The following is a 114,148-nucleotide window of genomic DNA, read 5'->3' as shown; positions in this document are numbered from 1 at the left end:
GCCTTGTCCGCGAGGCGCTGGCCATCGCGGGCTGGATCGTGGCGGGGATCGTGGCCTTCATCTTCGCGCCGCAGGTCGAGCCGCTGGTCAAGGAAGTCCCCGTGGTGGGCGATTTCATCGCCGACAGTTGCGAGCTGAGCATGATCGCCGCCTTCGCGGCGGTGTTCGCCGTCGCGCTGATCATCGCGTCGTTCATCACGCCGCTGTTCTCATCGCTGGTGCAGCGTTCCGCCCTTGGCGGAATCGATCAGGGGCTGGGGTTCATCTTCGGCGTGGCGCGCGGTATCCTTCTGGTCGCCATCGCCTATTTCGTCTACGAGACGGTCATCACCTCGCAGAATATCGAGATGATCGACGACAGCCGCTCGGCGCGGGTGTTCGCGCACATGACCGGGCGGATCGAGGACGGCAATCCCGAACAGGCACTGGGCTGGATCACCGCGCAATACGAGGCGCTGGTGGGCGCTTGCGAAAAACCGGAATAGGCATGTCGCAGAGCACCATCATCGCGCTTTTGCTGATGACGGCGTCGGGTGTCGCGATCTCCTTGCAGGGGCCGCTCAACGCGATGCTGGGGCGCGGCATCGGCAGCGTGCTTGGCGCGGCGACGGTGTCCTTCGGGGTCGGATTCGTGCTGTTGCTCGTGGTGATGCTGATCCTCGGCGAGGGGGGCAGCCTGCTGCGCCTTCGCGACGTGCCGGCCTGGCTGCTCATCGGGGGATCGATGGGGGCGCTCTATGTCTTCTCCGCGATCTGGAGCGTGCCGGTGCTGGGCGTGCTCACCATGACGACAATGCTGATCCTCGGCCAGATGGTGGCCGCGCTCCTGCTGGATCATTTCGGGGCGTTCGGAATGGTCGTCCGTGAAATATCGCCGACGCGCGTGCTGGCCGCCGCGCTGGTGGCGGCGGGGGTGATCCTGTCGCGCTGGTGATCTGTCGCAATCGGGACACGTTCGCGTGACCCGCCCCCGCGAACGCGCGGCGCGCGCCATCAGGCCGTGACATGCGCGCCCGGAGCGCCTATGAGTTGGCCCCAGGCGAAAAACGGATTCGGAGCTGCCCTTGTCCAAGATCATGCCCCCCGCTCACCCATTCGATACGTCCTGGCTGCGCGACTGCGACAGCGAGGACAAGCTGCGGGAGGAATGCGGCGTGTTCGGCGTGATCAACGTCGCCGAGGCCGCAAGCTTTGTCGCGCTGGGGCTGCACGCGCTGCAACATCGCGGACAGGAGGCCGGCGGCATCGTCTGCCACGACGCCGAGCAGGGCTTCAACAGCGCCCGCCGCTTCGGCTATGTGCGCGACAACTTCACCAAGCAGAGCGTGATGGAAACCCTGCCCGGCCCGATCGCGGTGGGGCATGTGCGGTATTCCACCACCGGGGGCAAGGCGCCCCAGATCCGCGACGTACAGCCCTTCTTCGGCGAATTCGCAATGGGCGGCGCGGCGATCGCGCATAACGGCAACATCACCAACGCCGACGCGCTGCGCCGCGAACTGATCGAGCGCGGCAGCATCTTCCAGTCGAGCTCGGACAGCGAATGCATCATCCACTTGATGGCGCGGTCGCTGCAACGCACCATCCCCGACCGGATGGAGGACGCGCTGCGCCGGGTCGAGGGGGCGTTTTCCGTGGTCGCCATGACGCGCACCAAGCTGATCGGCGTGCGCGACCCTCTGGGCGTGCGCCCGCTGGTGCTGGGACAGATCGGCGAAGGCTGGGTGCTGAGTTCGGAAACCTGCGCGCTTGACATCATCGGGGCGAAATACGTCCGCGAGGTCTCGCCGGGCGAGATGGTGGTCATCACCGCCGACGGGGTCGAGAGCCGCTATCCCTTCCGCCCGCAGAAATCGCGTTTCTGCATCTTCGAGCATGTCTATTTCAGCCGCCCCGATTCGATCATCGGCGGGCGGTCGGTCTACGAGACGCGCCGCCAGATCGGGGTCGAGCTGGCGCGCGAAGCGCCGGTGGAGGCCGATCTCGTCTGTCCGGTGCCGGATTCGGGCACGCCGGCGGCGATCGGGTTCGCCCACGAATCGGGCATCCCCTACAGCATGGGCATCGTGCGCAACCAGTACATGGGCCGCACCTTCATCGAGCCGACCGAACAGATCCGCAACATGGGCGTGCGGCTCAAGCTCAACGTCAACCGCGCGCTGATCGAGGGCAAGCGCGTGATCCTCGTGGACGACAGCGTGGTGCGCGGCACCACCAGCCGCAAGATCCGCGAGATGATCCTCGAGGCCGGCGCCGCCGAGGTGCATTTCCGCATCGCGTCCCCGCCAACCGCCTGGCCCTGCTTCTACGGCGTCGACACCCCCCAGCGCGAAAAGCTGCTGGCCGCGACCATGTCCGAGGAGGAGATGCGCGAGCATCTGAACGTGGACAGCCTGAAATTCATCTCGCTCGACGGGCTTTACCGCGCGGTGGGCGAGGCCGAGGGGCGCAACGTCGCCTGCCCGCAATATTGTGACGCCTGTTTCTCGGGCGAATACCCCGTCGAACCTTCGGACCAGATCGAGAAGGGATTCGAGCTGAAGGCCGCGGAGTAGCGCGCCTTCAACTCTCCGCCGGTCACGTTTGCGCGACATGCGCGGCGCGCCGCCGGCCCTTCGCCGCGATGCGGCATGTTCCAGCCGGTCCCCACCACCCCCCTTTCCAACCCGCTTTGCGGGGGCGTATTGCGCGCGGCGCAACACTCTTGGAGAGGAAGAGAATCGTGACGGATTTCAGCGATACCACCGAAACGCCGGCCAACACCGAGCGCGCCGCGACGCAGGAGGCCGCGCTGCCCCGGGGAATCGTGCTTGTGGGCACCGTGACGGGCCAGAACAGCGCCCGCGCGCTCATCCGGCTGAGCGACGGAGAGGTCGTGCGCGTCGGGCCCGGCGACCAGGTGGGCGGACGCACCGTGGCCGCCATCGACCAAGGCCGGATGATTCTGATGAAGAACGGCCGCACCGCGAGCATGGTGATCCCGGGCGTCTGACCACCGGGCTGCGCTTTGCGCTTGATTTGCGCGGCGAGGGGTGGGAAGGCACGGCCCATGACACAAGATGCCGCAAACCGCCCCTCCCCGCCGCGCGTCGCGCTCGTCACCGGCGCGTCGCGCGGGCTTGGCGCGGCGCTGGCCGAGGAGCTGGCGCCGAACTATCACATCGTCGCGGTGGCGCGCACCACCGGCGCGCTCGAGGAACTGGACGACCGGATCCAGGCGGCGGGCTACAGCGCCACGCTGGCGCCGATGGACATCACCAACTCCGACGCGATGGCGCAGCTCTGCCGGTCGATCCATGACCGCTGGGGGGCGCTTGCGCTCTGGGCGCACACGGCGGTGCATGCCGCGCCGCTCAGCCCCGCGATGCATATCGACGCGCGCGACTGGAACCGTTCGGTCGCGACCAACGTCACCGCGACCGGGCAGCTCATTCCGTTCATCGCGCCTCTGCTGGGCACGGATGGCCGGGCGCTCTTTTTCGAGGATCCGCGCGCGGGCGACAAGTTCTTCGGCGCTTACGGCGCGACCAAGGCGGCGCAGATCGCGCTGGCCCGCTCATGGGCCGCAGAGACGGTGCGCACCGGCCCGCACGTGCACATCCTAGGGCCCGCGCCCATGCCCACCGCGACCCGCGGCCGGTTCTTCCCCGGCGAGGACCGCGACGCGCTCATCCCGTCGCGCGACGAGGCGCGCCGCCTGCTGGGCCTGCTGGGCTGAAAAACCAAGCCGCGCGCGCCGCCCGGCGCTTGCCCGCCTGCGCCGCGCCGGTTACACAGTTGAAACGCAGCCAGGAGCGGTTTTTTGCGCATTCTCATCACCAATGACGACGGCATCGACGCGCCCGGCCTGAAGGTCCTGGACGAGATCGCGACCGCGCTCGCCGGGGAAACCGGCGAGGTCTGGACCGTCGCCCCCGCGTTCGAGCAATCCGGCGTCGCGCACGCCATCTCCTACACCCAGCCGATGATGGTCAGCCGGCTGGAGGAACGCCGTTTCGCCGTGCAGGGCAGCCCGGCGGATTGCGTGCTGGCGGGGCTGCACGACATCATGCTGGACGCGCGCCCCGATCTCGTGCTTTCGGGCGTCAACCGGGGCAACAACGCGGCCGAGAACGCGGTCTATTCCGGCACGCTGGGCGCGGCGATGGAGGCGGCGTTGCAGGGCGTGCCGGCGATCGCGCTCAGCCAGTATTACGGCCCCGGCAACCGCGACATGGACGACCCGTTCGACGCCGCGCGCGCGCACGGGCGGGACACGGTGCAACGCCTGCTGGACAAGGGTGCCTGGACGCGGGGCGGCTACGACATCTTCTACAACGTGAACTTTCCGCCGGTCGCGGCCGCGCGGGTCAAGGGGCTGCGCGCGGCGCCGCAGGGGCTGCGCAGCGACATGGGGTTCGGCGTGCAGCCGCACACCTCTCCGTCGGGGCGCAGGTTCCTGTGGATCACCGGCGCGCCGCAGACCCAGCCCACCCATGAGGGCACCGACGCGGACTGGAACCTCAAGGATTACATCTCGGTCACGCCGATGCGCGCGGACCTGACCGCCCACGACATGCTGGAGGCGCTGAAAGCCATCGAATGACCGGCCCGGACGACACCGCGGAACGCAAGATGCAGTTTCTCTATGCGCTGCGCTCCAAGGGCGTGACCGATCAGCGCGTGCTGAGCGCGATGGAGCGGGTCGATCGCGGCCCCTTCATCCGCGGCTATTTCTCGGACCGCGCCTACGAGGACATGCCGCTGCCCATCGCGTGCGGCCAGACCATCAGCCAGCCCTCGGTCGTGGGACTGATGACGCAGGCGCTGAAGCTGAGCCCGCGGGACAAGGTGCTCGAGGTCGGAACCGGCAGCGGCTACCAGGCGGCGATCCTCGCGCAGCTGGTGCGGCGGGTCTACACCATCGACCGGCATCGCCGGCTGGTGCAGGAAGCAAGCCGGATCTTCCGCGAACTCGATCTCACCAACATCACAGCACTCACCGCCGACGGCAGCTTCGGCCTGCCCGACCAGGCGCCGTTCGACCGCATCCTGGTGACGGCGGCGGCCGAGGACCCGCCCGGACCGCTCTTGGCGCAATTGAAAATCGACGGTATCATGGTGCTGCCGGTAGGCCAGTCGGACGCCGTTCAGAGCCTGATACGGGTGACGCGGCGCGAGACGGGGTTCGAGTATGACGAGTTGCTGCCGGTCCGGTTCGTCCCTCTTGTCGAGGGGCTGGGGCGGGACACGGCGTAGGATACAGGATTTCAGACAAGCCCCGGCGCACATGGGGCGGATGACGAGGACATGATCGAGATGCGTTTTCCAGGGCGACCAGCACTCCTCTTGGCCGGTGTGGCCAGTTTCGCGCTTGCGGCTTGCGGGGAGGGTCCGCTCGACCTCGACCTGCGCGGCGGGATCGGCGGCGGGCTCGACACCGCGCAGGCTGCGCGCACGCCCACCGCGGCGCGGCCCGACCCCGACAGCCGCGGCATCATCTCATACCCCGGCTACCAGGTCGCGGTGGCGCGGCGCGGCGACACGCTCGCCAGCCTCGCGGCGCGGATTGGGGCCGACGCGAACGAGCTGGGCCGCTACAACGGCATCCAGACCGACGACATGCTGCGCAAGGGCGAGGTGATCGCCCTGCCCCGCCGCGTGGCCGAACCCGCCGGCGGCCCGATCAAGCCCGAGGGCGTGGATATCGCCGCCGTCGCCGACAACGCGATCCGCAAGGCCGACAAGAACAGCATCAAGACCAGCACGCTCGACCCCGCGCAGAGCGGCGCGGAACCCGTGCGCCACAAGGTCGAGCGCGGCGAGACCGCCTATACCATCGCGCGGCTTTACAACGTGTCGATCCGCAGCCTCGCCGACTGGAACGGGCTGGGCGCGGATTTCAAGGTGCGCGAAGGACAATACCTGCTGATCCCCGTCGCCAGGCCCGGCGAGCCCGAACAGGGATTTGACAGCGCCGAGGCGCCGCGCACCGAACCGCCCGGCGCCGGATCGCCCACCCCCGAGCCGCCAAGCGCCGACAAGCCGCTGCCCGAGGATGACACGGTCGCCAGCGCCTCGACGCCCAAGGCGAAGATGACCGACGCGCCCGACCTCAGCAAGTCGCAGACCGCGAGCAGCGCGCCCAAGGCCCGGATGGGCTATCCGGTGCGCGGCGACATCATCCGCCCCTATTCCAAGGGCAAGAACGACGGCATCGACATCGCCGCCACCCCCGGCGCGCCGATCAAGGCCGCCGACAACGGCGCCGTGGCCGCGATCACCAAGGACACCGGCGGCACGCCGATCATCGTCCTGCGCCACGCCAACAACCTGCTGACCGTCTATTCCAACGTCGAGAACGTCACGGTCAAGACCGGCGACAAGGTGAGCCGCGGCGACACGATCGCCAAGGCGCGCAGCAAGGGACCGTCGGCGGTGCATTTCGAGGTGCGCGACGGGTTCGAGAGCCTCGACCCGGCGCCCTACCTGACCGAGTGACCGCACGCCGGCGGCTCCGGAAACCCCGGAAAGCCGGCGCGCCTTAACCCTTTCTTCAGCCGCGCGCGCGATCACTCGGGCGATGGAGATCGCGTTCCGCCCGCCCGACCGTTCCGCCGCAGTGAGCGGCGCGGCGATGCAGCAGCATCCGCATTACGCCGCGGCGCTGGCCCGGCTGGGCTGCGAGTCGCGTGTCGCGGAGTTCCGTGAGGGCGGCGCGCGGATCGGGCGGGCGCAGATCGTGCTGCGCCGGATCGGCCCGCTGCGCGTCGCCTGGCTGCCGCGCGGCCCGGTCTGGAGCGCACCACCCCCCGATCCCGCCGCCGCGCTTCGCGCGCTGATCCGCGCGACGCCGCTGCGCGCGCTCTGGGCGGTCGCGGCGGACCGGCCCGCGCCTGCGCGCGGCCTGCGCGCGGCGCGGGGGCAATGCGTGGCAGAGCTGGAGATTAGCGCCGACAGCGCAACGCGCCGCGCGGCGCTGCACGGCAAATGGCGTAACCGGCTAACGCGGGCCGAGAACGCCGGGCTCGAGGTCGTCGCGCGCCCCCTCGCCCTGCCCCGCGACGACGCGCTGCTCGGGCGCGAAGTGGCGCAGCGGCGCACGCGCGGCTACGGCGCGCTGCCGCCCGCCTTCACCGCTGCCTGGCGCGCCGCCAACCCCGGACAGGCGCAGATGTTCGAGGCGCGCGCGAATGGCGAGGTGATCGCCTTCGTTCTCGTGCTGCTGCACGCGCCGGGGGCCACCTACCATGTCGGCTGGACCGGCGCACGGGGCCGGGCGCTCAACGCGCATAACCTGCTGATCTGGCGCGCCTCCGAGTGGCTGGCCGCGCGGGGGTTCGCGCGGCTCGACCTCGGGCTGGCGGACGCGGCGCGCGCGCCTGGCCTTGCGCGGTTCAAGACGGGCTGCGGCGCGCGGCTTTGCATGACCGGCGCGACGATGCTGCATGCCGGGTTGTGACGCCGCTGCCGCGCGCGCGCGATTCGCCGCTTTGCCTCTGGTCATTCGCGCCTTCCGCGTATAGGGCGCAGGAAAAACCACAGGACACACCCGCCAATGGACCTTCGCAATATCGCGATCATCGCCCATGTCGACCACGGCAAGACCACGCTGGTCGACGAGCTTCTGAAACAATCCGGCGCCTTTCGGCAGAACCAGGCGGTGGACGAACGCGCGATGGACAACGACGATATCGAGCGTGAGCGCGGCATCACCATCTTCGCCAAGCCCACCTCGGTGGTCTGGAAGGACACGCGCATCAACATCGTCGACACCCCCGGCCACGCCGATTTCGGCGGCGAGGTGGAGCGCATCCTGAGCATGGTCGACGGCGTCGTGCTGCTGGTCGACGCCGCCGAGGGACCGATGCCCCAGACCAAGTTCGTCACGTCCAAGGCGCTCGCGCTCGGGCTGCGCCCGATCGTCGTGCTCAACAAGGTGGACAAACCCGACGCCGAAGCCGACCGGGCGCTCGACGAGTGTTTCGATCTCTTCGCCTCGCTCGACGCAGACGACGACCAGCTCGATTTCCCGCACATGTACGCCTCGGGGCGCTCGGGCTGGGCGGATCATCACCTCGACGGGCCGCGCAAGGATCTCTCCGCGCTTTTCGACCTTATCGTGAACCATGTCCCCGCGCCCCGCCAGATCCGGCGGATCGACGAGGATTTCCGCATGCTGGCGACCACGCTCGGTTCAGACCCCTTCGTGGGGCGCCTGCTGACGGGGCGGGTCGAATCGGGGCGGCTGCGGGTCGGCGCGACGGTGCAGGCGCTGAGCCGCGTCGGCCAGAAGATCGAACAGTTCCGCGTGACCCGTATCCAGGCGTTTCGCGGCCTCGCCACACAGGACATCGAAGAGGCGCAGGCGGGCGACATCGTCAGCATCGCGGGCATGTCCAAGGCCACCGTCGCCGACACGATCTGCGCGCTTGCCGTCGATGAGCCGCTTGCCGCGCAGCCCATCGACCCGCCGACGATCACCGTCACCTTCGGCATCAACGACAGCCCGCTTGCGGGGCGCGACGGCAAGAAGGTGCAAAGCCGCGTGATCCGCGACCGCCTGCTCAAGGAGGCGGAATCGAACGTCGCGATCAAGGTGACCGACACCCCCGGCGGCGAGGCGTTCGAGGTCGCGGGCCGCGGCGAGTTGCAGATGGGCGTGCTGATCGAGAACATGCGCCGCGAAGGGTTCGAACTCAGCATTAGCCGCCCGCAGGTGGTGCTGCGCGAGGGCGAGGACGGCGCGCGGCTGGAGCCGATCGAGGAAGTCACGATCGACGTCGACGACGAATATTCCGGCGCCGTGATCGAGAAGCTGACCGGTGCGCGCAAGGGCGAGTTGACCGAGATGAAACCCGCCGGCGCGGGCAAGACGCGGATCATCGCGCATGTGCCGTCGCGCGGGCTGATCGGCTATCATGGCGAGTTTCTCACCGATACGCGCGGCACCGGCGTGCTGAACCGGGTGTTTCACGGCTGGGCGTCGCACAAGGGCGCGATTCCGGGGCGCCGCGCCGGCGTGCTCATCTCGATGGAGAACGGCGAGGCGGTGGCCTACGCGCTGTGGAACCTGGAGGATCGCGGACGGATGTTCGTCAATCCGCAGGACAAGGTCTATACCGGCATGATCATCGGCGAACACAGCCGCGATAACGATCTCGAGGTGAACCCGCTCAAGGGCAAGAAGCTCACCAACGTGCGCGCCAGCGGCTCGGACGAAGCCGTGCGCCTGACCCCGCCGGTCGAGATGAGCCTCGAACAGGCGATCGCCTATATCAATGACGATGAACTGGTCGAGGTCACGCCGAACGCGATCCGTCTGCGCAAACGCCACCTTGACCCGCACGAGCGCAAGCGGATGTCCAAGAACGCCTGAACCGCCGCGCCCACAGGGCGGCGCGGCCGGGTGTTACTTCCGCTTCTTGCAGCCCACTTCGCGCATCACGATGTGTTCGGGTTCGACCAGGCGCTTGTTCTCGCGGTAGACGGCCGGGTATTCGACCAGGTAGACCAGCCCGCCCTTGCGCAGGTAATGCTGCGACGCCTTGGACACGAGCACCTTGGTCACGTGGTATTTCGCCGGGATCGTGACCTCCTTGTAGCAGGCCAGGATACGGGCGTTGGGATCCAGCTTGGCGACTGACTGGCTCGCCTGCGCGGCGGATGTCCCGGCCATCAGGGCCAGCACCGCCGTCAGAAATGTCTTGGACATGGGCATTCTGCTCTCTCCTTCATGCCTCGATCACTTGCGAGGGTGGCGGCGCAATGCGGCGGAATTGGGAAAGCAGTGTGGTCGTTGCGGGGCCCGCAGCCCGAGCGGCCCCGCATCGAGACGCGCCGGGCAGCCCGCGCATCTCGAGAAGCCGGCGCGGCGCTTACCGGCAGGCCGCCTTGCGCAACAGGTAGTGACCGGGGGTCTTGACGTGGCGGGTTTCCTTGTAGACCGCTGGGTAGTGCATCTGGACCATCTGGCCGTTGCGATGCACCCACTTCGTCTTGGCGGGGAATTCGAGATGCTTGCTGGTGCTGTAGGTGGCGGGCACCCAGACCTTGTCATAGCAGGCCACGGCCTGACCCTTCCAGGCCAGCGCGGGGGTTGCGGCAGCGGCCAGGGCGACAATCGCCCCCATCATAATCGTCTTCATTTCTCTTCTCCATGTTGTGGTAACATGAAGATGTTACAAAAAGTGATCGCGGCGCGGCGACGGCAAATACCGCAGTCAGGAGGGGCCAGAACGGTAAACGGCGAAATTCAGACGAAACCAGCCAAACTGTGGCTATCGCGCAATAGTTTTGCCGCGAAGCGGGTAAGTATTTGAATTCTAACTGTCTTCCAAGTTGAAACAATCAATGGTCAAGACGCCCGCAGCGTCAGTTTGCGAAACAGTCCGCGGCGCGGAGTGATTCGCGAAAACGCGGCAAGCGGCTCGATTCCCATCACTGACGGCCCCCAAATGTGCGCGCGAGAGGCGAGAATCGGCAGATCGCACCCTTGCGAGGGACGCGGGACCGTCCCGCATCACTCGTCGGTTTCGACCGCCATCAGTTCGCGTTCGGAAGCGTCGCGCGCGTGGCTCAGCGCCTCCTGGTATTCGGGCGAGTTGTAACAGGCTTCGGCAGCCTCGAGGCTCGGGAACCGGGCGACCACGTTGCGCGGGCGGGCCTTGCCCTCGAACTGCACGTAGCGTCCGCCGCGGGCGATGAAATGGCCGCCATGCTTGGCGATGGCCGGCCCAGCGAGCGCGGCGTAGCGGCCGTAGGCCTCTTCGTCGGTGACGGTCACGTGGCCTATCCAGAGTGCGGGCATGATCTATCCTTTCAGCAGGGTTTTCGCGGCGGCGATCGCGGCCTCGGCGCGTCCGGCGTCGGGGCCGCCGCCCTGCGCCATGTCGGGGCGTCCACCACCGCCCTTGCCGCCAAGTTCCGCCACCGCCGCGCGCACGAGGTCGACGGCCGAGACGCGCTCGGTCAGATCCGGGGTGACGCCCGCGGCGACGGCGGCCTTGCCGCCCGTGTCCGCGATCAGCAGCACCGCGCCGCGGTCAAGCCGCGCCTTATGCTCATCGATGAGCGCGGGCAGATCCTTGCCGGACACGCCGCTCAACACCTGCGCGAGGAAGGGCACGCCGCCCACGTCCTCGGGCGCGGCGCCTCCGCCCTGCCCCGCGCCGCCGGCGAGCGCCAGCTCGCGCCGCAACTGCGCCACCTCGTTGGCGAGCGCCCTGCGCTCGTCCATGAGCGCGCGCACGCGGCCCGGCGCCTCTTCGGGCTGCGCCTTGAGGTCGAGCGCGATCGCGCCCATGCGCCGGGCCTGCGCGCCCAGATGCCGCAGCGCCGCCGCCCCGGTCAGCGCCTCGATCCGGCGCACGCCCGCGCTTGAGGCCGTGTCGTTCAAGAGCGTGAAAAGGCCGATATCCCCGGTGCGCCGCACATGCGTGCCGCCGCAAAGCTCGATCGAGTAGGTCCGTCCGTCCGCGCCCTTGCCCGAACCATCCTGCGCGCCCATCGACACGACGCGCACCTCGTCGCCGTATTTCTCGCCAAAGAGCGCCTGCGCGCCCAGGTCGCGGGCGGCGTCGGGCGGCATGATGCGCGTCTCGACGGCGGCGTTCTGGCGGATGAAGGCGTTGACCTCGTCCTCGACCTGCTGGAGTTCGTCCGGGGTCAGCGCCTTGGCGTGGCTGAAGTCGAAGCGCAGCCGGTCGGCGTCGTTGAGGCTGCCGCGCTGCGCCACGTGATCGCCGAGCGCGCGGCGCAGCGCCTCGTGCAGCAGATGCGTCGCCGAATGGTTGGCGCGGATCGCGGTGCGCCGCGCGTGATCGACCTCGAGCACGGCGGCGTCGCCCGCGTTCAGCGCGCCTTCCGTCACTTCGGCCACATGGATGAAGACGCCGGCCACCTTGCGCGTATCCTTGATCCGGGCGCGTGCGCCGTCGGTGCGCAGCACGCCGCTGTCGCCGACCTGCCCGCCGGCCTCGGCGTAGAACGGCGTCTGGTTGAGCACGATCTGCACCTCGTCGCCCGTCTTCGCGGAGGACACCGTCGCCCCGTCGCGCACGAGCGCGAGGATCTCGCCTTCGGCGCTCTCGGTGTCGTAGCCGAGGAAGTCGGTCGCGCCGTGGCGCTCGGCGAGGTCGAACCACACGCCCTGATCCGCCGCTTCGCCGGAACCTGCCCAGGCGGCGCGCGCCTTGGCCTTCTGCTCTGCCATGGCGCTGTCGAACCCTTCGGTGTCGACGCCGCGCCCCTTCTCGCGCAGCGCGTCCTGCGTGAGATCGAGCGGAAAGCCGAAGGTGTCATAGAGTTTGAACGCCGTCTCGCCCGGCAGATCGGCGCCGGCCGGCAGGTCGTCGAGCGCCGCGTCAAGCAGGTTCAGCCCGCGGTCGAGCGTCTGACGAAAGCGCGTCTCCTCGAGCTTCAACGTCTCCTCGATCAGCGGCTGCGCGCGGCCGAGTTCGCTGAACGCCTGGCCCATCTGCGCCACCAGCGCGGGGACCAAGCGATACATCACCGGATCCTTCGCGCCCAGAAGGTGCGCGTGGCGCATGGCGCGGCGCATGATCCGGCGCAGCACGTAGCCGCGCCCCTCGTTCGAGGGCATCACCCCGTCCGCGATCAGGAAGGAAGTTGAGCGCAGATGGTCCGCGATCACCCGGTGATGCACGTTGCCGGGCCCGTCCGCATCACTGTTGGTGACATGCGCGCTGGCCTCGATCAGGGCGCGCATGAGATCCGTGTCGTAGTTGTCGTGCTTGCCCTGCAACAGCGCGCCGATCCGCTCAAGCCCCATGCCGGTGTCGATCGACTGCATGTCGAGGTCGCGCATCGTGCCGTCGCTGAGCCGCTCGTTCTGCATGAAGACGAGGTTCCAGATCTCGATGAAGCGATCGCCGTCCTCCTCGGCGCTGCCTGGCGGGCCGCCCCAGATGCCGGGTCCGTGGTCGTAGAATACCTCCGAACACGGGCCGCAGGGGCCGGTCGCGCCCATCGACCAGAAGTTGTCATCCGAGGCGATGCGGATGATCCGCTCGTCCGGGAGGCCGGCCACCTTCTTCCAGATCGCCGCCGCCTCGTCGTCGGTATGAAAGACGGTGACGAGAAGCCGGGAGGCGTCAAGCCCGAAATCGCGGGTCAGCAACTCCCAGGCGAGGCGGATCGCCTCGTCCTTGAAATAGTCGCCAAAGCTGAAATTCCCCAGCATTTCAAAGAAGGTATGATGGCGCGCGGTATAGCCGACATTATCAAGATCGTTATGCTTGCCGCCCGCGCGCACGCATTTCTGGCTGGTGGTTGCGCGGGTGTAGTCGCGATGCTCGACCCCGGTGAAAAGGTTCTTGAACTGCACCATGCCCGAGTTGGTGAACATCAGGGTCGGGTCGTTGCGCGGCACGAGCGGAGAGCTTTCGACAACGCGGTGGTCGTTGCGTTCGAAGAAATCGAGGAAGGTCGAGCGGATTTCGTTTAGCGTCGGCATGGCGGTGTCTTTCGGCGTGGCGCGTGAGGCCTCCCGTCTAGCCGCCTGCGCCCGCCCTGTCCACCGCAAGTGAAGGCCCGGCATGCGGCGTGCATCCGGGCCTCCCGATTCGCCTGGTGGCGGGGCGTTACGCCTCGAGTATGTCGCTGTCGCCGGAGGATCCTTCCGGCATGTCGAAGTCGAGCCCGTGGGCCGCGCGGATCTTGTCCTCGATCTCGAGCGCGGTGCTGCCGTTCTCCTTGAGGAAGGTCTTGGCGTTCTCGCGCCCCTGCCCGATCCGTTCGTCCCCGTAGCTGAACCAGCTGCCGGATTTCTCGACCACGCCGGCCTTCACGCCGAGGTCGAGCAATTCGCCCATCTTCGAGATCCCTTCGCCATACATGATGTCGAACTCGACCTGCTTGAAGGGCGGCGCGACCTTGTTCTTGACCACCTTGACGCGGGTGGCGTTGCCGACCACCTCGTCGCGGTCCTTGAGCGCGCCGATGCGCCGGATGTCGAGCCGCACGGAGCTGTAGAACTTGAGCGCGTTGCCGCCCGTCGTCGTCTCGGGGCTGCCGAACATGACGCCGATCTTCATGCGGATCTGGTTGATGAAGATCACCGTGCACTTGGTGCGGTTGATCGAGCCGGTGAGCTTGCGCATCGCCTGGCTCATCAGACGGGCGTGCACGCCGACGCTGCTGTCGCCCATGTCCCCCTCGAGCTCGGACTTCGGGGTAAGGGCGGCGACCGAATCGACCACCACCATGCTGACGGCGCCCGAGCGCACCAGCGTGTCGACAATCTCGAGCGCCTGCTCACCCGTGTCGGGCTGCGAGATCAGCAATTCATCGAGATCCACGCCCAGCTTCCTGGCGTATTGCGGATCGAGCGCGTGTTCGGCGTCGACGAAGGCGCAAACCCCGCCCTTCTTCTGTTCCTCGGCGACGCAATGCAGCGTCAGCGTCGTCTTGCCCGAGCTTTCGGGTCCGTAAATCTCGACCACCCGGCCCTTGGGCAACCCGCCGATGCCGAGCGCGATGTCGAGCCCGAGCGAGCCGGTCGAGGTCGCCTCGATGTCCTGGATGGCGTTGTCGCCGCCCAGTTTCATGATCGAGCCCTTGCCGAACTGCCGTTCGATCTGCGCCAGCGCGCTGTCGAGCGCCTTCTGCTTGTCCGCGCTTTTCTTGCTGTCCATGCTGAGTAAATCTGCCGTTGCCATTCCAGTTGCCATCCTTATTCCATACCCTGCCATGCGCGACAATCGCCGCTTTCGTTCACTTCTTGTTCTCCTCTACATGCAGACAAAATGAGAACATTTCAAGACGATTGTTCATATCGCCACTTTTTCGCAAATGCGTTAAAGAGTAGTTTACGCGCGAAAACGAGCTTGCCGGACGGGGATCGCGCGAAGATATGTTGGTGTTTTCCAAGCAGAAACTGGTGTTCCTGTCAGTCCCCAAGACCGGCACGACCGCCTGGCAGGCCGCCCTTGGAGACAAGGCGTCGATGATCATCGCCGATCCGCCCGAGCTCAAACATTCGCCGGTGTTTCGCTACAATCGCTTCTTTCGCCCCGCGCTCGAGAAGTTCATCGGCGGAAATCTGACGGTCATGGCGGTCATGCGAGAGCCAATCAGCTGGCTGGGAAGCTGGTATCGCTATCGCCAGCGGCCGTTTCTCGACGGGCGCGCCAACAGCACCGCCGGAATCGATTTCGACGCGTTCGTGCGGGACTACATGCGCGGCCAGACGCCCGCCCACGCCAATGTCGGCGCCCAGTCCAAGTTTCTCGAGCCGACCCGCAACGGCACGGCGGTCACGCATCTCTTCCGCTACGAGGACCAGGCGGGACTCCTCGGCTTTCTCGAGGAGCGCCTCGGCTGCCGCATCGAGGTGGAGCGGCGCAACGCCTCCGCCGCTGAGCCGCTTGCGCTGGAGCCGGACACGGAGGAGCGGCTGCGGCGCAAGTTCGCCCCCGACTTCGCGCTGTGGGAGGGCATCGGCCCCGCGGGCCGCTACCGCCCGATACCGCGCGCGTCGCTCTGAAGCGCGGGTCAGCCCGGCGCCGCGTCGCCCCCGGCGAACTTGGCCACGCGCGCGCCTGACTTGGCCGAGGTGACGACGCCCAACGATTTCAGCTTGCGGTGCAGGGCGCTGCGCTCCATGCCGACGAATTCGGCCGTGCGGCTGATATTGCCGCCGAACCGGTTGATCTGCGTCAGCAGGTATTCGCGCTCGAACGCCTCGCGGGCCTCGCGCAGCGGCAGGGTCGCGAGCGAGCCGGACAGCACCACCCGTCCGCTTTCCGGGGCGCTCGGCGCTTCGCCGGGCAGTTCCTGCGCCTCGATCTCGCCGCCGCTGTCGCCAAGGATCAGCACGCGCTCGATCATGTTGCGCAACTGGCGCACGTTGCCGGGCCAGGGCATGGTCTGGAGCAATGCGTTCGCCTCCGCGCTCAGCTTGCGCAGGGGCAGGCCCTGGGTCTTGTGCAGCATCTCGATGAAGTATTCGGCCAGCAGCGGGATGTCGTCGCGCCGCTCCTCGAGCGATGGCACATTGATCGGCACCACGTTGAGACGATGATAGAGCTCCCGGCGGAACCGCTCTGCGGCGATTTCGGCCTCGAGGTCGCGGCTGGTGGAGCTGATGACGCGCAGATCGACCTGTACCTTGTCGGCGCCGCCCACCCGCAGGAACTGCTGATCGACCAGCACGCGCAGGATCTTGGATTGGGTGCCGGGCGGCATGTCGGCCACCTCGTCGAAATAGATCACGCCGCCATTGGCCTCTTCGAGCAGGCCGGGTTCGACGCCGCGCTCCTCGCTCTCGCGCCCGAAGAGCACTTCCTCCATGCGCCCGGCCTCGATCGAGGCGCAGCCGACGGTGACGAAGGGGCCGCCCGCGCGGTTCGAATTGACGTGAATGTAGCGCGCCGCCAGTTCCTTGCCGCTGCCCGCCGGGCCGGACAGCATCACCCGCCCGTTCGAGCGCGTGACCTTGTCGAGCTGCCCCACCAGCGCGCGGAACACGCTGCTTTCGCCCATCATCTCGGCCGGGCCGGTTTCGCGGCGCTTGAGGCTCTGGTTCTCGCGGCGCAGGCGGCTGGTCTCCATGCCGCGCCGGATCACCACCATCAACTGGTCGATGTTGAACGGCTTTTCGATGAAGTCATAGGCGCCCTGCTTGATCGCCGCGACCGCGATCTCGATATTGCCATGCCCCGAGATGATGACGACCGGCACCTCCGGATAATCGCGCTTCACGGCCTTCAGGATGTCGATCCCGTCCATGTTGCTGTCCTTGAGCCAGATATCGAGGATCAGCAGCGCCGGCGGCTCTTCGGCCACGGCGGCCATCGCGTCGTCCGAATTGCCCGCGAGCCGCGTCTCGAAGCCCTCGTCCTCGAGGATATCCGAGATCAGTTCGCGGATATCGCGTTCGTCGTCTACGATCAGAATATCGCTCATTTCCTGTTCCTACCCCGCCTCTCTGATGGTGTCCGGCGCCGCTTCCGCCTGCGCCAGTTCCAGCGTGATCACCGCCATCGCGCCCACATGCGCGCCCTTGGTGAATGGTTCGGCATCCGACAGCGTCAACTGGCCGCCATGCTCCTCGATGATCTTCTTGACAATGGGCAGGCCAAGTCCCGTGCCCTTGTCGCGCGTGGTCACGTAGGGTTCGAACAGCCGCGAGCGGTCCTCGGGCAACCCGACGCCGTTATCCGCGATGCGGATTTCCGCGCGCGTCCCGATGGCGGCGCAGCCAATCCGGATGGTGGGCGCGAACCCTTCGGGCGCGCGGCCGTTTTCCCGTAGTGTTTCCGTGGCTTCCCCGGCGTTCTTGATAAGGTTCGTCAGCGCCTGGCTGATCATCGTCGCGTCCACGTCCACCCAGAGCGGATCGTCCGTGATCTCGGTCTCGAAGCGCACATCGGGCTGGCCCGCCTCCTGAAGCGTCACCGCTTCGCGTAACAGCCGCGTGAGGCTCTCGGGCTTGCGCTCGGGTTCGGGCATCCGCGCGAACTTCGAGAATTCGTCGACGATGCGGCGCAGGTCGTCGGTCTGGCGCACGATCACGCCGGTCAGCTGCGCCAGCGCCTCGGCGTCCTTCTCGCCCAAAAGCTTCGAGAACTTGCGCTGGGTGCGCTCTGCGCTGAGCTTGATCGGGGTGAGCGGGTTCTTGATTTCATGCGCGATGCGGCGCGCGACGTCGCCCCAGGCGGCCATGCGCTGCGCACTGACGAGGTCGGTCACGTCGTCGAAGGCCACGACATAGCCCTCGCGCTTGCCCGCGTCGGTCCGCCGGGTCGAGATCCGCACTAACAGGTGTTCCTGCGCGCCGCCGCGGGTGACGCGCACCTCTTCCTGCACGAAGCCGGTCGGGTTGCGCCGCAGCCGCTGGAAGATCTCGGCGAATTCCGGCACCGCGACGCTGAGATCGACCGATTGGCGGTCCTCCTGCCAGTCGAGCAGCCGCTCCGCCGCGCGGTTGACGAAGGTGACGCGCCCCTTCGCATCCAGTCCCACCACCCCCGAGGACACCGACCCCAGCACCGAATCAAAGAGGCGGCGGCGGCGCTCGATCTGTTCGGTATTGGTCAGGAGCCGCGCGCGCTGCGCCTTCAGCTGGCGGGTCATCTGGTTGAAATAGGTGGAAAGCTGCGCGATCTCGTCGTTGCCCTCCTCCTCGCGCACCTGGGTGTCGAGATCGCCCTCGCCCACACGCTGCGCCGCGCTGGTGAGCCGGCCCACGGGCCGCGCCAGCCGTTCGGCGAACCACAGGCCCAGCCAGACCGAGGCGAGGATCAGGATCACCGCGAAGCCGAGATAGAGCAGCCCGAATTCGAACAGCACGCGGCCGCGCTCGCTCTCGCGTTGCTGGTAGAAGACGGCCGTTTCCTTGGTGTCGTCCAGCAGGTCGAGAATGTCGCCATCGACGTTGCGGCTCACGTAGAGGAAACGGTCGGGGATGGTGCGCAGCGGCATCAGGGCGCGGAATTCGTCATTGTCCCAGTCCTGGATGACGATCACGCCTTCCTCCAGCGACTGCTGGATCTGTTCGCGCGTCGGTTCCTCGTAGTCGAAGAGGTAGGAGCTCTGCCCGCGCGCGCGGATCTCGCCGGTGCCGTCGATCACGAAAGCCTCGCGCAGCCCGCGCTGGATTTCGCGCTGGCCTTCGCTCAGCACCTTGCGGATGTCGCCATCGTCGAGGAACACGGTCGCGCGCTTGGTCGCGTCGATGATCGAGGCCAGCACGCGCGCGTCGGTGATGAGGTCGCGGCGGTGCTCTTCCTCATAGGCCTCGGCGGCGGCGACCGAGTTGCTGACCACCCGCCCGACGCGGTCCGAGAACCACGCCTCGAGCCCCATGTTGACCGACAGCGTGGCGAAGACGGCCACCATCACCGTCGGCAGCAACGCCATGATCGCGAAAACGCCGGTGAGCCGCAGGTGCAGCCGCGAACCGGCCGACTGGTTGCGCCGCGCGGCGATCATCTGCACGACCCGTTGCAGCACGAGCGCGGCAATCACGATCACGTAGATCAGGTCGGCCAGCAGGACGATGCGCAGCGCCTTGGAATGCGCGCCCTGGTCGAGCGGCCCCATCACGAGGAAGGTGAGCAGCGCCAGCAGCGGCCCCAGCACCACGAGGCCGAAGGTCATGACCGTCTGCAACCGCCGCCAGCGGCGCAGGCGCGCGATCCGCTCCCAGGTAAATCTGCGCGCCTTGGCGACCACTGCTCCCCCCAAAACTTGCCGCACGATGCGTGCCGACCCACAACATGCTGCGGCGTTGCGGGATCATTGCCCCTTTTGCGCCACAGCATGTTGCCGTTTTACATCAACTTGCGGCGGCGTGTCACGCGAATATCCAGATCGCTCATCTTCTTGCGCAGGGTATTGCGGTTCATGCCCAGAAGCTCGGCGCATTTCGCCTGGTTTCCGCCGGTGGCGTCGAGCGCGATCTCGATCAGGGGCAGTTCCACTTCGCGCAGGATTCGCCCGTAAAGCCCGGCGGCGGGCGGCATCCCGTCATGCAGATCGAAATACCGCCTGAGATGCTGCGCCACGGTTTCCGACAGGGTCTCGCCGTCATTCGGCGCGCGCGCGGGGGGGCGCTCTGTCGGCAGGGGCGCGATGTCGTCGCAACCGATCTCCTCGGCGCGGGCGTTCATCGCCGCGCGGCGCACGGTGTTCTCGAGCTCGCGTACGTTGCCGGGCCAGTTCCGTGCGCGCAACATGTCCAGCGCGGCGTCTGACATGCGCCGCTTGGGCAGGCCGTCGGCAGCCGCCCGTCCCAGGAAATGCGCGATGAGCAGCGGGATGTCGTCGCGCCGCGCGCGCAGCGGCGGCATGTCGAGCAGCGCCCCGCTCAGGCGATGGTAAAGATCGTCGCGCACCCGTTCCGGCGCGTCGAACCGGCCGGTGGCGATGAAGCGCGGGGCGGCCTCGATCGGCACCTCCATCATCCGCACGATATGACCCTGCGCGTCCGCGTCGAACTCCGCCACTTCTTCGAGCAGGACGGCGCCGCCGCCCGCGCGCGCCAGGACCCGCGCCGACGCTTCGGCGTCACGCAGATCAAGCGGGGTCACGGCGACGAAGGGCAGCGCGCGGCGGTCCGACAGGTCGTGCAGCGCCCGCGCGATCAGCGATTTTCCGGTTCCCGACTCCCCGGTGATGAGCAGCGGCATATCCGCGTTCACCACCTGCGCAGCCAGGCGATACACCTGCTGCATCGCCTCGCTGCGCCCGATCAGCGGCAGTTCCTCGGGCCGCTCGGTCGCGGGCGCGGCGCGGGCGCCGGGCGCGCGCCGCGCGTCGAGCGCGCGGGCCACCCGCTTCATCAGGTCCGGCAGGTCGAACGGCTTGGGCAGGTAGTCGAAGGCGTCGACCTCGGCGGCGCGGATCGCGGTCATGATCGTGTTCTGCGCCGAGATCACGATCACCGGCAGGCCGGGGCGCTTGTCCGCGATCGCCGGCAGCATCTCGAGCCCGTTGCCGTCGGGCATCGCCACGTCGGATATCACCGCGTCGCCCAGCCCCTCGCCGACCCAGCGCATCAGAGTGGTCAGCGACGAGGTCGCGTGCACCCGGCACCCCGCCCGCGTCAGCGCCTGCGTCAACACCGTGCGGATCGTGCGGTCGTCATCCGCGACGAGAACCGTGCCGTCCATCAGACCTCCTCCGCCTCATCGGGCCGCGCGCGCGGCAGGGAAATGCGGAACATCGTGTCGCCGGGGGCCGAGGCGACGGTGATCCAGCCGCCCTGCCCCGCGACGATCTTGGCCGCGAGCGCGAGGCCGAGCCCGGCGCCGTTCTCGCGCCCGGACACGAAGGGGTCGAACACGTCCTCGGCAATGTCGGGCGGCAGGCCGGGCCCGTCGTCGATCACCTCGATCTGGAGCGGCAGGGCGCGCGCCGCCCCGCGCATCCGCAGCGAATGGTCGTAATGGGTGCGCAAGCGGATCGCGCCTTTCCGGCCGCCCGCCGCCTCGGCCGCGTTGCGCAGCAGGTTCTGCAACACCTGCAAGAGCTGGTCCGCATCGCCAAGCGCGGGCGGCAGCGAGGGGTCGTAATCCTCGGTAATGGTCATGTGCGCGGCAAAGCCAACCTGCGCCGAGCGGCGCGCGCGGTCCAGCACGTCATGGATGTTGAACGCGGCGCGGCGGGGCGGGGCGAGGTTGCCGAATTCCTCGACCCGTTCCAGCAGCGTCACGATCCGCCGGCTTTCGGCGACGATGAGATCGGTGAGCTCGCGATCCTCGGCCCCGAGCCCCATCGACAGCAGTTGCGCCGCGCCGGTGATCCCGGCCAGCGGGTTCTTGATCTCGTGGGCGAGCATCTCGGCCATGCCGATGGCCGAACGCGCCGCCGCATGGGCGGAATGGCCCTGCGTGAGCCGCCCGGCCAGTTCGCGCGGGGACAGGAGCATCACCATATGCCCCGCGCTGCCCGCCAGCGGCGCGACCTGGACGTTGCATTGCAGCGACGCGCGAGTCGCGGCGCCCACCTTCACGTCGTTGACGAAGAGCGGCGCGTCCTGAGCGCGCGCCCGCCCGACCGCGTCGTCAAGCGGCGAATCAAAGCTCAGCGCCTCCCAGAGCGACGCCCCGGCCAGCGTGCGCGCCGAGGCGTTGAGGAATCCTTCGGCCGCCGGGTTGAGCCGCGCGATGACGTCCCGCGGGTCGAGGATCAGCGCCGGGACAGGCAGCGAGGTCCAGATCGCATCCCCGGGCGCCGTCATGCCGCGAGTCCTTGCGCGGAGCCAAGCGCGCCGGGCAGCAGCGCGAGCACCTCTGCGGGGCTTTGGCTCGTCAGGATGCGGCGGCGCAGCGCGGGGGGCGCGCCCTCAAGATACCAGCCGAGATGCTTGCGCGCGACGCGCAGGCCAAGGTCGGCGCCGTAAAATCTCAGCATCGCTTCGTAATGCGCCGCCGCCATGTCAGCGAAGGCCGCCCCCTGCGGAATATCCGGCGCCGGCGCGCCCCAGAGCGCGTGCGCGACCTCGGCCAGCCGCCAGGGGCGCCCCTGCGCGCCGCGCCCGATCATTACCCCGTCGGCGCCCGACAGTTCGAGCGCGCGCCGCGCGCTCGCCACATCAATGATATCGCCATTGGCGACGACCGGGATACGCACCGCTTCTTTCACCGCGCGGATCGCGGCCCAATCGGCGCGCCCCTTGTAGAACTGGCAGCGCGTGCGTCCGTGGATGGTGATCATCCTGATTCCGGCGCTCTCGGCCCGGCGCGCGAGGTCCGGCGCGTTCAGCAGCGCGTCGTCCCAGCCCAGCCGCGTCTTGAGCGTGACCGGAACGCTGACAGCGTCGACAACCGCCTCGATCAGCGTCAGCGCGTGGTCGAGATCCTTCATCAGGGCCGAGCCGGCCGCGCCGGCGCCGCCCGCGCTCGTCACCCGCTTGGCCGGGCAGCCCATGTTGATGTCGATCAGCCGCGCGCCATTCGCCTCGACCATGCGGGCGGCCTCGGCCATCCAATACGCCTCGCGCCCGGCGAGTTGCACGGCGCTCGCCTCGACGCCATAGCCCAGCTCGGCCTTGGCGCGCATGTCGGGCTTGGCCTGCACCATCTCCTGGCTCGCGATCATCTCGCTCACCACGAGGCCGGCGCCAAACCGCGCCACGAGAGTGCGGAACGGCAGGTCGGTGATCCCCGCCAGCGGCGCCAGCAGGACCGGCGGCCAGAGCGTGATATCCCCGAGTGTCAGTTGCAATTCGCCCCCCGTGCAGCACGCACCTTCTACGCAGAACCGTTGCGCGGCGCAACGAATCCCGTCGCTCATGGTCATTGCCCGCCCCGGCGCGCCGCGCTATCAGGCGGCATGACCCACGCCGCCGCCATCATCGTCGCCGCCGGGCGCGGCCTGCGCGCCGGCGGGCCGGTCCCGAAGCAATGGCGCCCGCTCGCCGGGCGGCGGGTCATCGACTGGACGCTCGAGCGGTTCGCGATCCATCCGCGCGTCGGCCGCATCGTGCTGGTGCTGCATCCCGACGACCTCGCCGCCTGGCCCGAACAGCCGGGGATCGAGACGGTGGCGGGCGGCGACAGCCGGAGCGCGTCGGTGCGCAACGGTCTCGACCACCTCGCCGGGTCGGACGTGGCAAATGTTCTCATCCACGACGTCGCGCGGCCCTGCCTGTCCGAGGCCCTGATCGACGCCGTGCTCGACGCGCTCATCACCCGTCCCGCGGCGGCCCCGGCGCTGCCGGTGACAGATGCGCTCTGGCGCGGGCGCGACGGGCGGGTCGCGGGCGCGCAGGACCGCGCGGGGCTATATCGCGCGCAGACGCCCCAGGGCTTTGATCTCAAGGCGATCCTCGCCGCCCACCGCGCCCATCCCGGCCCCGCCGACGATGACGTGGCCATCGCGCGGGCCGCCGGGCTTGACGTGTCGATCGTGCCGGGCGAAGAGTCCAACCTCAAGATCACGCACGCGCCGGATTTCGCCCGCGCGGAGCGAATCCTGCGAGCAGGAGGACCGGCGCAGAAGATGGATATCCGCATCGGCAACGGCTATGACGTCCACCGTTTCGGCCCCGGCGATCACGTCATGCTGTGCGGCGTTGCCGTGCCGCATCACCGCGGATTGCAGGGCCATTCGGACGCCGATGTGGGGCTGCACGCGCTCACGGACGCGATCTACGGCGCGCTGGCCGAGGGTGATATCGGCCGCCATTTCCCACCGAGCGAGGCCGAATGGAAGGGTGCAGCGAGCGATATCTTTCTGCGTCACGCGGTCGAGCTTGCGGCGTCCAAAGGGTTTGAGATCAGCAACTTGGACCTCACCCTTGTCTGCGAACGCCCAAAGATCGGCCCCTATGCCACAGCCATGCGCGAGTCGGTCGCGCTCATCACCGGCGTCGCGCCCGAGCGGGTCTCGGTCAAGGCCACGACCTCTGAACGGCTCGGCTTTACCGGGCGCGAGGAAGGCATCGCCGCAATCGCCACCGCCGCGCTGGTGAAGCCATGAGGCTCTGGAGCATGATCGCGACGGTCGGCGGCGCGGGCCACATGCGGCCCGCGCCGGGCACGTGGGGGTCTTTCGTGGCGCTGCCGATGGCGTGGTTGCTGCACGTGATCGGCGGGCCCTGGCTCCTTATTATTTTTATAATTGTCGCCTTTATCAGCGGCCTGCTGGCCACAGCGAATGTCACGCGCGGTCAGGCGGATCACGATCCCTCGTTCGTGGTGATCGACGAGGTGGTCGGCCAGTGGATCGCGCTCCTGCCGCTTTCCATCGGGGCGGCCCATGCGGGTGCGGCGATCACCGCGCTCTGGCCCGGCTGGATCGCCGCCTTCGTCCTGTTTCGCCTGTTCGACATCATCAAGCCCGGCCCCGTCGGCTGGGCCGACCGGCGCGGCGACGTGTTGGGCGTGATGCTCGACGATGTGATCGCGGGGGCGTTCGCCGCGATCGGCGTGGCCGCATTGGCCGCGCTCAGCCACGGGGTGCTGGGGATATGAGCGCCGCCGCCGCGCTCGATGCGGCGCGCGCGGCGGGGTTGCGCATCGCCACCGCCGAAAGCTGCACCGGCGGCATGGTGGCCGCCGCGCTCACGGCGATTCCCGGCAGCTCTGACGTGGTTGAATGTGGCTTTGTAACCTACTCCAACGACGCGAAAATCCGGATGCTCGGCGTATCTTCCGAAACGCTCAAGGCGCATGGGGCGGTCTCCGAAGAGGTCGCGCGGGAAATGGCGCGCGGCGCCTGCGCCAGGTCCGGCGCGCGGGTCGCGGTGTCGATCACCGGCATCGCCGGCCCCGGCGGGTCGGAACACAAGCCCGAGGGCCGCGTCTGTTTCGGCATCATCCGCCCCGATGGCGCGGTGCAATGCGAAACGCGCGAGTTCGGCGCAATCGGGCGCGACGCGGTGCGCGCAGGCGCGACCGAACACGCACTCGCCCTGCTCCTACGGGTAGTCCGATCCTAACCGTAAAGCTCTTTCGCGCGCGCCTCGAAGGCGCGCACGATGCGCTGCATCGCTTCAAAGAAAAACAGCCCTGCCGCCTTTTGCAACAGGTAGTTGCGGAACTCGAAATCGACCTGAAACGCCACTTCGCACCCGTCGCCTTCGTCCTTGAACGCCCAGTTGGACACCATGCGCTTGAACGGCCCGTCGAGGTATTCGGTGTCGATCTTGCGCGCCTCGGGCCAGAGCACGACGCGGCTGGTGAAGCGTTCGCGGAAGAGCTTGAAACTGATGACCAGATCGGCGGTCATCACCTTGCTCCCGTCCTCCTGCGGCTCGACCGAGCGCACGCGCGCGGCCGAGGTCCAGGGCAGGAACTCGGGGTAACGCGCCACGTCGGCCACCAGGTCGTACATCTGCTGCGCGGTGTAGGGCAGATGGCGGGTTTCGGAATGGCTCGGCACGGGCGCCTCGGTTTTCGCGTGACAGGGTGCCGCTTTGTCATAGACTGTGCCGGGAAATTCAAGGGGGCCGCATGAGCGAACGCAGCTACGAGATCGACCAGATGATTTCCGCCAAGGCCATCGCCGCGCGGATCGAGGCGCTCGCCAACGAGATCGAGGAGGAGTTCGCCGATACCGGCAAGCTCGTCGTCGTCGGCCTGCTGCGCGGCTCCTTTGTGTTCATCGCCGATCTGGTGCGCGAGATCGAGCTGCCCATCGAGGTCGATTTCGTCGAAACCTCGTCATATGGCAACGCCATGCAGAGCAGCCGGGAAGTGCGCATTCTCAAGGACTTGCGCGGCGACATTCAGGGGCGTGACGTACTCGTGGTCGAGGATATCGTCGACACCGGTCACACGCTCGCCCATGTCATCACCCTGCTGCAAAGCCGCCAGCCGCGCAAGCTGCGCACGATCGCGCTTCTGGACAAACCCTCGCGCCGCGAAGCGCCGATCAAGGCGGACTGGACCGGGTTCGAGATCCCGGATGAATTCGTTGTCGGCTACGGCATCGACTACGCCCAGAGGAACCGCAACCTGCCCTATATCGGCAAGGTGCGGTTCACCGAAGGGTGAACTCGCGCTGGCTCGTGCGGATGGCGCGGTGGGCGCATAACCCGCCCAGTGCGGAGCGGGTGAAGTTCGTTCTCGCCATCATCGCCGTCTGCATCGCGCTTGCCGCGTACGAGCATTTCTTCGGCTGGCCCGAGGCATTGACGCCCGAACGCAGCCTTCAACGCGGCTACAAGTCCGGGGGATGAGGGAAAGTGGCGCGGTTGACGGGGCTCGAACCCGCGACCTCCGGCGTGACAGGCCGGCACTCTAACCAACTGAGCTACAACCGCGCGTGAGGGGTGGATTAGGCCAAGCGCGCGGGCAGGTCAATGGCCTTGGGCACAGATAATCGCGGGCGATGCGCGTTTTTTCGGCGCGGGCGGCATGACGCGCCTTCCCTGTTCACGGTTCTGGCTGAAATGCAGCGGTGGCGCGGTTGACGGGGCTCGAACCCGCGACCTCCGGCGTGACAGGCCGGCACTCTAACCAACTGAGCTACAACCGCCCACTGCACGCCGCTTGCGCGGCGTCCGCCCCCTTTAGTCGCGCCGCGCGGCGGCGTCAAGCGCGGGGTTCGGGGCTTAACCCACCTGCGCCCGGATGCAGGGAGGCGGGGCATGCTTCGCGAATTGCGGAAAAGGCAGTCGTTTGCGTGGTGGGTGATGAGAGACTCGAACTCCCGACATCTTCGGTGTAAACGAAGCGCTCTACCAACTGAGCTAATCACCCCTGACGCGCCTCTTAGCGGCGCTTTGCGCGCGGCGCAAGTGGCCGGCGCCTGTCGGCATGGGGGCGGCGCGCCGGCCCGATCCGCGCCGAATCCATGCGCTTCGCTTGACATCCCGCGCGCGCTCCCCTTTAGGTCCGACATCCTGCAGGCGCGCGACGGCATGATCGGCGGCATTCATGAAGAGAAGACTGAGACAGTTCAAGAGCAGCGCGAAGGCCACCGCGCGGTTCATGCGGCAATCCTCGCTTACGCGCGCACAGGTGCGCGATGCGCTGCGGCTGTTGACGCCCTATGACACCGGCCACCCTCTCGTCCGGATCGGAGATCCGGGCGATGGCGGCTACCTGCTGCCGGACGACCTTGACGGGCTGGTCGGCAGTTACTCGCCCGGCGTTTCGGACGTTCTGACCTTTGATCTCGACATCATGAACCGCGGCGTTCCGACCTTCATGGCCGATGCGTCCGTCGACGGGCTGGCACAGGGCCATCCGCTGGCGCATTTCGACAAGCTGTTCCTCGGCGGGAAAACCGGGGGCGATGTGATTTCGCTGGATGACTGGGTCGCACGGCACGGGCCGGACACCGGCGATCTGCTGCTCCAGATGGATATCGAGGGGGCCGAATACGAAACCCTGCACCACGCCAGCGACGCGACGCTGGAACGCTTTCGGGTCGTCGTGGTGGAGTTCCACAGCTTCAATCGGATCACCGAGCCCGAGATCTTTCCACTCTATTCCGAGGTTCTGGAAAAGTTGCACCGGCATTTCGCGGTCGTGCACCTTCATCCCAACAACTGCCTGCCGCCGGTCAACGTGGCCGGGATCCGGCTGCCGCCGGTATTCGAGGCGACGTTCCTGCGCCGCGATCGTGTCAGCGACGCCACCCCGCGGAAGAACTTTCCCCATGAACTGGACTCGCGCAACGTGGCCGACACCAAGGATTTCACGATGCCGCGTTTCTGGTCCGGCTAAGGCGTTTCGCGTTTGATGCGCGCGACAGGTTTGGTGCAAATGGCGTCGGGGCGACAGCCGCCACCGACGCAGACAGGACGCGATGCGTGATGGATTTCTTTGTCGTCATACCGGCGTTCAACGCGGCCGATAAAATCGAGCGCACCTTGCGGAGCCTGATCCGGCAGACATCGGTGCTGGACGGCCAGGACAGCTTCCGCTGCCTGGTATGCGACGGCGCCTCGACCGATGGCACGCCCGAGGCGGTCGCGCAAATCGGGGATGAGCGCATCACCGTGCAGTCCGAGCCGGACAGCGGCATGTATGACGCGCTCGCCAAGGGGTTGCGCCAGGCCGAAGGCGACGTCACCTGCTATCTTCCGGCGGGCGAGACGCTGAATCCCGCGGCGTTCTCCGTCCTGTCCGAGGTGTTCGGGCGCTACGCGCAGATCGGCTGGCTGACCGGTCGATCCGTGACGTGCAATGAGCGCAAGCAGGTAACCGATTCCTTTCTTCCCCACCCCTACAGGCGGAACTTCATCGATTGCGGCATGTATGGCACCCGCCTGCCCTGCATCCAGCAGGAAAGCACGTTCTGGCGCACCGAGCTCAACCGCGAGTTCGATCTCGACGCGCTGCGCGCCTGCACGCTGGCGGGCGATTATTTTCTGTGGCGCTCGCTCGCCCGCACGCAGGATCTCTACGTGGTGAACACCGATCTCGGCGCGTTCACCATCGAGACAGGCCAGCTATCGCAGCAGCAGCCCGGCGCCTACCGGCGCGAGATGCGCCAGTTGCGCAGGCCGCCGCGCCTGTCGGAACGGGCCGCGGCCCTCTTGCTGCGTCTCAGGACCAAGCATGCCCGCCCGCGCAAGAACGCGCCGCGCCAGGTCAGCTATGATCACGCAAGCAAGATCTGGCGGCTCAGCCGGTAGGCCCTGCGACCGGCTCCGGCGCGGTCAGTATCTCTTCGGCGCCCCCGCTCAGGGCCATGACGCAGCCCTGCCGGTTGGGCAGCGTCCCCATCAAAGCGCGGTCGAGCCCGAGGACAAGCCCGCGCAGCACCTGCCCCAGCAGCCCGTGCGACACGATGATCGTCGGCCTGCCAAGGTCTTGCAACAGCGCCTCGACCCGCGCCATGAGCGCCTCGACCCCCTCGCCGCCGGGCGCGGCGCCGTAGAATTCCAGATCGCACAGCCCGGCGGGCAGATCGGCCTTGAGCCGCCCCTCCCACGCGCCGGTGTCGATCTCGGCGAGGCGCGGCTCGAACCGCGCGGGCAGGTCCGGCAGGGCGAGCGCCGCAGTTTCCCGCGCCCGCCCCAACGGGGAGACGAGGATCGGGCCCGCGCCGGGCATGATCCGCGCCGCGATCGGCGCGATGATCGCGCCTTGCCGCAGGGCCTGCGCCCTGCCCCTGGCCGTCAGGGGGGAATCGCGCCGCCCCTGGATGCGCCCCTCGAGGTTCCACTCGGTCTCGCCGTGGCGCAGGAACCAGATGTCGGGATAGTCAGGCATTTTGGGGCGCTTCCATCCGGCGCCGGCGGCCGCGGCTTAGACGTCTGAACATTTCCACCTGCCGCCCTGATATCAATCACCATTCCGGCAATGGCCTAGCAGCGCGCCGGGACGCTGTCAAAACGCGCCGCCCGGCCCGGGCCGAGAACGGGCGGCAGGGGCTGGAGGACGGGCGCGCGCGTGTCTATATCTTCCCCATGATCAAGTTCACGCCGATCCTTCTGGCCGTGCTCTACGGCGTCGTGATGTATCGCTTCTCGGCATGGCGCACCAAGCGCGCGCTGAACGAGCAGTCGACCGAGCTCGCCGATCCGGTGCTCAAGCGCATCACCGACCGGCTGGCGGCCGCGCTCGATCTCGCGCGGATCCGCGTGCATATCTACGAGATCGACCCGGTGAACGGCCTCGCCGCGCCGGACGGGCGGATCTTCATCACCCGCGGCTTCTATCGCAAGTTCCAGACGGGCGAGGTGAGCGCGGAGGAAATGGCCTCGGTCATCGCGCATGAGCTGGGGCACGTGGCGCTGGGGCATTCGCGCCGCCGGATGATCGATTTTTCCGGGCAGAACGCGCTGCGCACGGCGCTGGCGATGGTGATGGGGCGGTTCATTCCCTTCATCGGCCCCTGGCTGGCGGGGGCGCTGACCTCGCTGCTGGCGGCGCGGCTGTCACGCGGCGACGAATACGAGGCCGACGAATACGCCGCCGCCCTGCTGACCCGCGCCGGCATCGGCACGGAGCCGCAGAAGTCGCTCTTTCGCAAGCTCGAGGCGCTGACCCAGTCGCGCGCCGGCGCCGCGCCCGCCTGGCTGATGAGCCACCCCAAGACGGCCGAGCGGATCGGCGCGATAGAGCGCCTCGAAGCACGCTGGAGCCAGTCGTAGGGCCGGGTTTCACCCCGCCTGCCCCAACGCCTTGGCCAGCCTCGGCAGCCGCGCCTTCCGCAGCAGCGCGCGCATTTCCCACTCCTCCCCGCTGAGCCGCCGCGCCTCGGTCAGCACCTCGTCGCCGACCTCCTGCATCATCTCGGGCTGCGCCTGCCGGAACCCCAGCAGGAACGCGTCCGGGTCGGCGCGGGACAGACCTTCCTCGGCCAGGATCTTGCGCGGAAAATCGCGGGCGTTCAGCGTCACGATCACGTTCGCCGATCCCGCGACGGCGGCGGCCAGAACATGCACGTCGGCCGGGTCCGGCAGCCACAGCCGCGCCTCGAGCGCGGGTGGGGCCGCGACCTCGGCGCGCGGCCAGTCCGCCGCCAGCAGCGCCGCCTCGGCGCCGGCCTGCGCGACCCCCTCGGGGCCGAGCTTGGCCGCCGCGCGCCGCCATTCCTCGATGATGCGCGCCGACCAGAGCGGCGTGAACGCGCCGCGCCGCGCCGCGCCCAGCAGCATCGCGCGCATGACCGTGGGGTAGATCACGCAGGCGTCGAGAAGCGCCCTCACCGGCGGAGGCGCCGGCGGGACCGGAGAACGGGAGAAGGGGACGGCGTCATGCCGTCCCCTCTACGCTGTTTTAGGAGGATCGGGAAGGTCGGCGCGCTCAGCTGCCGCGGGTCGAGAACATGCTCATCACCCCGAGACTGGCCTTCGGATGGCTGCCGGGGCTGATGAGCTCCGCGCGGATCACCTCGGCCAACCGGTTGGTGATGCGCACCTTCTGCGTCTGGCCGCGGCGCTCCGCCTCGATCGCCTTGCGCCCGCCGAAGCCCTTCAGATCCGCGGTGATCATGCGCGGCTCGGTCAGCGCGGCGCCGGTTTCGGGATCGCGCAGCGTCATGGTGAATTTCAGGTCATGCACGCCGCCCGTGGTATAGCGCGCCTTCTGGGTCAGCGCGTGAAAGCGCGCCACCTGGATATCGAGCGCGACCGGCGTGCCGGTGTCGAGCCCGGCGACTCCGCGGGTCATCGCGTCCTCAACGATCCGCTGGACCTGCGCATGACGGTCGCCCATCGGGTCCTCGCGCCAGACGATGTCGCCGCCGGGGTAGAAGCGGTTGGCCTCGGACACCTTGAGCGTGCGCGGCACGGTCACGGTCACGCTCTTCACGTCGAGCTGCGCCTGCATGGGCTGCGCCGGCATCGGCATCGTCGCGTTGCGGGTTGCGGTTTCCGGCGCGGCGCAAGCCGACACGGCCAGCCCCATCAGCACGGCGGCGATGATCTTGAGCGTTTGCATGATCTGTTCCTCCTGGGGCCCTTCGCCCGGTTCATCCGGGAAAAATGCAAGAGGATTGAGGCGTCTTTGCGACGAATACGGCGCATTTCCGGGGTTGTTGCCGGGTGATTCCGGGGCGCGAATCGGTCGCCGCCGCCGGGTCAGTCGCGCGCGCGCGCCTTCCAGCCGCCCCGGCGGCGCGGGCGTTCCGGGGCCTCCAGCCCATCGCGCAGAACCTGCGTCATCGGGTGGTCGGGATGTGCGGCGGCGTAGCGCCCGAGCATCGCCTCGATCGCCTGCCTCTGATCCTGCCCGTCGGGCAGCGACAGCGCCCAATCGAGAAAGATCGAGCGGCATTCGCCGGGGCCGATCCCGTCGATACGATAGGATTCGAGGATCAGTTCCTTGCGGTCAAGCGGGTCTCGCTCCATCGTTCCTCACTCCTCCGGGGGGTCGCTCAGCGCCCGGTCGATCGCCTCGCCGGCTCGTCGGCCCGCACGCCCGAGCGCCGTCACCAGCGCGCCGACATCCTCTTGGCCGGTTTCGCGCAGCACGAACCGCGCCGCCCCCTGCCCCAGCATGTCGGGGTCCGGCGGATCCGTTCCCAGCAGCCGTGCGGCCTGTTGCAACCCCGAGCAAAGCGCATAAGCATGCCCGAGCGCCGCCCCGTCCGCGTCATCCAGCCAACCGATTGCGACACCGGCGGCGATCCCGGCGCGCGTGCCGCGCTCGGCGCCGCCCGCCAGCAGCGTCGCGGCCTGCGCGATCAGCTGCACCTCCTGCAACCGGCCCGGCCCCAGCTTGGGGTCGAGCGGCCCGCCCGGCGCCTTGGCCGCATGGATGCGCGCGCGCATCTCGCGCACCGCGCCCAGCACCTCCCGCCGGTTGCGCGGACGCGACAGCAGCGCCACGCGGAACGCCTCCACATCGTTCCCGAGATCAGGCGCCCCGGCGACGACGCGCGCGCGGGTCAGCGCCAGATGCTCCCAGAGCCAGGCCTTTTCGGACTGGTAATCCTGGAACGCGGCCCAGGCGGTCGCGACCGGCCCCTGGTTCCCCGACGGGCGCAGGCGCATGTCCACCTCGTAAAGCCGCCCCTGCGCCATCGGCGCGCTGAGCGCGGTGATCATCGCCTGCGTGAGCCGCGCGTAATAGCTGCGCGCGGGCAGCGGGCGCGACCCGTCCGACGCCTCGACCCCGTCGGCGTCGTAGATCACGATGAGGTCGAGGTCGGATTCGGCCGTCAGACGGCGCGCGCCCAGCGATCCCATGCCCAGCAGGGCCGCCCCGCGCCCCGGCGGCGCGCCGTGCTTGCGCGCGAACTGCGCCACCACCTCGGGCCAGAGGGCGGCGAGAACCGCATCGGCGAGGTCGGCGTATTGCGCGCCCGCCTCCGCGCCGGTGATGAGGCCGCGCAGGTGATGCACGCCGATGCGGAAATGCCATTCCCGCCGCCAGCGGCGCGTCGCGTCAAGCCGCGCCTCGTAATCGCCCTCGGCGGCCAGCGCCTCGGTCAACTGGGCGGTGAGCGTCTCCTGCCCCGGCCAGGCGGCAAAGAAATCCCCCGCGATCACCGCGTCCAGAACCTGCGCGTTGCGCGACAGGTAGGACGCCAGCCCCGGTGCGGTGCCGACGATGTCGACAAGCAGGTCGATCAGCTGCGGGTTGGCCTCGAAGAGCGAAAAGACCTGCACCCCCGCGGGCAGCCCGGCGAGGAAGCCGTCAAACGCGACGAGCGCCTCCCCAGGATGCGAGGTGGCCGCCAGCCGCGCCAGGATGTCGGGACGCAACCTGCGAAAGATCGCCACCGCCCGGTCCGAGCGCAACGCCGGGTAACTGGGCCAGCGCGCGATGATCTCGGGGGACAGTTCGCCCAGGTCGTCGGGTTCGCGCGGCGCGCGCCCGCCCTCGCCGGGATCGAAGAAACCCTCGATCATGTCGTGGACCGCGTGCAGCCGCTCGTCCAGCTCATCGCGCAACGCCTGCGTCTCGTACCCCATGAACGCGGCGAGCCGGTCCCATTCCGCGCCTGAATCGGGCAAATCATGGGTCTGCGTGTCGCGCAGCATCTGCAGGCGATGCTCAACCTCGCGGTGAAAGCGGTAGTGGGCGTCCAGCGCCTTTGCGGCCTCCTGCGGCGCCCAGCCCTTGTCGGCGAGCCGCGCCAGCCCTTCGAGCGTGCCGCGCACGCGCAGGTCCGGGTCGCGCCCGCCGGCGATGATCTGGCGGGTCTGGGTGAAGAACTCGATCTCGCGGATGCCGCCGCGCCCCAGCTTCATGTTGTGGCCGTCCAGCTGGATCGGCCCGCCCAGGCCCTTGTGCCGCCGGATGCGCAGGCGCATGTTGTGCGCGTCCTCGATCGCCGCGAAATCGAGGTGCCGCCGCCACACGAACGGCGTCAGCGTTTCGAGAAACCGCGCCCCGGCGGCGAGGTCGCCGGCGCAGGGCCGCGCCTTCACATAGGCTGCGCGCTCCCACGTGCGCCCGAGGCTTTCATAATAGGTTTCCGCCGCCGCCATCGCCATGCAGACCGGCGTGACCGAGGGGTCGGGCCGCAGCCGCAGATCGGTGCGAAAGACGTAGCCCTCGGCGGTGTTCTCGCTCAGCAGCGCCGCCATGCGGCGGGTCGCGCGGACCAGGGACGCGCGCGCGGCGGCGAAATCGTCGCGGTCGTAGCGGGTTTCGTCGAACAGGCAGATCAGGTCGATATCCGAGCTGTAGTTGAGCTCTCGCGCGCCCATCTTGCCCATCGCGAGCACCACCATCCCGCCCGCCGATGCGATGTCGTCCTCAGCCATGCCGGGCAGCTTGCCGCGCCGTATCTCCGCGCCCACCGCATCGCGCAGCGCGGCGGCGCAGGCCGCATCGGCCAGGTCGGTAAGCGCGCCGGTCACCGTCTCGAGCGGCCAGACGCCGCCCAGGTCCGCCAGCGCAACCAGGAGCGCGATCCGTCGCTTCGCCCGGCGCAACGCGGGGCCGACTCGCTCGGCCTGCGCGCCCGCCTCCGCCACCACCGCATCGCGCGCCGCCTCGAGGTCGCGGAGCGCGCCCGGCAGCCACTCCGCCTCTTTCTGGATGAGGTCGTGCAGGTAGGGGCTGCACCCCGCCGCGCCCTCGATCAGGTCGGCCCACTCGCCGCTCAGATCGGACATGATCGCGCGCGCCTCCGCGCCCCGGTCGGGATCGAACGGGCGCGGCAGGCGGGTGATGCGGGCGGGCGTGTTCACCCGTCCAGTGATACGCGCCCCGCGGGACTGGTCAATGGCGGGACGTGCGCGTAACGTCCGCGCCGCACGGAAAGGAGGCGCATTCATGAGCAAGAGCCTGAAACGCGTGACCCGCGCGCTCAGCGAGGCCGGGCTCGACATCGCGCCGGTCGAGGTCGGACAGGCCACAACCGCGGAGATGGCCGCCGCGCTGGTCGGCTGCGAGGTGGACCAGATCGCCAAGTCGATCATCTTCGCCGGTCAGAACAGCGGCGCTGCGATCCTCTTCGTGACGGCGGGCGGCGCGCAGGTGGACGGCGCGCGCGCCGGCGCGCTTGCCGGGGAACCCCTGGGCAAGGCGGACGCGGCCCTGATCCGCGCGCAGACGGGCTTCGCCATCGGGGGCGTGTCCCCGGTTGGCCATCTCACGCCGCCGCGCGCGTTCTTCGACCGCAGATTGCTCGATTTCGACGAAGTCTGGGCCGCAGCAGGCACGCCGCGCCACGTTTTCGCGGCCCCTCCGGGTGAACTTCTGCGCATTTCGGGCGCGCAACTGGCTGATTTCACCAAGTAATCGAAATAAATGTAATGGATGTTAACATCGCCTCTTGTGGTGAGGGAGCCGAATGCCGATCTAATCCATGTGAAACGCATTCACATTATTCCGACCATATCCAAGAAGGATCGCTTCATGACCACATACGCCCAATACGCCCCCCAAACCGGCCAGACCGGACCGCTGGGCTGGCTGCGCCGGGCCGAGTCCTGGCTCGACGCGCGCGGGCGCGGCGCCTGGATCGCCGCGATGGTGCTCGGCTTCGTCCTCTTCTGGCCGATCGGCCTCGCCCTTCTCTTCTACATGATCTGGAGCAACAGGATGACCTGCCGAAAATCCGACCGCAGCCGCCGCTGGAGCCATTCGGTCCAGATGACCCGCAGCAGCGGCAACAGCGCCTTTGACGCCTACCGCGACGAAACCCTGCGCCGCCTTCAGGAGGAGCAGGAGAACTTCGAAGCCTTCCTCAAGCGCCTGCGCCAGGCCAAGGACAAGGCCGAGTTCGACCAGTTCATGGAGGAACGCGCGCAGAAGGCCCGCGAAGACGCCGCGCCGCAAGAGGGCTGACGCCCAGCATGATGATCGCGAGGGCCCGCCGCCACGGCGCGGCGGGCCGCGCCCCGCGGATTGAAATCGATTCGCCCTCTGCCTAAGTGCCGATGACAACCAGACCGCCGGAGCAAGACCCTTCTCATGAGCCACACTCACTGGACCGACTACGACATGCCCCACGCCCTTCCCGATCCGGACGCACAGCCCGAGTTCTACGACGGCGTGCAGGTCAAGCGGCTGATCGCCTGGGTGATCGATACCCTGGTGATCTTCGTGCTGGCGCTGATCGCCACCGTGCTCACGGTCTTTGTCGGGCTGCTGTTCTTTCCGCTGCTGATGCTGGTGATCGGGTTCGTCTATCGCACGGCGACGCTGGCTTCGGGGTCGGCGACCTGGGGCATGCGCCTGATGGCGGTCGAACTGCGCGCGCGCTCCGGCGCGCGGATCGACGGGTGGACCGCTTTGGCGCATACGCTGCTCTACGCGATCTCGATCGGGACGTTCCTCGTGCAGGCGGTCTCGGTCCTGTTGATGTTGATCACGCCGCGCGGCCAGGGGCTTGGCGATCACCTTCTGGGCACCGTGCTGATCAATCGCCGCGCCGCCTGAGCGGCGCGCGAATCCGCCCTTGGCCTATGCGGATTCCCTTGTTACGCTTCTGGCCACGACAGCGAAATCCCGGACCGAAGCCCCGCGCATGCGCCACACCCTGCCCCTTGCCCCGCAATTCTACGTGACGGCCCCGCAGCCCTGCCCCTATCTCGAGGGGCGGATGGAGCGCAAGCTGTTCACCGCGCTGCACGGCGACGGCGCGCAGCGCCTGAACGACAAGCTGTCGAAACAGGGATTCCGCCGCTCGCAGAACGTGCTTTACCGCCCGTCCTGCGCCGATTGCGCGGCCTGCCTTTCGGCGCGGATCGACGTGGCCGCGTTCAAGCCCTCGCGCAGCCAGCGGCGCACGCTCAACCGCAATGCCGGGCTTGAACGCCGCGCCACGTCGCCCTGGGCGACCGAGGAGCAATACGCGCTCTTTCGCACCTATCTCGAGAGCCGCCACGCCACCGGCGGCATGGCCGACATGGACGCCTTCGAGTTCGCCGCGATGGTCGAGGAGACGCCGATCCGCACCCGCGTCGTGGAGTACGCCGACCAGGAGACCGGCGAACTGGTGGCGGTATGCCTGACAGACATGCTCGATGACGGGGTGAGCATGGTCTATTCCTTCTTCGATCCTGACCGCGCGCGCGACTCGCTTGGCACCTACATCATCCTCGATCATGTCGCGATCGCGCGCGAGAACGACCTGCCGCATGTCTATCTCGGCTATTGGGTGCCCGGCAGCCCCAAGATGGACTACAAGGCCGCGTTCTCGGGGCTCGAGGTCTATGTCGGCGGCCGATGGGAGCGAATGCGCGATCCCGAATCCTATGACGCGCAGCTTCACCCGCTAAGCAACGATCCCATTGCCGAACAGGTCGCCGAGATCGCCCTGCCCGACGGCCAGCCGCTGCGCCCGGTGCGCGGTTGAGCGGGCGCTTCGTCCCCTGCACCGACGCCGCCAAGGCGCGCGGCGACGACCGGGCCTGACGCGCTGCATCCCCGCGCCGCACGCAGAAGTTCGCGTTTGCCCTCGTCCCGGTGACGCGCTTAGGTAGCGCGACACAGACAGGAGCCACGCCATGACCCTTGCCCGCCGTCCCTGGGTTCCAGACGCCAGCGAGACGCTGGTCCAGGACATAGCCGCCCGCACCGCCAAGGCCACCAGCGCCGACATCGCCGCGCGGCTGGAAACGCTGGCCGAGGACAACCGGCGCATTCACGAACGCGACTGCTTCAACCTCAACCCCGCCACCAACGTGATGAACCCGCGCGCCGAGGCGCTGCTGGCCGCTGGCATCGGTTCGCGCCCCTCGCTGGGCTACCCCGGCGACAAGTACGAAATGGGCCTCGAGGCCATCGAGGAGATCGAGGTGATCGCGGCCCAGCTCTGCGCGGAGGTTTTCGGCGCGCGCTATGCAGAGATCCGCGTGCCCTCGGGCGCGATCGCGAACCTCTACGGCTTCATGGCGACCTGCAAACCCGGTGATGCGATCATCGCGCCGCCCGCGGCCATCGGCGGGCATGTCACGCATCATGCGGCGGGCTGCGCCGGGCTTTACGGTCTGAGCACCGCGCCCGCGCCGGTCGCCGCGGACGGCTATACGGTCGACGTGGACGCGCTGCGCGCGCTGGCCCATAACGTGCGCCCCGCGCTCATCACGCTGGGCGGCAGCCTCAACCTCTTCGAGCATCCGGTCGCCGAGGTCCGCGCCATCGCCGACGAGGTGGGCGCGAAGCTGATGTTCGACGCGGCGCATCAGTGCGGGATCATCGCCGGCGGGGCATGGAAGAACCCGCTGCACGAGGGCGCGCACCTGATGACGATGAGCACCTACAAAAGCCTCGGCGGTCCGCCGGGCGGGCTGATCGTCTCGGACGATGCCGAGATGGCCGAGCGGCTCGACGCCATCGCCTTTCCCGGCATGACGGCGAATTTCGACGCCGCCAAATCCGCCGCGCTGGCGATGGGGATGCTCGACTGGCGCGATTTCGGGCGCGATTACGCCGCCGCGATGATCCGCGTGGCGCGCGCGCTGGCCGAGGCGCTGGATGCGGCGGGCCTGCCGGTCTTCGCCGCCGGGCGGGGCTTTACCCGCTCGCACCAGTTCGCGCTCGAGGCCGCGCGGTTCGGGGGTGGTCAGGCCGCGTCGAAACGGCTGCGCAAGGCGGGTTTCCTCGCCTGCGGCATCGGCCTGCCCGTGGACGAGGTTGAAGGCGACATGAACGGGCTGCGCCTGGGGACGCCCGAACTGGTCCGCTGGGGCGTGACCGAGGACCACGCGCCCGAACTTGCCAGCCTGATCGCCGAGGCGCTGCGCGCCAACGACCCCGCCGCCCTCGCCCCGCGGGTCGCCGCGTTCCGCCAGGGCTTCGACCGGCTGCATTTCATCCATTGATGCGAGACAAGCCGCGCAGGGAATCACTCCGCGCGCAGGCAAAACTCGGAGACCGCATCCATGAGCTGCGTCCAGCAAGGTTCCTGCGGCAACGGCACGTGATTTCGGCTGTCCAGCATCATGAACTCGGCGTCGGGGATACGGGATGCGATCAACTGACCCTGCGCGATTGGCTGGATCGCATCGCCCCGCGCATGGACCACAAGCACCGGGGCGCGCACGCGGTCGAGATCGTCCGCAACGTCGAACCGGTCCACCGCTCTGCGCAGACGCGCCGCGTTCTCGGGCGTGATCGACTGGCTCTGCACACGCGCGAAGCTGGCGACCTGCTCGGGCGTCCCGTCCGGCATGAACAGGCTCACGAATGCGCGAAAGAATGCGCTGTCGGCCTGCCCCCAACCCGCGCGGATCAGGCCGAGCATCGTCTCCTCATCGATATCACCGGGCTGTTTCGGGCGTAGGCTGCGCCCCTTGGCATAGCCGCCATAGAGCACCATACGGCTGACCCTCTCGGGGTGGCGCGCCGCGAACCGGATCGCCACCGGCACTGCCTGCGACGCGGCAAATATGGAAAAGCGGTCCAGACGCGCCGCATCGGCCACCGCCCGGAGGTCATCGGCGAAATCACCGACCCCGACATTCTCCAGATCGCGCCCTGACAGGCCGGTGCCGCGCTGATCGTAACGGCAAAGAGTGAAATCGCCCCCCAATCGGGTCAGAAACGGTTGCCAGACGGGGCAGCGCCAGTCGAGCTCCAGATGGGACAGCCAGTGCCCGGCGCGCAGCAACGGCGGACCCGAACCACTGACGCTGTGGGCGATGGTCGCGCCGTCCCGCGCTTGAGTGAAGCGGATCGGCGGCGCTTCGCGTCCTCCGCCCGTCGCCTCAATGGGCGCCGGTGCGTCCGTCGTCACCTCGGGCAGGAGTTGAATGCCGCGCTTCGGCACCGTCCGGATCAACCGCTGGTCCCGTCCCGTGTCTCCGAGGGCGGCGCGCGCGGCGCTGATCCGCGCGCTGATCGTGGCGTCGGAGACTGCCAGCCCCTGCCATACCGTCTCGATCAGACGATCCTTGCTGACCAACGCACCGCCGGCCTGCGCCAGTTCGGCCAGCAGGGCAAAGACCTGCGGTTCCAGATGTAGCGTGGCGCCGCCACGGGTGAATCTGTGCCGGCCAGTGTCGATGCTGCAATCCGCGAAACGATAGATCATGCGACAGCTAAGCGCGTTTTAACCGTTTTGGCCAAGGAAATTGGCACAAGCAGTGAAATCACAAGGAAAGGACAAGAGGTTCCCAAGGACACGTTCAAGCGAAACGTCATGGTCCGTGCTTTGATCAATGCATCGGCATTGGGAGGACGGATCATGCGGAACGACACCGATATCAGATACCGCGCAGACGGCTCGATCGACACCGGCTACTACATGCAGCGGGGTCGGCGGATGCGCAGCGAGGCGGCCCACCGGATGATGGGACGCGCCCTCACTTGCGATGACGCTTCCCTTCCCGCGCCATCGCGGTGGAGCGCGGTGAACTGGTTGCTCGGCAGGTGATCCGCCGCGTAGCCGTGACCGCTGTTACCCCAGTATCGCCGGCACAACGGTGACGATGGCCGGGAAGAACCACAGGATCGCGAGGCCCAGCACCTGGATCAGCACGAAGGGGAACACCCCGCGATAGATATGCCCGGTGGTCACGCTCGCCGGGGCCACGCCGCGCAGGTAGAACAGCGCGAATCCGAAGGGCGGCGTCAGGAACGAGGTTTGCAGGTTCACCGCAATCATGATCGTCACCCATTTGGGATCGAACGATCCGCCATAGATCACCGGGCCGACGATCGGGATCACGATATAGATGATCTCAAGGAAATCGAGCACGAAGCCCAGCACGAAAAGCACCAGCATCACGACGAGGAAAGCCTGCAATTCGCTGTCGTAGCTGCGTAGGAACTCCTGGATGTAATGCTCGCCGCCAAAGGAAATCACCACCAGGTTCAGCAGTTGCGACCCGATCAGGATGGTAAACACCATCGAGGTGACCTTGGCCGTCTCGCGCACCACCGGGGTGAGCACGCCCGACGCGAACAGGACCCAGCACGAGAAGAGCAACCCGAACATCGCATATAGATAGGCGGCGTAGGCGGCGACGAAGGCGGCGATGGATTCGACGCCGACGCCTTCTTCGCGGTTGATGCGCAGATCGAAGTTGACGCCGATCAGGATCGCGGCGCCAATGGCCAGCGTCGCCCAGATGATCACCTTCGCCGAGCGTTCGGTTTCCCGCAGCCTGCGATAGGCCGCGAGCATGATCGCGCCCCCTGCCCCCAGCGCCGCCGCGGGGGTGGGGTTGGTGATGCCCCCGAGGATCGAGCCCAGCACCGCGACGATCAGAACCAGCGGCGGGAACACCACGCGGATGAGGTCATTACGCGCCAGCCGCCGCGCTGCCGCCGCCGCCCCGTAAAAGGCCAGCGCCAGTGGCAACGCGAGCATCAGAACGGTCGCGCCCGCGCTCGCGGAAGGCGCGATGAGCAGCATGTCGACCAGAAGCCCGGACACGACCCCGACCCCGCCGATCAGCAGTGGCCGGGGATCGCGTATGGGCGCGACGCCACGCCCGAGCGCGAGCACCAGCGCGAAAAGCACGAATATCAATGCGACACCCGTGCCGATGGGCGCCGCAGCCGCCTCTTTCTCCGCCCTGCGCGCGGCGATCTCCTCGGGCGAAAGCCGCACGCTCTCATGTTCGCCGCCCGCCGCCGCGATGGCCTCGGTTTCGGCGACGGCGCGGTCCCATTCGCCCTGCCCGTGCAGTTCTATCATCGAGACCATGCATTCCGCGCTCACGTTGGTGCGCAGCGACGCGCCCCCGGTGCGGTCGGTGAAACTGTCCACGGCGAGGCTCTGCGACCCGACGACGCCCAGGTTGACGGCAAGCAGCATCGCCGCGATCAGCCCGAGGGGCGCTCCGACGAACCAGGTGAACGCCTCCCCGCGGGTGACGGCTTGACCCCCCGCCTGCCCCTCCATCGCCACCGACGGCGCGCGCGACGGGTTGAGCAGCGCGTAGCCGAACGCGTAGAGCGCGTAGAGCAGCGCGAGGAAGACGCCCGGCAGCAGCGCCGCCTGGAAGAGCGTGCCGACCGACACCACCGCCGCCTCGCCCAGATAGGTCAGCGCGTCGTTGCAGCCCGCCGCCATGGCGCGCGTCTCCTGCGCGGCGGAGTAGAGATCGCCCGCCAGCGCGCCCAGCAGGATGATGACGATCGAGGGCGGGATGATCTGCCCCAGCGTCCCGGCGGCGGCGATGACGCCGGTGGCGATCTCGGGGGAATAGTTGTGCCGCAGCATGGTCGGCAGGCTCAGCAGGCCCATCGTCACCACCGTCGCCCCGACGATTCCGGTCGAGGCCGCAAGGAACGCGCCCACCACCACGACCGACACGGCAAGCCCGCCGGGCAGCGGGCCGAAGACCCGCGCCATCGTGGTCAGCAAATCCTCCGCGATGCCCGAACGTTCGAGCGTGATCCCCATCATCACGAACATCAAGACGGCGAGCAGCGTCTCGATGGACTGGCCGGCAAGCACGCGCTCGTTGATGCGGTTGACGATGAAGGACACGTTGCGGTCGAGCGCCACCTCCCAGCCCTGCGGAAAGACCGGCGTGGCGATCCGGGCGAGGTCGGGGTATCGGAAGATCGATACGCTTTCCGGCTTGACCCCGCTGGCGATCAGCGCGCGGTAGCCTTCGCTGCCGGTGTCGATGGCCTGGTGGATCAGCAGCCCAGCCGAGTTGAGCGCGGCGATGATCGCGAAGGACAGGATGCCCGCGCCGGCGATCGCGAACGCCACCGGAAAGCCGGACAGGATGCCCCCGAACAGGCAGAGGGCGACGATGATGAGGCCGAGCTCGACCCCGTCCAGTCCGAACAGCATCAGCAGCCCCCCTGATGCGCCGCCTCGGGCGCATCCCGGCGCTTGCCGACGGGATCGCGGTCAAGGTATCTGCCGTCGGCCTCCGGCCCTTCCTTCCATTCGAGGTAGGAGCGGTAGAAGAACGCCACCGCCTGAAGCACGATCAGGCCGGCAAAGACCACCAGCAGCACCTTGAACAGGAAATAGGCGTTGAACCCGTTGGGGCTGAACCCGTAGGTTTCCACGTTCCAGCGCAGCGCGCGCGCCTTCATCAGCAGCCGCTCCAGCGTATCGGAGGCCGAGGGGTTGGGCACGATCAGGTGACGCCAGAGGAAGAACCAGCCATAGAGCCAGATCAGCAGCGCCACCGGGATCATGAACAGCAGGCTGCCCACCATGTCGATCACCCGTTTCGTGCGAAAGGACACGGCGGAATAGACCAGGTCCACCCGCACATGGCCGCCCTGAACGAAGGTGTAGGTGCAGCACAGGCAGACGATCAGCGCGTTGTAGAACTTGAGCTCCTCGGAATACCAGCTCACCGGCATGTCGAGCCCGACGCCGAAGCCGAGAACGATCTGCCCCTTCACGAAGATGCGCTGCATGAAGACGATGACGATCTGCTGAAGCACCATCAGCAGACCGGCCCAGGCGAAGAAACGCCCGAGCGTGTTGGCCAACCCCTCGAGCCCGCGCACCACGCCCCACATGAAGCGGTTGCGCCAGAGCCCGACCGCAGTAAGCAGCAGGAACGCGGTGAGCGCGACGAAGAACAGCTCGCGGGAGGCGCCGTAATAGACGAACCGCATCACCGCCTCGTTGTCGGACCAGTCGAGCCAGAGATGCGGATGGCTTACCGCCTGGCCGAAATTCCAGAACGCCAGAGCGATGTTCCGAAAGAACTGCAAGAGCGCGTCCAGCACTGCGTTCATCCCCTTTTTCCGTGGCGCCCGCAGCGCGGCCTGAACCGGCCCGCCCCCCATCCGGAGGGCGGGCCGTCACGGCGCAATCGGCTCAGAGCCCCATCACGCGGTCGCGCTGACGGCGATAGGCGTCCGAGGAGCGGCTGATCCAGCCGGTCGTGTTCTTCATCGAGGCCATGTAGCTGTCGAAGATCTTCTTGAACATCTCGTCCTCGTTGAACTCGGCATAGAGCTTCTGGCTGGCCTCGCCGAAGGCGTCCCAGACATCGTCGGGGAACTCCATCAGCTTTGTCCCGCCCGAGGCGAGCCGCTCGAGCGCGTCGCCGTTCTCGACGATGAAGCGGCTCGCGTTGGTGACGTTGTTGGACGCGGACGAGACCTGGATCGCGCGCTGCTGCGCCGGGTTGAGGCTGTTGAACACGTCGAGGTTGGTGGCCAGCGACAGCGCCGCGCTCGGCTCCTGGAAGCTTGCCGGGTAGTAGTATTTCGCCACCTCCTGGAAGCCGATCTTCTCGTCGAGCCACGGCCCGACCCATTCCGCACCGTCAAGCGCGCCCGAAGACAGCGCCTGGTAGATCTCGCCGCCGGGCAGGTTCTGCACCGACACGCCGAGATAGCCCAGCGCCTTGCCCCCGAGCCCCGGCATGCGGAACTTCAGGCCCTGGAGATCCTCGGGGCTGTTGATTTCCTTGTTGAACCAGCCGCCGGCCTGCGCGCCGGTATTGCCCGCGAGGAAGGACTTGAGGCCGAAGATCTCGCCGAGTTCATGGTGCAGGGCCATGCCGCCGGCGCTGTAATACCAGGCGTTCATCTCGGTCGTGGTCATGCCGAAGGGCACGGCGGTGAACAGCCCGAAGGCCGGGTGCTGGTTCACGAAGTAGTAGTCGGCGGCGTGATACATGTCCGCCTGCCCCGAGGAGACCGCGTCGAAGCTCTCGAAGGCGCCGACCAGTTCACCGGCGTGCTTCACCTCGACCTGGAGAGACCCGTCCGAAATTTCCGAGATGTTGGCCGCCAGCAGTTCGGCGTCGTCGGCCAGCCCGGCGAAGCCGCGCGGCCACGAGGTGACCATCGTGAGCGTGCGCTTGCCCTGCGCATAGGCGGGCGCGGCCAGCGTGGCCGCGGCGGCTGCGCCGCCGCCCAGCGCGCTGTTCTTCAGGAATGACCGTCTGTCCATGGGATTTTCCTCCAACTTGCTCCCAGGCGCCCTTGTCGCGGCGCCCGTCCCGGTCCGGCCCGAAACGTTGCCCGGCCCGGCTCGGGGCGAGCATAAACACAGCGTCGGGTGATGGAAATACCTTCCGCGCGCCGGCTTCGGGCGATCTGCGCGTCCCGTGCCCGCCGGCCGGGACGCGCGGCGACGCCTGCGGCTTTTTCGCATGAATTCGCGCTTGACGCGTTCCGGCGCCGCAAATAATGTCTCGCCCACGCATGAAAGGGAACGGCAGAGATGTCTCGGCTGATCGTAATCGTAGGCAAATGGCGCATGGGCCGGTAACGGACACCATAACGGTACCCCATGCGCCCCCGGAATTTCGGGGGCTTTTTTGTGCGCAGCGAATGGATGGATGGATGTCATGAACGGAGCGAAGCGATGACACGTCAGATGACCGGAGCGAAAATGGTGGTTCAGGCCCTCAGGGATCAGGGCGTGGACGTCGTGTTCGGCTACCCCGGCGGCGCGGTGCTGCCGATCTATGACGAGGTCTTCCAGCAGAACGAGATCCGCCACATCCTAGTGCGGCACGAACAGGGCGCGGTCCACGCCGCCGAGGGCTATGCGCGCGCCACCGGCAAACCCGGCGTCGTTCTGGTCACGTCCGGCCCCGGCGCCACCAACGCCGTGACCGGCATCACCGACGCGCTGATGGATTCGATCCCGATCGTCGTGCTCACCGGACAGGTGCCGACCTTCATGATCGGCTCGGACGCCTTCCAGGAGGCGGACACCGTCGGCATCACCCGGCCCTGCACCAAGCATAACTGGCTGGTCAAGGACACCGACCGGCTCTCGAGCATCCTGCACGAGGCGTTCCACGTCGCCACCGCCGGGCGTCCCGGCCCGGTGCTGGTGGACATTCCCAAGGACGTGCAATTCGCCAGCGGCGCCTACACGCCCCCGCAGAAGACGTCCACCGGCCACTACCAGCCGCAGGTCAAGGGCGACATGGACGCCATCACCGAACTGGTGGCCGCCCTCGAAACCGCCAAACGTCCGATCTTCTACACCGGCGGCGGCGTCATCAATTCCGGCCCGGCGGCAAGCCAGCTACTGCGCGAGCTGGTGGACGCCACCAATGTGCCGATCACCTCGACGCTGATGGGCCTCGGCGCCTATCCCGCGAGCGGCGAGCACTGGCTCGGGATGCTGGGGATGCATGGCCTCTACGAGGCGAACATGGCGATGCACGACTGCGACCTGATGATCAACATCGGCGCACGGTTCGACGACCGGATCACCGGGCGGCTCGACGCGTTCTCTCCGGGCTCGAAAAAGGCGCATATCGATATCGACCCGTCCTCGATCAACAAGGTCATCAAGACCGACATCCCCATCGTCGGCGATGTGGCGTACGTGCTTGAGGATATGCTGAACCTCTGGAAGAGCCGCGGACGCAAGATGAACCGCGAGGCGCTGGCGAAGTGGCGCGGCAAGATCGACGAATGGCGCAAGGTGGATTGCCTGAAGTTCGAACAGTCCGGTCCCACGATCAAGCCCCAGCACGCGCTTGCCCGGCTCGAGGCGCTGACCAAGGATCATGACCGCTATGTCTGCACCGAGGTCGGCCAGCACCAGATGTGGGCGGCGCAGTATCTCGGCTTCGAGGATCCGAACCGCTGGATGACCTCGGGCGGCCTGGGCACGATGGGCTACGGCTTTCCGTCGTCCATCGGCGTGCAGATGGCGCATCCCGACAGCCTCGTGATCAACGTCGCGGGCGAGGCGTCATGGCTGATGAACATGCAGGAAATGGGCACCGCCGTGCAGTTCCGCCTGCCGGTCAAGCAGTTCATTCTCAATAACGAGCGGCTCGGGATGGTGCGCCAATGGCAGGAATTGCTGCATGGCGAGCGGTATTCGCATTCCTGGTCCGAGGCGCTGCCGGATTTCGTGAAACTGGCCGAGGCGTTCGGCGCCAAGGGCATCAAGTGCGACGACCCCGCCGATCTGGATGACGCGATCATGGAGATGGTGAACCACGACGGCCCGGTGATCTTCGACTGCCTGGTGGAAAAGCACGAGAACTGCTTCCCGATGATCCCTTCGGGCGAGCCGCACAACAAGATGCTGCTGGGCGAGGCCTCGACCAAGGACGCGATCAAGGCCGGCGGCGCGGTCCTGGTGTAACATCGCGCAAGAAAGTGAACGGAGCGGAATTTCTTGAAAATTCCGGCTGCGGATCGAAAGACAAGAAAGGCGAAAGATGTCAGCCCTGAAGATCAAGAAAGGCACGACGAAACATTCGGCCTACAACCTGCGCCCCACATTCTCGGACGTGCAGGAAACCCATACGCTCGCCGTGCTGGTGGATAACGAACCCGGCGTGCTGGCCCGCGTGATCGGCCTGTTCTCGGGGCGCGGCTACAACATCGACAGCCTGACCGTCGCCGAGACCGACCACCAGGGGCACACCAGCCGGATCACCATCGTCACCACCGGCACGCCGCAGGTGATCGAACAGATCAAGGCGCAGCTCGGCCGCATCGTCCCCGTCCACGAGGTGCACGACCTCACGGTCGAGGGGCGCGCGGTGGAGCGCGAGCTGGCGCTTCTGAAGGTCGAGGGCAGCGGCGACAAGCGGGTCGAGGCGCTACGGCTGGCCGACATCTTCCGCGCCAATGTCGTGGACAGCACGCTGGACAGTTTCGTGTTCGAGATCACCGGCACCCCGGCCAAGATCGACGCCTTCGCCGATCTCATGCGCCCGCTGGGCCTGTCGGACATGGCGCGCACCGGCGTCGCCGCCCTGCCCCGCGGCGCGCTCGGCTCGGACTGACGACCGGTCGCGCATGGGGCGACGGCGCGGGCGATCCCTGCGCCACGACCCGCTGAATCACGGCAAACGAAGGTTTCGCGCCGCCCTACCCGGCCATCGCGGGCCGGCGGAACGGGACCACGTTTTGCGCCGTTTCGGGCTGTTGCGGCCCGGCGCCCGGGGCCGGCACGTCGCTTTGGGTGTCGGGGAACGCGCCTGCGTTGCGCCCGGCCTGCTGAAGCGCGCGGGTAAGGTTGGGATGACTGTCCTGCTCCACCAGGCGCGGCGCGCGGGCGCGGCGCATGTCGGATTTTTCGCACAGATCGAACGTCACCAGGTCGCCGGGGCTGATCTGCGCCATTTCAGGGCATTCCCGCCCCTCGCAGCGATAAAAGGCCAGATCGCCATGATCCTCGCACCAGATGACGGCCCGGTCCGGATTCTGGTCACTCCAAAGGACGACACCGTACATGTTTCCCCCAATCATTCGCGTAGCCTGTTGCCTAAGAATGTCCCGCCGTTGACCTGACGGGAACGGCAGATTATGCATTCGCATCGAGACATTTGTGTCACCTAAACCGAAATCTGACGCCAACCCGCGTCACTTCTTGTGACAGGGCAGGAAAATCATGTCTAGGCGCTTGGCAGGAGGCGACACATGGTCGCATCCTCGGACGTGGACTGGGGGCCATCGTGGACGACGAGACGCACAAGGAACCTCATCAGCCCGCGATGGACCCGGCACAGTTGCGCCAGATTTTCGGGCGCAACCTGCGGCGGCTCAGCTCGAACTACCCGTCAATCGCCGAGTTGTGCCGCGACCTCAAGATCAACCGCACCCAGTTCAACCGCTACCTCTCGGGCGAGAGCTTTCCGCGCCCGGACGTGTTGCACCGGATCTGCAGCTTTTTCGACGTGGACGCGCGCATCCTGCTCGAGCCGGTCGAGGCGCTGAGAACCGCGCACCAGGACCTGCTGCGGCACCCGGCGCTTCACGGTTTTTTCGGGCGCGAACCGATCGAGGTGTCGCCCAACCTGCTGCCCGACGGGTTCTATCGCTTCATGCGGCGCAGCTTCATCGACGAGGCGCAATTCGTCGTCGGGCTGGTCTACGTGTTCCGCGAGGACGACTACACCTTCCTGCGCGGCTATGAGCCGCGCGGGGCGCTGCGTGGGCAGGGGCTCTCGACCGATCCCAGGGACCGCGAATATCGCGGCATCGCGCTGCGGCAGGAGGAAGGCGTCATGATCGTCGTCACCCACCGCAACGCGATGGCCGCCTCGTTCAACTTTCTCGCGCCGGAAACCTCCTTTCAGTCGAACCTCTGGATCGGATACGTGACGCGCACGGTGCGCGAAAAGGTGACCGGCATCCGCGCCACGCGGATGATCTACGAACATCTCGGACGCAACACTCCGGCGATCCTCGCCACCGCGCGCGAGTCGGGGTTGGTCGACCGCGACAAGGTGCCCCCCTTCCACGCGAAGCTGCTGCAGCCCGACACGCCCTTCCGGTAAATGTCGCCTTGAGGCAACTGAGGTCGCGGATCGTCGAGCGCGCGCGCCGCTTTCGCGAGATGATTCCGTCGATGGTTCAGGGAGGTTTCCGTTATGACCAAGCCGATCACCGATCTTTCGGGCGTGCGCCGCCCGGTCGACACCGCCAACGGGCTGCCGAACGCTCATTACGTCGACCGCGCGGTGTTCGAGGAGGAAAAGCACGCGCTGCTGTTCTCGCAATGGGCCGGCCTCGCCGTGGCTGCCGACGTTCCCGAACCGGGCGACGCGGTCCCGCTGGAGTTCCTCGGCACGCCGCTTCTGCTCATCCGAGACAAGGACGGCGAGGTGCGGGTCTTTCACAACATCTGCCGTCACCGCGGCATGATGCTCGTTTCCGAACCGCGCCGGATCGAGGGCGCGATCCGCTGCCCCTATCATTCGTGGTGCTATTCGACCAAGGGCAACCTGGTCAGCACACCGCATGTCGGCGGCCCCGGCCAGAACACCCATCCCGCGATCATGCGCGACGAACTGGGTCTGCACAGGGTCCGCAGCCATGTCTGGCGCGATGTCGTCTGGATCAACCTGTCCGGCGACGCGCCCGCCTTCGAGGAGGCGATGTCGCATATCATCGAGCGTTGGTCCGAATTCGACCTGCCGCTTTATCACGGCGGGGCGGGCAGCAAGTTTCAGCTCGAGGTGGCGACCAACTGGAAGCTCGCGGTCGACAACTACTGCGAAAGCTACCACCTCCCGTGGATTCATCCCGGCCTCAACAGCTACTCCCGGCTCGAGGATCACTACCATATCGAGGAACCGGGCGCTTATTCCGGCCAGGGCACGATGGTCTATCGCCAACTCACCGACGAGAACGGCGACCGCTTCCCGGATTTCGAGGAGGTCGGCGAGAAATGGAACGAACAGGCGGAATACATCGCCGTCTATCCCAACGTGTTGCTGGGCGTTCACCGCGATCACGCTTTCACCATCATCCTCGAACCGAAGGGGCAGGAACGCACGATCGAGCATGTCCATCTCTACTACGCCGAACCCGGCACGCCCGAGGGGCTGCGCGCGCGCAACACCCGGCAGTGGAAGACCGTGTTCGAAGAGGACATATTCGTCGTTGAGGGCATGCAGAAGGGGCGTCACGTGGCGCAGTTCGACGGCGGGCGCTTTTCGCCCGTGATGGACAGCCCGACCCATTGCTTCCACGCCTGGGTGGCCGGCAAGGTGGACGCGCATCGCGCGCAGGCCAGGGCGGCGGAATGACGATCCAGGGTCTCGACGCGGCCATGATCGCGGCGCATGAGCGTCACGACGGGCCGGCGCTCGTGCGGCTCTATACGCAGGCGGCGGACCAGGCGAACGACCCGGACGCCGCCGGCTTCTTCCTCACCCATGCCTATGTCTTCGCGCTCGAAGCCGGCGCGCGCGAGGCGCGCGCGCTGCATGCGCGCCTCAAGGCCGCGGGGCGCGAGGAATAGCCGCCGTGCTCAGACCGGCACGCCGACCGCCTCTTCTTCCTCCGCCTCGCGCCGCCCCGCCTCGCAAGCCAGGCGATAGAGGCGCCATGTCGCATGCCCCAGCAGCGGCAGCACGACGAACAGCCCGATGAACGCCGGGATCATCGCGAGGAACGTCACCAGCGCGATGAACACCCCCCAGGCCAGCATCACCCCGGGACTGTCCGCAACCACGCCGAAACTGGCTATCATGGCGCTGACGAAATCGACCTCCCGGTCGAGAAGCATCGGCAGCGCCATCACCGTGATCGCGTAGATGAACGCGGCGAAAAGCGCGCCCACCACGCTGCCCACCGCCAGCATGGCAACGCCGTTCACGGTCAGGAACACCTCGTAGGAGGTGGACACGTTGGTCATCACCGCCAGCCCCATGAACAGCGCGAATATCATGTGCGCGATGAAGAACCACACGAGGAATACGAAGACGATGATCGCGCAGATCGAGGGCAGTTGCCGCGTCCGCTGGTGCGCAATCACGCCAAAGATCGCGCCCGGCTCAAGCGGCAAGCCACGCTCGCGCCTGCGGCTCACCTCGTAGAGCCCGACCGCCGCGAACGGTCCCACGAGGGGGAAGCCGACGGCGGCGAAGACCAGCCAGTAACTCTGCCCCGTCGCCAGCGTGACACCGATCATCGCCCATCCGATCGCGACATAGACCCCGGCGAACAGCGCCGCATACCCGGGTGCGGCGCGCATGTCCGCCCAGCCGCGTCGAAGCGCCTCGCCCAGCATCGGGAACGCCACGCGCCCCAGGTCCGGCGCGCCGGCGCCGTTCGTTTCGTGATCCGTCATCCATGTTCCTCCCGGTGGGAATCCTACCCAACCGCGTCCGGCGCACAAAGATGTTTGTTCAGTTCACCTTCGGCGGTGGGCGGCGTTCGGGCCAGCGGGTCTCAACATGATACATTTCAGCCAGCGCCAGCAGGTCGCGATCCGCGCCGCGCCGCCCGATCAGTTGCAGCCCCATCGGCAACCCGTTCGCGCCGAACCCGGCCGGGACCGCCACAGCCGGCAGGCCGATCAGGCTGGCCGGTATGACGCATTCCATCCAGCGGTGATAGGTGTCCATCTCCACCGCGCCGATATGGTCGGGCCAGCGCGTCGCGTGCGCGAACGGCCAGACCTGCGCGGTCGGCAGCGCCAGCGCGTCGTAGCGTTCCAGCAGCGCGGCGGCGGCGCGGAACCAATTCGAGCGGATCACGCTGGCCGCGTGAACGTCGCCAGCACTCAGCGCCGCGCCGCGCTCCGCCTCCCAGATCGCCTCGGGCTTCAGCCGGTCGCGCGCCGCGGCGTCTTCCATGAGCGGGGCAAGCGACGCGCCTACGCTCCAGTTGCGCAGCGCGGTCCAGCTGTCCCAGAGCGCCTCAGCCGGAAAGGGCGGCGCCAATGGTTCGATCTCTGCGCCCTGCCCTGCGAACACCTGCAAGGCCGACTCGCACAGATCCAGTATCCCCGCCTCGAAAGGCCACGCGCCACCCCAGTCGCCCAGCCAGCCGATCCGCGGCCCATCGTCGCCAAAGCCGCGCGCCGGCTCCAACGCCCGCCCGTGCGGCGTCCCGGCCAGCGGCCCCGCCATCACCCCGAGCATGAGCCCAAGGTCGTCCGGGCTGCGCGCCATCGGCCCGTTGGTCGAGAGCTGGTGAAGGAACAGCTCGCCCGTCGGATCGCCCGGAACCACGCCCCAGGAGGGGCGCATGCCATAGACATTGCACCAGCCCGCCGGATTGCGCAGGCTGCCCATCATGTCCGACCCGTCCGCCAGCGCCACCATCCGATGCGCCAGCGCCGCCGCCGCCCCGCCGGATGAGCCGCCGCAGGTGAGGTTTGCATCATAAGGGTTTGGCGTCGCGCCGAAAACCTCGTTGAATGTCTGGCTGCCAAGGCCAAATTCGGGCGTGTTGGTCTTGCCGATCACGATCGCCCCCGCCGCGCGCAGCCGTGCGACATGCGGCGCATCCTCCGCCGCGACCTGTCCGGCAAACAACGGCGAGCCTTGCGAGGTCGGCAACCCCGCCGCATCCGCCAGATCCTTGATCGCGATGGGCAGCCCGTGCAGCGGCCCGCGCGCCGCGGAGTCATCCGCCGCCCGCGCCTCGGCCAGCAGATCATCGCCGTCGCGCAACGCCACAATGGCGTTGGCCGCACCGTTCACCGCGTCCACCCGCGCCAGCGTGGCGCGCATCAGGTCTTCGCAGGACAGCCGCCCTTCGGCGATCAACGCCGCCTGCGCCCCCGCATCCAGATTCAGCACATCATCCATCGACGGCCCTCCCCGCACCCAACAGAGCGCAGCAGACCCGCCCCCCGCAAGCCTTTCAATGTGCCTGGAATACCCGAAAGCGCGGCCAGGTACGGGCGCCGCCTCAGTCGCCTTGCGCCTCGGCGCGGCTCTTGCCGCTCACGTTCATCGCCAGCGTCGCCGCCATGAACGGGTCGAGGTCGCCGTCGAGAACCCCCTTGGTGTCCGAAGTCTCGTGGTTGGTGCGCAGATCCTTCACCATCTGGTAGGGCTGCAGGACGTAGGATCGGATCTGATTTCCCCAGCCCGCGTCGCCCTTGGCGTCATGGGCCTCGTTGATGGCGGCGTGGCGCAGGTCGAGTTCGCGCTGGTAAAGCCGCGACTTGAGCGCCTTCATCGCGATGTCCCGGTTCTGGTGCTGGGATTTTTCCGAACTCGTCACCACGATGCCGGTGGGATGGTGGGTGATCCGCACCGCCGAATCGGTGGTGTTGACATGCTGCCCGCCGGCGCCCGAGCTGCGGTAGGTGTCGATGCGGATGTCCGCGGGGTTCACCTCGATCTCGATGTCGTCGTCCACCACCGGGTAGACCCAGACCGAACAGAACGACGTGTGCCGCTTGGCCGCCGAATCGTAGGGGCTGATCCGCACGAGGCGGTGCACGCCGCTCTCGGACTTCAGCCAGCCATAGGCGTTGTGCCCGCTGATCTTGTAGGTCGCGGACTTGATCCCGGCCTCGTCGCCGGATTGCTCCGATTGCAGTTCGACCGAGTAGCCGCGCTTCTCGGCCCAGCGAACATACATCCGCGCCAGCATCGCCGCCCAGTCGCAGGATTCGGTCCCGCCCGCCCCGGCGTTGATTTCCAGAAACGTGTCGTTGCCGTCCGCCTCCCCATCCAGAAGCGCCTCGAGCTCCTTGGCGGCCGCGCGTTTCTTCAACGCGCGGATCGCGGTCTCGGCCTCGGCGATCACGTCGGCGTCGCCTTCCGCCTCGCCCATCTCGATCAGCTCGAGATTGTCCGAAAGCTCCTGGCGGATGGCGTCATGCGTCTCGAGCGCGTCGACCAGGTTCTGACGATCCCGCATCAGCTTCTGCGCGCGCGCCGGATCGTCCCACAGCGTCGGATCCTCGACCCGCGCGTTGAATTCCTCGAGCCGGTGCTGCGCCGTTTCCCAGCCCATGCGCTGGCGCAACAGCTCGAGCGAATTCTCGATCTCGGCGGTGAATGTCTGTATTTCCGCGCGCATCATCCGGTCCTTGTTTGTTAGATCGGCGTGATACCGCAGCCCGCCGGAACGGGCAAGACGCGAGGACGCCCGCACGGGCGGCAGGAGCGCCCTCAGTAGAGCCCGCCCGAACTCATCGAGCCGAAGGTCGCCTTCTCCCCCACCGTCACCTTCTTGCCGGTCGAGGTCGTCACCTCCTTGACCTGCTCGGTTTCGCCTTCGCGGAACAGCTCCAGGTCATGCCCCATCGCGAACCCGCCGTCATAGGCCAGGCCAAAGATCGGCTCTTCGCCGTCGCGGAAATATTCGGCCACCACCGATGGGCCCGAGGCGCCGTCGGGCAGGCGCGCGCCGCTGTAGCGGTCGATCTTGATGAAATGCCCGCCGGGGGGCAGCGCAAAATCACCGCCGCCGTATTTCGCCGTCGCCTTCTTCATGAATTGCGTGAAGACCGGGCCGCACATGCTCGAGCCATAGGCGCGGCGGCCAAGGCTGCGGGGTTGATCGTAACCGATGTAGCAGCCCGCGACGATATTGCTGGTGAACCCGATGAACCACACGTCGCGCGCGTCGTTGGTGGTGCCGGTCTTGCCCGCCACAGGAACGTTCAGCCGCACGTTGCCCGCCGCAGTGCCGCGTTCGACCACGCCGCGCATCATCGAGGTGAGCTGGTAGGCGGTGATCGCGTCGATCACCCGTTCGCGGTCGGATACGATGCGCGGGGCGCGGTTGACGGGAATGTCCGGGTCGTCGCAATCGACGCAGCGGCGCGGATCATGGCGATAGACCGTCTCCCCGTAGCGGTCCTGGACCCGGTCCACCAGCGTCGGCTCCACCCGCTCGCCGCCATTGGCGAACATTGCGTAGGCCGCCACCATCTTGAAGAGCGTGGTCTCCTCGGACCCCAGCGCATTGGCGAGATAGGGCCCCATGTCGTCATAGACGCCGAACCGTTCGGCGTAGGACGCGACGGTGCCCATGCCGACCTCCTGCGCGAGACGGATCGTCATCAGATTGCGCGACTGCTCGATGCCCGTGCGCAATGGCGTCGGCCCGTAGAACTTGTTGGACGAGTTGCGCGGCCGCCAGACGCCCTGCGGCGTGTTCACCTCGATCGGCGCGTCGACGATGATCGTCGCCGGGCTGTAGCCGCTGTCGAGCGCGGCGGCATAGACGAAGGGCTTGAAGCTCGACCCCGGCTGACGCTGGGCCTGCGTGGCGCGGTTGAAGACCGAGTTCTGGTAGGAAAACCCGCCCTGCATGGCGATCACCCGCCCGGTGTTCACGTCCATCGCCATGAAACCGCCCTGCACCTCGGGCACCTGCCGCAGCGTCCAGCGGATGAAATCGCCCTCGCCGCGCTCGCCCTCTGTCATGCGGCGCACATGGACAACGTCGCCGACGTTGAAGGTCTGCTCGAAGTTCTTCGGCAGCCAGGCAATGTCCTTGCGCGGGATCACCTGGGGTTCGGCGTCGGTTTCCGTCACCCCCTCGATCCCGATCCGCATCTCCTGGTCGCCGATGCCAAGCACGACCGCCGGGCGCCAGTCGCCGCCCAGATGGATGTCGCGCGCGACATCGACATCCGCAAGCGCCGCGCGCCAGGACTCCTCGTTTTCCAGCGCCTCGGCGGGCAACGTCTTGCCGGTGCCGCGCCAGGTCCCGCGCCCGCGGTCGTATTCCTCGAGCTTCTTTTGAAGCGCCAGCGCCGCCTCGACCTGCATCTCGGGATCGACCGTGGCGCGCACCGAAAGGCCGCCGGAAAAGAACTCGCCCTCGCCGAAATCGCGGCTCAGCTGGCGGCGGATCTCGTCGGTGAAATAGTCGCGCGGCGGCAGTTGCTTGGAGAAGGGTTCGAAATCCCCGTTCTGCACGCTGCGCAGCGGCTCCTCGACCTCGGACTGGTAAACGGCGTTGGTGATATAGCCGTTCTGCTGCATCTCGCGCAGCACGTAGTCGCGCCGCGCGCGCAGCCGATCCTTGTTGCGCACCGGGTGGTAATCGCTCGGCGCCTTGGGCATGGCGGCGAGGAACGCCGCCTCGTGCGGGGCGAGTTCATCGAGGGATTTGTTGAAATAGGTCTGCGCCGCCGCCGCCACGCCGTAGGAGTTCTGCCCGAGGAAGATCTCGTTGAGGTAGAGTTCGAGGATCTTCTCCTTGCTCAGCGTTTCCTCGATCCTTGTGGCGAGGATGATCTCCTTGATCTTGCGCTCGATCTTGCGGTCGCCCGACAGCAGGAAGTTCTTCATCACCTGCTGCGTGATAGTCGAGGCGCCGCGCACGGTGCGCCCGCGGGTGCGCACCGCCTCGATCCCGGCCGCCACGATGCCGCGCGCGTCATAGCCCGAATGGCTGTAGAAATTCTTGTCCTCCGCGGAAATGAACGCCTCTTTCACGAGGTCGGGGATTTCCTCGGCGGGCGTGAACAGGCGGCGTTCGCGGCTGAATTCGTCAATGATCCGCCCCTTTCCTGAAAAGATGCGGCTGATCGTCGGCGGGGTGTAGTTGGCGAGGCTCTGGTGGCTGGGCAGGTCGCGGCCATAGATGTAGAAGATCGCGCCGATGCTCAGCGCGACGACCATCAGCCCCATGGTCAGGAGGCTGAAGATCGATCCGAAGAATGTCAGCAGTGATCTCAGCATCTTGTCCCCGATCCGCGCATCTGCCAGCCCATATAGGGACCGCCATGCCCGGCGTCAAAACACAAAACCGCGGGATCTGGGCTGGTTCCCGCGCATGTCCGCGTCTTCACTGGCGCACCAGTTCGGCGGCGGCGGCGTCGGCGATCAGCCAGGCGCGGATCGCGTCGGTGATCGCGGCGGCCATCCTGTCGCGCCACTCCGGGTCCACCAGGTTATCGAGGTCGCGCCCGTCCGAGATGAAACCCAGCTCCAGCAGGATCGACGGGATGTCGGGCGATTTCAGCACCGAGAAACTGGCCGCGCGCAGCGGACGCGAGTTGAGCGGCAGGCCCATCTCCTCGATCCCCCGCACAAGCGAGCGCGCCAGCAGCTCGGCGCGCGGCTGGGTCTCCATCCGGGCGAGGTCCATCAGCACGTCGGCGACGATGTCGTCGGCGCCGGTCAGGTCCACGCCGGCCAGCATGTCGGCGCGGTCGTGCCTCTCGGCCAGCGCGGCGCTGGCGGCGTCGGACGCATCCGGCGAGAGCGCATAGACCGTCGCCCCCCGCGCCCGCCCCTCATCCAGCGAATCCGCATGCAGCGACAGGAACAGGTCCGCACCCTGCCGGTGAGCGATCGCGACGCGCCGTTCGAGCGAGACAAAGCTGTCATCCTCCCGCGTCAGCACTACCTCGACCCCGCCGGCGCGCAGCAGCGCCTCCTTGAGCTGGCGCGCGAAGCTCAGCATCAGGTCCTTCTCGGCCACCTGGCCGGCCTCGGCGCCCGGATCGATGCCGCCGTGGCCGGGGTCGAGCACGATCAGCAGCGGCGCGTCGGGATCGCGTTCGGGGCGCTCCTTCGCCGTATCAACCGGCGGCAAATCCCAGCCCTGCGCGGCAGGCGCGCCCGAGCGCGCGGCGAATTCCGCCGCGTTCACCCGCCCGAGCGTCACCTGCAAGCGCGCCGACCCAGCCTGCGGATCGAGGTCGAGCGCGGAGGTCTCAAGCGCGAAAGGCCCGTTCAGGTCCACCACCATCCGCGACCAGCCGGGACGGAACCCGCCGACGCGCACCGCGCTGACATTGGCGGCGTCGTTCAACCGGTCGGCGATCACGTCCGTCCAGTTCACCTCGCGGAAGTCAAGGACGAGCCGCGGCGGATCATCGAGCGTGAAAACGCGGTAAGGCACCCCCTGGCTCAGCGCCAGGTCGATCTTCACCTTGTCGCGCACGCCGGTGATCGCGCTCGCATCCGCGTCCAGCCGCGCCAGCCCGCCAAGCTCTTGGCCATTGGCCGGCAGGGCCAGGGTGATGGCCGCCACGATGGCCCAGCCCAGTTTCATCATTCGAACGCCCGCCCGATTGCGCCCCGTTGCGCCGGGGCTTGTCGTCCCTTCTATAGCATCCCCGGGCGGCGGACACTACACCGCGCCACGCGCCTCCATGAAGGTTTTGAGCCGCGCCAGCCCTTCCTTGATGTCGTCGGTGGCGCGGGCGTAGGAAAACCGCAGCGTGCCGTGGCCGCGGACGGGATCGAAATCGAGCCCCGGCGTGACCGCGACGCCCGCTTCGCGCAGGATCTCGGCGGCGAACGCGCGGCTGTCATCGGTGAGATGCTCCACATTTGCATAGACATAAAACGCACCGTCAGGCGGCGCGATCCGGTCGAAGCCCGCACGCGGCAGCCCGTCGAGCATGAGCGCGCGGTTGGCGCGGTAAACCTCCATGTTGGCCTGCAACTCGTCCTCGCAATCCATCGCCGCCAGCGCCGCGACCTGGCTCGCGTGAGGCGGACAGATAAAGAGGTTCTGCGCCAGCCGTTCGATCACCCGCACGTGATCCGGCGGCGCCACCATCCAGCCGACGCGCCAGCCGGTCATCGAGAAATACTTGGAGAACGAATTGATCACATAGCAGTCATCGCCGATCTCGAGCGCGCTCACCGCGCGGCGCTCGTACTCGATGCCGTGGTAAATCTCGTCGCTGATGAATTTCGTCCCCCTCTCCGCACACGCCCCCATCAGGCCCGAGAGCGCGGCGCGGTCCAGCATCGTGCCGGAAGGGTTGGCGGGGCTCGCCACCATCAGCCCGTCAAGGCCGAGCCCGCCCAGGTCCGCCGGCACGGGTTGCAGGCGGTTTTCCGTCGCCGTCTCGATGTCCACCGGCACGAGGTCGAGCGCGCGCAGGATCTGGCGATAGGACGGATAGCCGGGCGCACCCACGCCGACCCGCGCGCCGGTGTCGAAAAGCGCCGTGAAGGCGAGGATGAACGCGCCCGACGACCCCGGCGTCACGATCACGCGCGCCGGATCGAGATCGACGTCATACCATTCGCCGTAGAGCCGCGCGATGCGCCGTCGCAGCGCCGGCAGGCCGAGCGCCACGGTATAGCCCATCGCGTCCCGTTCCATCGCGTCCGCCAGCGCGGCGCGCGCGCCCGCCGGCGCAGGCGTGCCGGGCTGGCCCACCTCCATGTGGATGATGTGGCGGCCCGCCTCCTCGGCGGCGCGGGCGGCCTCCATCACGTCCATCACGATGAAGGGATCGACCTGTGAACGTCTTGAGTTATCCATGATCTTGTCCTTAGACTGCGTGGGCAAGCCCTCGTTTCACCCCTCAGCATCGGGCCGTCAATGACCCTCATCCGCCTTTTCGCCCTCGCCTGCCTCGTCGCGGTCACGCTCGCGCAGCCGGCGAGCGCGCTCACCCTGCTGCGCGACCCGGATATCGAGCACGCGCTGCGCCAGCTTTCCGCGCCGGTGCTGCGCGCCGCCGGGCTCAACCCCGACCGGATGAGCATCCTGGTGATCGACGACCGCAGCCTCAACGCCTTCGTGGTGGACCGCGACAACGTCTTCATCCACTCCGGACTGCTGCTGAAGATGAAGACGCCGCAGATGCTGCAATCGGTCGTCGCGCACGAGGCCGCGCATATCGCCAACGGCCACCTCGTGCGTCGTCCGATCAACATCCGAAACGCACGCACTGCCGCCGGACTCGGCATGGCGCTGGCCGCAGCCGCGGGCGCGGTGAGCGGCAACGCGCAGGCCGCTGCGGGAATCGCCGCCGGGTCGATGGGAACCGCGATGCGGCTTCTCTTCGCGCATACCCGCGCCGAGGAAAGCAGCGCCGACGCCGCGGCGATCAACTACATGGTGCGCGCGGGGCGCGACCCGGCTGGCGCGGCCGAGGTGATGGACATCTTCCGCGGGCAGGAAACGCTTTCGGCGGCGCGGCAGGATCCTTACGCGCGCACGCATCCGCTCTCGGCCGACCGTTACCGCACGCTCAAGCGTCTCGCCGACGCGCATGGCGGCAAGGTGCAGCCGAGCGTCAAGGACCGGTACTGGTTCGCCCGGGCCAAGGGCAAGCTCTCGGCGTTTCAGCGCAACCCGAAATGGACGCTGAACCGCGCGGGCGAGTCTGGCTTCAAGGACGTGGGCCTCATGCGCGAGGCGATCGCCTGGCACCGCCGCTCGAACCTGCGCAAGGCGCTGGCGGCGATGGATCGCGCCATCGCGCTGCGACCGAACGATCCGTTCTACCATGAACTGCGCGGCCAGATCCTGATGGAGCACCGCCAGTTCGCCGCCGCCGCGAACGCCTATGCCCGCGCGGTCAACGCCGCGCCCAACGATGCGCTGATCCTTGGCTCCTACGGGCGCGCGCTGATGGCGCAGGGACAGGCCGGAAAGGCGCTCGGCGTGTTGAAAAAGGCCCGCGCGCGCGACGGGCGCGACGGTCGGGTGATGCGCGACCTTGCCGTGGCTTACGCGAAGTCGGGCAATAATGGCATGGCGTCGCTCGTGACAGCCGAACGCTACGCGCTTTCGGGGCGGCTCGAGGATGCCGGGCTTCATGCGCAACGCGCCGCCGGTCTGCTGCCGCGCGGCTCCGCCGGTTGGCAACGGGCGCAGGATGTGCTTTCTGCCGCGAAACGCGCCTCCAAAAGGAAATGACCCTGATGCTCCGTTCCCTGCTTTGCTCCGCCGCCCTCGCCTGCGCCGTCGCCGGCCCCGCCGCCGCGCTCGACCTTGCCCAGATGACCGACGCCGAGCGCGAGGCCTTCCGCGCCGAGGTGCGGGCCTACCTTTTCGACAACCCCGAGGTGATCTACGAGGCGGTCGCCGTGCTTGAACAGCGGCAGGCGGAATTGCAGGCGGCCAACGACGTGGACCTCGTGGCCGAAAATGCCGACGCGCTGTTCAATGACGGCCATTCATTCGTCGGCGGCAACCCCGAGGGCGACATCACCATCGTGGAGTTCTTCGATTATCGCTGCGGCTACTGTCACAAGGCGTTTCCCGAGGTCAACGAGTTGGTTGAGAGCGACGGCAACATCCGCTTCATCGTCAAGGAACTGCCGATCCTCGGCGACTCCTCTGTGCTTGCGTCGCGCTTCGCCATCGCGACCCAGCAGGTGGCGGGCGATGAGGCTTACAAGCAGGTGCATGACGCGCTGATGACCATGAAGGGGGATGTCAGCGACGTGACGCTGCGCCGCCTGGGCGAGTCCTTCGGCCTCGATACCGATGCGATCATGGCGCATATGGACAGCGACGACGTCACGGCGGTGATCGACGCCAACCGCGCGCTGGCGGCGCGGCTCGATATCTCGGGCACGCCGTCCTTCGTGATGGGCGACCAGATGATCCGGGGCTACGTCCCGCTTGAGGGCATGCAACAGATCGTGGCCGAAGAGCGCAGCTGATGCGCGCGCTTGCCGGGGCCACGCTGATCGCGGCCCTGCCCCTTGCCGCGGCGGCCACCGATTTCACCGCGCTGAGCGATGCCGAGCGCGCAGCCTTCCGCGCCGAGGTGCGCGCGGCGCTCCTCGCCCATCCCGAAATCGTGGCGCGGGCGCTTGAGCAGCGCAACCCGGTGCAATCGGCCTATCGGCAGCAGATCGACGACGATCTTTCCCTGCTCGGGCGGATCGCACCAGAGATCCTTGCGGGGCGCGACATCGCGCTTTTCGTCGGGTCCGATTGTGCGGACTGCGCGGATGCGATCAGGGAACTGGAAGCATTTTCAGAGGCTTTCGGCGCAACCTTCATCCTGCGCGACATGGCCGACGCGCAAGGCCGTGCTTGGGCCGAGGCGCTCGAGCTCGACGGCGCGCCGTTCTACGTGCTAACCGACATGGTGTTGCGCGGGCACATGCCGCCAATCGTGCTCGGGAAATACCTGGGCGCGGAGTGACCTACTCCGCCGCCTTGTCCGCCGCCGCTGATTCCGCCTCGATCGCCTCGGCGCGCTTTTCGACCTGTTCCACGATATGGTCGATCATCGCCTCGTTGCTCATCTTGTGGCTCTGCTTGCCGGCAAGATAGATCATACCGGACCCCGCGCCGCCGCCAGTAAAGCCCACGTCGGTCATCAGCGCCTCACCGGGGCCGTTCACGACGCAGCCGATGATGCTCAGGCTCATCGGCGTCTTGATATGCTCGAGCCGCTCTTCAAGGATCTCGACCGTCTTGATGACGTCGAAGCCCTGGCGCGCGCAGGACGGGCATGAGATGATGTTGACCCCGCGATGGCGCAGGCCGAGCGACTTGAGGATCTCGAAGCCCATCTTCACCTCCTCCACCGGGTCGGCAGACAGGCTCACGCGGATCGTATCGCCGATGCCGGCCCAGAGCAGGTTGCCCATGCCGATGGCGGATTTCACCGTGCCGCTGATGAGCCCCCCCGCCTCGGTGATGCCAAGGTGGATGGGCGCGTCCGTCGCCTCGGCCAGTTGCTGGTAGGCGGCGGCGGCCATGAAGACGTCCGACGCCTTCACGCTGATCTTGAATTCGTGGAAGTCGTTATCCTGAAGGATGCGGATATGTTCGAGCCCCGACTCGACCATCGCGTCGGGACACGGTTCGCCGTATTTCTCAAGCAGATGTTTTTCGAGCGACCCGGCATTGACCCCGATCCGGATCGAGCAGCCATGATCCCGCGCCGCCGCGATCACCTCGCGCACGCGCTCGGGCGCGCCGATATTGCCCGGGTTGATGCGCAGGCAGGCGGCGCCCGCCTCGGCGGCCTCGATCCCGCGCTTGTAGTGGAAATGGATGTCCGCCACGAGCGGCACCGGCGATTCGGCCACGATCTCCTTCAGCGCCTTGGAGGACGCAGCGTCCGGGACCGACACGCGCACGATATCCGCCCCCGCCTCGGCCGCCGCCTGGATTTGCGCGACGGTGGCGGCGACATCGGTAGTCGCCGTGTTGGTCATGGTCTGCACGCTGATCGGCGCGCCGCCGCCCACCGGGACGCTGCCGACATGGATCTGCCGGCTCTCGCGGCGGTGAATGTTGCGCCAGGGGCGGATGGGGTTGAGCGACATGGGCGCGGGTCCTCGCGAAAGCGTGGGTGAGTCGGGGCCAAGATAGGAGGGCATCGACCGGGCTGCAATCGCCGCGGACCGGGAAGTTACTGCAGATCCTGCGCCCGAAGCTCCGCGACGTAGCGCGACAGATCCGAATCCTGCGTCAGATCCGCCACCTCCAGCGCCGCCGACAGGCTGTCGGCGGCCAGGGCGAGGTTGGCGGTCACCGCGCCGCGTGGCCCGGCAGGGCCGTAATGCTCGCCGTTGACGCGGAAATAGATCGCGCCGGATTCTCCGACCCGCAGCGTCGGCGGCGCCTCGGTCGCCGGCACGTCATAACTGTCGCCGGCGTTCATGATGCCCTCGAAGATGACCGAGCCATCGGCGGCGCGCACCCGCACCCAGGCCGGGCGGACGGCGACCATCTGCACGCCGGGCGAAGGCGGCGCCACGACCTGCGGCGTGGTTTCCGCGAGTTGCGGCGGATCGACCGGGCCCGCGCCCAGCGCCGCGGCCAGCGCGCCGTCGATCCCCGACAGGACCGGAGTTTGCTCCGCCAGTTCGCGAACCGGGGCGCTGAGCGTGCCGACCTGGCTTGGGTCCAGGGTCGAGATCGGCGCGTCCCGCGCCACCATCACCGGCACGTCCAGCGCCTCGGGACGGTAGAGCCGGTCGAGCGTGTCGTCGGTGGAGGCGCCGAAATTGCCCGCCATGTCGGACGATGCAGCCTGCCCGGAATTTTCCGGCTGCCCTTGCTTGACCGATTGCAGCGGGTCGAGATCGGCCAGCACGTCGGGCGTGTTCTCGACCGGGGCGACCTGAACGCGCTGCACCTCGTTCAGCACAGCCCAGCCGCCATAGCCGATGGCGGCGATCAGCGCGAGCAGCACGGTGACGGATCCGACCGCGCCCGGCTCGATCCGCGAGAACAGGCTTTCGGTGGCGGGAATGAAGGGGGTGTTGGGCGACGTCAGCGAATCGTCGCCGCGCTTGGGCTTCATCCCGACGATCGGCTCGTCCGGCTTGCGGACCGAGGATGCGGCGGCGGACATGCCATGCGCGGTCGAAAATCCGCTTTCGGCGCAGAAGCCAGCAAAGGCGCGATCCGGGTCCATGCCGAGGTAACGCGCGTAGGACCGCACGTATCCGGGAATGAAACCGGGGGTGTCGAAGGCGTCGGGATCGGCGTTCTCGATGGCGGCGACATAGCTGGCCTTGATCCGCAGCTCGCGTTCGACGTCGAGCAGCGATTTGCCCATCGTCGCGCGCTCTCCGCGCATCATGTCGCCAAGACGAAGTTCGAAACTGTCAAAGCCCCGGGGCTCTTCTTCGGTGATCTCATCCTTGCGCGAAAATCGCCGCAAAATCATGCAACCTGCCCCTCGAGCTTTGCAAGCCTGTGTCCGTTGACTTGATTCGGACTCTGCCCTTTTTGTTTACATCAGGATAGCACATCGCAATTTTCATTACACCTGCCAAGCCTTACGCCCTGATTTCGGCACGATTCAGCGCACAATGCGCCCAAAGCGTGTCCAGCGCGCTCACGAGGGCGTCCATCTCGGCCGTGCCGTGCACCGGCGAGGGGGTGAATCGCAGCCGTTCCGTGCCCCGCGGGACGGTCGGAAAGTTGATCGGCTGCACATAGATGCCATGCTCTTCGAGCAACATGTCGCTGATCCGCCGCGTATGAACCGGATCCCCCACCATCACCGGCACGATATGGCTGCCATGCTCGATGAGCGGCAGCCCCAGCGCGCCCAGCCGCGCCTTGAGCCGGCGCGCGCAGGCCTGGTGCGCCGGGCGCAGCCCGCCGGGGTCGCGCTTGAGATGCGCGACGCTGGCCGCGGCGCCGGCGGCGATCACCGGCGAGAGCGAGGTCGTGAAGATGAAGCCCGGCGCGTAAGACCTTATCGCGTCGCACATTTTCATGGATGCAGCAATGTAGCCGCCCATCACGCCGAACCCCTTGGCCAGCGTCCCGTTGATGATGTCGAGCCGGGCCATCAGCCCGCGCGCCTCGGCGACGCCTCCGCCGCGCGGCCCGTAAAGGCCGACGCCGTGCACTTCGTCAAGATAGGTGAGCGCGCCGAATTCGTCGGCGAGATCGCAGACCTCCTCGATCGGGCCGAAATCGCCGTCCATCGAATAGACGCTCTCGAAGGCGATGAGCTTGGGCGCGGCGGGGTCGTCCGCCTCCAGCAACTCGCGCAGATGAGCCACGTCGTTATGGCGGAAGATCCGCTTCTCCCCGCCGCCGCGGCGGATTCCTTCGATCATGCTGGCATGATTCAGGGCGTCGGAATAAATAATCAACCCCGGCAACAGCTTGACGAGCGTGCTTAACGTCGAGTCGTTGGCGATGTAGGCGCTGGTGAACAGCAGCGCGCCCTCCTTGCCGTGCAGATCCGCCAGCTCCGCCTCGAGCCGGCGGTGATGGAACGTCGTGCCCGAGATGTTGCGCGTCCCCCCTGACCCGGCGCCGCTCGCGTCAAGCGCGTCGCGCATCGCGTCGAGCACCTCGGGATGCTGGCCCATGCCGAGATAGTCATTCCCGCACCAGACCGTGACCGGCCGCTCGGTCCCGTCGGGGCGCCGCCACGTGGCCTGCGGAAAGCGGCCCTGCCGCCGCTCGATGTCGATGAAGGTGCGGTAGCGGCCCTCGGTGTGAAGCCGCTCCAGCGCCGAATCCAGTTGTGCCGTGTAATCCAAGGGGCGCCCCCTTTCTGTCGCGCCGGGCGCGCCGCCCGACGAGTCTTCGCATTCAGGGCGATACATCCCCCGCCCGGTTTGCGCAACTGTGTAACATGGTCGCTGGTCCGGTCCTTGATGCGGATCAATGATGGGGGCGAAAGCGATCGCGGTTCGCTTCAGGCGCGAAATTGCCCGAACGTCTGGACAGCTTCGCGCCCTCTGCTACCTTCGCACCGCATCCCCCACTCAGCCGGAAGGTCCGCCCAATGTCCCTAGACGCCGTTCTCGCCCGTATCGACGACCAGATGCCGCAGGCGCTGGACCGGCTCGCCGAACTGCTGCGCATTCCGTCGGTCTCGACCGATCCGGCCTATGCGCAGCATTGCCGGGCCGCCGCCGACTGGCTGGTGGCCGATCTCGAGAGCATTGGCGTCTCGGCGCAGCGGCGCGACACATCCGGCCACCCGATGGTGGTGGGCCACGTGGACGGGCCCGCAGGGGCGCCGCACCTGCTTTTCTACGGACATTACGACGTGCAGCCGGTCGACCCGCTGGACGAGTGGCGCACCGATCCATTCGATCCGAAGATCGAAGACGCCGCGAAGGGCAAGGTGATCCGCGCGCGTGGCTCCAGCGACGACAAGGGGCAGCTGATGACCTTTGTCGAGGCCTGCCGGGCCTGGCGGGACGTGACCGGCGAAATGCCCTGCCGCATCACCTTCTTCTTCGAGGGCGAGGAGGAAAGCGGGTCGCCCTCGCTTGTCCCGTTCATGCAGGAAAACGCAGAGGAGTTGCGCGCCGACCTCGCGCTGATCTGCGATACCGGCCTGTTCCAGTCCGAAACGCCCGCCATCGTCACCATGCTGCGCGGAATGGTGACCGAGGAAGTGACGATCCGTGGCCCGGAGGTGGATCTGCATTCGGGCTTTTTCGGCGGGCTCGCGCAGAACCCGATCCACGTGCTTGCCCGCATGCTCGCCGGGCTGCATGACGAAACCGGGCGCGTGACGCTCGCGGGGTTCTACGACGACATTCCCGAACTCGCCCCCGAACTGCGCGCCCAGTGGGAGCGGCTGGGCTTCGATCACGCCGCGTTCCTCGGCGCGGTGGGGCTGAGCGAGCCCGCGGGCGAGGCCGGGCGCACCCCGCTCGAGATGATCTGGTCGCGCCCCACCGCCGAAGTGAACGGCATCTGGGGCGGCTATACCGGCGCGGGCTTCAAGACCGTGCTGCCCGCCGAGGCGCATGCCAAGGTCAGCTTCCGTCTGGTCGAGGGCCAGCGGCCGGACGCCGTGCGGGATGCGTTCCGCGCGCATGTGAAGGCTGCGCTGCCCGCCGACTGCACGGCGGAGTTCCACGCCCATGGCGGCAGCGCGGCCGGCATCATGGACATGAGCGGCCCCGCCTTCGAGCAGGCGCGCCGCGCGCTCGGACAGGAATGGGGGCGCGAGGCGGCTTACGTGGGCTGCGGCGGCTCGATCCCCATCGCGGGGCATTTCGGCGAGGTTCTGGGCATGAACGCGATGCTGATCGGTTTCGGCAAGGACGACGACGCGATACATTCCCCGAACGAGAAATACGACGTCGAGAGCTTCCACAAGGGCGCGCGCAGCTGGGCGCGGGTGCTGGACGCGCTGAGCGCGCCGTCCTGACGGCGAGGGGCGGCTTGGCCGGATTGCGCACCGTCCGAAGCCGCGCGCCTAGTCGGCCTGCTCCACCGGGCCGCCCTGCTTCACCCAGTCGCTGAATCCGTCGCGCAGATGCGCCGCTTCGAACCCCATGTCCTGCAAGGTCGCCGCGGCCAGCGCGGAGCGCCAGCCCGACGCGCAGTGCAGCACGTAGCGTTTGCCCTCCTGCGCGAATACATCGCGATGATAGGGGCTGTCGGGATCGATCCAGAACTCGAGCATCCCGCGCGGCGCATGCACGCTGCCGGGGATAAAGCCGCTGCGCTGGCGTTCACGCACGTCGCGGATGTCGACGATCACGAGGTCGGGATCCTCGCGCCGGGCGATAAGGTCGGCGGTGTCGATCTCCTCGATCCGCGCCCGCGCGTCGGCGACCATGTCGGCGGCGGTTTTCCTGAGGCGGTTCATCGGCGCTCTCCCGTGGTTTGCACGACCCGAACGTGGCATGCCGCCCGCCCGCGCGCAACCGCCGCACGCGCGGCGACGCGGCGTCGCCGCCGCTTCGGGCTGTTGTTATTTCCCCGCCCTTGCGCCTAGACTGCTTAGGCCCGGACGCAAGGCGGGGCCGAAACGGACGAGGAGAACCGATTTAATGACGCCATTCGCAGTCGCCGGCGTGCAGATGCACGTGAACGCGCTACAGCCCAACGTGGATGGGATGATCCACCGGCTTGACGTGCTGATGGCCCGATTTCCCTGGACGCAGATGGTGCTGTTCTCCGAACTCGCCCCCTTTGGCCCGCTGCCGCGCTTCTCGCTGCCGCTGCGCAACGAGACGCTGGAGCGGTTCCGCGAGGCGGCGGCCAAGCACCATGTCTGGCTGATCCCCGGCTCCATGTTCGAAACCGCCGAGGACGGGCGCGTCTACAACACCTCCACGGTGATCGACCCCAGGGGCGAAATCGTCGCCCACTACCGCAAGATGTTTCCCTTCCGCCCCTACGAGGCCGGCGTCGAGGCGGGAACCGGTTTTTGCATCTTCGACGTGCCCGAGGTCGGGCGGTTCGGCCTTTCCATCTGCTATGACATCTGGTTCCCCGAAACCACCCGCCAGCTTACCGCGCATGGGGTGGAGGTGCTGCTGCACCCGGTGCTGACCGGCACCACCGACCGCGAGGCCGAGCTTGCCATCGCGCGCGCCACCGCGGCGCAGTTCCAGTGCTACGTGATCGACGTGAACGGGCTGGGCGCCGGCGGCGTGGGCAAATCCTGCGTGGTCGATCCCACCGCCACCGTGCTGCACCAGTCCGGCGGGCAGGAGGACATGTTCCCGCTCGAGCTCGACCTCGACTACGTGCGCCGTCAGCGCGAGACGGGGATGAAGGGGCTGGGCCAGGTGCTCAAGAGCTTCCGCGACCGCTCGGTCGATTTCCCGGTCTATGACCGCGCAAGCGGCGCCGACGCCTACCTGCATTCGCTGGGGCCGCTCGAGATCCCGCAACAGGGGTCGCGCGCAGGGCTGGACATGGGCGAGACGCCCGAGATCGCGCGCCCTGAGCCGGAGCTCTTCAAGGGCGCGGCCGTTCCGGAGGCGGTCAACCGGACGAGCGGCGGGCCTGCGCCCGCACGCGAGCGCGACGAGAGGGAGACGACGCCCTCGACCACCTGACGACGACAAGCAGCGGCCGACACGTCGGCTGTTCGCACGCCCCCTGCCCCCGTGCGCACCGACGTGCCGGCCCCATAACAACGGGGAGTGAGTCATGGAATCAATGGGGGAATATTATTCGGCGGTGCAGTTGCGCTCGGACCGCTGGAGCCAACTGCGCGAAGCGACCGACGCGCTCGCCCGCGCGCCGGACGGTCGCAACGGCAAGGCCAACCGCGCCCATATCGGTGAACTCTTCGAATCGCTGTCGCTGATCGAGGCCTACTGGGCCTTTCCCGGCAAGCAGGCCTTCGAGCAAATGCGCCGCCAGTTCGAGAACGACAACCTGCGCGACCTCGCCTTCACGGTGCAGCGGGTCACGCGGGCGCTCACGACCGGGGCCTACCGGCGCCGTCACATCCCGCTCGACCGCGACAGCGCCGACATGGACGAACACGAGGACGAGGCGATCCAGTCGCTGGAGGCGCGCACGCTCACCAAGCCCTATTTCGAGGTGCTCATCGTCGACAACATGAGCGAGCACCAGGAACGGTGGATGAAGTCGAACTTCGCCAACATGCGCCGCAGCGAGGATCCGTTCCACTACGAAACCGTGGTCGTGCCGAGCCTCCAGGACGCGCTGATCGGGGTTCTCTTTAACCACAACATCCAGGCCATCGTCGTGCGGCCTGGGCTGATTCTCGAAAGCCAGGTTGAGCTGTCGATCCTCACCCGCTACCTCAACCGCGCAGGCGGACTCGAAGCGCTGGAGAACCTGACGCCCGAGAATTACGGACCCGAGCTCTGCCGGATGATCGCGCGGGCGCGCCCCGAGCTTGACGCCTATCTCATCACCGAACGGTCAGTCGAGGATATCGCGGGGCTCGACCTCGGGATCTGCCGCCGGGTCTTCTACAACCAGGAAGACTTCATGGAGTTGCACCTCAACATCCTGCGCGGCGTACAGAGCCGCTACAAGACGCCGTTCTTCACCGCGCTGGTGGAATATTCCAAGCAGCCCACCGGCGTCTTTCACGCCATGCCGATCAGCCGGGGCAAGTCGATCACCCGCTCGCACTGGATTCAGGACATGGGCGCGTTCTATGGCTCCAACATCTTCATGGCCGAGACCTCGGCCACGTCCGGCGGGCTCGACAGCCTGCTGGAGCCGCACGGGCCCATCAAGGAGGCGCAACGGCTCGCCAGCCGGGCCTTCGGGTCCAAACAGACCTATTTCGCCACCAACGGCACCTCGACCTGCAACAAGATCGTCGTGCAGGCCCTCGTCAGGCCTGGCGATATCGTGCTCGTCGACCGCGACTGCCACAAGTCGCACCACTATGGGATGGTCCTCGCCGGGGCGCAGGTCTGTTACCTCGACAGCTACCCGCTCAACGAATACTCGATGTATGGCGCGGTGCCCCTGCGCGAGATCAAGCACCAGCTCCTTGAGCTGAAGAAGGCCGGCAAGCTCGACCGGGTGCGGATGCTGCTACTCACCAACTGCACCTTCGACGGAATCGTCTACAACGTGGAACGGGTGATGGAGGAATGTCTCGCCATCAAACCGGACCTCGTGTTTCTCTGGGACGAGGCGTGGTTCGGCTTCGCCCGGTTCGGCCCCACCTACCGGCAGCGCACCGGCATGAACGCGGCGAACAACATGCGCGAACGCCTGAAATCGGACGAACACGCCGCCGCCTACGCCGAACAGCAGACGGCTCTGGAAGGCGCCGATGACGAGATGTTGCTGAACACGCGGCTGATCCCTCCGCCCGGTGCGCGAATCCGCGTCTACGCCACGCAATCGACGCACAAGACGCTGACGTCGCTGCGGCAGGGCTCGATGATCCATGTCAACGATCAGGACTTCAAGGGCGAGGTCGAGGCGTCGTTCCACGAAGCCTACATGACCCACACATCGACATCGCCCAACTACCAGATCATCGCCTCATTGGACGTGGGCCGCCGACAGGTCGAACTCGAAGGGTTCGAATTCGTCCAGCGACAGGTCGAGGCGGCCATGTCCATGCGCCGCGCGATCGCCACGCATCCGCTCTTGACGAAGTATTTCAAGGTGCTGGCCGCAGGCGACATGATCCCCGAGGATTACCGCGAAAGCGGCGTCGAAACCTACTACAACCCCGAACAGGGCTGGACCGATATCTGGGACTGCTGGGAAAAGGACGAATTCGTCCTCGACGCCACGCGCGTCACGCTTGCCGTGGGCGGCACCGGCTGGGACGGCGATACGTTCAAAAACCAGGTGTTGATGGACAAGTACGGCATCCAGATCAACAAGACGTCGCGCAACACGGTCCTCTTCATGACCAATATCGGCACGACGCGGTCGAGCGTGGCCTACCTGATTGAGGTGCTCGTGGAGATCGCCAAGGAACTGGACGAGCTGATCGACGACGCGTCGATGATGGAACGGCGCGGCTTTGAAAAGCGGGTGGCGAACCTGATGCACCATCTGCCGCCCCTGCCCGATTTCAGCCGGTTCCACGATGCGTTCCGCACCGATGACGACACGCCCGAGGGCGATATCCGGTCGGCGTTCTTCCTCAGCTACGACGATCGGAACTGCGACTATCTCGAACTCGACGGGTCGATCAAGGAGGCGATGGAAAGCGGCGACGACGTGGTGTCCGCGTCATTCATCATCCCCTACCCGCCCGGTTTCCCGATCCTCGTGCCGGGACAGGTGGTGAGCAAGGGAATCCTCGACTTCATGCGCGCGCTCGACGTGAGCGAGATCCACGGCTACCGCCCCGATCTCGGCTTGCGGGTCTTTACGCAGGCGGCGCTGAAACAGCAGGCCAAGGCCAACGCGGCGCGGTTGAAGCTGAACATGCAACGCCAGAAACTGTAACTTCAGAAAAACAATAAACGACCGTTCACAGGGAGAACAAGAAATATGGCCAAGACGGCAGAAACGAAACCCAAGACCCCGGCGAAACCCAAGACGGTGGACCTCAAGAACATCTCGGAGATTCGGCGCCACTTCCACCGCAACGAGGACCCGGTCTATTTCATCTCCGCGACCAACTTCAATCTTCTGGGCCTCGACGAGTGGTGCAAGAACTTCAAGTATATCAGCTATATCGACTGCTATGACGGCAAGCACCCGAACACCTTCGTGCCCTCCGAACAGCCGCATGCGGAGTTTCAGTCGATCGAGGACATCAACAACTACCTGCTCCAGCACAAGGAGGTGATCGACCTCATCAAGCGGCGCGGCGGCAAGCCCAAGTTCGTGTTCCTGATGTTCGACGAGGAAACCGAACGGCTGTCGAAGGAACTCGGCGCCGAGGTCTGGTTCCCCAAGGCCAAGCTGCGGCAGGCGATGGACAACAAGATCGAGACCGTGCGAATCGGCAACAAGGCGGGCGTGCCGTCGGTGCCCAACACGCTGAGCGAGGTCGAAAGCTACGATCACCTGCGCGAGATCTGCGAAAGTGCCGATCTGGGCCACGATCTGGTTCTGCAATCGGCCTTCGGCGACTCGGGCCACACCACGTTCTTTATCAAGTCCGAGGCCGATTTCCGCCGCCACGAGCACGAGATCGTCGGCGAAGGCGAGATCAAGATCATGAAGCGGATCGACTGTCGCGGATCTGCGATCGAGGCCTGCGCCACGAAGGAAGGCACCATCGTCGGCCCCCTGATGACCGAGCTAGTGGGTTTCAAGGAACTGACCCCCTATCGCGGCGGCTGGTGCGGGAACGAAATTTTCGCGACCGCCTTCCCGCCCAAGGTGCGCCAGAAGGCGCGCGATCTGACCTTCAAGTTCGGCGAACAGCTTCGCAAGGAAGGCTATCGGGGGTACTTCGAGCTCGATTTCCTGATCGACAAGAAAACCGGCGACATCTGGCTGGGTGAATTGAACCCGCGCATCACCGGGGCGTCATCAATGACCAACCACGCCGCCTTTGCCCACGCGGACGCGCCTTTGTTCCTGTTCCACCTGCTGGAATTCTCCCGCAAGAAATTCAGCCTCGACGTGGAGGAACTGAACGCCCGCTGGGCCGACCCCAGGATGATCGACGGCTGGTCGCAGATGGTCATCAAGCACACCGAGGACACGGTCGATATCGCCACCGATGTCCCCGAGACCGGCATCTACAAGATGCGCGAGGACGGCAGCATCGATTTCGACCGCTTCGACTACCACCGCCGCGCCGTCGAGAGCGAGAACGAGGCATTCTTCCTGCGTATCCTTCAGCCCGGCGACTATCGCTACGAGGGCGCGGATATCGGCATCCTGGTGACGCGCGGGCGCTCCATGACGCCGGGCTTCCAGCTCAACGAGCGCGGCAAGCGATGGATCCACGGCATCAAGCGGGGCGTCAGCGCCCGGCCCCTGCCCACCGCCGAGGCTGGCCCCGCCTTTGCCGATCCCGCCTTCAAGATCATGTGAGCCGGCGCGATGCGGCTCAACTGGCGCGCGATTTCCGAGGACGAACCCGGCACCAGATGGGCCGGGCTTTTCCGGGAATACTGGCCCGCCTATCACCACTGGTGGGCGCGCGAGGGGCCGGAGGCGCGGCCCGGTTTCCACGACAGCCGCCGCGCGCTGAAGACGCACATGCCGGAACTTCTGCCGCTTTACGACCGGCTGTGCGAATTGGCGGGCGGCACGGATCACGCCGCGCGCTTCCTCAGCTTCTACTGCCCTCCGCCCTACCTGTCATCCTGTAGCCAGGCGATCTGGCCGGGCGAGGAACCGGTCTTGGTGCGCAATTACGACTACTCGCCCAAGGCGTTCGACAGCCTCACGATGCGCACGCACTGGCAGGGACGCACGGTCATGGGCACCGCCGACGGGCTCTGGGGGCTGGTCGACGGGATCAACGACGCGGGGCTTGCCGTGTCGCTTACCTTCGGGGGGCGGCGCGTGGTCGGCGACGGCTTCGGCGTGCCGCTGATCCTGCGTTACGTGCTGCAAACCTGCGAGACGACCGAGGAGGCAGGCCGCGCGCTGGCGCGGATCCCGACGCATATGAGCTATAACGTCACGGTCGTGGACGCCCGGCGCAAGTTCCTCACCGCGCTGATGGCGCCGGACCGCAAGACGGTGCTCACCCACCAGGCGGTCGCCACCAACCACCAGGAGCGCGTCGAATGGGCCAGCCACGCGCGCTTTACCGCCACGGTGGAGCGCGAACGGTTCCTGCTGCAACGTCTGACCCTGCACGTCGAGCCCGAAGAGAAATTCATCGGCGCCTTCCTGCGTCCGCCGCTCTATTCGTCGCGCTTCGATCACGGGTTCGGCACGCTCTACACGGCCGTCTACCGCCCGCGCCTGCGCCAGATGGAGCTGCGCTGGCCACGCGCCTGCTGGCCCTTTCACATGGACGCCTTCCACGAGGACACGCGCGCGATCTTCACCCCCGAGGATACGCTGCACACGCCCTGACTTGCGCGGGACGGGCAATTTTCCTGGCGAGTATCGCCATGGTCTTGCGAAGAGCCTCGCCTCCTCACCACCGCTTGCGGAACTTGCCCGGCGAGATGTCGAACTTGGCCCTGAACGTGCGGGCAAAGGCCGAGGCGCCGCCGAAGCCGGTCGCGGCCGCGATCTCGGCGATGGGCAGGTCGGTCTCGGACAGCAGCGCATAGGCCCTCGCGAGACGCAGGTCGGCGTAATACTGGCGCGGGCTCTGGCCCGCATGGTCGGCGAAACTGCGTTCGAGCTGACGGCGCGAGATGCCGATCTCGGCCGCGATCTCGGCCACGGTCCGCGGTTCCTCGAGATTGGCCTGCATCAGCCGGATCGCCGCAATCAGGTGCCGATTGCGGCTGCCCAGGATCGCCGATTGCGCGGTCTTCTGCGGCGCGTGTTCGGAGTGGCTGCGCCCGTGCAGGCACATGTCCGACACGACCTGCGCGAATTCATGCCCGAAATCGGATTCGATCACGTTCAGCATGAGGTCGGTCGAGGCGCTCCCGCCCGCCGCCGTCATCAATTCGCCGTCGATCTCGTAGAGGTTGGGGGTCGGCAGCAGGTCAGGGAATATCTCCATGAAGGCCGGCTGGTTCTCCCAGTGAAGCGTGAAGCGTCGCCCGCCCAGCAGCCCCGCGCGCGCCAGCGTGAAGGCGCCGGTGCAGATCGCGCCCACCCGCGCGCCATGCGCCGCGTGCCGCGCGCTCCAGTGCACCACGCGCGGATCGAGCGTCTCGGCCGGCTCCACCCCCGAGCACAGGAAGACCCGGCTGCCGCGTTCGGGCGTCGTCAGCGGGCCGTCGGGCACCAGCGACAGGTTGTTGGAGCAGCGCACCGGCGCTCCGTCCGGCGTCATGGTGCGCCAGTGATAAAGTTCCTGCTGCGATATCTGGTTGGCGACCCGCAGCGGTTCGATCGCGGCGCTGAGCGCCAGCATCGTCAGCTTGGGCAGCAACACGAAGTCGAAGGCCCGGGGCGCGGCGGCGCGCGGCAACGCAAAGCGGGCCGATCCCCGCGGCACATAGTCCGACTGCGTCACCGATGTTCCCTTTTCCGTGCGGCTGAAACCCGAGGCGGTTCGAGACACGCTTTATCACGCCATCCTCTGCGCGCCCATAGGCCGCGTGCGCCGGCCGGAAAACAACAAAAGTCAACATTATATGTTGCTTTTTGCCCGGTATATGCGACGTTTTCCGTCAAGACACCGGGCGGGGAGCGGGTTCATGGCGCAGTTTTCGGCGAAACATCTCATCATCGGCGGCGGGATCATCGGTTGCGCGGTCGCCTATCACCTCGCGAAGCGGGGCGAGAAGGACGTCGTGCTGCTCGAGCGCGCGGCGCTGACCGAGGGGGCGACGTGGCACGCCGCCGGGCTGGTGGGGCAGTTGCGCTCGTCCCGCAACACGACGCGGATGCTGAAACGATCGGTCGCGCTCTACGATGCGCTCGAGGCCGAAACCGGGATGGCGTTCGACTGGAAGAAGGTCGGGTCCCTGCGCCTTGCGGCCACCCGGGAGCGGATGCTCGAAGCGCAGCGGTTGACCACGATGGCGCAGAGCTTCGACCTCGAGATGCGCATGATTACCCCCGGCGAGGCGAAGGATCTATTCCCCTATATCGACGAGAGCGGGATCGAAGGCGCGGCCTTCATCCCCTCGGACGGGCATGTGGACCCGGCGGGGCTCTGCATGGCGATCGCGGCGGGCGCGCGGCTGCATGGCGCCGATATCCGCCAAGGCGTGGAGGTGACGGATTTCGACGTCACCGGGGGCCGGATCACCGAGGTTGAGACCAGCGAGGGCGCCTACGAGGCGCAAAACGTCATTCTCGCCACCGGCATGTGGAGCCGCGAGATCGGCGCGAAGCTGGGGCTGCGCGTGCCCGCCTGCGCGGTCGAGCACCAATATATCGTGACCGAGCCGCTGCCCGACACCGAACTGGTCAAGGGCCTGCCCACCCTGCGCGATCCCGAGCGACTGGTCTATTACAAGCCCGACGCGGGCGGGCGGATGGTGATCGGCGGTTACGAGGAGAACACCGAACCGTTCGGTTCGCACGGCATTCCCGGACGGTTCGTCCGCCAGCTTCTGCCCGACAATATCGAACGTTTCGCGCCGCTCGCGGAGCTTGCCGGGCAGGTCACGCCGGTCGTCAACGAGGTCGGCATAAGGCAGGTCATCAATGGCCCGATTCCCTACTCGGCGGATGGCGATTTCGTCATGGGCTGGGCGCCGGGATTCGACAACCTGATGATGGCGACCGGGTTCCTCTACGGCATCGCCGCCGGCGGCGGCGCGGGCGAGATGATCGCGGAGTGGATCACCGAGGGACGGCCTAGCCTCGACCTCTGGCCGCTGGATGTGCGGCGCTTCTCGCCGCATCACGGCGCGCGCGCCTTCATGTATCCCCGCGCGGTGGAGCACTACGCGCATCACTACAAGATGCGCTATCCCGGCGCGGAGGCGGAAACCGCGCGCGGGCTGCGCCGCTCGCCGTTCCATGACGCGCTGATCGCGCGCGGGGCGGTCATGGGATCGAAGAACGGCTGGGAGCGTCCGCTCTGGTTCGCGCCCGAAGGGGTCGAGCCGGTGGACCGGCTCGATTTCCTTGATCCCGGCTGGCACGAGTTCGCCGCGCGCGAACACCGCGCGGTGCGCGAGGGCGCGGCGCTGATCGACCAGACCAGCTTCGCCAAGTTCGAGATGATGGGACCGGGCACGCTGGAGACGCTGCAACGGCTTGCCGCGTGCAACATGGACAAGCCGGTGGGCAGCGTCATTTACGCGCAGCTTTGCAACGATTCGGGCGGGATCGAATCCGATCTCACCATCACCCGGCTGGGAGAGGAGCATTTCTACATCGTGACCGGCGCGGGGTTCGGCGTGCATGATTCCGACTGGGTCCGCCGCCACCTGCCCTTGGGCGGCGCGGTGCAGCTGATCGAGGTCACATCGGCGCGCGCCGTGCTCAACATCTGCGGGCCAAAGGCGCGCGAGATTCTCTTCTCGGTCACCGAAGAGGACATGAGCAACGCCGCCTTCCCCTTTGCCACCGCCCGGGAAATCACCATCGGCGCCGCCCCGGTGCGGGCCGTTCGCATCGGTTTCGTGGGAGAACTCGGCTGGGAGCTGCACATCCCGACCGAATGGGGCGCCTACGTGATGGAGCGGCTGCGCGCCGCGGGAGATCTGAGCGACGTGGGCTACCGCGCCATCGACAGCTTGCGCATGGAAAAGGGCTATCTCTACTGGTCCGGCGACATCTCGCCCGATTACACGCCCGTGGAGGCGGGAGTCGGCTTTCGCGTGCACCTGAAATCGGGGGGCGACTTCATCGGGCGCGACGCGCTGGCCGCGCAGAAGGAGAACGGGCCTGACCGGCGGCTCTGCACCTTTACCTGCGCCGACAAGCTGCCGCTTTACGGCGGCGAGACGCTGCTTGCCGATGGCGAGGTGGTGTCGCTGGTGACCTCCGCCGCCTTTGGCCACAGCGTGGGGCGGATGATCCTGCACGGCTACCTGCCGCGCGCCCATTGGAACCGGGACGCCTTCGAGGTCGAGGTGTTCGGCCAGCGCCACGCCGTCACCCGCGCCGACGCGCCGCTTTATGATCCCGAAAACGCCCGCCTCAAAGCCTGAAGGAGATCCCATGTCCGATCACACCGAAACCGTCATCGCCGCCCTGCGCAACGCGCCGGGGTTCGAGGACGTGAGCGCCGCCGATTGCACCCTCACCCGGCTGGGCGGGCTGACCAACCTCGTGCACCAAGTGGACGTGAACGGGCAGTCGGTCATCGTGCGCATCCCGGGCCCCGGCACCGAGGATTACATCGATCGCGCCGTGGAGGCGCATAACGCCGAGGCCGCCTGGCGCGCGGGCGTCTCGGCCCGGCTGCTCTGGGTCGACCCGCCAAGCGGCGTGATGATAAGCGAGGCGATCGAGGGCGTCACCACGATGACGCCCGAGAATTTCGGCACGCGGGCGGGCGCGCCGGCGCGCGCCGGCGGCGCGCTGGCGCGGCTGCACCGCTCGGGCGAAGAATTCCGGTTCCGCTTCGAGTTGTTCGCGATGATCGAGGATTACCTGCGCATTCTCGGGACCAAGGACGTGAGCCTGCCGGACGGCTATCACGACGTCGTCGCCGCCGCCGAGCCGGTGAAGGAGGCGCTGGCCGCGAACCCCGCGCCGCTCGCCCCCTGCCATTGCGATCCGCTTTGCGAGAACTTCCTCGACGATGGCGACAAGATGTGGATCGTCGACTGGGAATATTCCGGCATGAACGATCCCCTCTGGGACGTGGGCGATCTGTCGGTCGAGGCGGGGCTGACGGATGCGCAGGACATGGAGCTGATGCGCGCCTATTTCGGGGGCGACCCGACGGCGGCGCAGCATGGCCGCGTCGTGATCTACAAGGCGATGTGCGATCTGCTCTGGACCCTTTGGGGGCTGATCCAGCACGCCGACGGCAACCCGGCCGAGGATTTCTGGGCCTACGCCACGGGGCGGTTCGACCGCTGCAAGGCGCTGATGCAAGACCCGGCCTTCGCGGGGCATGTGGCGGCGGTGCGCGAAGGGTAAGGCACGGCAAGGCCCTACCCCGCCAGCACCTCGAGCACCGCCGCGTGGATCTCGGGCGTGCAGGCCGTCACCACCCGCCCATCCGAGCCAAGGCCGAGCGGCTGACCGTCCCAGTCGGTCATCACCCCGCCCGCCGCCTCGATCAGCGGCGCGAGGGGGAGGAAATCATAAGCCTCGAGCCCGATGTCGGTCACCGCGTCCACCTGCCCCGCCGCGACCAGCGCGTGCGGGTAGCAGTCATAGGACATGCGCCGCGTATGCCCGATGGCGCAGAGCCGGGCAAAGCGGGCCGGGTCGTCCGCGAACAGGCGCTCGGCCTCGTTGACGAAGACCACCGCCTCGTCCAGTCGCGTGGTGGCGCGCGCGCGGATCGGCGCGCCGTTCAGCGTCGCCCCCTGCCCGCGCGCGCCGACGTAGGTTTCGCCCAGCGCGGGCATGTGCGCCACGCCCACCTGCGGCGCGCCCGATTGCAGATGCCCCAGCAACATGCCGAATCCCGGATAACCCGAGAGGAAGAACCGCGTGCCGTCGATCGGGTCGATGATCCAGGCCGGCCCGTCGAGCGAACCGCTGACGCCGAACTCTTCGCCGAAGACGCCGTGATCGGGGAAGGCCTGCGCAAGCGCGGCGCGGATCGCCTTTTCGGTGGCGCGGTCGGCGACGGTCACCGGGCTCTGGTCGCCCTTGAGCTCGATCCCGAGCCCGCCCTGCCGGAAATGGCGCATCGGCACGGCGCCCGCGTCCTTGGCGATGCGCGCGGCGATGGCGGCGATGTTCGCAAGGTCGTTCATGTGCGGGCCACCTGCACCTCGACCCCCCAGCGCGCCGCCGCTTCGGCAAGCGGGTCGGGCGGCGCGGCGTCGGTCATCAGCACGTCGATCAGCGACGGGTCGCACAGCGCGATGGGGGCTGCGCGCCCGAACTTGGTGGAATCGGCGGCCACCCAGCGGCGCTGCGCATTCTTGAGGATCGCGCGCGAGAAATTCGCCTCTTCGAGATCGAACAGCAGGAAGCCGTCCGCGGCGGTGATCCCGGCGGTGGACAGCACGGCGAGGTCGGTCTTGAAATTGTCGGCGAACGCCAGCGCCTCTGCGCCGAAGGCGCCGCCGTCATGCGCGCGCAGCGCGCCGCCGGCCATGTAAACCTGGTTGCCGCCCCGCGTCGCCAGCTTGTAGGCGACCGAGACCGAGTTGGTGACCACCAGCAGATCGCTGTGATCGCGCAGCGCGTCGGCGATGTAGGACGTGGTGCTGCCCACGTCTAGGAACAGCGAGGCGCCATCGGGCAGCTGCGCGGCCACGTGGCGCGCGACGATCTGCTTGGCGTCGGGATTGCGGCGCAGGCGATGCTGGAAATCGCCATCGTCCCCCGCCTCGGCCAGCCGCGCGCCGCCATGCATCTTTTCGACCTGCCCGCTGTCGGCCAGCCGCTTGAGATTGCGGCGCACGGTTTCCTCGCTGACGTTCAGTTCCGCCGCGAGCCGGTGCACCCGCAGCGATCCCCCCGCGCGGCGCAGCGCGTCGAGGATTTCCTGCTGGCGGTGGTTCAGATGTAGGGCGTCCATGCGGGCGTCGGTCCTCGCCGAGTTGCGAAATCGCTTCCGGATCGCAAACTGCGGTGCGGGAGACAAGCCGGATATTACAGGCGCCGCCGGAAAATCCAACATAAAACCTCAAAAATCGTTGCAATATGTTGTTTTCTGCGGTTCAATCCCTGCAAGACACCGCAGAAACGAGGCCCGGACCAACCGGTCCCCGAACCAGACAAGGGAGTTTTTCCGTGAAATACACTGCTGCCACATCCGCGCTCGCGCTCGGCCTCACCCTCGCCGCCCCGGCGCTTGCCGAGGTCGAGAGCCAGGATCCGATCCGGCTCACCACGCATGACTGGACCGGCCAGATCGTCAACACCACGATCCTGGGCGAGATCCTCAAGAAGGCCGGCTACAACGTCGAGCTGGTGCAGGCCGACTACATCGCGCAGTTCGCCGGGCTCAAGACCGGCGATCTGCATGTCGCCACCGAGATTTGGGAAACCACCGGCCGCGAGGCCATGGACGAGGCGACCGCCACCGGCAATGTCGTCAACCTTGGCGAGTCAGGCATGAAGGCGATCGAGGAATGGTGGTATCCCGCCTACATGGAGGAACGCTGCCCCGGCCTGCCGGACTGGAAGGCGCTGAACGATTGCGCGCAGGAATTCGCCACGTCCGAGACCGCGCCGCTGGGCCGCTACCTGGGCGGGCCGGTCACCTGGGGCGGCTTTGACGAGGAGCGGGTCGAATCGCTGGGTCTCGATTTCGAAGTGGTTCACGCGGGCACCGACGCCGCGCTCTTCGCCGAGCTCGAATCGGCCTACCAGCGCGAGGCGCCGATCGTGCTGTGGATCTACTCTCCGCACTGGTCGACCGTGAAATACGACGGCAGCTACGTGGAGTTCCCGCCCTACACGCCGGAATGCTACGACGACCCAAGCTGGGGAACGAACCCCGACATGGCCTATGACTGCGCCAAGCCGACGGGGCCGATCTGGAAGGTCGCCTGGGCCGGGGTCGAGGAGAAGTGGCCCGGCGCCGCCGAGATCATCCGCAACTACACGCTCAGCAATGACGAGATGGGCGCGCTTGTCGCCGCGGTGGACCTTGACGGCGAATCGATCGAGGACGCCGCCGCCGGCTGGATGGAAGAGAACGCCGACAAGGTCGACGGCTGGATCAACTGACCTCTCCCGAGGACTGGGCGGGGGTTGCGGCCCCCGTCCCCTTTTCCCCGACACGCCACGCCCCTCATTCCCGCGGGCAAATCCGAGGTGCTCATGGATCGTCCGCAGAAAATGGTCTGCCGCAACGTCTGGAAACTTTACGGCCCGGACGCGAAGAGATTTCTTGAACAACACCCCGATCCCGCCCCCGAGACCCTGCGCGACGCCGGGATGATCGGCGCGGTGCAGGCCGCGAATGTCGAGATCCTCGAGGGCGAGATATTCGTCATCATGGGCCTGTCGGGTTCGGGCAAGTCCACGCTGGTGCGCTGCCTGTCGCGGCTGGTCGAACCCACGGGCGGCGAGATCGCGTTCGACGGCGAGGATCTGCTCGCCATGTCCGAGCGCGACCTGATCGCGCTGCGCCGCAAGAAGATCGGCATGGTGTTCCAGAACTTCGCCCTGCTGCCGCATCTCACGGTATTGCAGAACGTGGCCTTTCCGCTGGACGTGCAGGGCATGGCGCGGCGCGAGCGCGAGGCGCGCGCGCAAGAGATGATCGAGACCGTCGGCCTCAAGGGGCGCGAGGATTACTTTCCCCGTCAATTGTCCGGCGGGCAACAGCAGCGCGTCGGGATCGCCCGCTCGCTCGTGGTGGAGCCGGAGATCTGGTTCCTGGACGAGCCGTTCAGCGCGCTCGACCCGCTGATCCGGCGCGAGATGCAGGACGAATTCCTGCGCCTGCAGGGATTGCTGCACAAGACGATCGTCTTCATCACCCATGATTTCGACGAGGCGATCCGCCTTGCGGACCGGATCGCGGTGATGAAGGACGGGCGCATCGTGCAGACCGCAACGCCCGAAGAACTGGTGATGACCCCGGCGACCGATTACGTGGCCGAGTTCACCAAGCACATTCCGCGCGGCAAGGTGCTCAGCCTGCGCAGCGTCATGTCGCCGGGCGCCGGCGACGGCCCCTATGCAGGCGATCTGCGCGCCAGTGACCGGGTCGCGGACGTGGCGGACCGGATCGAGGCGGCGGATCGCCCACACCGCGTGCTGGACGAGGACGACACACCCATCGGCACGGTGGACGCGCGCGCGGTGATCGACGTGCTGATCGGACGGAACCGGGCGTGATCTGGCGCCGACTCATCCGGCCCGGCGCGCTTTTCTGGTGGGCGCTGCTGGCGGCGACATGGGCGCTCTCGACCTGGTCCTTCCAGCTTTACAAGGCGTTCGACGCGCGCTGGATCATCCGTTTCCCGAGCGGCTGGAAGCTGCCGATGGAAAGCTGGATCTCGGACGCGATGAAATGGCTGCTTGAGGATGCGACCTTCGGTCTGTTCACGTTTCGCGAACTGACGCGCTTCGTCTCGGCGGTGATCGAGGCGCCTTATGACCTCGTGCGCGCGGCGCTGGCGGACGGGTTCATGCAGGGCCAGGGCAGTTACGCGGTGGAAATCGCGCCGCCGCTCAGCTGGATCGCGGTGATCGCGATCATGGCGATCCTCGGGCGGGTGGCGCGCGACTGGCGGCTGGCGGCGCTGACGGGGGCGTGTTTCCTCTACCTCGCGGTGTTCGGCCAGTGGGACAGCGCGATGGTCACGCTCGCCTCGGTGATGATCGCGGTGCCGATCGGCGTGCTGGGGGGGCTGTTGCTCGGGATCGCGTCGTTCCGCTGGCCCTGGGTCGAGCGCGCGCTGCGCCCGCTGCTGGACTTGATGCAGACGGTGCCGGTCTTCGCCTATCTCGTGCCGGTGCTCTTTCTGTTCGGCTTCGGTCCCGTCGCCGCGCTGGTCGCGACGGTGGTCTACGCCATGCCGCCGATGGTGCGGGTGGCGACCGTGGCGTTGCAATCGGTGCCCGAGGAGGTGGTCGAGGCGGGCAAGATGGCCGGCTGCACGCGCCGCCAGATGATGTGGAAGGTGCTGATCCCCTCGGCCGCTCCGACGCTGATGGTGGGTGTGAACCAGGTGATCATGCTGACGCTCAACATGGTCATCATCGCGTCGATGATCGGCGCGGGCGGGCTTGGCTTTGACGTGCTGAGCGCGCTGCGCCGCCTCGATATCGGCGGCGGGATCGAGGCGGGGCTCGCCATCGTGGTGATGGCCATCGCGCTCGACCGGGTGAGCCAGGCGTTTTCGACCCGCCTGCCGTCGAAGGTGGCCGGGCAGGACGTGAACTTCGTGCGCCGCCACCCGTGGTTCGCGACCGCCTTCGCCATCATCGCGCTGACCTATATCGCCGGGCTGTTCCTGCCGCCGGTGCAGAGCTACCCGGAGGCGGCGACGCTCACCACCTCGGCCTTCTGGGAAGACGCGATGCGCTGGATCAACGTCAATTTCTACGACACGCTCGAGGCGATCAAGGACGTGTTCCTCACCACGCTCCTGCTGCCGGTCAAGCGCTTCTTCACCGGCATCCCCTGGGCCTGGGGGCTGATCGCGGTGAGCCTTGCGGCGGGGCGGATCGGCGGCTGGCGGCTGGGGCTGCTGGCGCTGCTGCTGACCGGGTTCATCATCGTCAACGGGCTTTGGGCCAAGGCGATGATCACCGTTTACCTCGTGGGCGTGTCGGTGCTGATCGCCTACGCCATCGGCGTGCCGCTGGGGATCTGGGCGGGGCAGAACGCGCGCGCGCATAAATGGGTCGGCGCGTTCATCGACACGCTCCAGACGCTGCCCAGCTTCGTCTACCTGATCCCGGTGGTGATGCTGTTCCGCGTCGGCGATTTCTCGGCGATGATCGCGGTCATCCTCTACGCGCTCGCGCCGGCGGTGCGCTATGCGGCGCATGGCATCCGCTCGATCGAGCCGCAGATGATCGAGGCGGGGCTCGTCTCGGGCTGCACGCGCCGCCAGATACTGTGGCGGATCAAGCTGCCGCTGGCCGCGCCGTCGCTTCTGCTGGGGCTGAACCAGACGATCATGCTGGCGATCTCGATGCTGGTCATCACCGCGCTGGTGGGCACCCGCGACCTTGGCCAGGAGGTCTATATCGCGCTCACCAAGGCCAATACCGGGCAGGGTATCGTGGCGGGGCTCAGCGTCGCCTTCATCGCGATCATCGCCGACCGCTGCGTCTCCGCGATGGCGCGCCAATCACGCGAAAGACTGGGACTGCAATGACACCTGATGACGCCATCCGCACCGCCCGCGCCCTGCCCTGCTGGTCCGCCCCGCCCGAGCAGGCCGAGCCGCTGGAGGGCGGGATCACCAATCACAACATCCGCGTGCGCGACGGGGGCCGCGACTATGTCGTGCGGCTGGGCGAGGACATCCCGGAACACGGCATCCTGCGCTGGCACGAACTGGCGCTGAGCCGCGCCGCCGCTGCCGCCGGGCTGTCGCCGCGCGTGCATCACGCGGGGCCGGGCGCGCTGGTGATCGGCTATGTCCCCTCCACCGCGCTGGCCGAGAACGACCTGCACGACGAGGCGACGCTGATGGCCGCGACCGACCTCATCGCGCGCGTCCACCGCGACATGCCGCGCCATCTGCGCGGCCCGGTCCTCGCCTTCTGGGTGTTTCACATCCTGCGCGACTACGCTCACACGCTGAGCGATCGCGGCTCGCGCCACGCGCCCGCCCTGCCCGACCTTCTGGAGCGCGCCGATGCGCTCGAACGGGCGGTGGGGCCGATCGACATGGTGCTGGGCCATAACGACCTGCTGCCCGCGAACCTGCTGCGGGCGCAGGATGGCGCGCTCTGGATCATCGACTGGGAATATGGCGGCTTCAATTCGCCGCTTTTCGACCTTGGCGGGCTGGCGAGCAACTGCGCGCTGCCCAAGGAGGCCGAGATCGCCATGCTCACCCGCTATTTCGGCGCGCCGCCCGATCCCGCGCGCTGGCGCGCCTACGAGGCGATGAAATGCGCCTCGCTCCTGCGGGAGACGATGTGGAGCATGGTGAGCGAGATCACCTCGACCCTCGACGTGGATTACGCCGCCTACACCGACAAGAACCTCGAGCGTTTCGAACGCGCCTTCGCCGCGTTCCGACAGGAGCCAGAACCATGAGTGACCTTCCGAAATCTGCACAGGCCGTCATCGTCGGCGGCGGCATCGTCGGCTGTTCGACCGCCTATCACCTGGCGCGGCTGGGCTGGGAGGTGGTCTTGGTCGAGCGCAAGAAGCTGACCTCGGGGACGACATTTCACGCCGCCGGGCTGGTCGGGCAATTAAGATCGTCCGCCAACATCACGCAATTGCTGGGCTATTCCGTTGATCTCTACAAGCGGCTGGAGGAGGAAACCGGCCAGGCGACGGGCTGGAAGATGAACGGCGGGCTGCGGCTTGCCTGTAACGCGGAACGCTGGACCGAGGTGAAGCGGCAGGCGACCACGGCGCATTCCTTCGGGCTCGAGATGGAGCTTCTGACGCCGAAGGAGGCGCAGGATCTGTGGCCGCTGATGAACGTGGATGACGTGGTCGGCGCGGCCTTCCTGCCGACGGACGGGCAGGCCAACCCCAGCGACATAACGCTGTCGCTCGCCCGGGGCGCGCGCATGGGCGGCGCGCAGATATTCGAGGACACGAAGGTCACCCGCGTGATCCTGGAGGACGGCGTGATCAAGGGGGTCGAGACCGACAGGGGGCGCATCGGCGCCCCGGTGGTGATCGCCTGCTGCGGGCAATGGACGCGGGATTTCGCGCGCGCGGTCGGGGTGAACGTGCCGCTCGTGTCGGTCGAGCATCAATACATGGTGACCGAGCCCATCGAGGGCGTGACCTCCGACATGCCCACGCTGCGCGATCCCGACCGGCTTACCTATTACAAGGAAGAGGTCGGCGGGCTGGTCATGGGCGGCTATGAGCCGAACCCGATCATGTGGGCCGAGGACGGCATCCCGAAGGATTTTCACTACACGCTTCTGGACAGCAATTTCGAGCATTTCGAACAGCTTATGGAGCTGTCTTTAGGCCGCGTTCCGGCGCTGGAGACTGCCGGGATCAAGACGCTCACCAACGGCCCCGAGAGTTTCACGCCGGACGGAAACTTCATCCTTGGCGAAGCGCCGGAACTGCGCAATTTCTTCGTCGGCGCGGGCTTCAACGCCTATGGCATCGCGGCGGGGGGCGGCGCGGGCATGGCGCTGGCCGAGTGGGTCGCCAATGGCGCGCCGCCCTATGACCTCTGGTCGGTGGACATCCGCCGCTTCGGGCGGCCGCATTTCGATGTGGACTGGGTGCGCGCGCGCACCGACGAGGCCTATGGCAAGCACTACACGATGGCCTGGCCGAGCGAGGAACACGACAGCGGCCGCCCCTGCCGCAAGTCGCCGCTTTATGACGCGCTGAAGGCCGATGGCGCGGTTTTTGGCGAGAAACTGGGCTGGGAGCGGCCGAACTGGTTCGCCGATCCGGAGGCGGGCGAGGAGCAGCGCGACATCTACACGTTCGGGCGACCCAACTGGTTTGACGCGGTGGCGCGCGAGCACAAGGCGGCGCGCGAGGCGGCGGTGCTGTTCGACCAGACCTCCTTCGCGAAATTCGTGCTCAAGGGGCCGGACGCGGAGGACGCGCTGGGATGGATCGCGGCGAATGACGTCAGCGGCCCCGTGGGTGCGCTGACATATACGCAGATGCTGAACGATAACGGGGGGATAGAATGCGATCTTACATGCGTCCGCACGGGCCGCGACGAATATTACATCGTCACGGGCACCGGTTACGCGACGCATGATTTCGACCATATCGCGCGCAACATCCCCGAGGGCATGAACGCGCAGCTTGTCGATGTGACATCGGCCAACGCGGTGCTGTCGCTGTTCGGCCCGCGCGCCCGCGACATCCTGCAATCCGTCACCCGCCACGACATGAGCAACGCCGCCTTTCCCTTTGGAACCGCGCAGGTAATCGGCATCGCGGGGTGCCCGGTGCGCGCCCTGCGCGTCACCTATGTCGGAGAGCTGGGCTGGGAGCTGCACCTGCCGGTCGAATACGCCACCACGGTTTACGCGGCGCTGCACGAGGCGGGCGCGGCGCATGGGCTGCGCAACGCGGGCTATCGCGCGATCGAGACGCTGCGGCTCGAGAAGGGATACCGCGCGTGGTCTTCGGACATCGGCCCGGACCACACCCCGGACGAGGCCGGGCTGGGCTGGGCGGTGAAACTGAAGAAGAACACCGATTTCAAGGGCCGCGCGGCGGTCGAGGCCCAGCGCGCCCGGGGCGTGACCAAGCGCATGACCACCTTCACCGCCGACCCGGACGTGATCCTGTCGGGGCGCGAGACGATCTACCGCGACGGCGAGCGGGTGGGCTGGCTGAGCTCGGCCGGGTTCGGACACACGATCGGGAAATCCATCGGCATGGGCTACGTGCGCAACCCGGAGGGGGTCAGCCGCGACTACGTGCTTGAGGGACGCTACGAGCTCGAAGTCGCGACGGACCGGGTGCCGGCAAAGGCGCATCTCGGGCCGCTCTACGACCCGAAGATGGAAAAGGTGAAGTGCTGAGATCAAAGGCCGGGGCGGCGCCCGGCCCTTGATTCGCGCTCAGTCGCTCGCGGCCTCGGCATCCTCGCCCTCCGCGGGCGGGGCGAGCGAGTAGAGATAGGCGTAGAGGTCGTGCGCGTCCTCTTCCTTGCGGACCTTGAAGGCCATCTTGCCGCGCGCCTTGTCGTCGTCAAGCATCTCGCGCAGCCAGCCGGTCGGGTCCTGGACGTAGCCGACGAACTCTTCCTCGTTCCAGTTGAGCCCCTGCTCGCCGAGTTTCTGCATCGACTTGCTGTATCTGAACCCTTCCTCGTGCGCGATGGGGCCGGTCGCGACGCCGTAGAGGTTCGGGCCGGTCCGGGCGTTGCGCCCGGCGAGCGTTTCGCCCTCGTCGGTCTTGACCACGTGGCAGGACGCGCATTGACGGAACGCCTTCTCCCCCGCCTCGATGTCGCCCTTGGGCGGCTGCATGGCGGCGGAGTCGGCATTGTCGCTTGCGGCATGGCCGGCGCTCGCCAGCATCAGCGTGGCGGCCGTCGCGGCGGCGGTTATGGCTAGCTTTTTCATTGTCTCTCCTCAGTCGTGATCTGGTCGGAGCCCCGAGCGTCAGCGGGCGCGTCGGCGCGCGCTCCCGGCCATCAAGTGTAGCACGGTAGCGCCTTGGCGGGCCAATTCCAGCGCCGGGGATCACATTTTCGCGACGCTTCATGCGGCGTTACGTCACATACGGTGCGGATGCAGCGCCGCCTCGCGCGGGTTGAGCCGGATCACCGCGAGGTTCAGCGCCCCCGCCAGGCTGAGCCAGCCGAGATAGGGCAGGAAGGCGAGCCCGGCCCAGAAATCCACGCGGAAATGCGCGATCAAAGCCCCCAGCACGGCGAGCCAGAGGATGCAAAGCACGAACAGCGCCGCCCGCATTCGCCGCAGCCCGAAGAACAGCGGCGTCCAGAGCGTGCTGAATCCGGCCTGCATCGCCCAGAACGCGAGCGCGAGGCCGCCGCCTTGGGTCGCGCCCGCCCGCGCCCCCGCGAAGGAGATGAGCAGGTAGATCGCGCTCCACGCCACCGGGAACGCCCAATCGGGCGGCGTCCAGTCCGGCTTGGTCAGCCGGGCGTACCAGTCGCCGGGCGGAAACAGCGCGCCGCCCGCCCCGGCCGCGCCGCAGGTGATCAGGAAGATGAAGAAAAGCGTCCAGTCCATCCGCGCCCCCGTCGCCATGGCCCGCCAAAGTGTAGGGAGATTGGCGGCAGGCGCAACCGCGGGCGCGCCCGCTCGGCCGTCCGGCGGCAGCGCGGAATGCGCGCGCATCTGCGCCCCGCGTTGGGCCGGGCATTGACCGGCGCCCGCGAAATGCGCGATATCGCCTGTCGGGCGCTTCGCGAAAGCATGGCCAGAGGGAGACCCGAAATGCCGTCATGGTCGCCCGGCGCGCGAATAACTCTGGCTTTTGCGGCCGGATAATTTTACCGTTTGATAAAAACAAGAAACCAGCGGAGAGGATTTTCCCGATGACCGAACAAAGCACCTTCACCCGGCGCCGTTTCCTGGGGGGCGCGGCCGCCATCGCCGTCGCCACGGCGTTTGGCCTGACGCCCGCGCGCCTGATGGCGGCGGAGCCGATCAAGGTCGCCGGCGTCTACACCGTGCCCGTGGAACAGCAATGGGTCAGCCGCATCCACAAGGCCGCGCTCGCCGCGCAGGACCGCGGCGAGATCGAGTATACGTTTTCCGAGAATGTCTCGAACACCGATTACGCCCGCGTGATGCGCGAATACGCCGAAAGCGGCAATCAGCTCATCATCGGCGAGGTCTTCGCCGTCGAGGACGAGGCGCGCGAGGTGGCGGCCGAGTATCCCGACATCGCCTTCCTCATGGGGTCGAGCTTCAAGGAGGACCCGTCGCTGCCGAATTTCGCGGTCTTCGACAACTACATTCAGGACGCCTCCTATCTCAGCGGCATCATCGCGGGCGCGATGACGGAGACCGGCAATATCGGCATGGTCGGCGGCTTCCCGATCCCCGAGGTCAACCGCCTGATGCACGCCTTCATGGCCGGCGTGCGCGAAACCCGGCCCGACGCCACCTTCCAGGTGAGCTTCATCGGCTCGTGGTTCGATCCGCCCAAGGCCAAGGAAACCGCCTTCGCGATGATCGAGAACGGCGCCGACCTGCTTTACGCCGAACGCTTCGGCGTGTCGGACGCGGCGCAGGAGAAGGGCGTGCTCGCCATCGGCAACGTGATCGACACGCAGGCGGATTACCCTGACACCGTGGTCGCCTCGGCGATCTGGCATTTCGAGCCGACGCTGGAACACGCGATCAAGATGGTCCGCGAGGGCAGCTTCGAGGCCGCCGACTACGGCGTCTATTCCTTCATGAAGGAAGGCGGAGCGACGTTGGCGCCGCTGGGCACGTTCGAGGGCAAGGCGCCCCAGGAGGCGCTGGACATGGTCGAGAAGCGCAGGAACGAGATCATGTCGGGAGATTTTGTCGTCGAGATCGACGATTCCGAGCCGAAATCGCAGTAGAAGTCCCGATATATGGCCGAAACCGAAGAGGCGCAGGTGGTCCTGCGCCTCGATTCCATCACCAAGACCTTTGGCGCGCTCACGGCGAATGACGCGGTGAGCCTCGCCTTGCGCGAGGGCGAGGTGATCGCCCTGCTTGGCGAGAACGGCGCCGGCAAGACGACCCTGATGAACATCCTGTTCGGCCAGTACACCGCTGACAGCGGCACGGTCGAGGTTTTTGGGCGCGCCCTGCCGCCGGGCAATCCGCGCGCCGCGCTCGATGCGGGCGTGGGCATGGTGCATCAGCATTTCACGCTGGCCGACAACATGACCGTGCTGGAGAACGTCACGCTGGGCACCCGCTCGCTCTGGTCGCCGCGGATGGATCGGGCCGCCGCGCGGGCGCGCATCGCAAAGCTGGCCGCGGATTTCAGGCTGGCGGTCGACCCGGACGCGCGCGTCGGCACGCTGAGCGTGGGCGAACGCCAGCGGGTCGAGATCCTGAAGGCGCTTTATCGCGACGCGCGCATCCTGATCCTTGATGAACCCACCGCCGTCCTGACCCCGCAGGAGACCGAGGATCTCTTCGCGACCTTGCGCAAGGCGGTGGCGCTGGGGCTGTCGATCGTCTTCATCTCGCACAAGCTGCACGAGGTGATGGCGATTTCGGACCGCGTCCTGATCCTGCGCCACGGGCGGCTGGTGCACGAGGGCGCGACGCGGGACACCGACCGGCACGCGCTCGCCGCGCTCATGGTGGGCAGCGAGGTCACGGCGCCTCGGGTCGCTTCGGGCACGCCCGGCCCGGCGCTTCTGTCGCTCGTGGATGTCGGCACGCCGGACGAAGGCGCGGCCCCCGGGCTGAAATCCCTCACGCTCACGCTGCGGGCGGGGCAGATTACCGGGCTTGCGGGGGTGTCGGGCAACGGACAGGCCGCCCTTGCCGACCTCATTGGCGGCATGCGCGCGCCGGCCTCGGGCACGCTCGCGCTCGGGGATACGCCCCCTGCCCGCTGGAGCCCGCGCGCCGCCGTGCATGGCGGGATCGCACGTATTCCCGAGGACCGGCACAAGACCGGCACGGTCGCCGATTTCGACCTGACCGAGAACGCCATCCTCGAACGTTACATGGACGCGCCCTACAGCACGCGCGGGTGGATGCACTGGCCACAGGCCGAGGCGGCGACGCGCGGCATCATCGACAAGTACGACGTGCGCTGCCCCGGCCCCGGCACGCGGATCCGGTTGCTGTCCGGCGGGAACATGCAGAAACTGATCCTTGGCCGCGTGCTCGAGGCCGGGCCGCGCATCATCCTCGCCAACCAGCCGGTGCGGGGGCTGGACATCGGGGCGGTCAACTACGTGCATGAGCAGTTGCTGGCCGCGCGCGACGGCGGCGCGGCGGTGCTGCTCATCTCCGAAGACCTGGATGAGATCATGGCCTTGTCGGACGTCATTCACGTCATTTCCGAGGGCCGCCTGTCGCCGCCTTTCGCGCGCGGCAGCATGACGCCGGCGGAACTGGGCGTGTGGATGGCCGGGCACGGGTTCGAGGAGGAGCGCGCCCATGCGTCTTGAACCGATCGCCGCGCCGTCGCTTGCCCGCACCTTTACCCCGCCCGCGCTGGCGCTGATCGCGACGGTGGTGATCGCGTCGCTGCTGGCGATGATCGCCGGGGCCAACCCGTTCGGCGTGCTGGGGCTGATCGTCAAGGGCGCGGCGGGCAGCACCTTCGCGCTGCTGGAGACCTTGAACCGCGCGACGCCGCTGATCTTCACCGGCCTCGCCGTCGCCGTCGCCTTCCGCGCGCGGCTGTGGAATATCGGGGCCGAGGCGCAGCTCTACGCCGGGGCGCTGGTCGTCGCCGTGCTGGGAACCGGGTTGCTCGGCTGGCCGTCGGGCGTGCTGTTGCCGGCGCTTGCGATCCTCGCGATGATCGCGGGCGCGCTGGTGCTGCTGGTCCCGGCGCTGCTCAAGGTGCGCTTTGGCGTCGACGAGGTGGTGACGACGCTGCTTCTCAACTTCATCTTCCTGCTGTTCGTCTCCATGCTGCTCGAGGGGCCGCTCAAGGACCCGATGGGCATGGGCTGGCCCAAGTCCCCCCGCCTCATCCCCGAGGCGCGGCTGCCGCGCATGGTGGACGGTCTGCGGCTGCACTGGGGGTTCGGGCTGGCGCTGATCTCGGCGGTGCTGGTCTGGGTCGTGCAGGCGCGCACGACGCTGGGCTATGAAATGCGCGCCGTCGGCCTCAACCGCGAGGCGGCGCGTTTCGCGGGCATCCCGGTGAACGCGGTGCTGATCAAGACGGCGCTTTTGTCAGGCGGCCTCGCCGCGCTGGCGGGGTATTCCGAGGTTGCGGGGCTCAAGGGGAACCTCACGCTCGATCTTTCGCCGGGCTTTGGCTACACCGGCATCATCGTGGCGATGCTGGCGCTGCTCAATCCGCTGGCGGTGGTGGCCGCGGCGCTGTTCGTCGCGGGCGTCTTTGTCGGCGCGGATTCGATGTCCCGCGCGGTCGGCGTGCCGACCTACCTGGCCGACATCATGCTGGCGACCGCGCTGCTTCTGATGGTGGTGGCGATCCTGCTGACGCGGTTCCGGGTGGTGCGGGAATGATCGACCTCATCGACATCATCCTCTCGGCCTCGTTCTGGACCGCCGCGATCCGCATCGCCTCGCCGCTGATCTTCGCCACGCTGGGGGAACTCATCTGCGAGCGCGCGGGCGTGCTCAACCTCGGGATCGAGGGGATCATGGTCGCGGGCGCCTTCGCGGGCTGGATGGCGGTCTATTCCGGGCTCGACCTGTGGTCGGGGGTGGCGGTGGCCTTTTTCGTCGGCGTGTGTTTCGGGCTGATCCACTCGCTGCTGACGGTGCCCTTCGGGCTGTCGCAGCACGTTGTGGGGCTTGGCGTCACGCTCCTGGCGACGTCGCTTACCTACTACGCCTACCGCCTGGCGCTGCCCGAGGTCACGACGCCGCCAAAGATCGAGGCGTTTCAGCCATACCAGGTGCCGGTGCTGTCCGACATTCCGCTGATCGGGCCGGCGCTGTTCGCGCAGACGCCGCTGACCTACCTCGCCTTCGCGCTGGCGGGCGTGGTGGCGCTGGTGCTATACCGCACGCCGCTGGGCCTCGCCTTGCGCGCGGCGGGCGAGAACCCCGGCGCGGTCGCGGCGCAGGGGCTGTCGGTGAACGGCATCCGCATGGGCGCGGTGATGGTGGGCAGCGGCCTGATGGCGGTGGGCGGCGCGTTCCTGACCATGTCGGCGTTTGATTCCTTCTTCTTCGAGATGGTGAACGGGCGGGGCTGGATCTGCATCGCGCTGGTCGTGTTCGGGGCGTGGAAGCCGGGCAAGGCGCTTTTGGGCGCGATCCTGTTCGCCGCCTTCGACGCGCTGCAGATCCGCATGCAGCAGACCCCGATCGGGGCGGTGATCCCCTACCAGGTGTTCCTGATGACGCCCTACATCCTGTCGATCCTCGCGCTGGTCGTCATGTCGCGCCGCGCCGAAATTCCCGCGGCGCTGATGGTGCCGTGGAACAAGGGAGAACGCTGATGTTCGACATAATCGTCAAGGGCGGCGCGCTGCCTGATGGAAGCATCGCCGACATAGGCATCAAGGGCGACCGCATCGCCGCCATCGAGGCCCTGGGCGACGCCGAGGCGGGCGAGGTGATCGACGCGAGCGGCGATCTCGTGTCGCCGCCCTTCGTGGATCCGCATTTCCACCTCGACGCGACGCTGAGCTACGGCCAGCCGCGCATCAACGCCTCGGGCACGCTGCTCGAGGGCATCGCGCTCTGGGGCGAGCTGAAGCAGGTGACCACCGAGGAGGAGATGATCGACCGGGCGCTCACCTACTGCGACTGGGCCGCCTCGATGGGGCTGCTGGCGATCCGCAGTCATGTCGACACCTGCGACGACAGTCTCAAGGGCGTGCGCGCCATGCTGGCGGTGCGCGAGACGGTGAAGGATTACATCGATCTGCAACTCGTGGCCTTCCCGCAGGACGGGTTCTACCGCGACCCGACGGCGCGCGCGAACACGCTTGCGGCGCTCGACATGGGGCTCGACGTGGTCGGCGGCATCCCGCATTTCGAACGCTCCATGCAGGATGGCGCCGAAAGCGTGCGCGAGCTCTGCCGCATCGCCGCCGAGCGCGGCCTGCGCATCGACCTGCATTGCGACGAAAGCGACGACCCGATGAGCCGCCATATCGAGACGCTGGCGCAGGAGGTGACGCGCCACGGCCTTGCGGGGCGCGCGACGGGCAGTCATCTGACCTCCATGCATTCGATGGACAACTACTATGTCTCGAAACTGCTGCCGCTCATCGCCGAGGCGGGCATCGCGGCGATCCCGAACCCGCTCATCAACATCATGATTCAGGGCCGGCACGACACCTTCCCCAAGCGCCGCGGCCTCACCCGCGTGAAGGAAATGCAGGCGCATGGGATCACCGTCGGCTGGGGGCAGGATTGCGTGCGCGATCCGTGGTACAGCCTCGGGACCGGAGACATGCTCGACGTGGCGTTCATGGGGATGCACGTCGCGCAGATGAGCAGCCCCGAGGAGATGGCGCGCTGCTTCGACATGGTGACCAACCAGAACGCCGCGATCTTGGGGCTCGCCGATTACGGCCTGCACGTCGGCGCGACCGCCTCGCTCGTGGTGCTCGACGCCGCCGACCCGATCGAGGCGCTGCGCCTGCGCGCCGCCCGCCTCGCGGTGATCTCGAAGGGCCGGGTGATCGCGCGCAGCCCGCGCATGGACGCGGCGCTGTCGCTGCCCGGGCGCCCCGCCACGATCCGCCGCCGTCACGCCCCGGGCTGATCCGCTTCCTTCTTCTTGCGGGCAAGTATCCCGGACGGAGGGGGCGGCGCCCCTGTCGGACGCCCCGGGCGGGGAGCGCCGATCCGGCAGAACTCTGGCCTCCGGTGTCGCATTCGGTATAGGACAGGCGTTCGCAACCTGCGACAAGGTGGCGAACCGCGCGAAAAGGGGGAGTCCATGTTCCTATCGGTCTTCGACATGTTCAAGGTGGGCATCGGCCCGTCCTCGTCGCACACGATGGGGCCGATGGTCGCCGCCGGGCGCTTCCTTGACGCGATGCGCGCCGCGCCCTTCGCGCCGCACGGGGTGCGCGCCACGCTGCATGGCAGCCTCGCCTTCACCGGGGTGGGCCATGCGACGGACCGCGCGACGATCCTCGGCCTTGCCGGGTTCCTGCCCGAGACCTACGATCAGGCCGCCGCCGAAGAGACGCTGAACCAGATCCGCGAAACCCATACGCTGCGCCCCGGAGGGCTGCCGGAACTGGCGTTCCATCCCAAGGACGACATGGTCTTCGATTTCGGCCCCAACCTGCCGGGCCACGCCAACGGCATGATCCTGCGCGCCACCGACGCGCAGGGCGACGTGATCCTGAGCGAGACCTATTATTCCATCGGCGGCGGCTTCGTGATGACCGAAGCGGAGCTGGCCGCCGGGCGCAACACCGAGGAGGGCGCGCCGGTCCCCTACCCGTTCAAATCCGCCGCCGAGATGCTGGAGATGGCCGAGACCTCGGGCAAGTCCATCGCGCAGATGAAGAAGGCCAACGAGATCTCGCGCAACGGCGAGGTGCATCTCGCCAGCGGGGTGAAACGCATCTGGCAGGTGATGAACGACTGCATCGAGCGCGGCATGGCCGCCGACGGCACCCTGCCCGGCGGGTTGAACGTCCGCCGCCGCGCCAAGGGCATCCGCGAGCGCCTGCTGGCCGAGCGCGGCACCAACCTCAACGCGCCGCACAAGATCAACGATTGGATGTGCGTCTACGCGATGGCGGTGAACGAGGAAAACGCCGCCGGCGGACAGGTCGTCACCGCCCCCACCAACGGCGCGGCGGGCGTGGTGCCGGCGGTGATCCGCTACTGGCTCGACCATGTGCCGGGGGCGACCGAGGCGCAGATCGAGGACTTCCTGCTCACCGCCGCCGCGATCGGCGGGCTGGTCAAGTGGAACGCCTCGATCTCGGGCGCCGAGGCCGGGTGCCAGGCCGAGGTCGGCAGCGCCGCGGCGATGGGCGCCGCCGGGCTGGCGGCGGTGCTGGGCGGCACGCCCGCGCAGATCGAGAACGCGGCCGAAATCGCGCTCGAACATCACCTCGGGATGACCTGCGATCCGGTAAAGGGGCTGGTGCAGGTGCCCTGCATCGAGCGCAACGGGCTGGGCGCGATCAAGGCGGTGAGCGCCGCGAGCCTCGCGCTGCGCGGCGACGGCACGCATCTGGTGCCGCTGGACGCCTGCATCGAGACGATGCGCCAGACCGGCGAGGACATGAGCGAGAAATACAAGGAAACCTCGCTCGGCGGGCTCGCCGTCAACATTCCCAACTGCTGATGCAGGGGGACCGTCCCGGGCTGGCCGTCGCGCTGATGGTGTGCTTTGCGCTGATAGCGCCGACGATGGACAGTTTCGCCAAGCTGATCGGCGACGCGCTTGGCGTCGGGCAGGTCGCGGTGGCGCGCTTCGCCGCGCAGGCGGCGCTGATGCTGCCGCTGGCCGCGCTGATGGGCCGGCTGCACGCGCCGGAATGGCGCGAGAGCGGGCTGCACCTGCTGCGCGCGGCGCTGCTGCTGGTGGCCACGGCGTTCTTCTTCCAGGCGTTGCAGACGCTGCCCATCGCGGACGCGCTGGCGATCTTCTTCGTGGAGCCCTTCATCCTCACACTGCTGGGCGCGATGCTGCTCAAGGAACCGATCGGGCCGCGGCGCTACATCGCCTGCACGGTGGGATTCGCCGGGGCGCTGCTCATCATTCAGCCGTCATTCGCGGCCTCGGGGCCGGTGGCGCTGCTGCCGCTGGGCACGGCGCTGCTGTTCGCGTTCTACATGATCCTCACACGGCGCATGGCGACGCGGATGCACCCGATCACGCTTCAGGCCTATACCGGGCTGGCGGCGGTGGCGCTCGGCGCGCCGGTGCTCTGGGCGTTCGACGGCTCGGGCGTGGTGCCGCTCGACCCGGCATGGCCGGATGCGCGAAACGCCGTTTTCCTTGTCGGGGTGGGAGTTTGCGCGACGCTGAGCCATGTCTGCCTCAGCTTCGCGCTGCGTTGCGCGCCGGCCTCGGTTCTGGCGCCGTTCCAGTATCTCGAGATCGTGGGCGCGACGCTCATGGGCTACTGGGTCTTCGGCGACCTGCCGAACGCGATGAGCGCCGCCGGAATCGCGCTGATCGTGGCCTCGGGCCTCTACGTCTTCCTGCGCGAGCGCCACCTGAGCCGCCGGCCTGTTCCCGCGCCCTGAGCCTACCAACGCGCCGGCGTGGCCAGCAGCGCCGCCGTCGCCGTGCGCAGATGCGCGCGCGGCAGCATCATCAGCATCTTGGGCGCGGTCAGCGTGAGGTCCACAGGCCCGGTCGCGCGGTTCGACGTGCCGATCTGCCCGTCCGGCGTGAAGGTCAGCCCGTCGATCGGCCAGTGCAGCCCTTCCGAGCGCCCCTCGACCGCGCCCATCGGAAAGAGCGAGACCGGGCAGCCCGGCTCGAGCGTGAGCGACAGGCTCGGCGGTGCGAGGAAGGTCACGTCGCGCGGGCCCAGCAGCAGGCAGCGCCGACCGGGGCGGCGCACCAGCGCGTTGCACGCGGCCAGCTGGTGGTCGAACCGCGCGCCGCAAAAGCCGACGCCGATCACCAGCGGCGCCTCGATATGGCGCAGCGCCTTGTCGAAATCGGTGGTGTCCTGCTCGGGTATCTCGTGCACCTGCGCCGCCGGAATGCGGGCGCGCGCCGCTGGCGCGAGCGAATCGAGATCGCCGAACACCGCCTCGGGCGTGACCCCCTGGGCCAGCGCGGCCTCCGCGCCGCTGTCTGCGGCCACGACGCGCGGCGCCAGCGCGCGCGCCGCCGCGAGGTCGTCGCAACCGACGGCGCCGCCACCGATCAGCGTCACTGGTTCGCTGGCGTGAACAATCATCGACTTCCCTCCGGATTAAGGGTGTTTCAGGAAACAGAACACATTCCCGACATGAAATGATACGCTGAACATCCCAGATTCGGGCCCCTTTCGACGCGGCACGCATGGTAAATAACAGGATCGCAGGCAAAGCAAAGCGAGCACCAAATGGTTAGCACAAGCAAGATCCTTACCGTTTCCTATGGCACTTTCTCGTGCACGCTGGAAGGATTCGACGATTCCTTCGATACGATGAAGGCCATCGCCGAATATTTCCGCGACCTGGCCGCCGACGATCGCTATTTCGGGGCCGAACCGCCCACGCCGGACGCCGAAATGCTGGCCCGCATCGCCGAGCGCGAAATTTCCAGCCGCGTCGAGGCGCATGAGCGGGACGGCGGGATCGTGCTGCGCGCCGGCGCGCTCAGCGACATGTCCGCCCCCGCCGAAAGCGACGAGGGCGCGGATCGCCCTGCCGCGTCGTCTGCTCGCGACGCGGCAGGGCCCCGTGCGGAGCCTGCCGCCCCCGCGCCGCAGGACGACGCCGAGGCCGAGCCGGTCGAGGCGCCCGTGCGCCGCCCCGCCATCGAGAGCGAAAGCGTCGCCGACAAGCTGCGCCGCATCCGCGCCGTGGCCAGCCCCGCGGGAAGCGCGTGGGAGCCGTCGCAATACGGCTATACCGAGGATGAGCACGCCCAGGATTTCCTCGGCGCGACCGCCGCCGATCTCGACGCGGCGCTTGCCGAGGACGATGCGAACGAACCGGAAGCCGCCCCGCAGGATCCAGAGCAGGAAACCGGCGACAGTGATGACGGCGCGGCGGAAAACATCGCCGCGATCGTTTCCGAACCGGAGGAAGAGGACGCCCCGGCCCTTGCCGAACCCGACGCCCCGACCGAAGACGCGCAGGACGACGGGTTTCTCGCCGTGGTGAGCGAAGAGGCGAGCGAAGACGCCGCCGCGCCCGCCGAGGAGCCGCTGGCGGAAGAAACCGCCGAAGCGCCGGCGCCGGAACAGCCCGCGACAGACGCGCCCGAGAGCGCCGCTGAAACGCAGCAGGCGCGGGACGAGGCGGCGGATGAGGCCGAATCGATCTTTGCCGAAACCGGCGAGGAGGAAGACGAAGACGACGCGGACGACGAGATGCTCGGCGCGCTCCTCGCGGACACGCCCGATGAAACCCCGCAGGACCTTGGCGCGCTCATCACTGATGAAGCCGACGACGGCGAGGCCGGAGCGGTCGCGCAGGACGACGAGGACGCCTTGGACGAGGACACGCCCGCCGCGGACGCGCCCGCCGAGGACACGCTCGCGCAGCTGATGGCCGACGCGATGCGCGACGACGCCGAGAGCCCGGCCACGGAGGCGGAAGCAGAGGCAGAACCCGCGCCGGAGGCCGGCGCCGCGACCGAAGCTGTGGACAAGCGCCCGCTCGAGGCGCGCGTGGTCAAGGTCAAGCGCAACGTGATCGACGCCGCGCTCGCGGATGGCGTGCTGGAAGCCGCCGAAGACGACGCGCCGGAGGCAACCGACGGGGACCGCCCCGAGCACACCCCGCTCAGCGCCGAGGACGAGGCCGACCTGCAACGGGAGCTGGCCGAGGTCGAGGCTGAACTGATCAAGGCGCGGGACAAGGAGGCGGCCGCGACCGCCGGGCGCGAGGACGCCCCCGAGCAGGACGAAACCGCCGCCGACCAACCCCCTGCCACCGACGCCGAAGAGGACAAGCCCAAGCGCGCCGAACTGCTCGCCCCGATCGCGGCGGACGACCAGGCGCCGCGCATGTTCGACGAGGCCGACTCCCAACTCGAGGAGCCCGAGTCGAACGAGCGCCGCAACGCGATCCAGCACCTGCGCGCCGCCGTCGCCGCGACCAAGGCCGAACGCGAGATGGGCGGAGAGATCGTCGACGACGTCGACGATCAGCCCTACCGGCTCGACCTCGAGAGCGCGGTGCGCCCGCGCCGCCCGCAACTGCGCGACGGGGTCGGAACCGCCCGCCCGCACCGCTCCGAGCGCCCGGCCCAGGACCGCGCCGCCCCGCTGAAACTGGTCGCCGAACAGCGTATCGACCAGCCTGCCGGTCCGGTCCGCCCGCGCCGCATCAGCCGCGCCGACCTCAAACCCGCCGAGCGTCCCGCGCAGGCGCAAGATGGCGAAACTTCGCTCGGGGACACGGGCTTTTCCGCCTTTGCCAAGGAAATGGGCGCGCATGACCTCACCGAGCTGCTCGAGGCCGCCGCCGCCTACATGGCCGATGTCGAGGGGCGCAGCGAATTCTCGCGCCCGATGCTGATGCACAAGCTGAAGGAAGCGAGCGCAGCGGAGTTCTCGCGCGAGGAAGGGCTGCGCTCGTTCGGCAAGCTCTTGCGCGCGGGCAAGCTGCAAAAGCTCAAGGGCGGGCGTTTCTCGGTGACCGACGACACCGATTTCCGCCCCAAGGCCCGCGCGACCGGCTGATCCGCCGGCCCGGCCGCGCGATCAACGCCCCCACTGCTCCCCCGGCGTGGGTTTTCGCGCGCCTTTCGCCGTCCCCCCCCTTTGCAAACGGCTACGGGGCCCCTATATTCGATGTGTCCCTTCGGGGACTATGGACATAAACGCGCTCGTAATAAGCGGATCGGACCCGGGGGCGGTACCCGGCGGCTCCACCAACATCCTTCATTTGGGGATCATGGGGCCGAAACAGGATCGACGAACGTCTAAAGGGGTTAGCTTTGTCCCGGCTGTCTGCCACCGTCATCGGCGAAAACAGTACAATTGCAAATGACAATCGTGCTCCGGTTGCTCTGGCTGCGTAAGCAGTCCGAAAAACCGAAAACTTAAGTCCTTGCCTCTAGCCAGGTAAGGCGGGGTTCGCAGGCGCCTGGCAACAGAAGCCTGCACTTTCCTCCCTTCCCTCACCGCCCCGTCGCATTCCGCGCCCCCGACGCCGGGTATGATGAACGCATGACCCGAAGTCACTCCTAGCCGCAGGCCCGTCCGCGCGCGGCGCCCGCGCGCCGTCCCGAGGCGGCGGCGCCCCTTTTATCTCCCTCAGAATCACCTATGCTGAAAGCAGGCATTGGAGAGCGCGCATGTCTCGGACGATCGACTACGGAAACCTGATGCACAAGGCCATGCGGGGCCTCATCCAGGAGGTTCTGGGCGAGGTCCGCGACCATGGGCTGCCGGGCGCGCACCACTTCTTCATCACCTTCGACACCACCCACGCCGACGCCCGTCTCGCCGACTGGCTGAAGGAACGCTATCCGACCGAAATGACCGTGGTCATGCAGCACTGGTACGACGATCTCGAAGTCGGCGCGGACGGATTCGGCGTGACGCTCAATTTCGGGGACGCGCCCGAGCATCTGTGGGTGCCCTACGACGCGATCCAGACCTTCGTCGACCCCTCGGTCGAATTCGGCCTGCGCTTCGAGACGCAGGAAGACGAGTCGGAGATCGAGGACGCGGATGAGCCGGCGAGCGAGGAACAGCCCAAGCCCGACGCCGAGATCGTCAGCCTCGACAAGTTCCGCAAGTAGCCCGCGCGCGCGCATCCTTGCACTTGCCGCCGCAGGCGGTATGACGTGGGCCACCCACCCAGAGGAGAGCCCGCACATGACCGCGACCCGCACCGAAACCGACAGCTTCGGCCCGCTCGAAGTGCCCGCCGACAAGTACTGGGGCGCGCAGACGCAGCGCAGCCTGATGAATTTCCCCATCGGCTGGGAACGCCAGCCCGTCGCCGTCGTGCGCGCCCTGGGCGTCATCAAGAAGGCCTGCGCGCAGGCCAACATGGAGCTCGGCAAGCTCGACGAGGAACGCGGCAAGGCCATCGTGCAGGCCGCCGGCGAGGTGATCGAGGGCGCGCTTGACGACAACTTTCCGCTGGTGGTCTGGCAGACCGGATCGGGCACGCAGTCCAACATGAACGCCAACGAGGTGATCGCCAACCGCGCGATCGAGATCATGGGCGGCGAGATCGGCTCGAAGGATCCGGTGCATCCCAACGATCACTGCAACATGGGTCAGTCGAGCAACGACACCTTCCCCACGGCCATGCATATCGCCACTGCCATGACCGCGCGCGACGTCACGCTGCCGGGGCTGGAAAAGCTGCACGCGGCGCTGTCCAGGAAGGTCGATGAATGGGCGGAGATCATCAAGATCGGGCGCACCCACACGCAGGACGCCACGCCGCTCACGCTGGGGCAGGAATTCTCGGGCTACGCCCACCAGGTCGCGATGGGGATCGAGCGCGTCAAGGGCGCGCTGGGGCGCATCTATGAACTGGCCCAGGGCGGCACGGCTGTCGGCACCGGGCTCAACACCGTGAAGGGTTGGGACAGGATGGTCGCGGCCAACATGGCCGAGATCACCGGCCTGCCCTTCGTCACCGCCCCCAACAAGTTCGAGGCGCTCGCCGCCCATGACGCGATGGTCGAGATATCCGGCGCGCTGCGCGTGGTCGCGGCGTCGCTTTTCAAGATCGCCAACGACATCCGTTTCCTCGGCTCCGGCCCCCGCTGCGGGCTGGGCGAGCTGATCCTGCCCGAGAACGAGCCGGGCAGTTCGATCATGCCGGGCAAGGTGAACCCGACCCAATGCGAGGCGCTCACCCAGGTCTGCGCGCATGTCATGGGCAACGACGCCGCCGTCGGCTTCGCCGGAAGCCAGGGCCAGTTCGAGCTCAACGTGTTCAAGCCGATGATGGCCTATAACGTGCTGCAATCCATGCAGTTGCTGGGCGACGCGGCCTCGGCCTTCACCGACAACCTTGTCGACGGGTTGAAAGCCGACGAGGCCCGCATCGACAAGCTGATGCGCGAATCGCTGATGCTGGTCACCGCGCTCGCCCCCGAGATCGGGTACGACAACGCCACCAAGGTTGCCAAGACCGCCCACAGGAACGGCACCACGCTCAAGCAGGAGGCGGTCTCGATGGGGTTCGTGGACGAGGACACGTTCGAGCGCATCGTGCGCCCCGAGAAGATGATCGGCCCGAAGTGAGCGCGCCGGTCAATCTGAACAAGGCGCGCAAGGCCCGCGCCCGCGCCGCGCAAAAGACCCGCGCGGACGAGAACGCGATCGTCTTCGGGCGGCCGAAGGCCGAGAAAGCGGCGCAGAAGACCCGCGCCGACAAGGCCGCCCGCGATCTCGAGGCGCACAAGCGCGAGAGGTGACCATGACGCGGCGGCCGGTCAAACGCTCTCTCACGCTCAGCGGTCACCGCACCAGCGTGACGCTGGAAGAGGAGTTCTGGCAGGCGTTCCGCGCCATCGCCGCCGAACGCGCGCAGCCGGTCAACCGGCTCGCCGCCGAGATCGACGCAGAGCGCGGCCCCGACCTCGGGCTCGCCTCTGCGATCCGCCTCTACGTGCTGCGCCACTACCGGCGCGCCGCCGCCCGCTGAGCGGCCGCGCGATGGACATTCCGCGCGCGCGCCGTCACTCTGCCCGCGAAACGCCCCCGCCCGAAAGGCCCGCCCGCCCGTGACCGCCCTCACCCTCGCCAAGCCCGACGACATCGACCGGCTGATCCCGCTGGTCACCGCCTTTCAGACCGAAGAGGGCATCGCCCCCGACGAATCGCGGCTGCGCGAGGCGATCAAACCGCTGCTGGCCGGCTCGCCGCACGGGGCGGTCTACCTCGTCGGGCCGGTGCGCGCGCCGATCGGCTACGCGGTGGTCTGCTTCGGCTGGTCGCTGGAATTCGGCGGGCTCGACGGGTTCCTCGACGAAATCTACATCCGCCCCGGCGTGCGCGGGCGCGGCATCGGCACGGAGATCCTAGGCGCGCTGCCCAAGGCGCTGGCGGGCGCCGGCCTCAAGGCGCTGCATCTCGAGGTGCGCCGCGACAACGCCCGCGCGCGCGCGCTATATGAGAAACTGCGCTTTGAGCCGCGCGAACACAACATGCTGATGACGCGCCGCTTCTGAGCGAAAGCCGCCCCCGCGCTTCTCCGGGTGCAAATACCCGATGGCGGGGCGCTGGAAATCGGCGGGCCGCGCGCCTAGATTCCCCTCATGACCCTCGCCATTCCTTTCGACAACAGCTATGCGCGCCTGCCAAGCGCGTTTCACACCCGGATCGATCCGGCGCCGGTGCGCGCGCCGAAACTCATCCGTTTCAATGCGCCGCTCGCGGAAGAGCTTGGCTTTGAGCCCGCCGACGCGGACACCCTGGCCGAGATCTTTTCGGGCAACCGCCCGCCCGACGGGGCCACGCCGATCGCGCAGGCCTATGCGGGCCACCAGTTCGGCGGCTTCAGCCCCTCGCTGGGCGACGGGCGCGCGAACCTTCTGGGCGAGGTGGTGGACCGGCAGGGGAGGCGCCGCGACATTCAGCTCAAGGGCTCGGGCCCCACGCCCTACAGCCGCATGGGCGATGGGCGCGCCTGGCTGGGCCCGGTGCTGCGCGAATACGTGGTGAGCGAGGCGATGCACGCGCTCGGCGTCCCGACCACCCGCGCGCTCGCCGCCGTGGCCAGCGGTGAGCCGGTCTGGCGCGAAAGCGGCGCGCTGCCCGGCGCGGTTCTGACCCGCGTGGCGGCGAGCCATATCCGCGTCGGCACCTTTGAGTATTTCGCGGCGCGGCGCGACCGCGAGGCGCTGCAAGCGCTCTACGACTACACGCGCGCGCGTCATGACCCCGACGCCGCCGATCCGGGCGCCTTCCTGCGCGCGGTGGCCGGGCGTCAGGCGCGGCTTGTCGCGCAATGGCTGTCGGTCGGCTTCATCCACGGGGTGATGAACACCGACAACACCACCATCTCGGGCCAGACGATCGATTACGGTCCCTGCGCCTTCATGGATGTCTATCACCCGCAGACGGTGTTCAGCTCGATCGACGCGCATGGGCGCTACGCCTATGACAACCAGGCCAACGTGATCGTGTGGAACCTCGCGCAGCTGGCCACCTGCCTCGTGCCGCTCATGCCCGACCAGGAGGCGGCGGTCGAGGAGTTCACCGCCGCCGTGCACGCCGTTCCGGGCATGGTGGACGCCGAATGGCTGCGCCTTTTCGGGCGCAAGATCGGCATCGAAGAGGCGGGCGAGGAGGATCGTGCGCTGATCAGCGAACTGCTTGACCTGATGACGGCGGGGCGGGCGGATTTCACCAACACCTTCCGCAACCTCGCGTCCGAAGACGCGCGCGATCAGTTTCTCGACCCGGCGAAGTTCGATCCCTGGCAAGAGCGTTGGCGCGCGCGCGTGGCGTCCGAGAAAGGCTGGCGGGCGCGGATGGACGCCGCCAATCCGGCCTTCATCCCGCGCAACCACCGCGTCGAGGAAATGATCGCCGCCGCGGTCGAGGGCGATTACGCGCCGTTTGAGCGGCTGCTCGACGTGCTCGCGCGCCCCTACGAGGATCAGCCCGAGGCGGCGGATCTCGCGCGTCCGCCCGCGCCGTCGGAAGTGGTGCGCCAGACTTTCTGCGGCACCTGACGCAGGCGGGGCGTTCCCCTGCCCCAATCGCCATGCTACCCCGGACGCCTGATTTCCGCGGAGCGCGCCATGACCATCCTGCAAATCACTTCGCTTCTGATCGTGCTCGCGGGCGTGTTCGGGGCGATCAACTACCTCGTGCTGAAACTGCCCTCGGCGATCGGCATCCTGATCGTGGCGTTGTTCGCGTCCTTCGGGCTGCTCGGGCTCGACCTGCTCTGGCCCGCGCTTGGCGTCGCGGACGAGGTGCGCGGCTTTGTCACCGGCATCCATTTTTCGGACGCGCTGCTCGAGGGGATGCTGGGGCTGCTGCTCTTCGCCGGGGCGTTGCACGTCAAGATATCGGATTTGCGCGCCGAATGGCTGCTGGTGCTCTTGATGGCGACGATGGGGGTGGCGATCTCGACCGTGATCATCGGAACCGGGTTCAGCTGGCTCACCGGCATGCCGCTGCTCGTGGCGTTCGTCTTCGGCGCGCTGGTCTCGCCCACCGATCCGGTCGCGGTGATGGGAGTTCTGCGCGAGGCCAACCTGCGCAAGTCGCTCGAGACGCAGATCGCGGGGGAATCGCTTTTCAATGACGGGGTCGGATATGTCGTGTTTCTCGTGCTCGTCGGCCTCGCCTTTCCGGCCGTGGATCATCATACCGGCGGCAGTCTGGCCGGCGCGGCCACGCTGTTTGTCCGCGAGGCGCTTGGCGGGGCGGTGCTGGGCCTGGTGCTGGGCTGGCTCACCTTCCGGGTGATGCGGCTGATCGACGATTATTCGCTCGAGGTGCTGCTGACGCTGGGGCTGGCCTTCGGCGGGTACGAGCTGGCCGTGTGGCTGCATGTCTCGGCGCCGATCATGGCGGTCTGCGCCGGGCTGCTGATCGGCGAGGTCGGCGCGAAATACGGCATGAGCCAGGAAACGCGCGAATATGTCGACGCCTTCTGGCGGATGGTGGACGAGATCCTGAACGCGGTGCTGTTCCTGATGATCGGCTTCGAGGTCTTCGCCATCGCCTTCGAGCTGGAATTCCTCACCGCGGGCGCCGTCGCCATTCTCTTCGCCCTTGTCGCGCGACTGGCGGCGGTGGCGATCCCCGTGCTGATCCTGCGCCCGTTCCGTGATTTTTCGCCCGGCGTCATCCCGATCATGACCTGGGGCGGGCTGAAGGGCGGGATCTCGGTCGCGCTGGCGCTCAGCCTGCCGGACGGCGAGTGGAAGCCGCTGATCCTGACCGCGACCTACATGGTGGTGATCTTCTCGATCATCGTGCAGGGGCTGACGGTGGGGCGTCTGGCCAATCGCGTGGGCCGCGCGCCGGATCTCGTCTGAGCCGCGCCGTGACGCGCCGCAGCGCCGCGCGAAGTTGTGGCAGCGGCCGTTCGAAGAGGGCGGCGAAGAGCGCGCAGAAGGCCAGCACCGTGACCAGCAGCACCGCGTCGTCCAGCAGCGCCACGCCGGTGCGCGGCATGGTCGCGCTCACGAACTGAAGCGCCGGATAGTGCATGAGGTAGAGCGAGAAACTGCCGCCGGCGAGCCACGCCGCGCGCGGCGCAAGGCGCGCGAGGCTCTGCTCGCGCAGCAGCCCCGCCATTCCCGCGAGATGCGCGGTGACCAACACGCCCAGGAGCGCGTTCCACAGGGGCTCATCCGAGAAACGCAGGTTCACCGCTTTGTCGAGCGGCGCGCTCAGCGCGCGCAACGCATCGGGCGCCCCCACCGCCAGCGCGCCGGCATAGCCCAGCACCGGCAGCAGCGCGAGCGCAAGCGCGGCAGCCCCGCTCGGCAGCGCGCCGCGCCTCACGCAGTGATGAAGCGCGACCCCCATCAGCCAGGCGGGCATCAGCAGCAACACGTTGAGGCCCGCGATCCAAATACCGAGCGCGAGCAGCGCGAGCCGCCGCGCGCCGCGCAGGTAGAAGGCGACGGCGAAGAGCGTGTAGAACGCCGCCTCGTAGCTCAGCGACCAGAACGGGCCGTTGGTGCCGAGCCGCGCCGCCAGCCCGCCCCATTCGTTCGAAAAGCTGAGGCCGCGCAGCATCTGTTCCCAGAACGGCAGCGGCGCGTAGAACCAGCCGGCGTAGGCGGCGGGCGCGACCGCCGCGCCGATCCGATCAAGCGCGAAGCCGATCGCCAGCGCCGGCAGCGCCACGGACCACAGCCGCGTCAGCCTATCGAAGGCGAAGCCCCGCCCGCCCGTGCGCTTGCGATCCGCCACCAGCGCGATCACCAGCCCCGAAAGCACGAAGAACACGACCACCGCGTCGCTGCCGAGGTTCAGCTCGCGCACCCAAAGCCAGCGCCCGCCGGAATAGCGCGCATATCCGAAATGCGACAGCAACACGACCAAGGCCGCGCCAAAGCGCAAGAGGTCGAGATAGGTGGAAAACCCTCGGCTCATTCGGCCGGCGTCACGTGTTCCTGCGGCGCAGGCGGCGCGCGGCGAAACCGTTTCTTCACCTGTTTCCAGCTGTCCTGCACCGGCACCACGAGCGCGGCGCGCAGGCTGTCATGGCGCTGCGCCAGACGGTTGCCGTGCCGGTCGCCGAGACCGAATTGCAACTCGACCTGCGCCTGCGGCACGTAGAGCGTGCCGAACATCCAGTCCCAGATCGCCAGCACCTCGCCATAGTTCTTGTTGTGATGCTCGGGCGCGAGCGAATGGTGGATCTGGTGCTGCGCCGGTGAGATGAAGATGTGCGACAGTAGTTTGCCGTAGCCCAGCCAGACATGCGTATGGCGCAGGTTGGACCCCGCCATGTTGAACAGCACATAGCCCGCGTTGACCCCGATCAGCGTGAATAGCGACACCTTCCCGGCGAACAGGCCGATGAAAACGCCCTGGAGTACGCCGATGAACAGGCCGCGCACGAAGGTGGAGATCACGTCATAGAAGGGATGCTTGCGGAAGACGGTGATCGGGGTCATCACCTCGGCCGAGTGGTGGACCGAGTGGAAGGGCCAGAAGATCCGGTTCTCGTGATGGATCCGGTGCACCCAGTAGGTGCCGAAATCGCTGACCGTCAGCAACAAAAGCGCGACCGCCACCGGACCGAGAGGCGCAAGGCCCAGCCCCTCGCCAAAGAGCCCGCCGACCCATTGCGCGACCAGCGCGCCAAAGAACACCACGTTGAGCAGGCCAAGCGCGGCGATGGCGCGGCCCAGCACGAAGATCTTGAGATCGACGATATGCGAGGGGTGCAGGTAGATCGCCCGGGGCATGATCCAGCCAAGAAACGAACCCTCGATGCGGCGCAGCCGGTAGAGCGCGTAGGCGATCAGCAGCGACACCCCGAGATAGACCGGCCAGAGCCGCGTCGCCGGCCCGGCGAGCCCGTCCCATATTTCCGCCAGCACGGCGCCTGCCCAGTCAAATTCCACGATCCTGCCCCTCTCCTGGTTTCCCGCCAAAGGCGGTACAGGAGAAATCGGGCCAAATCATGGGCGCAAGGAGGCAATTGGCGTGCCGGCGCGCGCCCCCGGGGGGCGGTCAGGCGCCGCCCGGGGGGGGCGCCGAACCCACCTCAGCGGCGGAAAGTGTGCCGGGCCCGTTCGCGACCCGCCGCTTACGCCGCCTGCGAACGCCCGCCGCCGCCGCGCCGCCGGCGCCGGCGGGGCGGTTTGCCCTCCGCGCCGCCGGGCTTGCCGCCGTGGGGCGCGCCGCCGCGGCCCTTGCCGCGCCGCCCGCCGCCGCCGCGGTTGGGCTTGGCCTTGGGATCGGGCAGTTCTTCCCACGCGCGGCCCGAGGCGACGGGGATCGACAGGCCCATCGCCTTCTGGATGTCCTTCAGCTCTCCCATCTCGTCGGGCGCGCAGAAGGCGATCGCGGCCCCGTCCGCGCCGGCGCGGGCGGTGCGTCCGATGCGGTGGACGTAGTTCTCGGCCACGTTGGGCAGGTCGAAATTGTAGACATGCTTCACGTCCGGGATATCGAGACCGCGGGCGGCCACGTCGGTGGCGACCAACACCTTGACGTCGCCGTCGCGGAACGCCTTGAGCGCGCGGTCGCGCTGGCCCTGGCTCTTGTTGCCGTGGATCGCGGCCACCTTGAAACCGGCGGCGGTCAGCTTCTTCGCCAGCTTGTCGGAGCCATGCTTGGTGCGGCCGAAGACCAGCGCGCGTTCATCGCGGTGCTTGTCCAGCAGTTCGACCAAGAGGCCCGGTTTCTCGGCCTTGGCGATGAAATGCAGCTCCTGCGTGATCTTGTCGGCGGCCTTGCCCGGCGGGCTGACCTGCACGCGCTTGGGGTGGCGCAGGTAGCTGGCGGCGATCTCCTCCATCTGTTTCGGCATGGTGGCCGAAAACAGCATCGTCTGCCGCTCGGTCGGGATCAGCGCGGCGATCTTGCGCAGGGCGTGGATGAAGCCCATGTCGAGCATCTGGTCGGCCTCGTCCAGCACCAGGAAGCGCGTGTCGTCAAGCCGCAGCGCGCGCCGGTCCAAGAGGTCGAGCAACCTCCCCGGCGTCGCGACCAGGATATGCGTGCCCTTCTCGAGCCGCTTGATCTGCACGTTGATCGACTGCCCGCCGACCACGACGCCGATCTTCATCGGCGTGTCGCGCACCAGCGGCAGCAGCGTGTCCTTGATCTGACCGGCCAGTTCGCGCGTCGGCGCGAGGATCAGGCTGCCCACCGCCTTGGGCGCGGGCTTGGCGCGTTCGTCCATCATCCGCGCGATGAGCGGCAGGCCGAAGGCCGCCGTCTTGCCGGTGCCGGTCTGGGCAAGGCCCATGACGTCGTCACCGTCCAGCGCATAGGGGATCGCATGGGTCTGGATCGGGGTGGGTTCGGTGATGCCTTGCGCGGCGAGTTTCTTCACGAGGCCGGCGGGCAGCCCCATTTCTTCAAACAGGTTCAATTCATATCCTTTCGGACACCGCGTGACGCGATGCCGCTATGCAGAACGCGAGCGCAGATGCGCGCCCCGCCCGTTTCGTGGTTCCGCCCGGATCCTGACGCAGCGGCAGATTTGCCGATGCGCCGATCAGACGGCTGGCCCCACGCGTGATCTTGGGATCATTCCGCGACATTTCTATCAAAGGGCGCAACCCGTTCGGGTGGCCCGGCTGCTCACGCGGCAGGAAATATCGGTTGAGCGGCATATGATGTCGCAGCGCGGCAAAGTCAACCGCGAAACGTCGCAGTACGGTGAAAGCGGTGGAAACCGGCGGCCAAACCCCGTATCCCGGGAAAACACTGGTGCAGGGCAGGCCATGAAGGACACCATTACCGAGCGCTGCGCGGCCCGCGGCCTGCGCATGACCGAACAGAGGCGCATCATCGCCGCCGTTCTCGAAGAGGCGGACGACCACCCCGACGTGGACGAACTGCACCTGCGCGCCAGCGCATGCGATCCGCGCATCTCGCTCGCCACGGTCTATCGCACCGTGAAGCTGTTCGAGGAGAACGGCATTCTCGAAAAGGTGGATTTCGGCGACGGGCGCGCACGCTACGAGGACGCCGAACGCGCGCATCACGATCACCTGATCGACATCACCACGGGCGACGTGATCGAATTCGTCGACCCCGAGATCGAGGCGTTGCAGGAGCGCATCGCGGCCAAGCTGGGCTACCGCCTCACCGGGCACAAGATGGAGCTCTACGGCGTGCCGCTGAAGAAGGACGGCGAATAGGCGCGCGACAATTTTCTTTCCCGAAGAAAATTTCCAAGGCTTTTACTCAAAAGCCTTGGCCGCCGTCACGTCATGGCCGTAGATCCAGTCGAACTGCCGCAGCATCCGCCCCGGCGCGAGCGCGCCGCCCAGCCGCAGGGCCGCATGCGCCGCCACCCGCAAGGGCGGTGTGGCGAGGTGGTATTTCCAGGCGTTGCGGCTGGCCGCCTCGACGACGCGCCGCGCGCGTGACGCCCGCCGGGACTGATAGGTTTCGAGCGCGGCGGCCATATCCGGCGCTTTCCCGAGCGCGGCGGCCAGCACCCAGGCGTCCTCGAGCGCGAGGTTCGCGCCCTGCGCCATGAAGGGCAGCGTCGGATGCGCCGCATCGCCCAGCAGCGCCGCCCCGTCGCGGCCCCAGACCTGCGCGACCGGATGCCGGAAGAGGCCCCATTGGCGCACCTCACCCACCGCGTCCAGCAGCGCACGCGCCTCCCCGCCGATCCCGGCGAAGCGCGCGCGCAGCTCGTCCGCGTCCCCCGCGTGGCTCCAGCTTTCGGGCGTCCATTCGGCGCGCTCCTCGACCGCCACGATGTTGGTGAGCCGCCCGCCGCGCAACGGGTAGCTGACCACGTGGCGGCGCGGCCCCATGTGCACCCGGGCCTCGGCCGGCTGGCCGGGGTCGCCCGGAACCACCGCGCGCCAGGCGACCTGCCCGGTGAAGAAGGGCGCAGCCCCCCCCTCGAGCGCGGCGCGCAGGACCGAATGCAACCCGTCCGCCGCGATCACGAGGTCAGGGCGGGTCTCCTCGTCGCCGAGGCGCAGGAACGGTCCCGGCCCCGCCTCACTCACCTTTGCGCCCAGCCGGATGCGCACGCCCGCTTGGATCGCGCCCCGGTGCAGGATGTCGATCAGATCGGCCCGGTGCAGAAACCAGTAGTCGCGCCGCTCCAGCCGCCCGAGGTCGAGCCGCAGCACCCGCGCGCCGCGATGGTCATGCAGCGCCACCGCTTCGGCCCGCACGCCTGCGGCGCGCACCGCATGCCCAAGGCCCAGCGCCTCGAGAACGACGAAACCGTTGGGGCTGATCTGCAGGCCGGCGCCGACCTCGGCGATCTTGGCTGCCTGTTCATAGAGGGTGACGGCGGCACCGCGCAGCGCGCAGGCCCGCGCGACGGCCAGACCGCCGATCCCGCCGCCGATCACCGCGATGTCGAGCGCGTTCATGTCCATGCAAAGCGTAGTGATACGAAAAACGCCGGAGCGAAAGCCCCGGCGTCATCGTTCTCTCTACGGGCGGCAGCGGTCAATCGTCGCGGTGCACCTTTTCGCGGCGCTCGTGGCGCTCTTGCGCCTCGAGGCTCATGGTGGCGATCGGGCGCGCGTCCAGCCGCTTGAGGCTGATCGGCTCTCCGGTCACCTCGCAATAGCCGTATTCGCCGTTCTCGATGCGGCGCAGCGCCTGGTCGATCTTGGCCACCAGCTTACGCTGGCGATCGCGGGTGCGCAGTTCGAGCGAGCGGTCGGTTTCCTCGCTGGCGCGGTCGGCCACGTCGGGGATGGCGCGGGTGCCGTCCTGGAGAAGCTCGATCGTGTCCCGGCTGCCCGCGAGAAGATCGTCACGCCATGCGATCAGCTTGCGGCGGAAATACTCGGTCTGCCGCTCGTTCATGAACGGCTCGTCCTCGACCGGGCGGTAATCTTCCGGCAGGAACACTTCTGCTTTCATGCGGTTCTCCTCCTCAAGCTCAAGATCGGTGGCGATAGCCTTCTTCGACATGCCTCTCCCCTTCTCTCTTGCGCACGATCTACTGCACTGACCGGGGATTGTCACTAGTCAATCACCGGTGCATTGATGTGTCGCAAGCCGGGCGATACTGTGGCGGGCGAGACATCTCAACTGCGGCGCGAAGAGGATTGAAAACGATATGAAATTCGAAGGCACGGATGACTATGTCGCGACCCGCGACCTTACCGTCGCGGTCAATGCCGCGGTCACGCTCGAGCGTCCGCTGCTGGTCAAGGGCGAACCGGGCACCGGCAAGACGGAACTGGCCCGCCAGGTGGCGAGCGCGCTCAACCTGCGGATCATCGAATGGAACATCAAGTCGACCACCCGCGCGCATCAGGGGCTTTACGAATATGACGCGGTGAGCCGCCTGCGCGACAGCCAGCTGGGCGATGAGAAGGTGCATGACGTGGCCAACTACATCCGCCCCGGCAAGCTCTGGCAGGCGTTCACGGCCGACAGCAAGGTGGTGCTCCTGATCGACGAGATCGACAAGGCCGATATCGAGTTCCCCAACGACCTGCTGCAAGAGCTCGACCGCATGGAGTTCCACGTCTACGAGACCGGCGAGACGATCCGCGCCGCGCATCGCCCGATCGTCATCATCACGTCCAACAACGAAAAAGAGCTGCCCGACGCCTTCCTGCGGCGCTGCTTCTTCCACTACATCCGCTTTCCGGACATGGAAACGATGAAGAAGATCGTCGAAGTGCATCATCCGGGCATCAAGGACGCGCTGCTCACCACGGCGCTGACGCAGTTCTACGAGATCCGCGACCAGCAGGGGCTGAAGAAGAGGCCCTCGACCTCCGAGGTGCTCGACTGGCTCAAGCTGCTGCTGGCCGAGGACCTGACCGCCGACGACCTTCGGCGCGACGGCGCGGACGCCCTGCCCCG

104 protein-coding genes, 3 tRNA genes and 1 other RNA gene (2 of these 108 only partly in view) are annotated in these 114,148 nt (G+C 67.6%); 63 read left to right on the top strand and 45 right to left on the bottom strand.

The genetic code is table 11. The features are described 5' to 3' along the window. From D6850_RS10225 to typA, 10 genes are all read left to right on the top strand, one after another. On the top strand, positions 1–485 hold the 3' portion of the coding sequence (locus D6850_RS10225) for a CvpA family protein (protein WP_121166435.1). The gene continues 76 nt to the left of window position 1, outside the view; only the last 485 of its 561 coding nucleotides appear in the window; its start codon lies beyond the left edge, outside the window; it ends in the stop codon at positions 483–485. A 2-nt stretch (positions 486–487) separates the two neighbouring features. After that, positions 488–934: a DMT family transporter gene (locus D6850_RS10220; RefSeq protein ID WP_121166433.1), complete on the top strand. Its 447-nt coding sequence runs from the start codon at positions 488–490 to the stop codon at positions 932–934. A 142-nt stretch (positions 935–1,076) separates the two neighbouring features. Continuing rightward, a complete protein-coding gene (purF, locus tag D6850_RS10215; RefSeq protein WP_121166932.1) occupies positions 1,077–2,555 on the top strand; it encodes an amidophosphoribosyltransferase in 1,479 nt (492 codons plus the stop codon). A gap of 167 nt (positions 2,556–2,722) precedes the next feature. Beyond that, a complete protein-coding gene (locus D6850_RS10210; RefSeq protein ID WP_121166431.1) occupies positions 2,723–2,992 on the top strand; it encodes a hypothetical protein in 270 nt (89 codons plus the stop codon). Positions 2,993–3,049: 57 nt separating this feature from the next. Then, positions 3,050–3,718 carry an SDR family NAD(P)-dependent oxidoreductase gene (locus D6850_RS10205; protein WP_121166429.1) on the top strand — a complete coding sequence of 223 codons (669 nt, stop codon included), beginning with the start codon at positions 3,050–3,052 and terminating at the stop codon, positions 3,716–3,718. A gap of 84 nt (positions 3,719–3,802) precedes the next feature. Further along, on the top strand, positions 3,803–4,585 hold the full coding sequence (gene surE / locus D6850_RS10200) for a 5'/3'-nucleotidase SurE (RefSeq protein WP_121166427.1): 783 nt from the start codon (positions 3,803–3,805) through the stop codon (positions 4,583–4,585). Then, positions 4,582–5,238 carry a protein-L-isoaspartate(D-aspartate) O-methyltransferase gene (locus D6850_RS10195; protein WP_121166425.1) on the top strand — a complete coding sequence of 219 codons (657 nt, stop codon included), beginning with the start codon at positions 4,582–4,584 and terminating at the stop codon, positions 5,236–5,238. The genes surE and D6850_RS10195 overlap by 4 nt, the downstream gene beginning before the upstream one ends. A 51-nt stretch (positions 5,239–5,289) precedes the next feature. Beyond that, positions 5,290–6,480 carry a peptidoglycan DD-metalloendopeptidase family protein gene (locus tag D6850_RS10190; protein ID WP_121166423.1) on the top strand — a complete coding sequence of 397 codons (1,191 nt, stop codon included), beginning with the start codon at positions 5,290–5,292 and terminating at the stop codon, positions 6,478–6,480. 82 nt (positions 6,481–6,562) lie between these two features. After that, positions 6,563–7,441: a GNAT family N-acetyltransferase gene (locus tag D6850_RS10185; protein ID WP_121166420.1), complete on the top strand. Its 879-nt coding sequence runs from the start codon at positions 6,563–6,565 to the stop codon at positions 7,439–7,441. A 96-nt stretch (positions 7,442–7,537) separates the two neighbouring features. Next, positions 7,538–9,358 carry a translational GTPase TypA gene (gene typA / locus D6850_RS10180; RefSeq protein ID WP_121166418.1) on the top strand — a complete coding sequence of 607 codons (1,821 nt, stop codon included), beginning with the start codon at positions 7,538–7,540 and terminating at the stop codon, positions 9,356–9,358. A gap of 33 nt (positions 9,359–9,391) precedes the next feature. Here typA and D6850_RS10175 read toward each other — a convergent pair whose 3' ends face one another. The 5 genes from D6850_RS10175 to recA form a co-directional block, all read right to left on the bottom strand. Continuing rightward, positions 9,392–9,694 carry a hypothetical protein gene (locus tag D6850_RS10175; RefSeq protein ID WP_147438888.1) on the bottom strand — a complete coding sequence of 101 codons (303 nt, stop codon included), beginning with the start codon at positions 9,692–9,694 and terminating at the stop codon, positions 9,392–9,394. Between the two features lie 163 nt (positions 9,695–9,857). Further along, on the bottom strand, positions 9,858–10,127 hold the full coding sequence (locus D6850_RS10170) for a hypothetical protein (protein WP_121166414.1): 270 nt from the start codon (positions 10,125–10,127) through the stop codon (positions 9,858–9,860). 374 nt (positions 10,128–10,501) lie between these two features. After that, positions 10,502–10,789: a DUF1330 domain-containing protein gene (locus tag D6850_RS10165; protein WP_121166412.1), complete on the bottom strand. Its 288-nt coding sequence runs from the start codon at positions 10,787–10,789 to the stop codon at positions 10,502–10,504. A gap of 3 nt (positions 10,790–10,792) precedes the next feature. Beyond that, a complete protein-coding gene (alaS, locus tag D6850_RS10160; RefSeq protein WP_121166410.1) occupies positions 10,793–13,456 on the bottom strand; it encodes an alanine--tRNA ligase in 2,664 nt (887 codons plus the stop codon). Positions 13,457–13,583: 127 nt separating this feature from the next. Beyond that, positions 13,584–14,660, bottom strand: a complete 1,077-nt coding sequence (gene recA / locus D6850_RS10155; protein WP_121166408.1) for a recombinase RecA — start codon at positions 14,658–14,660, stop codon at positions 13,584–13,586. A gap of 194 nt (positions 14,661–14,854) precedes the next feature. On the opposite strand from recA, the gene D6850_RS10150 reads away from it, so the two are divergent. Beyond that, positions 14,855–15,487: a gamma-glutamyl kinase gene (locus D6850_RS10150; protein ID WP_121166406.1), complete on the top strand. Its 633-nt coding sequence runs from the start codon at positions 14,855–14,857 to the stop codon at positions 15,485–15,487. A gap of 8 nt (positions 15,488–15,495) precedes the next feature. On the opposite strand, the gene ntrX is transcribed toward D6850_RS10150, so the two are convergent. The 5 genes from ntrX to dusB all read right to left on the bottom strand — a co-directional run bounded on the left by ntrX (position 15,496) and on the right by dusB (position 22,749). Continuing rightward, entirely contained in the window at positions 15,496–16,908 is a 1,413-nt protein-coding gene (ntrX, locus tag D6850_RS10145) for a nitrogen assimilation response regulator NtrX (RefSeq protein ID WP_121166404.1), read from the bottom strand. 9 nt (positions 16,909–16,917) lie between these two features. Beyond that, positions 16,918–19,104 (bottom strand): sensor histidine kinase NtrY-like, encoded by a 2,187-nt coding sequence (locus D6850_RS10140; protein ID WP_121166930.1) that lies wholly within the window; start codon positions 19,102–19,104, stop codon positions 16,918–16,920. 173 nt (positions 19,105–19,277) lie between these two features. Next, the gene (locus D6850_RS10135; RefSeq protein ID WP_121166402.1) at positions 19,278–20,618 is read right to left on the bottom strand and encodes a response regulator; all 1,341 of its coding nucleotides are present in this window, start codon (positions 20,616–20,618) and stop codon (positions 19,278–19,280) included. Next, positions 20,618–21,688 carry a two-component system sensor histidine kinase NtrB gene (locus D6850_RS10130; protein WP_121166400.1) on the bottom strand — a complete coding sequence of 357 codons (1,071 nt, stop codon included), beginning with the start codon at positions 21,686–21,688 and terminating at the stop codon, positions 20,618–20,620. The genes D6850_RS10135 and D6850_RS10130 overlap by 1 nt, the downstream gene beginning before the upstream one ends. Further along, positions 21,685–22,749, bottom strand: a complete 1,065-nt coding sequence (dusB, locus tag D6850_RS10125; protein ID WP_245964148.1) for a tRNA dihydrouridine synthase DusB — start codon at positions 22,747–22,749, stop codon at positions 21,685–21,687. The genes D6850_RS10130 and dusB overlap by 4 nt, the downstream gene beginning before the upstream one ends. Positions 22,750–22,782: 33 nt before the next feature. On the opposite strand from dusB, the gene D6850_RS10120 reads away from it, so the two are divergent. The 3 genes from D6850_RS10120 to D6850_RS10110 are packed head-to-tail and all read left to right on the top strand — an operon-like array spanning position 22,783 to position 24,892. Further along, positions 22,783–23,931 (top strand): bifunctional 2-C-methyl-D-erythritol 4-phosphate cytidylyltransferase/2-C-methyl-D-erythritol 2,4-cyclodiphosphate synthase, encoded by a 1,149-nt coding sequence (locus tag D6850_RS10120; RefSeq protein WP_121166398.1) that lies wholly within the window; start codon positions 22,783–22,785, stop codon positions 23,929–23,931. Next, positions 23,928–24,425 carry a phosphatidylglycerophosphatase A family protein gene (locus tag D6850_RS10115; RefSeq protein ID WP_121166396.1) on the top strand — a complete coding sequence of 166 codons (498 nt, stop codon included), beginning with the start codon at positions 23,928–23,930 and terminating at the stop codon, positions 24,423–24,425. The genes D6850_RS10120 and D6850_RS10115 overlap by 4 nt, the downstream gene beginning before the upstream one ends. After that, the gene (locus tag D6850_RS10110; RefSeq protein ID WP_121166394.1) at positions 24,422–24,892 is read left to right on the top strand and encodes a CinA family protein; all 471 of its coding nucleotides are present in this window, start codon (positions 24,422–24,424) and stop codon (positions 24,890–24,892) included. Before D6850_RS10115 ends, D6850_RS10110 begins: the two co-directional genes overlap by 4 nt. Here the strand turns inward: D6850_RS10110 and D6850_RS10105 are convergent. Continuing rightward, positions 24,889–25,335, bottom strand: coding sequence for a type II toxin-antitoxin system RatA family toxin (locus D6850_RS10105; protein ID WP_121166391.1), 447 nt, complete (start codon positions 25,333–25,335; stop codon positions 24,889–24,891). The genes D6850_RS10110 and D6850_RS10105 overlap by 4 nt on opposite strands. A gap of 71 nt (positions 25,336–25,406) precedes the next feature. Between D6850_RS10105 and hpt the strand changes: the two genes are divergently transcribed. Both hpt and D6850_RS10095 read left to right on the top strand, forming a co-directional pair. Then, positions 25,407–25,949: a hypoxanthine phosphoribosyltransferase gene (gene hpt / locus D6850_RS10100; RefSeq protein WP_121166389.1), complete on the top strand. Its 543-nt coding sequence runs from the start codon at positions 25,407–25,409 to the stop codon at positions 25,947–25,949. After that, a complete protein-coding gene (locus D6850_RS10095; protein WP_121166387.1) occupies positions 25,946–26,134 on the top strand; it encodes a hypothetical protein in 189 nt (62 codons plus the stop codon). Before hpt ends, D6850_RS10095 begins: the two co-directional genes overlap by 4 nt. Before the next feature lie 7 nt (positions 26,135–26,141). Here the strand turns inward: D6850_RS10095 and D6850_RS10090 are convergent. The 3 genes from D6850_RS10090 to D6850_RS10080 form a co-directional block, all read right to left on the bottom strand. Next, positions 26,142–26,218: transfer RNA gene (locus D6850_RS10090), tRNA-Asp, on the bottom strand. 138 nt (positions 26,219–26,356) lie between these two features. Next, positions 26,357–26,433, bottom strand: a tRNA-Asp gene (locus D6850_RS10085). Between the two features lie 148 nt (positions 26,434–26,581). Next, a tRNA-Val gene (locus D6850_RS10080) sits at positions 26,582–26,657 on the bottom strand. Positions 26,658–26,834: 177 nt separating this feature from the next. On the opposite strand from D6850_RS10080, the gene D6850_RS10075 reads away from it, so the two are divergent. Both D6850_RS10075 and D6850_RS10070 read left to right on the top strand, forming a co-directional pair. After that, positions 26,835–27,629 (top strand): FkbM family methyltransferase, encoded by a 795-nt coding sequence (locus tag D6850_RS10075; protein WP_121166385.1) that lies wholly within the window; start codon positions 26,835–26,837, stop codon positions 27,627–27,629. Positions 27,630–27,718: 89 nt separating this feature from the next. Continuing rightward, entirely contained in the window at positions 27,719–28,543 is an 825-nt protein-coding gene (locus tag D6850_RS10070; protein WP_121166382.1) for a glycosyltransferase, read from the top strand. Here D6850_RS10070 and D6850_RS10065 read toward each other — a convergent pair. Next, on the bottom strand, positions 28,533–29,123 hold the full coding sequence (locus D6850_RS10065; protein WP_121166380.1) for a histidine phosphatase family protein: 591 nt from the start codon (positions 29,121–29,123) through the stop codon (positions 28,533–28,535). The genes D6850_RS10070 and D6850_RS10065 overlap by 11 nt on opposite strands. Positions 29,124–29,320: 197 nt before the next feature. On the opposite strand from D6850_RS10065, the gene D6850_RS10060 reads away from it, so the two are divergent. Continuing rightward, complete coding sequence (locus tag D6850_RS10060; RefSeq protein ID WP_121166378.1) at positions 29,321–30,007, top strand: M48 family metallopeptidase; 687 nt, start codon at positions 29,321–29,323, stop codon at positions 30,005–30,007. 9 nt (positions 30,008–30,016) lie between these two features. Here the strand turns inward: D6850_RS10060 and D6850_RS10055 are convergent, their stop codons facing one another. From D6850_RS10055 to D6850_RS10040, 4 genes are all read right to left on the bottom strand, one after another. Beyond that, entirely contained in the window at positions 30,017–30,565 is a 549-nt protein-coding gene (locus D6850_RS10055) for an RSP_2648 family PIN domain-containing protein (RefSeq protein WP_121166376.1), read from the bottom strand. A 97-nt stretch (positions 30,566–30,662) separates the two neighbouring features. After that, positions 30,663–31,298: a DUF6778 family protein gene (locus D6850_RS10050; protein WP_121166374.1), complete on the bottom strand. Its 636-nt coding sequence runs from the start codon at positions 31,296–31,298 to the stop codon at positions 30,663–30,665. Between the two features lie 140 nt (positions 31,299–31,438). Further along, the gene (locus D6850_RS10045) at positions 31,439–31,708 is read right to left on the bottom strand and encodes a hypothetical protein (protein WP_121166372.1); all 270 of its coding nucleotides are present in this window, start codon (positions 31,706–31,708) and stop codon (positions 31,439–31,441) included. A gap of 6 nt (positions 31,709–31,714) precedes the next feature. Continuing rightward, positions 31,715–34,504, bottom strand: a complete 2,790-nt coding sequence (locus tag D6850_RS10040; protein WP_121166370.1) for a [protein-PII] uridylyltransferase family protein — start codon at positions 34,502–34,504, stop codon at positions 31,715–31,717. Between the two features lie 85 nt (positions 34,505–34,589). Here D6850_RS10040 and D6850_RS10035 point away from each other — a divergent pair, with 85 nt between their 5' ends. The 5 genes from D6850_RS10035 (at position 34,590) to D6850_RS10015 (ending at position 38,587) form a co-directional block, all read left to right on the top strand. Continuing rightward, complete coding sequence (locus tag D6850_RS10035; protein ID WP_121166369.1) at positions 34,590–35,057, top strand: YbaK/EbsC family protein; 468 nt, start codon at positions 34,590–34,592, stop codon at positions 35,055–35,057. A gap of 117 nt (positions 35,058–35,174) precedes the next feature. Further along, positions 35,175–35,606 (top strand): DUF2852 domain-containing protein, encoded by a 432-nt coding sequence (locus D6850_RS10030; protein WP_121166368.1) that lies wholly within the window; start codon positions 35,175–35,177, stop codon positions 35,604–35,606. A 126-nt stretch (positions 35,607–35,732) separates the two neighbouring features. Then, the gene (locus tag D6850_RS10025) at positions 35,733–36,200 is read left to right on the top strand and encodes an RDD family protein (protein ID WP_245964147.1); all 468 of its coding nucleotides are present in this window, start codon (positions 35,733–35,735) and stop codon (positions 36,198–36,200) included. Positions 36,201–36,288: 88 nt separating this feature from the next. Next, positions 36,289–37,119 (top strand): arginyltransferase, encoded by an 831-nt coding sequence (locus D6850_RS10020; protein ID WP_121166367.1) that lies wholly within the window; start codon positions 36,289–36,291, stop codon positions 37,117–37,119. A gap of 151 nt (positions 37,120–37,270) precedes the next feature. Continuing rightward, on the top strand, positions 37,271–38,587 hold the full coding sequence (locus D6850_RS10015) for a serine hydroxymethyltransferase (protein WP_121166366.1): 1,317 nt from the start codon (positions 37,271–37,273) through the stop codon (positions 38,585–38,587). A gap of 23 nt (positions 38,588–38,610) precedes the next feature. On the opposite strand, the gene D6850_RS10010 is transcribed toward D6850_RS10015, so the two are convergent. Continuing rightward, complete coding sequence (locus tag D6850_RS10010; protein ID WP_121166365.1) at positions 38,611–39,798, bottom strand: alpha/beta hydrolase; 1,188 nt, start codon at positions 39,796–39,798, stop codon at positions 38,611–38,613. A 27-nt stretch (positions 39,799–39,825) separates the two neighbouring features. On the opposite strand from D6850_RS10010, the gene D6850_RS10005 reads away from it, so the two are divergent. After that, a complete protein-coding gene (locus D6850_RS10005; RefSeq protein ID WP_147438886.1) occupies positions 39,826–40,140 on the top strand; it encodes a hypothetical protein in 315 nt (104 codons plus the stop codon). Between the two features lie 24 nt (positions 40,141–40,164). On the opposite strand, the gene D6850_RS10000 is transcribed toward D6850_RS10005, so the two are convergent. The 3 genes from D6850_RS10000 to D6850_RS09990 form a co-directional block, all read right to left on the bottom strand. After that, positions 40,165–42,522 (bottom strand): TRAP transporter large permease, encoded by a 2,358-nt coding sequence (locus D6850_RS10000; protein WP_121166363.1) that lies wholly within the window; start codon positions 42,520–42,522, stop codon positions 40,165–40,167. Next, the gene (locus tag D6850_RS09995; RefSeq protein ID WP_121166361.1) at positions 42,522–43,433 is read right to left on the bottom strand and encodes a TRAP transporter small permease subunit; all 912 of its coding nucleotides are present in this window, start codon (positions 43,431–43,433) and stop codon (positions 42,522–42,524) included. Before D6850_RS09995 ends, D6850_RS10000 begins: the two co-directional genes overlap by 1 nt. 82 nt (positions 43,434–43,515) lie before the next feature. Continuing rightward, entirely contained in the window at positions 43,516–44,601 is a 1,086-nt protein-coding gene (locus D6850_RS09990; RefSeq protein ID WP_121166359.1) for a TRAP transporter substrate-binding protein, read from the bottom strand. Positions 44,602–45,018: 417 nt separating this feature from the next. Here D6850_RS09990 and D6850_RS09985 point away from each other — a divergent pair, with 417 nt between their 5' ends. Beyond that, positions 45,019–46,773, top strand: coding sequence for an acetolactate synthase 3 large subunit (locus D6850_RS09985; RefSeq protein WP_121166923.1), 1,755 nt, complete (start codon positions 45,019–45,021; stop codon positions 46,771–46,773). A 76-nt stretch (positions 46,774–46,849) separates the two neighbouring features. Beyond that, positions 46,850–47,422 (top strand): acetolactate synthase small subunit, encoded by a 573-nt coding sequence (gene ilvN, locus D6850_RS09980; RefSeq protein ID WP_121166357.1) that lies wholly within the window; start codon positions 46,850–46,852, stop codon positions 47,420–47,422. Between the two features lie 85 nt (positions 47,423–47,507). On the opposite strand, the gene D6850_RS09975 is transcribed toward ilvN, so the two are convergent. Next, a complete protein-coding gene (locus tag D6850_RS09975) occupies positions 47,508–47,873 on the bottom strand; it encodes a hypothetical protein (protein ID WP_121166355.1) in 366 nt (121 codons plus the stop codon). A 221-nt stretch (positions 47,874–48,094) separates the two neighbouring features. Here D6850_RS09975 and D6850_RS09970 point away from each other — a divergent pair, with 221 nt between their 5' ends. From D6850_RS09970 to D6850_RS09960, 3 genes are all read left to right on the top strand, one after another. After that, positions 48,095–48,919 (top strand): helix-turn-helix domain-containing protein, encoded by an 825-nt coding sequence (locus D6850_RS09970; RefSeq protein ID WP_342769535.1) that lies wholly within the window; start codon positions 48,095–48,097, stop codon positions 48,917–48,919. Between the two features lie 93 nt (positions 48,920–49,012). After that, on the top strand, positions 49,013–50,173 hold the full coding sequence (locus tag D6850_RS09965) for an aromatic ring-hydroxylating oxygenase subunit alpha (protein WP_121166351.1): 1,161 nt from the start codon (positions 49,013–49,015) through the stop codon (positions 50,171–50,173). Next, positions 50,170–50,388: a hypothetical protein gene (locus tag D6850_RS09960; protein WP_121166349.1), complete on the top strand. Its 219-nt coding sequence runs from the start codon at positions 50,170–50,172 to the stop codon at positions 50,386–50,388. Before D6850_RS09965 ends, D6850_RS09960 begins: the two co-directional genes overlap by 4 nt. 9 nt (positions 50,389–50,397) lie before the next feature. Here D6850_RS09960 and D6850_RS09955 read toward each other — a convergent pair whose 3' ends face one another. The 6 genes from D6850_RS09955 to D6850_RS09930 all read right to left on the bottom strand — a co-directional run bounded on the left by D6850_RS09955 (position 50,398) and on the right by D6850_RS09930 (position 59,087). Continuing rightward, the gene (locus tag D6850_RS09955) at positions 50,398–51,219 is read right to left on the bottom strand and encodes a DUF2189 domain-containing protein (RefSeq protein WP_121166347.1); all 822 of its coding nucleotides are present in this window, start codon (positions 51,217–51,219) and stop codon (positions 50,398–50,400) included. A 58-nt stretch (positions 51,220–51,277) separates the two neighbouring features. Beyond that, positions 51,278–52,687, bottom strand: a complete 1,410-nt coding sequence (locus D6850_RS09950) for an amidase (RefSeq protein WP_121166345.1) — start codon at positions 52,685–52,687, stop codon at positions 51,278–51,280. Positions 52,688–52,790: 103 nt separating this feature from the next. Beyond that, positions 52,791–53,915: a peptide chain release factor 2 gene (prfB, locus tag D6850_RS09945; protein ID WP_121166921.1), complete on the bottom strand. Its 1,125-nt coding sequence runs from the start codon at positions 53,913–53,915 to the stop codon at positions 52,791–52,793. Between the two features lie 92 nt (positions 53,916–54,007). Beyond that, positions 54,008–56,536 (bottom strand): penicillin-binding protein 1A, encoded by a 2,529-nt coding sequence (locus D6850_RS09940; protein ID WP_121166343.1) that lies wholly within the window; start codon positions 56,534–56,536, stop codon positions 54,008–54,010. Between the two features lie 106 nt (positions 56,537–56,642). Next, a complete protein-coding gene (locus D6850_RS09935; RefSeq protein ID WP_245964146.1) occupies positions 56,643–57,860 on the bottom strand; it encodes an N-acetylmuramoyl-L-alanine amidase in 1,218 nt (405 codons plus the stop codon). Between the two features lie 75 nt (positions 57,861–57,935). Continuing rightward, the gene (locus D6850_RS09930) at positions 57,936–59,087 is read right to left on the bottom strand and encodes a pyridoxal phosphate-dependent aminotransferase (RefSeq protein ID WP_121166341.1); all 1,152 of its coding nucleotides are present in this window, start codon (positions 59,085–59,087) and stop codon (positions 57,936–57,938) included. 60 nt (positions 59,088–59,147) lie between these two features. Between D6850_RS09930 and D6850_RS09925 the strand changes: the two genes are divergently transcribed. The 3 genes from D6850_RS09925 to D6850_RS09915 are packed head-to-tail and all read left to right on the top strand — an operon-like array spanning position 59,148 to position 61,716. Then, positions 59,148–60,473 (top strand): M48 family metalloprotease, encoded by a 1,326-nt coding sequence (locus D6850_RS09925; protein ID WP_121166339.1) that lies wholly within the window; start codon positions 59,148–59,150, stop codon positions 60,471–60,473. Positions 60,474–60,478: 5 nt separating this feature from the next. Further along, positions 60,479–61,225 (top strand): DsbA family protein, encoded by a 747-nt coding sequence (locus D6850_RS09920; RefSeq protein ID WP_121166337.1) that lies wholly within the window; start codon positions 60,479–60,481, stop codon positions 61,223–61,225. Further along, a complete protein-coding gene (locus D6850_RS09915; protein ID WP_121166335.1) occupies positions 61,225–61,716 on the top strand; it encodes a disulfide bond formation protein DsbA in 492 nt (163 codons plus the stop codon). Before D6850_RS09920 ends, D6850_RS09915 begins: the two co-directional genes overlap by 1 nt. A gap of 1 nt (position 61,717) precedes the next feature. Here the strand turns inward: D6850_RS09915 and ispG are convergent, their stop codons facing one another. The 3 genes from ispG to hemA all read right to left on the bottom strand — a co-directional run bounded on the left by ispG (position 61,718) and on the right by hemA (position 65,542). Next, positions 61,718–62,851, bottom strand: coding sequence for a flavodoxin-dependent (E)-4-hydroxy-3-methylbut-2-enyl-diphosphate synthase (gene ispG, locus D6850_RS09910; RefSeq protein WP_121166333.1), 1,134 nt, complete (start codon positions 62,849–62,851; stop codon positions 61,718–61,720). Positions 62,852–62,937: 86 nt separating this feature from the next. Next, positions 62,938–64,203, bottom strand: a complete 1,266-nt coding sequence (locus D6850_RS09905; RefSeq protein WP_121166331.1) for a helix-turn-helix domain-containing protein — start codon at positions 64,201–64,203, stop codon at positions 62,938–62,940. A 112-nt stretch (positions 64,204–64,315) separates the two neighbouring features. After that, positions 64,316–65,542 carry a 5-aminolevulinate synthase gene (hemA, locus tag D6850_RS09900; protein WP_121166329.1) on the bottom strand — a complete coding sequence of 409 codons (1,227 nt, stop codon included), beginning with the start codon at positions 65,540–65,542 and terminating at the stop codon, positions 64,316–64,318. Positions 65,543–65,790: 248 nt separating this feature from the next. On the opposite strand from hemA, the gene D6850_RS09895 reads away from it, so the two are divergent. After that, positions 65,791–67,176, top strand: coding sequence for a M20/M25/M40 family metallo-hydrolase (locus D6850_RS09895; RefSeq protein ID WP_121166327.1), 1,386 nt, complete (start codon positions 65,791–65,793; stop codon positions 67,174–67,176). A 48-nt stretch (positions 67,177–67,224) separates the two neighbouring features. Here the strand turns inward: D6850_RS09895 and D6850_RS09890 are convergent, their stop codons facing one another. Beyond that, complete coding sequence (locus tag D6850_RS09890) at positions 67,225–67,620, bottom strand: rhodanese-like domain-containing protein (RefSeq protein WP_121166325.1); 396 nt, start codon at positions 67,618–67,620, stop codon at positions 67,225–67,227. Positions 67,621–67,804: 184 nt separating this feature from the next. Between D6850_RS09890 and D6850_RS09885 the strand changes: the two genes are divergently transcribed. From D6850_RS09885 to D6850_RS09870, 4 genes are all read left to right on the top strand, one after another. Continuing rightward, complete coding sequence (locus D6850_RS09885) at positions 67,805–68,821, top strand: carbon-nitrogen hydrolase family protein (protein ID WP_121166323.1); 1,017 nt, start codon at positions 67,805–67,807, stop codon at positions 68,819–68,821. Positions 68,822–68,915: 94 nt separating this feature from the next. Beyond that, complete coding sequence (locus D6850_RS09880; RefSeq protein WP_121166321.1) at positions 68,916–71,675, top strand: aminotransferase class I/II-fold pyridoxal phosphate-dependent enzyme; 2,760 nt, start codon at positions 68,916–68,918, stop codon at positions 71,673–71,675. A 45-nt stretch (positions 71,676–71,720) separates the two neighbouring features. Continuing rightward, positions 71,721–73,223, top strand: a complete 1,503-nt coding sequence (locus D6850_RS09875) for a biotin carboxylase (RefSeq protein ID WP_121166319.1) — start codon at positions 71,721–71,723, stop codon at positions 73,221–73,223. Positions 73,224–73,232: 9 nt separating this feature from the next. Next, complete coding sequence (locus tag D6850_RS09870) at positions 73,233–74,222, top strand: C45 family autoproteolytic acyltransferase/hydrolase (RefSeq protein WP_121166317.1); 990 nt, start codon at positions 73,233–73,235, stop codon at positions 74,220–74,222. A 64-nt stretch (positions 74,223–74,286) separates the two neighbouring features. On the opposite strand, the gene D6850_RS09865 is transcribed toward D6850_RS09870, so the two are convergent. Further along, positions 74,287–75,288, bottom strand: a complete 1,002-nt coding sequence (locus D6850_RS09865) for a GlxA family transcriptional regulator (RefSeq protein WP_121166315.1) — start codon at positions 75,286–75,288, stop codon at positions 74,287–74,289. Positions 75,289–75,472: 184 nt separating this feature from the next. Between D6850_RS09865 and D6850_RS09860 the strand changes: the two genes are divergently transcribed. Next, the gene (locus D6850_RS09860; RefSeq protein ID WP_121166313.1) at positions 75,473–77,887 is read left to right on the top strand and encodes a GcvT family protein; all 2,415 of its coding nucleotides are present in this window, start codon (positions 75,473–75,475) and stop codon (positions 77,885–77,887) included. A gap of 10 nt (positions 77,888–77,897) precedes the next feature. Next, positions 77,898–78,827, top strand: a complete 930-nt coding sequence (locus tag D6850_RS09855) for a choline/ethanolamine kinase family protein (RefSeq protein ID WP_121166311.1) — start codon at positions 77,898–77,900, stop codon at positions 78,825–78,827. Between the two features lie 14 nt (positions 78,828–78,841). Here D6850_RS09855 and D6850_RS09850 read toward each other — a convergent pair whose 3' ends face one another. Next, a complete protein-coding gene (locus D6850_RS09850) occupies positions 78,842–79,618 on the bottom strand; it encodes an inositol monophosphatase family protein (protein WP_121166309.1) in 777 nt (258 codons plus the stop codon). Continuing rightward, positions 79,615–80,391: a DeoR/GlpR family DNA-binding transcription regulator gene (locus D6850_RS09845; RefSeq protein ID WP_121166307.1), complete on the bottom strand. Its 777-nt coding sequence runs from the start codon at positions 80,389–80,391 to the stop codon at positions 79,615–79,617. Before D6850_RS09845 ends, D6850_RS09850 begins: the two co-directional genes overlap by 4 nt. A gap of 215 nt (positions 80,392–80,606) precedes the next feature. Here D6850_RS09845 and D6850_RS09840 point away from each other — a divergent pair, with 215 nt between their 5' ends. From D6850_RS09840 to D6850_RS09820, 5 genes are all read left to right on the top strand, one after another. Beyond that, entirely contained in the window at positions 80,607–81,548 is a 942-nt protein-coding gene (locus tag D6850_RS09840) for an ABC transporter substrate-binding protein (RefSeq protein WP_245964145.1), read from the top strand. Positions 81,549–81,641: 93 nt separating this feature from the next. Further along, the gene (locus D6850_RS09835; protein WP_121166303.1) at positions 81,642–82,667 is read left to right on the top strand and encodes a quaternary amine ABC transporter ATP-binding protein; all 1,026 of its coding nucleotides are present in this window, start codon (positions 81,642–81,644) and stop codon (positions 82,665–82,667) included. Then, entirely contained in the window at positions 82,664–84,661 is a 1,998-nt protein-coding gene (locus D6850_RS09830; RefSeq protein WP_121166301.1) for an ABC transporter permease, read from the top strand. The genes D6850_RS09835 and D6850_RS09830 overlap by 4 nt, the downstream gene beginning before the upstream one ends. Further along, positions 84,658–85,554 carry a phosphotransferase gene (locus D6850_RS09825; protein ID WP_121166299.1) on the top strand — a complete coding sequence of 299 codons (897 nt, stop codon included), beginning with the start codon at positions 84,658–84,660 and terminating at the stop codon, positions 85,552–85,554. The genes D6850_RS09830 and D6850_RS09825 overlap by 4 nt, the downstream gene beginning before the upstream one ends. Next, positions 85,551–87,995 carry a GcvT family protein gene (locus tag D6850_RS09820; RefSeq protein WP_121166297.1) on the top strand — a complete coding sequence of 815 codons (2,445 nt, stop codon included), beginning with the start codon at positions 85,551–85,553 and terminating at the stop codon, positions 87,993–87,995. The genes D6850_RS09825 and D6850_RS09820 overlap by 4 nt, the downstream gene beginning before the upstream one ends. A gap of 39 nt (positions 87,996–88,034) precedes the next feature. Here the strand turns inward: D6850_RS09820 and D6850_RS09815 are convergent, their stop codons facing one another. Both D6850_RS09815 and tspO read right to left on the bottom strand, forming a co-directional pair. Next, positions 88,035–88,541 (bottom strand): c-type cytochrome, encoded by a 507-nt coding sequence (locus D6850_RS09815; RefSeq protein WP_121166295.1) that lies wholly within the window; start codon positions 88,539–88,541, stop codon positions 88,035–88,037. 153 nt (positions 88,542–88,694) lie between these two features. Continuing rightward, on the bottom strand, positions 88,695–89,174 hold the full coding sequence (gene tspO / locus D6850_RS09810; RefSeq protein ID WP_121166293.1) for a tryptophan-rich sensory protein TspO: 480 nt from the start codon (positions 89,172–89,174) through the stop codon (positions 88,695–88,697). 308 nt (positions 89,175–89,482) lie between these two features. Between tspO and D6850_RS09805 the strand changes: the two genes are divergently transcribed. The 7 genes from D6850_RS09805 to D6850_RS09775 all read left to right on the top strand — a co-directional run bounded on the left by D6850_RS09805 (position 89,483) and on the right by D6850_RS09775 (position 97,781). Further along, entirely contained in the window at positions 89,483–90,502 is a 1,020-nt protein-coding gene (locus D6850_RS09805) for a BMP family protein (RefSeq protein ID WP_121166291.1), read from the top strand. 12 nt (positions 90,503–90,514) lie between these two features. Then, positions 90,515–92,062 (top strand): ABC transporter ATP-binding protein, encoded by a 1,548-nt coding sequence (locus tag D6850_RS09800; protein WP_121166289.1) that lies wholly within the window; start codon positions 90,515–90,517, stop codon positions 92,060–92,062. Continuing rightward, positions 92,052–93,101, top strand: coding sequence for an ABC transporter permease (locus tag D6850_RS09795; RefSeq protein WP_121166287.1), 1,050 nt, complete (start codon positions 92,052–92,054; stop codon positions 93,099–93,101). The genes D6850_RS09800 and D6850_RS09795 overlap by 11 nt, the downstream gene beginning before the upstream one ends. Beyond that, complete coding sequence (locus D6850_RS09790; RefSeq protein ID WP_121166917.1) at positions 93,101–94,045, top strand: ABC transporter permease; 945 nt, start codon at positions 93,101–93,103, stop codon at positions 94,043–94,045. Before D6850_RS09795 ends, D6850_RS09790 begins: the two co-directional genes overlap by 1 nt. Next, positions 94,045–95,322 (top strand): amidohydrolase family protein, encoded by a 1,278-nt coding sequence (locus D6850_RS09785; RefSeq protein ID WP_121166285.1) that lies wholly within the window; start codon positions 94,045–94,047, stop codon positions 95,320–95,322. The genes D6850_RS09790 and D6850_RS09785 overlap by 1 nt, the downstream gene beginning before the upstream one ends. A gap of 177 nt (positions 95,323–95,499) precedes the next feature. Beyond that, positions 95,500–96,873, top strand: a complete 1,374-nt coding sequence (locus D6850_RS09780; protein WP_121166283.1) for an L-serine ammonia-lyase — start codon at positions 95,500–95,502, stop codon at positions 96,871–96,873. Beyond that, entirely contained in the window at positions 96,873–97,781 is a 909-nt protein-coding gene (locus D6850_RS09775; protein WP_121166281.1) for a DMT family transporter, read from the top strand. The genes D6850_RS09780 and D6850_RS09775 overlap by 1 nt, the downstream gene beginning before the upstream one ends. Before the next feature lie 2 nt (positions 97,782–97,783). Here D6850_RS09775 and D6850_RS09770 read toward each other — a convergent pair whose 3' ends face one another. Then, positions 97,784–98,449 (bottom strand): thiamine diphosphokinase, encoded by a 666-nt coding sequence (locus D6850_RS09770; RefSeq protein WP_121166279.1) that lies wholly within the window; start codon positions 98,447–98,449, stop codon positions 97,784–97,786. A gap of 147 nt (positions 98,450–98,596) precedes the next feature. Between D6850_RS09770 and D6850_RS09765 the strand changes: the two genes are divergently transcribed. The 9 genes from D6850_RS09765 (at position 98,597) to D6850_RS09725 (ending at position 107,181) form a co-directional block, all read left to right on the top strand. Continuing rightward, positions 98,597–100,888, top strand: coding sequence for a hypothetical protein (locus tag D6850_RS09765; protein ID WP_121166277.1), 2,292 nt, complete (start codon positions 98,597–98,599; stop codon positions 100,886–100,888). A gap of 76 nt (positions 100,889–100,964) precedes the next feature. Next, positions 100,965–101,315: a transfer-messenger RNA gene (gene ssrA / locus D6850_RS09760) on the top strand. 190 nt (positions 101,316–101,505) lie between these two features. Then, positions 101,506–101,955, top strand: coding sequence for an SspB family protein (locus tag D6850_RS09755; protein WP_121166275.1), 450 nt, complete (start codon positions 101,506–101,508; stop codon positions 101,953–101,955). A gap of 76 nt (positions 101,956–102,031) precedes the next feature. Next, positions 102,032–103,423, top strand: coding sequence for a class II fumarate hydratase (fumC, locus tag D6850_RS09750; protein WP_121166273.1), 1,392 nt, complete (start codon positions 102,032–102,034; stop codon positions 103,421–103,423). Continuing rightward, positions 103,420–103,596 (top strand): DUF4169 family protein, encoded by a 177-nt coding sequence (locus D6850_RS09745; RefSeq protein ID WP_121166271.1) that lies wholly within the window; start codon positions 103,420–103,422, stop codon positions 103,594–103,596. The genes fumC and D6850_RS09745 overlap by 4 nt, the downstream gene beginning before the upstream one ends. 2 nt (positions 103,597–103,598) lie before the next feature. Continuing rightward, positions 103,599–103,826, top strand: coding sequence for a ribbon-helix-helix domain-containing protein (locus D6850_RS09740; protein WP_121166269.1), 228 nt, complete (start codon positions 103,599–103,601; stop codon positions 103,824–103,826). 79 nt (positions 103,827–103,905) lie between these two features. Further along, positions 103,906–104,352 carry a GNAT family N-acetyltransferase gene (locus D6850_RS09735; protein ID WP_121166267.1) on the top strand — a complete coding sequence of 149 codons (447 nt, stop codon included), beginning with the start codon at positions 103,906–103,908 and terminating at the stop codon, positions 104,350–104,352. An 87-nt stretch (positions 104,353–104,439) separates the two neighbouring features. Beyond that, positions 104,440–105,861 carry a protein adenylyltransferase SelO gene (locus D6850_RS09730; RefSeq protein WP_121166265.1) on the top strand — a complete coding sequence of 474 codons (1,422 nt, stop codon included), beginning with the start codon at positions 104,440–104,442 and terminating at the stop codon, positions 105,859–105,861. A 69-nt stretch (positions 105,862–105,930) separates the two neighbouring features. Beyond that, positions 105,931–107,181, top strand: a complete 1,251-nt coding sequence (locus D6850_RS09725; RefSeq protein ID WP_121166263.1) for a cation:proton antiporter — start codon at positions 105,931–105,933, stop codon at positions 107,179–107,181. Here D6850_RS09725 and D6850_RS09720 read toward each other — a convergent pair. The 3 genes from D6850_RS09720 to D6850_RS09710 all read right to left on the bottom strand — a co-directional run bounded on the left by D6850_RS09720 (position 107,114) and on the right by D6850_RS09710 (position 110,708). After that, positions 107,114–108,250, bottom strand: coding sequence for an acyltransferase family protein (locus D6850_RS09720; RefSeq protein ID WP_121166261.1), 1,137 nt, complete (start codon positions 108,248–108,250; stop codon positions 107,114–107,116). The genes D6850_RS09725 and D6850_RS09720 overlap by 68 nt on opposite strands. Then, on the bottom strand, positions 108,247–109,230 hold the full coding sequence (locus D6850_RS09715; protein ID WP_121166259.1) for a sterol desaturase family protein: 984 nt from the start codon (positions 109,228–109,230) through the stop codon (positions 108,247–108,249). Before D6850_RS09715 ends, D6850_RS09720 begins: the two co-directional genes overlap by 4 nt. Before the next feature lie 185 nt (positions 109,231–109,415). Then, positions 109,416–110,708, bottom strand: a complete 1,293-nt coding sequence (locus tag D6850_RS09710; RefSeq protein ID WP_166434035.1) for a DEAD/DEAH box helicase — start codon at positions 110,706–110,708, stop codon at positions 109,416–109,418. A gap of 355 nt (positions 110,709–111,063) precedes the next feature. Here D6850_RS09710 and D6850_RS09705 point away from each other — a divergent pair, with 355 nt between their 5' ends. Beyond that, the gene (locus D6850_RS09705; protein WP_121166257.1) at positions 111,064–111,483 is read left to right on the top strand and encodes a Fur family transcriptional regulator; all 420 of its coding nucleotides are present in this window, start codon (positions 111,064–111,066) and stop codon (positions 111,481–111,483) included. A gap of 42 nt (positions 111,484–111,525) precedes the next feature. On the opposite strand, the gene D6850_RS09700 is transcribed toward D6850_RS09705, so the two are convergent. Both D6850_RS09700 and dksA read right to left on the bottom strand, forming a co-directional pair. After that, positions 111,526–112,695, bottom strand: a complete 1,170-nt coding sequence (locus D6850_RS09700; protein ID WP_121166255.1) for an FAD-dependent monooxygenase — start codon at positions 112,693–112,695, stop codon at positions 111,526–111,528. A 73-nt stretch (positions 112,696–112,768) separates the two neighbouring features. Next, the gene (gene dksA / locus D6850_RS09695) at positions 112,769–113,191 is read right to left on the bottom strand and encodes an RNA polymerase-binding protein DksA (RefSeq protein ID WP_121166913.1); all 423 of its coding nucleotides are present in this window, start codon (positions 113,189–113,191) and stop codon (positions 112,769–112,771) included. A 199-nt stretch (positions 113,192–113,390) separates the two neighbouring features. Between dksA and D6850_RS09690 the strand changes: the two genes are divergently transcribed. Then, positions 113,391–114,148, top strand: the 5' portion of a protein-coding gene (locus D6850_RS09690; RefSeq protein WP_121166253.1) for an AAA family ATPase. Its footprint extends 82 nt past the window's final position; the window shows 758 of its 840 coding nt (coding positions 1–758); the start codon lies at positions 113,391–113,393; the stop codon falls past the right edge of the window.

It is taken from the genome of Roseovarius spongiae (assembly GCF_003651245.1).
In the GTDB taxonomy this organism is placed as follows: domain Bacteria; phylum Pseudomonadota; class Alphaproteobacteria; order Rhodobacterales; family Rhodobacteraceae; genus Roseovarius; species Roseovarius spongiae.
This window is presented reverse-complemented; position numbering and strand designations above follow the sequence as displayed.

Bases quoted from the DNA above. Each gene is read 5' to 3' on its own strand.
- D6850_RS10220 (WP_121166433.1), top strand. From the start codon at position 488: ATGTCGCAGAGCACCATCATCGCGCTTTTGCTGATGACGGCGTCGGGT.
- purF (WP_121166932.1), top strand. From the start codon at position 1,077: ATGCCCCCCGCTCACCCATTCGATACGTCCTGGCTGCGCGACTGCGAC.
- D6850_RS10205 (WP_121166429.1), top strand. From the start codon at position 3,050: ATGACACAAGATGCCGCAAACCGCCCCTCCCCGCCGCGCGTCGCGCTC.
- D6850_RS10195 (WP_121166425.1), top strand. From the start codon at position 4,582: ATGACCGGCCCGGACGACACCGCGGAACGCAAGATGCAGTTTCTCTAT.
- D6850_RS10190 (WP_121166423.1), top strand. From the start codon at position 5,290: ATGATCGAGATGCGTTTTCCAGGGCGACCAGCACTCCTCTTGGCCGGT.
- D6850_RS10185 (WP_121166420.1), top strand. From the start codon at position 6,563: ATGGAGATCGCGTTCCGCCCGCCCGACCGTTCCGCCGCAGTGAGCGGC.
- typA (WP_121166418.1), top strand. From the start codon at position 7,538: ATGGACCTTCGCAATATCGCGATCATCGCCCATGTCGACCACGGCAAG.
- D6850_RS10175 (WP_147438888.1), bottom strand. From the start codon at position 9,694: ATGTCCAAGACATTTCTGACGGCGGTGCTGGCCCTGATGGCCGGGACA.
- D6850_RS10170 (WP_121166414.1), bottom strand. From the start codon at position 10,127: ATGAAGACGATTATGATGGGGGCGATTGTCGCCCTGGCCGCTGCCGCA.
- D6850_RS10165 (WP_121166412.1), bottom strand. From the start codon at position 10,789: ATGCCCGCACTCTGGATAGGCCACGTGACCGTCACCGACGAAGAGGCC.
- alaS (WP_121166410.1), bottom strand. From the start codon at position 13,456: ATGCCGACGCTAAACGAAATCCGCTCGACCTTCCTCGATTTCTTCGAA.
- recA (WP_121166408.1), bottom strand. From the start codon at position 14,660: ATGGCAACGGCAGATTTACTCAGCATGGACAGCAAGAAAAGCGCGGAC.
- D6850_RS10150 (WP_121166406.1), top strand. From the start codon at position 14,855: ATGTTGGTGTTTTCCAAGCAGAAACTGGTGTTCCTGTCAGTCCCCAAG.
- ntrX (WP_121166404.1), bottom strand. From the start codon at position 16,908: ATGAGCGATATTCTGATCGTAGACGACGAACGCGATATCCGCGAACTG.
- D6850_RS10140 (WP_121166930.1), bottom strand. From the start codon at position 19,104: ATGACCTTCGGCCTCGTGGTGCTGGGGCCGCTGCTGGCGCTGCTCACC.
- D6850_RS10135 (WP_121166402.1), bottom strand. From the start codon at position 20,618: ATGGACGGCACGGTTCTCGTCGCGGATGACGACCGCACGATCCGCACG.
- D6850_RS10130 (WP_121166400.1), bottom strand. From the start codon at position 21,688: ATGACGGCGCCCGGGGATGCGATCTGGACCTCGCTGCCTGTCCCGGCG.
- dusB (WP_245964148.1), bottom strand. From the start codon at position 22,749: ATGACCATGAGCGACGGGATTCGTTGCGCCGCGCAACGGTTCTGCGTA.
- D6850_RS10120 (WP_121166398.1), top strand. From the start codon at position 22,783: ATGACCCACGCCGCCGCCATCATCGTCGCCGCCGGGCGCGGCCTGCGC.
- D6850_RS10115 (WP_121166396.1), top strand. From the start codon at position 23,928: ATGAGGCTCTGGAGCATGATCGCGACGGTCGGCGGCGCGGGCCACATG.
- D6850_RS10110 (WP_121166394.1), top strand. From the start codon at position 24,422: ATGAGCGCCGCCGCCGCGCTCGATGCGGCGCGCGCGGCGGGGTTGCGC.
- hpt (WP_121166389.1), top strand. From the start codon at position 25,407: ATGAGCGAACGCAGCTACGAGATCGACCAGATGATTTCCGCCAAGGCC.
- D6850_RS10075 (WP_121166385.1), top strand. From the start codon at position 26,835: ATGAAGAGAAGACTGAGACAGTTCAAGAGCAGCGCGAAGGCCACCGCG.
- D6850_RS10070 (WP_121166382.1), top strand. From the start codon at position 27,719: ATGGATTTCTTTGTCGTCATACCGGCGTTCAACGCGGCCGATAAAATC.
- D6850_RS10065 (WP_121166380.1), bottom strand. From the start codon at position 29,123: ATGCCTGACTATCCCGACATCTGGTTCCTGCGCCACGGCGAGACCGAG.
- D6850_RS10060 (WP_121166378.1), top strand. From the start codon at position 29,321: ATGATCAAGTTCACGCCGATCCTTCTGGCCGTGCTCTACGGCGTCGTG.
- D6850_RS10050 (WP_121166374.1), bottom strand. From the start codon at position 31,298: ATGCAAACGCTCAAGATCATCGCCGCCGTGCTGATGGGGCTGGCCGTG.
- D6850_RS10045 (WP_121166372.1), bottom strand. From the start codon at position 31,708: ATGGAGCGAGACCCGCTTGACCGCAAGGAACTGATCCTCGAATCCTAT.
- D6850_RS10035 (WP_121166369.1), top strand. From the start codon at position 34,590: ATGAGCAAGAGCCTGAAACGCGTGACCCGCGCGCTCAGCGAGGCCGGG.
- D6850_RS10030 (WP_121166368.1), top strand. From the start codon at position 35,175: ATGACCACATACGCCCAATACGCCCCCCAAACCGGCCAGACCGGACCG.
- D6850_RS10025 (WP_245964147.1), top strand. From the start codon at position 35,733: ATGAGCCACACTCACTGGACCGACTACGACATGCCCCACGCCCTTCCC.
- D6850_RS10020 (WP_121166367.1), top strand. From the start codon at position 36,289: ATGCGCCACACCCTGCCCCTTGCCCCGCAATTCTACGTGACGGCCCCG.
- D6850_RS10015 (WP_121166366.1), top strand. From the start codon at position 37,271: ATGACCCTTGCCCGCCGTCCCTGGGTTCCAGACGCCAGCGAGACGCTG.
- D6850_RS10010 (WP_121166365.1), bottom strand. From the start codon at position 39,798: ATGATCTATCGTTTCGCGGATTGCAGCATCGACACTGGCCGGCACAGA.
- D6850_RS10000 (WP_121166363.1), bottom strand. From the start codon at position 42,522: ATGCTGTTCGGACTGGACGGGGTCGAGCTCGGCCTCATCATCGTCGCC.
- D6850_RS09995 (WP_121166361.1), bottom strand. From the start codon at position 43,433: ATGAACGCAGTGCTGGACGCGCTCTTGCAGTTCTTTCGGAACATCGCT.
- D6850_RS09990 (WP_121166359.1), bottom strand. From the start codon at position 44,601: ATGGACAGACGGTCATTCCTGAAGAACAGCGCGCTGGGCGGCGGCGCA.
- D6850_RS09985 (WP_121166923.1), top strand. From the start codon at position 45,019: ATGACACGTCAGATGACCGGAGCGAAAATGGTGGTTCAGGCCCTCAGG.
- ilvN (WP_121166357.1), top strand. From the start codon at position 46,850: ATGTCAGCCCTGAAGATCAAGAAAGGCACGACGAAACATTCGGCCTAC.
- D6850_RS09975 (WP_121166355.1), bottom strand. From the start codon at position 47,873: ATGTACGGTGTCGTCCTTTGGAGTGACCAGAATCCGGACCGGGCCGTC.
- D6850_RS09965 (WP_121166351.1), top strand. From the start codon at position 49,013: ATGACCAAGCCGATCACCGATCTTTCGGGCGTGCGCCGCCCGGTCGAC.
- D6850_RS09960 (WP_121166349.1), top strand. From the start codon at position 50,170: ATGACGATCCAGGGTCTCGACGCGGCCATGATCGCGGCGCATGAGCGT.
- D6850_RS09955 (WP_121166347.1), bottom strand. From the start codon at position 51,219: ATGACGGATCACGAAACGAACGGCGCCGGCGCGCCGGACCTGGGGCGC.
- D6850_RS09950 (WP_121166345.1), bottom strand. From the start codon at position 52,687: ATGGATGATGTGCTGAATCTGGATGCGGGGGCGCAGGCGGCGTTGATC.
- prfB (WP_121166921.1), bottom strand. From the start codon at position 53,915: ATGCGCGCGGAAATACAGACATTCACCGCCGAGATCGAGAATTCGCTC.
- D6850_RS09940 (WP_121166343.1), bottom strand. From the start codon at position 56,536: ATGCTGAGATCACTGCTGACATTCTTCGGATCGATCTTCAGCCTCCTG.
- D6850_RS09935 (WP_245964146.1), bottom strand. From the start codon at position 57,860: ATGATGAAACTGGGCTGGGCCATCGTGGCGGCCATCACCCTGGCCCTG.
- D6850_RS09930 (WP_121166341.1), bottom strand. From the start codon at position 59,087: ATGGATAACTCAAGACGTTCACAGGTCGATCCCTTCATCGTGATGGAC.
- D6850_RS09925 (WP_121166339.1), top strand. From the start codon at position 59,148: ATGACCCTCATCCGCCTTTTCGCCCTCGCCTGCCTCGTCGCGGTCACG.
- D6850_RS09920 (WP_121166337.1), top strand. From the start codon at position 60,479: ATGCTCCGTTCCCTGCTTTGCTCCGCCGCCCTCGCCTGCGCCGTCGCC.
- D6850_RS09915 (WP_121166335.1), top strand. From the start codon at position 61,225: ATGCGCGCGCTTGCCGGGGCCACGCTGATCGCGGCCCTGCCCCTTGCC.
- ispG (WP_121166333.1), bottom strand. From the start codon at position 62,851: ATGTCGCTCAACCCCATCCGCCCCTGGCGCAACATTCACCGCCGCGAG.
- D6850_RS09905 (WP_121166331.1), bottom strand. From the start codon at position 64,203: ATGATTTTGCGGCGATTTTCGCGCAAGGATGAGATCACCGAAGAAGAG.
- D6850_RS09895 (WP_121166327.1), top strand. From the start codon at position 65,791: ATGTCCCTAGACGCCGTTCTCGCCCGTATCGACGACCAGATGCCGCAG.
- D6850_RS09890 (WP_121166325.1), bottom strand. From the start codon at position 67,620: ATGAACCGCCTCAGGAAAACCGCCGCCGACATGGTCGCCGACGCGCGG.
- D6850_RS09885 (WP_121166323.1), top strand. From the start codon at position 67,805: ATGACGCCATTCGCAGTCGCCGGCGTGCAGATGCACGTGAACGCGCTA.
- D6850_RS09880 (WP_121166321.1), top strand. From the start codon at position 68,916: ATGGAATCAATGGGGGAATATTATTCGGCGGTGCAGTTGCGCTCGGAC.
- D6850_RS09875 (WP_121166319.1), top strand. From the start codon at position 71,721: ATGGCCAAGACGGCAGAAACGAAACCCAAGACCCCGGCGAAACCCAAG.
- D6850_RS09870 (WP_121166317.1), top strand. From the start codon at position 73,233: ATGCGGCTCAACTGGCGCGCGATTTCCGAGGACGAACCCGGCACCAGA.
- D6850_RS09860 (WP_121166313.1), top strand. From the start codon at position 75,473: ATGGCGCAGTTTTCGGCGAAACATCTCATCATCGGCGGCGGGATCATC.
- D6850_RS09855 (WP_121166311.1), top strand. From the start codon at position 77,898: ATGTCCGATCACACCGAAACCGTCATCGCCGCCCTGCGCAACGCGCCG.
- D6850_RS09850 (WP_121166309.1), bottom strand. From the start codon at position 79,618: ATGAACGACCTTGCGAACATCGCCGCCATCGCCGCGCGCATCGCCAAG.
- D6850_RS09845 (WP_121166307.1), bottom strand. From the start codon at position 80,391: ATGGACGCCCTACATCTGAACCACCGCCAGCAGGAAATCCTCGACGCG.
- D6850_RS09835 (WP_121166303.1), top strand. From the start codon at position 81,642: ATGGATCGTCCGCAGAAAATGGTCTGCCGCAACGTCTGGAAACTTTAC.
- D6850_RS09825 (WP_121166299.1), top strand. From the start codon at position 84,658: ATGACACCTGATGACGCCATCCGCACCGCCCGCGCCCTGCCCTGCTGG.
- D6850_RS09820 (WP_121166297.1), top strand. From the start codon at position 85,551: ATGAGTGACCTTCCGAAATCTGCACAGGCCGTCATCGTCGGCGGCGGC.
- D6850_RS09815 (WP_121166295.1), bottom strand. From the start codon at position 88,541: ATGAAAAAGCTAGCCATAACCGCCGCCGCGACGGCCGCCACGCTGATG.
- tspO (WP_121166293.1), bottom strand. From the start codon at position 89,174: ATGGACTGGACGCTTTTCTTCATCTTCCTGATCACCTGCGGCGCGGCC.
- D6850_RS09805 (WP_121166291.1), top strand. From the start codon at position 89,483: ATGACCGAACAAAGCACCTTCACCCGGCGCCGTTTCCTGGGGGGCGCG.
- D6850_RS09800 (WP_121166289.1), top strand. From the start codon at position 90,515: ATGGCCGAAACCGAAGAGGCGCAGGTGGTCCTGCGCCTCGATTCCATC.
- D6850_RS09795 (WP_121166287.1), top strand. From the start codon at position 92,052: ATGCGTCTTGAACCGATCGCCGCGCCGTCGCTTGCCCGCACCTTTACC.
- D6850_RS09785 (WP_121166285.1), top strand. From the start codon at position 94,045: ATGTTCGACATAATCGTCAAGGGCGGCGCGCTGCCTGATGGAAGCATC.
- D6850_RS09780 (WP_121166283.1), top strand. From the start codon at position 95,500: ATGTTCCTATCGGTCTTCGACATGTTCAAGGTGGGCATCGGCCCGTCC.
- D6850_RS09775 (WP_121166281.1), top strand. From the start codon at position 96,873: ATGCAGGGGGACCGTCCCGGGCTGGCCGTCGCGCTGATGGTGTGCTTT.
- D6850_RS09770 (WP_121166279.1), bottom strand. From the start codon at position 98,449: ATGATTGTTCACGCCAGCGAACCAGTGACGCTGATCGGTGGCGGCGCC.
- D6850_RS09765 (WP_121166277.1), top strand. From the start codon at position 98,597: ATGGTTAGCACAAGCAAGATCCTTACCGTTTCCTATGGCACTTTCTCG.
- D6850_RS09755 (WP_121166275.1), top strand. From the start codon at position 101,506: ATGTCTCGGACGATCGACTACGGAAACCTGATGCACAAGGCCATGCGG.
- fumC (WP_121166273.1), top strand. From the start codon at position 102,032: ATGACCGCGACCCGCACCGAAACCGACAGCTTCGGCCCGCTCGAAGTG.
- D6850_RS09740 (WP_121166269.1), top strand. From the start codon at position 103,599: ATGACGCGGCGGCCGGTCAAACGCTCTCTCACGCTCAGCGGTCACCGC.
- D6850_RS09730 (WP_121166265.1), top strand. From the start codon at position 104,440: ATGACCCTCGCCATTCCTTTCGACAACAGCTATGCGCGCCTGCCAAGC.
- D6850_RS09725 (WP_121166263.1), top strand. From the start codon at position 105,931: ATGACCATCCTGCAAATCACTTCGCTTCTGATCGTGCTCGCGGGCGTG.
- D6850_RS09720 (WP_121166261.1), bottom strand. From the start codon at position 108,250: ATGAGCCGAGGGTTTTCCACCTATCTCGACCTCTTGCGCTTTGGCGCG.
- D6850_RS09705 (WP_121166257.1), top strand. From the start codon at position 111,064: ATGAAGGACACCATTACCGAGCGCTGCGCGGCCCGCGGCCTGCGCATG.
- D6850_RS09700 (WP_121166255.1), bottom strand. From the start codon at position 112,695: ATGGACATGAACGCGCTCGACATCGCGGTGATCGGCGGCGGGATCGGC.
- dksA (WP_121166913.1), bottom strand. From the start codon at position 113,191: ATGAAAGCAGAAGTGTTCCTGCCGGAAGATTACCGCCCGGTCGAGGAC.